The organism is Hymenobacter sp. UYAg731 (assembly GCF_054061335.1).
On the sequence record NZ_JBSSEC010000002.1, the window covers coordinates 288,358 to 403,700 of the forward strand.

At 62.7% G+C, this 115,343-nt stretch carries 91 protein-coding genes and 1 tRNA gene; 48 read left to right on the top strand and 44 right to left on the bottom strand.

All coding sequences use genetic code 11. From position 1 onward, the window contains the following. Nucleotides 1–171 precede the first annotated feature (171 nt). Nucleotides 172–981 (top strand): M57 family metalloprotease, encoded by an 810-nt coding sequence (locus ACVWYF_RS05735; protein WP_457065533.1) that lies wholly within the window; start codon nt 172–174, stop codon nt 979–981. A gap of 164 nt (nt 982–1,145) precedes the next feature. After that, on the top strand, nt 1,146–1,958 hold the full coding sequence (locus ACVWYF_RS05740) for a M57 family metalloprotease (RefSeq protein ID WP_457065535.1): 813 nt from the start codon (nt 1,146–1,148) through the stop codon (nt 1,956–1,958). A gap of 124 nt (nt 1,959–2,082) precedes the next feature. Here ACVWYF_RS05740 and ACVWYF_RS05745 read toward each other — a convergent pair whose 3' ends face one another. The 9 genes from ACVWYF_RS05745 to rsfS form a co-directional block, all read right to left on the bottom strand. After that, a complete protein-coding gene (locus ACVWYF_RS05745; protein ID WP_457065537.1) occupies nt 2,083–4,662 on the bottom strand; it encodes a S8 family peptidase in 2,580 nt (859 codons plus the stop codon). Between the two features lie 183 nt (nt 4,663–4,845). Beyond that, complete coding sequence (locus ACVWYF_RS05750) at nt 4,846–5,952, bottom strand: NHL repeat-containing protein (protein ID WP_457065539.1); 1,107 nt, start codon at nt 5,950–5,952, stop codon at nt 4,846–4,848. Nucleotides 5,953–6,057: 105 nt separating this feature from the next. Next, on the bottom strand, nt 6,058–6,441 hold the full coding sequence (locus tag ACVWYF_RS05755; protein WP_457065541.1) for a hypothetical protein: 384 nt from the start codon (nt 6,439–6,441) through the stop codon (nt 6,058–6,060). 369 nt (nt 6,442–6,810) lie between these two features. After that, nucleotides 6,811–7,977, bottom strand: coding sequence for a zinc-dependent alcohol dehydrogenase (locus ACVWYF_RS05760; protein ID WP_457065543.1), 1,167 nt, complete (start codon nt 7,975–7,977; stop codon nt 6,811–6,813). 114 nt (nt 7,978–8,091) lie between these two features. Continuing rightward, nucleotides 8,092–8,985 (bottom strand): hypothetical protein, encoded by an 894-nt coding sequence (locus tag ACVWYF_RS05765; protein ID WP_457065546.1) that lies wholly within the window; start codon nt 8,983–8,985, stop codon nt 8,092–8,094. A 55-nt stretch (nt 8,986–9,040) separates the two neighbouring features. Continuing rightward, nucleotides 9,041–9,823 carry a UDP-2,3-diacylglucosamine diphosphatase gene (locus ACVWYF_RS05770; RefSeq protein ID WP_457065548.1) on the bottom strand — a complete coding sequence of 261 codons (783 nt, stop codon included), beginning with the start codon at nt 9,821–9,823 and terminating at the stop codon, nt 9,041–9,043. 88 nt (nt 9,824–9,911) lie between these two features. Further along, nucleotides 9,912–10,571, bottom strand: coding sequence for a LutC/YkgG family protein (locus ACVWYF_RS05775; protein ID WP_457065550.1), 660 nt, complete (start codon nt 10,569–10,571; stop codon nt 9,912–9,914). A gap of 124 nt (nt 10,572–10,695) precedes the next feature. Then, on the bottom strand, nt 10,696–12,816 hold the full coding sequence (gene ftsH, locus ACVWYF_RS05780; protein ID WP_457065552.1) for an ATP-dependent zinc metalloprotease FtsH: 2,121 nt from the start codon (nt 12,814–12,816) through the stop codon (nt 10,696–10,698). A 290-nt stretch (nt 12,817–13,106) separates the two neighbouring features. Continuing rightward, nucleotides 13,107–13,487 (bottom strand): ribosome silencing factor, encoded by a 381-nt coding sequence (gene rsfS, locus ACVWYF_RS05785; protein WP_354585509.1) that lies wholly within the window; start codon nt 13,485–13,487, stop codon nt 13,107–13,109. A 67-nt stretch (nt 13,488–13,554) separates the two neighbouring features. Between rsfS and ACVWYF_RS05790 the strand changes: the two genes are divergently transcribed. The 3 genes from ACVWYF_RS05790 to ACVWYF_RS05800 all read left to right on the top strand — a co-directional run bounded on the left by ACVWYF_RS05790 (nt 13,555) and on the right by ACVWYF_RS05800 (nt 18,420). Further along, complete coding sequence (locus tag ACVWYF_RS05790) at nt 13,555–14,313, top strand: biotin--[acetyl-CoA-carboxylase] ligase (protein ID WP_457065554.1); 759 nt, start codon at nt 13,555–13,557, stop codon at nt 14,311–14,313. Between the two features lie 259 nt (nt 14,314–14,572). Beyond that, on the top strand, nt 14,573–15,214 hold the full coding sequence (locus tag ACVWYF_RS05795; RefSeq protein ID WP_457065556.1) for a T9SS type A sorting domain-containing protein: 642 nt from the start codon (nt 14,573–14,575) through the stop codon (nt 15,212–15,214). A 194-nt stretch (nt 15,215–15,408) separates the two neighbouring features. Next, nucleotides 15,409–18,420: a protein O-mannosyl-transferase family gene (locus tag ACVWYF_RS05800; RefSeq protein ID WP_457065558.1), complete on the top strand. Its 3,012-nt coding sequence runs from the start codon at nt 15,409–15,411 to the stop codon at nt 18,418–18,420. Between the two features lie 244 nt (nt 18,421–18,664). Here ACVWYF_RS05800 and ACVWYF_RS05805 read toward each other — a convergent pair whose 3' ends face one another. Further along, nucleotides 18,665–19,372, bottom strand: a complete 708-nt coding sequence (locus ACVWYF_RS05805; RefSeq protein ID WP_457065560.1) for a hypothetical protein — start codon at nt 19,370–19,372, stop codon at nt 18,665–18,667. Between the two features lie 170 nt (nt 19,373–19,542). Beyond that, nucleotides 19,543–22,725, bottom strand: coding sequence for a T9SS type A sorting domain-containing protein (locus tag ACVWYF_RS05810; RefSeq protein WP_457065562.1), 3,183 nt, complete (start codon nt 22,723–22,725; stop codon nt 19,543–19,545). 895 nt (nt 22,726–23,620) lie between these two features. Between ACVWYF_RS05810 and ACVWYF_RS05815 the strand changes: the two genes are divergently transcribed. Beyond that, nucleotides 23,621–24,907 carry a GWxTD domain-containing protein gene (locus ACVWYF_RS05815; protein ID WP_457065564.1) on the top strand — a complete coding sequence of 429 codons (1,287 nt, stop codon included), beginning with the start codon at nt 23,621–23,623 and terminating at the stop codon, nt 24,905–24,907. Continuing rightward, on the top strand, nt 24,844–25,902 hold the full coding sequence (gene rlmB / locus ACVWYF_RS05820; protein WP_457065566.1) for a 23S rRNA (guanosine(2251)-2'-O)-methyltransferase RlmB: 1,059 nt from the start codon (nt 24,844–24,846) through the stop codon (nt 25,900–25,902). The genes ACVWYF_RS05815 and rlmB overlap by 64 nt, the downstream gene beginning before the upstream one ends. A 193-nt stretch (nt 25,903–26,095) precedes the next feature. Here the strand turns inward: rlmB and ACVWYF_RS05825 are convergent, their stop codons facing one another. Both ACVWYF_RS05825 and ACVWYF_RS05830 read right to left on the bottom strand, forming a co-directional pair. Then, nucleotides 26,096–27,178 carry a mannose-1-phosphate guanylyltransferase gene (locus tag ACVWYF_RS05825; RefSeq protein ID WP_457065568.1) on the bottom strand — a complete coding sequence of 361 codons (1,083 nt, stop codon included), beginning with the start codon at nt 27,176–27,178 and terminating at the stop codon, nt 26,096–26,098. Between the two features lie 81 nt (nt 27,179–27,259). After that, nucleotides 27,260–28,276, bottom strand: coding sequence for a KpsF/GutQ family sugar-phosphate isomerase (locus ACVWYF_RS05830; RefSeq protein ID WP_457065570.1), 1,017 nt, complete (start codon nt 28,274–28,276; stop codon nt 27,260–27,262). Nucleotides 28,277–28,625: 349 nt separating this feature from the next. Between ACVWYF_RS05830 and recQ the strand changes: the two genes are divergently transcribed. Beyond that, the gene (gene recQ / locus ACVWYF_RS05835) at nt 28,626–30,830 is read left to right on the top strand and encodes a DNA helicase RecQ (protein WP_457065572.1); all 2,205 of its coding nucleotides are present in this window, start codon (nt 28,626–28,628) and stop codon (nt 30,828–30,830) included. Between the two features lie 164 nt (nt 30,831–30,994). Then, entirely contained in the window at nt 30,995–31,495 is a 501-nt protein-coding gene (locus ACVWYF_RS05840; RefSeq protein WP_457065574.1) for an EamA family transporter, read from the top strand. A 6-nt stretch (nt 31,496–31,501) separates the two neighbouring features. Here ACVWYF_RS05840 and ACVWYF_RS05845 read toward each other — a convergent pair whose 3' ends face one another. Beyond that, nucleotides 31,502–31,924, bottom strand: a complete 423-nt coding sequence (locus ACVWYF_RS05845; RefSeq protein ID WP_354585522.1) for a BrxA/BrxB family bacilliredoxin — start codon at nt 31,922–31,924, stop codon at nt 31,502–31,504. Nucleotides 31,925–32,149: 225 nt separating this feature from the next. On the opposite strand from ACVWYF_RS05845, the gene ACVWYF_RS05850 reads away from it, so the two are divergent. After that, nucleotides 32,150–36,136, top strand: coding sequence for a PKD domain-containing protein (locus ACVWYF_RS05850; protein WP_457065576.1), 3,987 nt, complete (start codon nt 32,150–32,152; stop codon nt 36,134–36,136). A 94-nt stretch (nt 36,137–36,230) separates the two neighbouring features. On the opposite strand, the gene ACVWYF_RS05855 is transcribed toward ACVWYF_RS05850, so the two are convergent. Together ACVWYF_RS05855 and ACVWYF_RS05860 are read right to left on the bottom strand one after the other, a co-directional pair. Continuing rightward, nucleotides 36,231–37,886, bottom strand: coding sequence for a M28 family peptidase (locus ACVWYF_RS05855; RefSeq protein WP_457065578.1), 1,656 nt, complete (start codon nt 37,884–37,886; stop codon nt 36,231–36,233). 111 nt (nt 37,887–37,997) lie between these two features. Next, nucleotides 37,998–38,990, bottom strand: a complete 993-nt coding sequence (locus ACVWYF_RS05860) for a DUF1028 domain-containing protein (protein WP_457065580.1) — start codon at nt 38,988–38,990, stop codon at nt 37,998–38,000. Nucleotides 38,991–39,315: 325 nt separating this feature from the next. On the opposite strand from ACVWYF_RS05860, the gene ACVWYF_RS05865 reads away from it, so the two are divergent. Further along, nucleotides 39,316–39,672, top strand: coding sequence for an ASCH/PUA domain-containing protein (locus ACVWYF_RS05865; protein ID WP_457065582.1), 357 nt, complete (start codon nt 39,316–39,318; stop codon nt 39,670–39,672). A gap of 45 nt (nt 39,673–39,717) precedes the next feature. Here ACVWYF_RS05865 and ACVWYF_RS05870 read toward each other — a convergent pair whose 3' ends face one another. Further along, the gene (locus tag ACVWYF_RS05870; protein ID WP_457065584.1) at nt 39,718–40,830 is read right to left on the bottom strand and encodes an alpha/beta fold hydrolase; all 1,113 of its coding nucleotides are present in this window, start codon (nt 40,828–40,830) and stop codon (nt 39,718–39,720) included. Between the two features lie 87 nt (nt 40,831–40,917). On the opposite strand from ACVWYF_RS05870, the gene ACVWYF_RS05875 reads away from it, so the two are divergent. Genes ACVWYF_RS05875 through ACVWYF_RS05885 form a run of 3 tightly spaced genes read left to right on the top strand, consistent with a single transcriptional unit; the run spans nt 40,918 to nt 44,087 of the window. Further along, nucleotides 40,918–41,985: an ABC transporter ATP-binding protein gene (locus ACVWYF_RS05875; RefSeq protein ID WP_457065586.1), complete on the top strand. Its 1,068-nt coding sequence runs from the start codon at nt 40,918–40,920 to the stop codon at nt 41,983–41,985. Next, nucleotides 41,973–43,544, top strand: coding sequence for an ABC transporter permease/substrate-binding protein (locus ACVWYF_RS05880; protein WP_457065588.1), 1,572 nt, complete (start codon nt 41,973–41,975; stop codon nt 43,542–43,544). The genes ACVWYF_RS05875 and ACVWYF_RS05880 overlap by 13 nt, the downstream gene beginning before the upstream one ends. A gap of 33 nt (nt 43,545–43,577) precedes the next feature. After that, entirely contained in the window at nt 43,578–44,087 is a 510-nt protein-coding gene (locus ACVWYF_RS05885) for a GNAT family N-acetyltransferase (protein WP_457065590.1), read from the top strand. 92 nt (nt 44,088–44,179) lie between these two features. On the opposite strand, the gene ACVWYF_RS05890 is transcribed toward ACVWYF_RS05885, so the two are convergent. Next, on the bottom strand, nt 44,180–45,238 hold the full coding sequence (locus tag ACVWYF_RS05890; RefSeq protein WP_457065592.1) for a 2Fe-2S iron-sulfur cluster-binding protein: 1,059 nt from the start codon (nt 45,236–45,238) through the stop codon (nt 44,180–44,182). Between the two features lie 42 nt (nt 45,239–45,280). Further along, nucleotides 45,281–47,917 (bottom strand): M1 family metallopeptidase, encoded by a 2,637-nt coding sequence (locus tag ACVWYF_RS05895; protein ID WP_457065594.1) that lies wholly within the window; start codon nt 47,915–47,917, stop codon nt 45,281–45,283. Between the two features lie 44 nt (nt 47,918–47,961). Here ACVWYF_RS05895 and pxpB point away from each other — a divergent pair, with 44 nt between their 5' ends. The 8 genes from pxpB (at nt 47,962) to uvrA (ending at nt 58,574) form a co-directional block, all read left to right on the top strand. Continuing rightward, a complete protein-coding gene (gene pxpB / locus ACVWYF_RS05900; protein ID WP_457065596.1) occupies nt 47,962–48,705 on the top strand; it encodes a 5-oxoprolinase subunit PxpB in 744 nt (247 codons plus the stop codon). Beyond that, entirely contained in the window at nt 48,702–49,706 is a 1,005-nt protein-coding gene (locus tag ACVWYF_RS05905) for a 5-oxoprolinase subunit C family protein (protein WP_457065598.1), read from the top strand. The genes pxpB and ACVWYF_RS05905 overlap by 4 nt, the downstream gene beginning before the upstream one ends. A 102-nt stretch (nt 49,707–49,808) precedes the next feature. After that, nucleotides 49,809–50,591 carry a LamB/YcsF family protein gene (locus ACVWYF_RS05910; RefSeq protein WP_457065600.1) on the top strand — a complete coding sequence of 261 codons (783 nt, stop codon included), beginning with the start codon at nt 49,809–49,811 and terminating at the stop codon, nt 50,589–50,591. Further along, nucleotides 50,588–51,784, top strand: a complete 1,197-nt coding sequence (locus ACVWYF_RS05915) for an NRAMP family divalent metal transporter (RefSeq protein WP_457065602.1) — start codon at nt 50,588–50,590, stop codon at nt 51,782–51,784. Before ACVWYF_RS05910 ends, ACVWYF_RS05915 begins: the two co-directional genes overlap by 4 nt. An 81-nt stretch (nt 51,785–51,865) precedes the next feature. Beyond that, on the top strand, nt 51,866–53,452 hold the full coding sequence (locus ACVWYF_RS05920) for a glycerol-3-phosphate dehydrogenase/oxidase (protein ID WP_457065604.1): 1,587 nt from the start codon (nt 51,866–51,868) through the stop codon (nt 53,450–53,452). 93 nt (nt 53,453–53,545) lie between these two features. Further along, nucleotides 53,546–55,069: an NCS1 family nucleobase:cation symporter-1 gene (locus ACVWYF_RS05925; RefSeq protein WP_457065606.1), complete on the top strand. Its 1,524-nt coding sequence runs from the start codon at nt 53,546–53,548 to the stop codon at nt 55,067–55,069. Between the two features lie 96 nt (nt 55,070–55,165). Then, nucleotides 55,166–55,903, top strand: a complete 738-nt coding sequence (locus ACVWYF_RS05930; RefSeq protein WP_457065608.1) for a hypothetical protein — start codon at nt 55,166–55,168, stop codon at nt 55,901–55,903. 145 nt (nt 55,904–56,048) lie between these two features. Continuing rightward, complete coding sequence (gene uvrA / locus ACVWYF_RS05935; protein WP_457065610.1) at nt 56,049–58,574, top strand: excinuclease ABC subunit UvrA; 2,526 nt, start codon at nt 56,049–56,051, stop codon at nt 58,572–58,574. A 490-nt stretch (nt 58,575–59,064) separates the two neighbouring features. Here uvrA and ACVWYF_RS05940 read toward each other — a convergent pair whose 3' ends face one another. The 3 genes from ACVWYF_RS05940 to ACVWYF_RS05950 all read right to left on the bottom strand — a co-directional run bounded on the left by ACVWYF_RS05940 (nt 59,065) and on the right by ACVWYF_RS05950 (nt 62,963). Further along, nucleotides 59,065–61,188 (bottom strand): hypothetical protein, encoded by a 2,124-nt coding sequence (locus ACVWYF_RS05940; protein WP_457065612.1) that lies wholly within the window; start codon nt 61,186–61,188, stop codon nt 59,065–59,067. 454 nt (nt 61,189–61,642) lie between these two features. Continuing rightward, nucleotides 61,643–61,715 (bottom strand) — tRNA-Met (locus ACVWYF_RS05945). A gap of 147 nt (nt 61,716–61,862) precedes the next feature. Further along, nucleotides 61,863–62,963 (bottom strand): acyltransferase family protein, encoded by a 1,101-nt coding sequence (locus ACVWYF_RS05950; protein ID WP_457066507.1) that lies wholly within the window; start codon nt 62,961–62,963, stop codon nt 61,863–61,865. Nucleotides 62,964–63,082: 119 nt separating this feature from the next. Here ACVWYF_RS05950 and ACVWYF_RS05955 point away from each other — a divergent pair, with 119 nt between their 5' ends. From ACVWYF_RS05955 to ACVWYF_RS06015, 13 genes are all read left to right on the top strand, one after another. Beyond that, nucleotides 63,083–64,339 carry a TCR/Tet family MFS transporter gene (locus ACVWYF_RS05955; protein WP_457065614.1) on the top strand — a complete coding sequence of 419 codons (1,257 nt, stop codon included), beginning with the start codon at nt 63,083–63,085 and terminating at the stop codon, nt 64,337–64,339. Nucleotides 64,340–64,408: 69 nt separating this feature from the next. Continuing rightward, the gene (locus ACVWYF_RS05960; RefSeq protein WP_457065616.1) at nt 64,409–64,837 is read left to right on the top strand and encodes a hypothetical protein; all 429 of its coding nucleotides are present in this window, start codon (nt 64,409–64,411) and stop codon (nt 64,835–64,837) included. 156 nt (nt 64,838–64,993) lie between these two features. Further along, nucleotides 64,994–65,374, top strand: coding sequence for a BlaI/MecI/CopY family transcriptional regulator (locus ACVWYF_RS05965; protein WP_457065618.1), 381 nt, complete (start codon nt 64,994–64,996; stop codon nt 65,372–65,374). Nucleotides 65,375–65,376: 2 nt separating this feature from the next. Next, complete coding sequence (locus tag ACVWYF_RS05970; protein ID WP_457065620.1) at nt 65,377–66,732, top strand: M56 family metallopeptidase; 1,356 nt, start codon at nt 65,377–65,379, stop codon at nt 66,730–66,732. Then, nucleotides 66,733–67,104, top strand: a complete 372-nt coding sequence (locus ACVWYF_RS05975) for a hypothetical protein (protein ID WP_457065622.1) — start codon at nt 66,733–66,735, stop codon at nt 67,102–67,104. Between the two features lie 12 nt (nt 67,105–67,116). Next, a complete protein-coding gene (locus ACVWYF_RS05980; protein ID WP_457065624.1) occupies nt 67,117–69,210 on the top strand; it encodes a M13 family metallopeptidase in 2,094 nt (697 codons plus the stop codon). 142 nt (nt 69,211–69,352) lie between these two features. Then, the gene (locus ACVWYF_RS05985; RefSeq protein WP_457065626.1) at nt 69,353–71,116 is read left to right on the top strand and encodes a hypothetical protein; all 1,764 of its coding nucleotides are present in this window, start codon (nt 69,353–69,355) and stop codon (nt 71,114–71,116) included. A 404-nt stretch (nt 71,117–71,520) separates the two neighbouring features. Next, nucleotides 71,521–72,249 (top strand): hypothetical protein, encoded by a 729-nt coding sequence (locus ACVWYF_RS05990; RefSeq protein ID WP_457065628.1) that lies wholly within the window; start codon nt 71,521–71,523, stop codon nt 72,247–72,249. Between the two features lie 110 nt (nt 72,250–72,359). Continuing rightward, complete coding sequence (locus ACVWYF_RS05995) at nt 72,360–72,689, top strand: hypothetical protein (protein WP_457065630.1); 330 nt, start codon at nt 72,360–72,362, stop codon at nt 72,687–72,689. After that, nucleotides 72,652–74,127 carry a T9SS type A sorting domain-containing protein gene (locus ACVWYF_RS06000; RefSeq protein ID WP_457065632.1) on the top strand — a complete coding sequence of 492 codons (1,476 nt, stop codon included), beginning with the start codon at nt 72,652–72,654 and terminating at the stop codon, nt 74,125–74,127. The genes ACVWYF_RS05995 and ACVWYF_RS06000 overlap by 38 nt, the downstream gene beginning before the upstream one ends. A 135-nt stretch (nt 74,128–74,262) precedes the next feature. Next, nucleotides 74,263–75,453, top strand: coding sequence for a ferritin-like domain-containing protein (locus ACVWYF_RS06005; protein WP_457065634.1), 1,191 nt, complete (start codon nt 74,263–74,265; stop codon nt 75,451–75,453). 419 nt (nt 75,454–75,872) lie between these two features. Continuing rightward, entirely contained in the window at nt 75,873–77,177 is a 1,305-nt protein-coding gene (locus ACVWYF_RS06010; protein ID WP_457065636.1) for a hypothetical protein, read from the top strand. A 24-nt stretch (nt 77,178–77,201) separates the two neighbouring features. Further along, nucleotides 77,202–77,636, top strand: coding sequence for a T9SS type A sorting domain-containing protein (locus tag ACVWYF_RS06015; protein WP_457065639.1), 435 nt, complete (start codon nt 77,202–77,204; stop codon nt 77,634–77,636). A 118-nt stretch (nt 77,637–77,754) separates the two neighbouring features. On the opposite strand, the gene ACVWYF_RS06020 is transcribed toward ACVWYF_RS06015, so the two are convergent. The 4 genes from ACVWYF_RS06020 to ACVWYF_RS06035 form a co-directional block, all read right to left on the bottom strand. Continuing rightward, nucleotides 77,755–78,825 (bottom strand): chorismate mutase, encoded by a 1,071-nt coding sequence (locus ACVWYF_RS06020; protein ID WP_457065641.1) that lies wholly within the window; start codon nt 78,823–78,825, stop codon nt 77,755–77,757. Between the two features lie 95 nt (nt 78,826–78,920). Further along, nucleotides 78,921–79,766, bottom strand: a complete 846-nt coding sequence (locus tag ACVWYF_RS06025; RefSeq protein WP_457065643.1) for a prephenate dehydrogenase — start codon at nt 79,764–79,766, stop codon at nt 78,921–78,923. 86 nt (nt 79,767–79,852) lie between these two features. Then, nucleotides 79,853–81,085: a pyridoxal phosphate-dependent aminotransferase gene (locus ACVWYF_RS06030; RefSeq protein ID WP_457065645.1), complete on the bottom strand. Its 1,233-nt coding sequence runs from the start codon at nt 81,083–81,085 to the stop codon at nt 79,853–79,855. Between the two features lie 95 nt (nt 81,086–81,180). Then, nucleotides 81,181–82,122 (bottom strand): prephenate dehydratase, encoded by a 942-nt coding sequence (locus tag ACVWYF_RS06035; protein ID WP_457065647.1) that lies wholly within the window; start codon nt 82,120–82,122, stop codon nt 81,181–81,183. A 603-nt stretch (nt 82,123–82,725) separates the two neighbouring features. Between ACVWYF_RS06035 and ACVWYF_RS06040 the strand changes: the two genes are divergently transcribed. Then, entirely contained in the window at nt 82,726–83,817 is a 1,092-nt protein-coding gene (locus tag ACVWYF_RS06040; protein WP_457065649.1) for an NADH:flavin oxidoreductase/NADH oxidase, read from the top strand. Between the two features lie 64 nt (nt 83,818–83,881). Here the strand turns inward: ACVWYF_RS06040 and ACVWYF_RS06045 are convergent, their stop codons facing one another. Beyond that, nucleotides 83,882–84,430 carry a DinB family protein gene (locus tag ACVWYF_RS06045; protein WP_457065651.1) on the bottom strand — a complete coding sequence of 183 codons (549 nt, stop codon included), beginning with the start codon at nt 84,428–84,430 and terminating at the stop codon, nt 83,882–83,884. 48 nt (nt 84,431–84,478) lie between these two features. Between ACVWYF_RS06045 and lysA the strand changes: the two genes are divergently transcribed. After that, complete coding sequence (gene lysA / locus ACVWYF_RS06050; RefSeq protein WP_457065653.1) at nt 84,479–85,723, top strand: diaminopimelate decarboxylase; 1,245 nt, start codon at nt 84,479–84,481, stop codon at nt 85,721–85,723. 131 nt (nt 85,724–85,854) lie between these two features. Beyond that, complete coding sequence (locus tag ACVWYF_RS06055; RefSeq protein ID WP_457065655.1) at nt 85,855–86,562, top strand: DUF1345 domain-containing protein; 708 nt, start codon at nt 85,855–85,857, stop codon at nt 86,560–86,562. 12 nt (nt 86,563–86,574) lie between these two features. Here the strand turns inward: ACVWYF_RS06055 and ACVWYF_RS06060 are convergent, their stop codons facing one another. From ACVWYF_RS06060 to ACVWYF_RS06070, 3 genes are all read right to left on the bottom strand, one after another. Then, nucleotides 86,575–86,991: a hypothetical protein gene (locus tag ACVWYF_RS06060; RefSeq protein ID WP_457065657.1), complete on the bottom strand. Its 417-nt coding sequence runs from the start codon at nt 86,989–86,991 to the stop codon at nt 86,575–86,577. Nucleotides 86,992–87,118: 127 nt separating this feature from the next. Next, on the bottom strand, nt 87,119–87,970 hold the full coding sequence (locus ACVWYF_RS06065; protein WP_457065659.1) for a pirin family protein: 852 nt from the start codon (nt 87,968–87,970) through the stop codon (nt 87,119–87,121). A gap of 161 nt (nt 87,971–88,131) precedes the next feature. Then, the gene (locus ACVWYF_RS06070) at nt 88,132–89,481 is read right to left on the bottom strand and encodes a Gfo/Idh/MocA family protein (protein WP_457065661.1); all 1,350 of its coding nucleotides are present in this window, start codon (nt 89,479–89,481) and stop codon (nt 88,132–88,134) included. Between the two features lie 189 nt (nt 89,482–89,670). Between ACVWYF_RS06070 and ACVWYF_RS06075 the strand changes: the two genes are divergently transcribed. The 4 genes from ACVWYF_RS06075 (at nt 89,671) to ACVWYF_RS06090 (ending at nt 95,738) form a co-directional block, all read left to right on the top strand. Further along, nucleotides 89,671–91,758, top strand: a complete 2,088-nt coding sequence (locus ACVWYF_RS06075; RefSeq protein ID WP_457065663.1) for an ExeM/NucH family extracellular endonuclease — start codon at nt 89,671–89,673, stop codon at nt 91,756–91,758. A gap of 162 nt (nt 91,759–91,920) precedes the next feature. Continuing rightward, nucleotides 91,921–92,529: a pentapeptide repeat-containing protein gene (locus ACVWYF_RS06080; RefSeq protein ID WP_457065666.1), complete on the top strand. Its 609-nt coding sequence runs from the start codon at nt 91,921–91,923 to the stop codon at nt 92,527–92,529. A 299-nt stretch (nt 92,530–92,828) separates the two neighbouring features. Further along, on the top strand, nt 92,829–93,866 hold the full coding sequence (locus ACVWYF_RS06085; protein ID WP_457065668.1) for a LacI family DNA-binding transcriptional regulator: 1,038 nt from the start codon (nt 92,829–92,831) through the stop codon (nt 93,864–93,866). 210 nt (nt 93,867–94,076) lie between these two features. Continuing rightward, complete coding sequence (locus ACVWYF_RS06090; protein WP_457065670.1) at nt 94,077–95,738, top strand: MFS transporter; 1,662 nt, start codon at nt 94,077–94,079, stop codon at nt 95,736–95,738. 22 nt (nt 95,739–95,760) lie between these two features. Here the strand turns inward: ACVWYF_RS06090 and ACVWYF_RS06095 are convergent, their stop codons facing one another. The 8 genes from ACVWYF_RS06095 to ACVWYF_RS06130 all read right to left on the bottom strand — a co-directional run bounded on the left by ACVWYF_RS06095 (nt 95,761) and on the right by ACVWYF_RS06130 (nt 101,420). Beyond that, nucleotides 95,761–96,192 (bottom strand): hypothetical protein, encoded by a 432-nt coding sequence (locus ACVWYF_RS06095; RefSeq protein WP_457065672.1) that lies wholly within the window; start codon nt 96,190–96,192, stop codon nt 95,761–95,763. A 151-nt stretch (nt 96,193–96,343) separates the two neighbouring features. Further along, nucleotides 96,344–96,661 (bottom strand): DUF433 domain-containing protein, encoded by a 318-nt coding sequence (locus tag ACVWYF_RS06100; RefSeq protein ID WP_457065674.1) that lies wholly within the window; start codon nt 96,659–96,661, stop codon nt 96,344–96,346. Nucleotides 96,662–96,722: 61 nt separating this feature from the next. After that, on the bottom strand, nt 96,723–97,361 hold the full coding sequence (locus tag ACVWYF_RS06105) for an HAD family hydrolase (protein ID WP_457065676.1): 639 nt from the start codon (nt 97,359–97,361) through the stop codon (nt 96,723–96,725). Nucleotides 97,362–97,387: 26 nt separating this feature from the next. Continuing rightward, on the bottom strand, nt 97,388–98,155 hold the full coding sequence (locus tag ACVWYF_RS06110) for a creatininase family protein (protein ID WP_457065678.1): 768 nt from the start codon (nt 98,153–98,155) through the stop codon (nt 97,388–97,390). 33 nt (nt 98,156–98,188) lie between these two features. Beyond that, a complete protein-coding gene (locus tag ACVWYF_RS06115) occupies nt 98,189–98,740 on the bottom strand; it encodes a GNAT family N-acetyltransferase (RefSeq protein ID WP_457065680.1) in 552 nt (183 codons plus the stop codon). 107 nt (nt 98,741–98,847) lie between these two features. After that, on the bottom strand, nt 98,848–100,101 hold the full coding sequence (locus ACVWYF_RS06120) for a TPM domain-containing protein (RefSeq protein WP_457065682.1): 1,254 nt from the start codon (nt 100,099–100,101) through the stop codon (nt 98,848–98,850). A gap of 73 nt (nt 100,102–100,174) precedes the next feature. After that, nucleotides 100,175–100,798, bottom strand: a complete 624-nt coding sequence (locus ACVWYF_RS06125) for a YhcH/YjgK/YiaL family protein (protein ID WP_457065684.1) — start codon at nt 100,796–100,798, stop codon at nt 100,175–100,177. Between the two features lie 70 nt (nt 100,799–100,868). After that, nucleotides 100,869–101,420 carry a GNAT family N-acetyltransferase gene (locus ACVWYF_RS06130; RefSeq protein WP_457065687.1) on the bottom strand — a complete coding sequence of 184 codons (552 nt, stop codon included), beginning with the start codon at nt 101,418–101,420 and terminating at the stop codon, nt 100,869–100,871. A 178-nt stretch (nt 101,421–101,598) separates the two neighbouring features. Here ACVWYF_RS06130 and ACVWYF_RS06135 point away from each other — a divergent pair, with 178 nt between their 5' ends. Beyond that, complete coding sequence (locus ACVWYF_RS06135) at nt 101,599–103,662, top strand: ExeM/NucH family extracellular endonuclease (protein WP_457065689.1); 2,064 nt, start codon at nt 101,599–101,601, stop codon at nt 103,660–103,662. Between the two features lie 42 nt (nt 103,663–103,704). Here ACVWYF_RS06135 and ACVWYF_RS06140 read toward each other — a convergent pair whose 3' ends face one another. Then, on the bottom strand, nt 103,705–104,625 hold the full coding sequence (locus ACVWYF_RS06140) for a bestrophin family protein (protein WP_457065691.1): 921 nt from the start codon (nt 104,623–104,625) through the stop codon (nt 103,705–103,707). Between the two features lie 184 nt (nt 104,626–104,809). On the opposite strand from ACVWYF_RS06140, the gene ACVWYF_RS06145 reads away from it, so the two are divergent. After that, nucleotides 104,810–106,063 (top strand): hypothetical protein, encoded by a 1,254-nt coding sequence (locus ACVWYF_RS06145; RefSeq protein WP_457065693.1) that lies wholly within the window; start codon nt 104,810–104,812, stop codon nt 106,061–106,063. Nucleotides 106,064–106,235: 172 nt separating this feature from the next. Here the strand turns inward: ACVWYF_RS06145 and ACVWYF_RS06150 are convergent, their stop codons facing one another. Next, a complete protein-coding gene (locus ACVWYF_RS06150) occupies nt 106,236–107,633 on the bottom strand; it encodes an FAD-binding oxidoreductase (protein WP_457065695.1) in 1,398 nt (465 codons plus the stop codon). Nucleotides 107,634–108,014: 381 nt separating this feature from the next. Here ACVWYF_RS06150 and ACVWYF_RS06155 point away from each other — a divergent pair, with 381 nt between their 5' ends. Together ACVWYF_RS06155 and ACVWYF_RS06160 are read left to right on the top strand one after the other, a co-directional pair. Beyond that, a complete protein-coding gene (locus ACVWYF_RS06155; RefSeq protein WP_457065697.1) occupies nt 108,015–108,989 on the top strand; it encodes an NADP-dependent oxidoreductase in 975 nt (324 codons plus the stop codon). Then, on the top strand, nt 108,986–109,894 hold the full coding sequence (locus ACVWYF_RS06160; RefSeq protein WP_457065699.1) for a helix-turn-helix domain-containing protein: 909 nt from the start codon (nt 108,986–108,988) through the stop codon (nt 109,892–109,894). Before ACVWYF_RS06155 ends, ACVWYF_RS06160 begins: the two co-directional genes overlap by 4 nt. Nucleotides 109,895–109,993: 99 nt before the next feature. Here ACVWYF_RS06160 and ACVWYF_RS06165 read toward each other — a convergent pair whose 3' ends face one another. The 3 genes from ACVWYF_RS06165 to ACVWYF_RS06175 form a co-directional block, all read right to left on the bottom strand. After that, nucleotides 109,994–110,368: a DUF5615 family PIN-like protein gene (locus tag ACVWYF_RS06165; protein WP_457065701.1), complete on the bottom strand. Its 375-nt coding sequence runs from the start codon at nt 110,366–110,368 to the stop codon at nt 109,994–109,996. Next, the gene (locus ACVWYF_RS06170; protein WP_168671382.1) at nt 110,365–110,610 is read right to left on the bottom strand and encodes a DUF433 domain-containing protein; all 246 of its coding nucleotides are present in this window, start codon (nt 110,608–110,610) and stop codon (nt 110,365–110,367) included. The genes ACVWYF_RS06165 and ACVWYF_RS06170 overlap by 4 nt, the downstream gene beginning before the upstream one ends. Nucleotides 110,611–110,698: 88 nt before the next feature. Further along, nucleotides 110,699–111,253, bottom strand: coding sequence for a hypothetical protein (locus ACVWYF_RS06175; protein ID WP_457065703.1), 555 nt, complete (start codon nt 111,251–111,253; stop codon nt 110,699–110,701). A 420-nt stretch (nt 111,254–111,673) separates the two neighbouring features. Here ACVWYF_RS06175 and ACVWYF_RS06180 point away from each other — a divergent pair, with 420 nt between their 5' ends. Then, complete coding sequence (locus ACVWYF_RS06180) at nt 111,674–112,258, top strand: Panacea domain-containing protein (RefSeq protein ID WP_457065705.1); 585 nt, start codon at nt 111,674–111,676, stop codon at nt 112,256–112,258. Between the two features lie 3 nt (nt 112,259–112,261). Next, the gene (locus ACVWYF_RS06185) at nt 112,262–112,702 is read left to right on the top strand and encodes a hypothetical protein (RefSeq protein ID WP_457065707.1); all 441 of its coding nucleotides are present in this window, start codon (nt 112,262–112,264) and stop codon (nt 112,700–112,702) included. Between the two features lie 113 nt (nt 112,703–112,815). Here the strand turns inward: ACVWYF_RS06185 and ACVWYF_RS06190 are convergent, their stop codons facing one another. After that, nucleotides 112,816–115,197 (bottom strand): ribonucleoside-diphosphate reductase subunit alpha, encoded by a 2,382-nt coding sequence (locus ACVWYF_RS06190; RefSeq protein ID WP_457065709.1) that lies wholly within the window; start codon nt 115,195–115,197, stop codon nt 112,816–112,818. Nucleotides 115,198–115,343: the final 146 nt, after the last annotated feature.

A 115,343-nucleotide genomic window follows, 5' to 3' on the forward strand; every position in this document is an offset into this window, starting at 1 on the left:
TAAAATTTTGTCATTTTTCACAATCTAAAACACCAAAAACCTATTTATTCGCCTTGAAAAGGTGTTTTGATTAAATTATTTTCAAAGCATTACGTATTGACTGATGGGATTCGCAATTTCATCCCCATATATTCGTCCATTCTTCACCAAACCATCACAACAAAAAGCTCTATGAAAAATTTCAAACTTTTCATCCTCCTTGCGCTGTCCGGCGCAACTCTATCGCTTGCATCGTGCAGCAAAAAAGAAGAAGTAGCCGCAGCTCCTACGGCCGCTTCGCAGGATACCATGGCTCAAATCAAAGCCTTGGGATTCAGCACGCAGGATGTTAAAAAAGTTGACGGTGGCTACGTGGTAGAAGGCGACATGCTGCTGACGCCGGAGCTGCTGGCCAGCGCCCCCGGCTATTCCACCCTCCGCGTGGGCGACGAAGAGCAGTACCGCACCACCAACCTGGTGGGCAGCCTGCCGCGCGTACTCACGGTGAGCATCAGCAGCTCGTTCAATTCGGCCTACGTGACGGCCATCGATGAGGCCATCCGGCGCTACAACGCGGCTGGCCTGCGGGTGACGTTCCGCCGCATCAGCACGACCGGGGCCGACCTGCCCGTTAAGTATTCGTCGAACCTGGGCACAGGCGTGCTGGGCCAGTCGGGCGGCTTCCCCAGCGGCGGCAACCCCGCCCCGGGCTTCACGCTGGTTCCCAACGTAATCAATAGCTCAAACACCAACTATATCGCCACCATCATGGCCCACGAGATGGGGCATTGCATCGGTATGCGCCACACCGACTACTACAACCGCGCCATTAGCTGCGGCGGCAGCGCCTCCAACGAAGGTGCCAGCAGCGTAGGTGCTATTCTTATCCCCGGCACGCCTTCGACGGCCGAGTCAAACTCCTGGATGCTAGCCTGCGTGGGCAACGGCGTGAACCGTCCGTTCACCGCCAACGACCTGACGGCGCTGAACTACATCTACTAGTCTAACCCGACAGCATCGGCTAAAAAACCAAGGGGCCTCGGTTTAAGCTGAGGCCCCTTGGTTTTTTAGCCGATGCTGTCGGTATCAGGGCTTAAATTTTTTTCTTCAGAATACAATAGCTGTTGAGTTTTCACCATTTCCACTTTACATTTCAACCTGATTGTATGAAAATCAAAAACTTATTTACCGCAACTGTTTTCTGTGCCGCTTCGGCACTGGCGCTATCCTCGTGCAGCAAAAAAGAGGAGGCCGCTGCTGCCCCAACGGTCGCTTCACAAGAAGCGTTAAGTCAAATCAAAGCCCTGGGTTTTAGCACGGAAGATGCCCGTCCGGTAGCTGGCGGCTACGTGGTAGAAGGCGACATGTTGCTGACGACTGCAATGCTGGCCAGCGCCCCCGGCTACTCCACGCTGCGCGTGGGCGCGGACGAGCAATACCGCACCACCAATCTGGTGGGTGGCCTACCGCGTACGCTGACGGTGAGCCTGTCGACTCAGTTTCCAGCCGCGTACGGGGCGGCTGTTGATGAAGCCATTTTGCGATACAATGCGGCCAATCTGCAATTGCACTTCACCCGCATCACCTCGGGCACCGCTGACCTGCCCGTTAAGTATTCGGCTGACCTGGGCCCGGGCGTGCTGGGCCAGTCGGGTGGCTTCCCCAGCGGCGGCAATCCTGCGCCGGGCTTCACGCTGGTTCCCAGTGTGATTAACAGCACCAACACCAACTACATCGCCACCATCATGGCCCACGAAATGGGGCACTGCATCGGCATGCGCCACACTGACTACTATAACCGTCAATACAGCTGCGGCGGTCGCAAATCCAACGAAGGTGCCAGCACGGTGGGAGCCATCCTCATCCCCGGCACACCGTCGCTTGCTGAACCCAATTCCTGGATGCTGGCCTGCGTAGGCAACAACGTTAACCGTCCATTCACCGCCAACGACCTGACGGCGCTGAATTACATCTACTAGCCTCGGTTGGTATTCCAAAAAAATAGCCCCGGTTCATGTGAGCCGGGGCTATTTTTTTGGAATCAGCCCGGCACTTTATTAGCAATAGGCATGGCACCAGGGCGGACCAACTGGCTGGAAATGTTTACTGTATCACCACCCGGATTACCTGGGCAGCCTGCTCTTTCGTTTGAACCCGCAGCAGGTATACGCCGGGCCGTAGGCCACTGGTATCTAGCTCGTTGATTACACCATCTACCGTGGTTTCCCGCTGGAAGCGGCCCAGCATATCGTAGAGTTGCGCGGTGACCGCGCCGGCCGTATTGGCCACCAGCTGCAGGGGCTGGCCGGCGGTTACCGGGTTGGGGTAAGCCTGTGTGAAGCCAGCCCGTAGCAGAAAGGCTTCCTCGGAGCCGCTATAGAACTGCTGGCCGGCCACGTTGTCGAGCCGCACGCGGTAGAGGTAGCGCCCGGCGGCTGCGGGTTGGTCATTGAAAGTAAACGTGGTGCTGGAAACCGGACTGATGGTTTGCACGGCCTCAAAGCTGCCGTCGGGCCGCTGGCGCTCCAGCATGGCCGATTTCAGGCGGGACACTGTGCCGAGGATTACATCGAAGCGGATGTTTTCATCGACCAGCTGCCGGGGTAGGAAGGAGCGGAAGTAGCATGCCGTGCCCTGCGTGGTGTAGTTGATGGTGGTGCCCGGCTGGCCCACGCGCCCGCCCACCACGGGGGCTACGGCGTAGTACAGCACCGATACCTGAGCGCGGCCGAGCACCAGCGTGGTATCGGCCGTTTGCGCTAATGGCTCCAGATAAGTAGCGCCCAGCTGATATACCTGATAGCGGGCCACGCCCGGAATGCGCGGCCATTGCAGCAGCGCCTCCTCGGGGCAGGCGTAGCCGACTTGTAGTGAGGGAGCCCGCACGATGGCAAATGTGTCGGACACGAACTCGCTGCTACCGCTCACCAGCCGCAGTTGGGCCAAGGTGACGGTATCGGGCACGGCCCAGGTGGTGCGGCGGTCAGCCAGCGGCACGGATGCATTCAGCACGCGCCAGCCGGGGCGGCCCACGGGGCGGTAGTCGAGGCGGGCGGTGGCGGTGGCGGGTCCACTCCACTGCCAGCGTAGGTTGGCGGTGGTGCCGGGGCGCAGGTTATCGGTTCGCACGGGGTAGGTCCAGGCGAGGCCGGGCGGGGTGATTTCGTAGGCGAGGCTGAACGTTTGCGGGCCTTGCGGCACGGCAAAGCCGCGCACATGCAGTTCGTAGGTGCCGGCAGCGGGCATGGTGAGGGTAATTTGCTCGGCGTTGTTGAGGTGGTCGGGGCGGCGGCGGGCAGGGCGGGCCAGCGAGTCGGCATTCGGGTAGGCGCTCAGGGCCCAGGGCAGCCAGCGCTGGCCGGTGCTCACGGCCACCAATTCCAGGTCGAGGTCGTTGACGAGGGCCGTGGCGGCGTTAGCGTTGGCAGCAGGGTCGCTCCAGACCAGCGTGGTTTTCAGCTGCTGCTGGCCGGCGGGCACGGTGATGCGGAATACCTGGTCGTTGCCTTGGCTGGCGCTGGCGCTGAAAAAATGGCCGGCGCGCATGGTGCCCACGGCCCCGAGCGCATCGGCCTGGCCAAAGCCACTGAGGTAGTCGACTTCGGCCGTGCCCAGGTCGATGGCGCTGTTTAGAAGCACGGCTTTCACCAAAGCAGCGGGCGGCAGGGTGCCGGCGTGCTGGTCGCGGTACTGCTGCTGAAGCAGGATGCTGATGCCCGACACCAGCGCCGCCGCTTCGGAAGAGCCGCCTTCGCCATAGGCTACCAATTCGGGTTTGAGCCGGCCATCGTAGGCCGGGCCGCGCGAGCTGAGGGCGGCCACTTGCCCGCTGGGGTCGGTAGCGCCCACGGTCAGGGTATTCTTCGACATCTTGAACTGCCCGCTGATATTGGCAAAGCGGGCAATGTCCTTGTAAACACCACTGGGGCTAGCCGATGAGCCCACGTTGCCCGACGAGAAGACGTGCAGTAACTGCGGCAGCTGCTGGGTCTGCTGGTCGTAAGCCTGCGACTCAAGGCCGTAGTAGTTTTCGATGCCCACGCCGTAGGAGTGGTTCTGCACCGATACACCGGCCTGGGTGAGCTGGGTGGCATCGTCGGGCAGCAGGCGGGCGAAATCGGAAGTGGCCAGCCGCACGGCGCGGGCCGCGCCCTGGCCCAACGGGTCGGAGTTGCCGGCCCCGCCCAGCAGCGTGGCCATGGCCGTGGCGTGGTCGGAAGACGGCTTGGCAAACGCGGCCGGGCTCACCACGCGGCCTTTTAAGTCAATATCGTCGGGGTCGAAGGCCTGCTCCTTCACCGAGGCGGTGAGCCCTTGGCCGGTGAGGTCGGGGAAGCGGACGTGTACCGCCGAAATGACGTTGACCGACAAATCGGAATTGCCGAGGCGGCGCTCCTCGTGGGCGCGGCGGTCCGCCACATCCACAAACTCCACGCCCGGTGCGGCGGCTAGCTGGGCCGGCGTGAGGCCGGCGATGGTGAGCGTGCGGGTATCATTGCCCGCCGGTGCTACCTGCGCGGCGGGCTGGTGCTGCCGCGCCCACTGCCGGAAGGCCGGGCCATCGGCCACACGGACGCGGAGCGGGCGGGGCGTCCGTTGCACAGCCACCGCCTGCAAGCCTGGGGCCAGCCGGCCTGGTTGCGCCGGGCGTGGCGAGGGCTGGGCCAGTAGTAGCTGCGGCATCAGGAGCAACACTCCCAGCGAGCTGACTCCGCCCCGGTATCCGGCAAAAAATCTGCTTGCTTTTACGATGGCTGACCTCATGCGCGTGATGAATTTGGGGGAGTTCCGGCACCTGCCACTGCTGCTGCTCAAAGGTAAAGCCGGGCTTCGGCAGTGAGAGCGGCCGGTGCTTTTGCCGAAAAGCTATTTCACCATAATTCTGCGAATGGTATTGTTTCCACTGTCCGTTACGTAGAGCGTGCCGCTGGCATCCACGGCTATGCCACCGGGCCCACTGAAGCGGGCAGCGGCCCCGGTACCATTGTTGGGGCCGAAGCGCAGCGCACTGCCGGCCAGCGTGGTCACCTCCCCGGAGGGGGCAATTTTGCGAATGAGTGCGTTAAGGTGGTCGACCACACACACGTTACCGCGGGCATCGACGGCCACGCCGGTGGGGGCCCGGAACCGGGCCGTGGTCCCGGGACCGTCGGCGTGGCCGCTATGGTGGGCATCGCCTGCAAGCGTCGTTACCACCCCGGCGGGCGTGATTTTCCGAACCGTCCCGTTGCCGTTATCCGCGACGTATAAAACCCCTTGCGCATCAACGGCCACGGCGGCCGGATGGAAGAAGCGGGCCGTGGCTCCAGGCCCGTCGGCGCTGCCTTTGTGGCCGGGCTGGCCCGCCAGGGTGGTGACGTGGCCGGCTGGGGTGATTTTTCGAATAGTGTGGTTGAAGGTATCGGCCACGTAGAGTACGCCGTCGGCATTCACGGCTACGCCGTGGGGCAGGTTGAACCGGGCGGCCGGGCCAGGGCCATCGGCGGTGCCTTTGCGGCCCGCCGTGCCGGCTGCGGTGCTAACGGTGCCATCGGGCATGATTTTGCGGATGGTGTGGTTCTCGCCATCGGCCACGTACAGGGTACCATCGGCCGCTACGGCTACCCCCACCGGGTGGTAGAAGCGGGCAGCCGAACCAAGGCCGTCGGCATTGCCTTTGGTGGCACGGGCTCCAGCCAGCGTCGTTGCTTCGCCCAACGGCGAGAGGCAACGGATGGTCATGTTTTCCTCATCGACAATGTATAGCGTGCCATTGGCGGCCACGACCACGCCCATGGGGTAGGCAAACCGGGCGGCCGGGCCGAGGCCATCAGTGGCACCTTTGCTCCCCGCAGTGCCAGCCAGTGTCGATACGGTAGCAGTTGAGAAATAAGAAGCCGTATCGGCGGGCACAAACACGATGCGCTGGGCCTGCACCTGCGCCAAAGGCAACAGCAACCAGGCCGCTAAGCAAACGAAGGAGCGGTAAGGCATAAGCGAACAATGAGGGGAGTGACGCCTCAAAGGTATTAGCCCAGCCCCCACGAAAAACGCCCCGACCAAGCCGGCCGGGGCGTTTCATTCAATAGCCAAAAGCCGCTAGGGCTTCGGCGGCTTCTTGTCGTCGCCGCCGGGGGCCACGGCCTCAATCACGTCGAAGCCGTAGTCGCCGAGGGCGGCGGGGTTGGCGGCGTGCTTGGCCAGCAGGATGTCGCGCGAACGGCGGTCGAGGTCGGTGAACGCGGCTAGGTGCGGGTCGCGCTGGCCGTAGAGATTCTTCAGCTCCTTCTCCAAGGCTTCGATGCGGGTCTGGGCAGCCACGGCAGCTACTACGTCGGGGCCAAGCTCATCCCAGGTGGGCGAATCGAGGATGACGAGTGGCGACTTAACCCCCAGCTTCTGGTGCTGGGCGTAGACGAGGCCGGTAAGCTTCATCAGCTCGCCGGGGTTTTCGGGGATAATAACGCGTGGCTTGCGGGCCATGGTAGACGGGCGCTCAAGGGAATGTGAAACTCAAGCCGCTAAATGTAACTGCTTTTTCCATACGGCTTTCCCGAGCCCCGGCAACTCTGCTCGCGAAGCCAGGTTTCTCAATCTGGGCTCAGGTTTGGCAAACTTGAACACCGGAATGCTAAACCTGAGCCCAGGTTTGCCAAACCCGAACTCGGGAATGCTAAACCTGAACCCAGGTTTGCCAAACCTGAACACCGGAACGTCAAACCGGAACCCAGGTTTGGCAAACCTGAACACCAGAATGCCAAACCCGGACCCAGGCTTGCCAAACCTGAGCTCAGGAATGGCAAACTTGAGCCCGGGTTTGGCAAACCGGACTACAGGAAAGAATCCCGGGGCTTACTCGCCGGGCTTCAGCACCACTTTGGTGCAGTTGTCCTTCTTGTTGCGGAAGATGTCGTAGGCGTGCGGGGCCTGCGAGAGGGGCAGGCGGTGCGAAATAATATCGTCGAGGCGCACGTCGCCGGCGGAAACGTGGGCCAGCAGCTTGTCGATGTGCTTGTGGGCGGGGGCCTGGCCGCCTTTCAGCGTAATGCCCTTGTCGAAGAACTGGTGGATGGGGAAGTTGTCGAACGGCGAGGAATACACGCCCAGCACCGACACGAACCCGCCCCGGCGCACGGCGCTCAGGCAGGCCAGCAGCACCTTATCGGAGCCTTTTTCGAGGTTGGCCACGGCCTTGGCGCGGTCCAGCAGGTTGCGGTCGGGCTCGAAGCCCACGGCTTCCACCACCACATCGGCCCCATAGCCCTTGCTCATGGCCCGGATTTCGTCCACCACCTGCTGGTGGCTTTCCCACAAAATGCCTTCAGCGCGGGCCGATTTTTTGGCCAAATCGAGGCGGTACTGCTGGGTATCGACGATGATGACGCGGCTGGCCCCGCGCAGCCAGGCACTCTTGGCGGCCATGATGCCCACCGGCCCGGCCCCAAAAATGGCCACGATTTCGCCGCCCCGCACATTGGCCCAGTCAATGCCGGTGTAGCCGGTCGGGAAGATGTCGGTGAGGAACAGCACCTGCTCGTCGGTGAGGTTGTCCGGCACCTTGCGGGGGCCGTGGTCGGCGTAGGGCACGCGCACGAATTCGGCCTGGCCGCCGTCGTAGCCGCCATACAGGTCGGTGTAGCCGAAGAGGGCCCCGCCTTTTTCGGTCATCAGGCCGCCCTCGGGGCCGTAGTGGTCGGGGTTGGAGTTTTCGCAGTGGCCGGGCAGGTCGTGGTTGCAAAACAGGCAATGGCCGCAGGCCACCGGGAAGGGCACCACCACGCGGTCGCCGCGCTTGAGGTTCTTCACGCCCTTGCCCACTTCCTCCACAATGCCCATGAACTCGTGGCCGAGCGTCATGGGCTTGGGCTGCGGAATGCTGCCGTTATAAATGTGCAGGTCGGAGCCGCAGATGGCCGTGCTGGTCACGCGCAGAATAATATCGCGGGATTCCTTGATTTCGGGGTCGTCCACGTTATCAACGCGGACATCTTTGGCACCGTGGATGCGGAGAGCTTTCATAAAGCGGGAGTTAGGGATGAAACAGCAGAACCTGCTATCCTAACGACCGGCTTTTTGGACGGGTTACTACGGCTCAGCTCCACCGACGGCCAGCCTCCACGGTAGTCCCTTGGCTCACATCTGATAGACAGCCACTCCCGCCGCCGTGAAAATATAGGCGTAGGTTTCGCCCACCAGTACCTGCCGCACCGCGCCGGGGTCGAGGCCGGCGGGCAGGGCCACGCGCCGCTCACTCAGGTTGTAGAGGTGGAAGAAGTGAATGGCCCCGGCTTCCAGAAAGTACAGCTCATCGCCCCGAAAGCCCACCGTGCTCAGCCCCGGAAAGGGCAGCTTCTTCTTATAATTCCCGAGGTTGTCGAATACGTACACGCCGGTGCTGCGGTCCACGAGGTAGGTGTTGTTCTGGTATTGCCGAATGAACCGGAAATCGGGCCGCGAGCGGCCGATAATCAGGTCCAGCGGCGTGCTCTGCACCAGGCGCAGGGTGTTGGGGTCGAACTCGCGCAGCACCAGGTTGCTCTCATCGAGCAGCCAGATAAAATTATCGGGGGCCAGGGTGGCCACGCGCACCGTGCCATCCAAGTAGTCGGCCAGCCGCATTTCGCTGATGAGCGAGAGGAACCTATCGAGCAGCACGAGCTGCTGCCGGTCGTCGTTGAAAACGAGCGTGCTGGTCACGTTCCAGGCTTCTACCTGGGCTACGTGGCCGGGCTGAGCGGGCGCGTAGGTGTTCAGGGGCAGGCCCTCGGGGCCGTACTGGCGCAGGTTGTTATCGGCATCGGCCACGTAAAGCGCGCCGCGCCGGTCGAGCGACGCCGCGCCCGGGTTTGGCAGCTTGATGAGGCGCAGCAGCTTCCAGGCGGCCACGGTGGGCGCGGCGCTGGCATCGGCGAGCGGCTGCGGGGCCGGCTGCACGGGGGCCACGGTTTGTTTGGAAGCCGGCGCGGCTGAAGCGGCGGACGGGACGGTGGTTTGGGCGTGGGCGGCAATGCCCAACAGTAGAAACACTGCGAGACAATGCGCTTTCAAACACTGCGAGACACTGCGTGAAATGGCTTCCACGCTACTGCTCAAAATGCCGCAAGGCCAGCTCGTTGCCATCATACACACCGTAGCTGCAATAATTGACCCACTCCCCCAGGTTCACGTAGCGGCTGCCGGGGGCCACTTCCACATCCAGCGGCAGGTGGCGGTGGCCGAAGATATAGTAGTCGTGGTGCTGCCGCGTTTCCAGCTCGCGGCAGTATTGCAGCAGCCATTCCTCATCGCCAAAATATACGGTGTCGTCCTTGCCCACCTGCATGCGGCTGCGGCGGCTCCACTTATTGGCCATGCCGATGCCGAAGTTGGGGTGCAGCCGCGCAAACAGCCACTGCGCCATCGGCGAGGTGAACACCTGCTTCAGGGCCTTGTAGCTGTAGTCCTTCGGCCCCAGCCCGTCGCCGTGGCCGATGTGAAACAGCTTGTCGCCAATGCGCTGGCTCACCTCCTGCCGCAATACCGGGATGCCCATTTCCTGGGTGAAATAGCCGAACATCCACATATCATGGTTGCCGGTGAAGATGGTGATGGGCAGGCCGCCATCCGTCAGTTCCGCCAGTTTGCCCTGCAAGCGGCTGAACCCGCGCGGAATGGCGTGCTTGTACTCAAACCAGAAATCGAACAAGTCGCCCAGCAGGTAAATGGCCGCCGCGTCCTTAGCCGCTTCATCCAGCCAGCGCACAATGCGCTTTTCCCGCGCCAGCGAAGTGGCCGCATCCGGCGCACCGAGGTGGAAATCGGAAGCGAAATAAACCCGCTTGCCATGCGGCAGGGCAAGGTCAGAAAGTAGATGGGGGGACTTCATTCAGTTTAATGAGGAATGAAGAATTCGGAATGAGGGATTGATGCCGAAGAAACTGCCGGAGCAACTCTTCATTCCTCATTCTTCCTTCTTAATTGAGCGCAGCGTCGTCGTCTTCCAGCAAAAACAACGCAATGCGGCGCGGGCCGTGCGCCCCAAGCACGAGGGTTTTTTCAATGTCGGCGGTGCGGCTGGGGCCGCTGGTGAGCGATACCATCGAGGGCATGGCATCGCCGTAGCGCCTTTGTACCACGCGCAGGGCCTCCCCTATCTCATTCACCACCTGGCTGGGGCGGGCCAGCACGAGGTGCTGGTCGGGGTAGATGCTCAGCCGCCGCCCGCTGGCCGTGGCGGCCGATACCAGTACGCTGCCCGTGCGGGCCACCAGTGCCTCGCAGGAGGTCAGGCTAAGGTCGGCGTGGGCAATAAACTCCGTTTCATCGGCCTGAAAAGCAATGCCGGCCTGATACAGCAGCGCCTGCATTTCGGGCTCCCACACGTAGGGCGCGCCTACCTGCTGCCGCTGCCGGAAGCCCGCCACCTGCGCCGCCAGGTGCGGCAGCGACTCGCAGTAGTAAAACTCGCCGCCCACGCGCTGGAAGCTCTCGGCAAACGCCACCACGGCATCGACGCTGCCCAGGGGCGGGTGGACGGGGGCCACAAAATCGGGCCGGGGCGGCAATGAGGCGGGACCGGCCGCCAGCCCCTGACGGATGCGGGCTAAAACGGCATCGCGGGAGGAATCAGCCATGACGAGAGAGTTGCGGGTTGAAGCTGCCAAAGGTAACCGCTGCCCGATAACCGCACCCGCATTACCAAAAAAGCCCGCTTCCAGATTGGAAGCGGGCTTTCTCTTGCAGCTAATCTGGACCGGACTACACGCCGGCCACCGCGTTGTTGTTAGGAGTAGAAGCTTCGTTGTTGCGGTTGTCGTCCACGCCGGGCAGGTGCAGTTCGGGTAGGTCGCTGCCAATTTTGCCACCGGCGGCCTGTTCGCCTTTCACCTCCGAAGCGGTTTCGCTGCGGTCGGTGCCGGCCATGTGGGCCTGGTAGTTGGTTTGGTTGTCGAAAGGACGCTTGCCCACGAGACGGGTCAGGTCCTCCTGTTGCAGCACTTCTTTTTCCAGCAATTCCTTGGCCACCACTTCCAGCTCGTGGCGGCGCTCCGTCAGCAACTCCTTGGTGCGGGTATAGGCATTTTCGATGATGGTCCGCACTTCCTCGTCAATCACCTGCGAGGTAGCCTCCGAGTAAGGCTTCGAGAAGCCGTACTCGTTCTGGCCCTTCGAGTCGTAGAACGACACGTTGCCGAGCTTGGCATTCATCCCATACATCGTCACCATCGAGTAGGCCATCTTGGTGATGCGCTCCAGGTCACTCAGCGCGCCGGTCGATATTTTGCCAAACACCAATTCCTCAGCGGCGCGGCCACCCAGGGCCATGCACATTTCGTCGGTCAGCTGCTCGGTGTTGTAGAGGAACTGCTCCTTGGGCAGGTACTGCGCATAGCCGAGGGCGGCCACGCCACGGGGCACAATGCTCACCTTTACCAGCGGGTCAACGTGCTCCAGAAACCAGCCCGCGATGGCATGGCCGGCTTCATGGTAAGCTACAATGCGCTTCTCGCCGGGCGAGATGATTTTGTTCTTCTTCTCCAAGCCCCCAATTACGCGGTCGATGGCGTCGGTAAAGTCCTGGTCGGTGATAAATTTCTTATCGCGGCGGGCGGCAATAAGTGCGGCCTCGTTGCAGACGTTGGCAATTTCGGCACCAGCAAAGCCCGGGGTTTGGGCCGAGAGGCGGCGGGCATCCACATCGGGGCCCAGCGTCAGCGGCTTGAGATGCACCTGGAAAATCTGGGTGCGGCCGTTGATATCGGGCTTGTCGATGCTGATTTGACGGTCGAAACGACCAGGGCGGAGCAGGGCCGAATCGAGGGTATCGGGCCGGTTGGTAGCGGCCAGGATTATAACACCGGAGTCGGTGCCGAAGCCGTCCATCTCCACCAGCAACGAGTTCAGAGTGTTTTCGCGCTCGTCGTTGCCGCCGGGCATCGAGCCCTTGCTGCGCGAGCGGCCCACGGCGTCAATCTCATCAATAAAGATGATGCAGGGCGCTTTCGCCTTAGCCTGCTTGAACAGGTCCCGGACCCGGGCCGCACCCACGCCCACGAACATCTCCACAAAGTCGGAGCCCGAAAGCGAGAAGAACGGCACGTCGGCCTCGCCGGCTACGGCTTTGGCCAGCAGGGTTTTGCCGGTACCGGGAGGGCCGACCAGCAGCGCGCCCTTTGGAATCTTACCGCCGAGGATGGTGAACTTGCTGGGGTTCTTGAGGAACTCCACAATCTCCTGTACTTCCTCCTTGGCTTCTTCAAGTCCGGCCACATCTTTGAAGGTGATTTTCACCTTGTCGCCACCCTCAAACAAGGCCGCTTTACTCTTGCCAATGCTGAAAATCTGGCCGCCGGGGCCGCCAGCACTGCCCATGCGGCGCATCAGGAACCAGAATCCGACAATCATCAGCACAATGAAGCCGTAGGTGCCGATATAATCGCCGGGGCTCGACCGCTCCTCAATGTTGAGGGGCAGGCGTTGGGCCGAGGGCACGTCTTTTTGCAGCGCGTCCAGGTTTTCCTGAAACAGCTTGGCATCCACCACCGGGAAGTAGAACTGCGAGCCGATGCCCTCGCCTCCGAAAGGCGAGCGGCGCGTGAGCTCCTGCTTGTATTTGGCGCGGGCCGCTTCTTTCAGCGTCACCTCTACCATTTTCTGGTTGCTGATGATGGTAACGGCCTGCACATCGCCGGCCGCCAGCATGCTCTCGAAGCGCTGCTGATTGATTTTGGCAGGCGAGTTGAGGTTGTTCACCCACATCACCCCGAACAAAAACACCAGCAGGCCCGCCAGCACCCACAGCTGCAAGCCCGGCCGCGGGCTGGGCACCGGGGCAATGGGCTTCTTTTTCTTATTGTTATTCAGATTTTTATCCGACATGAAAATAGCTACTTAAAACCGAGTATAGGTAGGAGCAAAACACCAAGCCGAAAACAAATGTTCGACAAAAAGGCAGACGCAGGGAGGACGGTTTTATTTTACTGAGTTAGGACTGCCAATCAAAAAAGAACGTCATGCTGAGCGGAGCGCGGCGGAGTCGAAGCATCTCTCGTGCCGCCGCTAATCAAGGTCGTGAAACGATTGAATTACTACCACACGCGAGATGCTTCGACTTCGCTGCGCTCCGCTCAGCATGACGTTCTTATTTTGCAAAGCGACACCGTGGCGACTTATGCCGGCTCCGATTCGATGTAGCTGATATCGGCGTCGCCCCACAGCTCCTCAAGGGCGTAGAACTTGCGGCGGTCGCGCAGAAAAACGTGTACCACCACATCAACATAGTCGAGCAACACCCACTCGCGGTTGGTGCGGCCTTCGGTTTGCCAGGGGCTTTCGCCGGTCACTTTTTCGATTTCTTCTTCCACCGAGCGGGCCACGGCCTCAAGCTGCGTATCGGAGTTGGCCGAGCAGATGATGAAATAATCGGCAACGGCATTTTTTAATTCCTTCAGATTCAGCACCACGATATCGGCTGCCTTCTTGTCCTGCATGCCGCGAACGACCAAATCTGCCAATGTGTCTGAATCCTGACGGACCAACGTGCTTTTCATATTGTCTTGTTAGGTGTGAGCTTTACAGCCGAAAGTCTACGAAGTTAACGATACGCGAAAGAAGGCCGTGGTTGTCACCCCAAAAACCCTGTTCACGGGCCAGCAATTAGTCTGGCTGCCGGCCTGTGCCTCGACGAATTCGGAGGCTCAAAGTCTGATTCTCCAAAACCGGGCCAGCGAAGGCTGCACCATCATAACGGACTTTCAGACCGCCGGCCGGGGCCAGCGCGGCAACCAGTGGGTGGCCGCCCCCGCCGAAAACCTGATGCTGTCGGTGGTGTGGCAGCCCACGTTTCTGGCCGCCATCGAGCAGTTCCGGCTCAGCCAGGCCGTGGCGCTGGGCGTACACGACTGGGCCGCTGCCCTGCTTGGGTCCGGCCCGCAGCTCAAAGTAAAATGGCCCAACGACCTGTATTACGGTAGCCAAAAGCTGGGCGGCATCCTAATTGAGAACAGCCTGAGCGGCCCAAAAATTCAATATAGCATCATTGGCATTGGATTGAATATCAATCAGCAAGCCTTTGAGCTGCCCACAGCCACGTCCTTTACCAAGCTAACGGGCCGCGCCTACGACCGCGAAACCCTGGCCGCCCGCCTGCTGGAATGCCTGGAGCGGCGCTACCTGCAGCTGCGGGCCGGGCAAGTGGCGACCCTGCGGCGCGACTATCTGCAGGCCCTCTACCGCTACCAGGAAATACACCCATTCATTGTCGACGGGCAGCCGGTGAGCGGCCAGATTGTTGGGGTGGAAGACGATGGCCGGCTGGCCGTGGCCATCGGCAATGAGCTGCGGCGGTTTGGCTTGCAGGAAATTCGGCACGGCTAGCAACCCTGACCGGGTATTTCGGCATCAGGCAGATGGATTAGGGGTTTTGGCGGAAAAAAATAACTTTTCCAGGCAACTAATCCTTTGCTTCCGCCGAGTTGTCAGTAACGTTGGCGCTGAAGGCGTACTTTTTTCCTGGTTCATCAAACGGAAATGATTTTCGGGGGGTTAATTTGAGGGAAAGGGAATTCGGCACAGTGCTTGTCAATTGTTATTCGCCACCTTTTCATTTTTCGCTTTCACTTTTTTTGCTTTAGTTATGAAACTCTCTACTCGCTGTATGGTCCTGCTGGCGGCGCTGCTGCTGCCCTTGGCGTCGGCTTTTGCCACAACGTTCACCGTCACGGTTGGCAGTAACTTTTATTCGCCTCTGACGGTCAATATCCAGACCGGGGACGTTATCCATTTCGTTTTGCAGGGTGGGGTGCATCCCACGGTGGCGGAAGACGGCGCGTCCTTTGCGCCGTTTACGCTGCTGACCAGTAGCCCAACCCGGGATATCACGTTCAATACGGCCGGTGCCATCCCATACTACTGCACGGCGCACGGCGCACCGGGCCAGCCGCTGGGCCAGGGCATGAATGGCTTAATTAACGTGACCCAGCGCGTCACCACGGCCACGCTGGATGCCCGGGCGGCGGGCCTCGAACTGAGTGTGTACCCCAACCCCAGCCACGGCCAGGTAACGGTGCAGCTCAACCAGAAAATCGGCGCGGGCAGCACTTACCAGCTGCGTCTGAGCAACATCATCGGTCAGGAAGTGCGCACCGTAGCTCTCAAGCCCGAACTAACGGCTGGCATGTCGATTGATTTGAGTGAGCTGCGCACCGGCGTGTACTTCTACAGCCTGGTGGTAGATGGCAAGGTGGCCAGCACCAAGCGCCTCGTGTTGCAGAACTGAACCAGCTTCGGCTAATTGTTTGACCAAAAAGCAGCCCTGGGCTGCTTTTTGTGTTTCTAGCCCGAATTGGTTTCGCGCAAGCATCAGTGCAACGGTGCATTGCCTACTTTTGCCTTTTCACCGATTTGCTCGTTGCTTCTTCCGGTAGTGTGCGGCTTGCGCATTTGCCGGTGTCTTGTGTCCCATTTGTTTCTATGCGCTCCTTTAAAAGCCTGAACAACCTCGTCGGCTGGCTCGTGTTTGCCATCGCCGCCGTCACCTACCTGCTCACCCTGGAGCCCACGGCTTCGTTCTGGGACTGCGGCGAGTTCATTGCCTGCTCCTACAAGTTGCTGGTGCCCCACCCTCCGGGGGCGCCCACGTTCCTGCTGCTGGGCCGCCTGTTCTCGCTGTTCTCGTTCGGTGATGTGACCAAGGTGGCGGTGCTCGTCAACGCCCTCTCGGGCCTGAGTAGCGCCTTCACCGTCCTGTTTTTGTTCTGGATTATCACCCGCATGGCCCGCAAGATGGTGCTGCGCGAGGCCACGGGCAACAGCGGCCTCGCGGCCGAAGCCATCGAGCCGAGCGGCTACCAGAGCCTGCTCATTCTGAGCGCGGGCGTGGTGGGCGCGCTGGCTTTCGCGTTCTCCGATTCGTTCTGGTTCAATGCCGTGGAGGGCGAGGTGTACGCCATGTCGGCCCTCTGCACGGCGGCCGTGGTCTGGATTATGCTGAAGTGGGAAGCTCACTCCAACGAAGCCGACTCGGATAAGTGGCTCATTCTGATTGCCTACGTCATCGGCCTCAGCATTGGGGTTCACTTGCTGAATCTGCTCACGCTGCCGGCGCTGGGCTTCATCTACTACTACCGCCGCACGGCCAATCCGAGCGTGAAGGGCGGCATCATTGTGATGGTGGTGAGCATGATTATCGTGGGGTCCATTCTGGTGGGCATCATTCCGGGCCTGCCCACGCTGGCCGGGGGCTTCGAGGTGTTTTTCATCAACACCGTGGGCCTGCCCTTCAACTCGGGCCTGTTCATCTTCCTGATTGTGTTTATCGGGCTGATTTGGTTTGGCTTCCGCCTCTCCTTCCAGCGCCGCAGCCAGCTGCTGAACACGGCCATGCTGTGCTTCACGTTCATCCTGATTGGCTATTCGAGCTACCTAATTGTGCCGATTCGCAGCTCCTTCCAGCCCACCATCAACGAAAATGACCCCGAGGATGTGCTGAGCTTCGTGAGCTACCTCAAGCGCGAGCAGTACGGCTCACGGCCCCTGCTCTACGGCCCGCAGTTCAACGCCCAGCCGGTTGATTATAGTGAGGGTGCCCCCCGCTACGCCCGCGACCTCAAGACCAACACCTACAAGGAGATTCTGCCGCGCCAGCAGGAGCCCGTGTACCGCGACGAGGACAAGATGCTGCTGCCCCGCATCTACAGCTACGAGCCCGACCAGATTGCCAACTACAAGAAGTGGGTGGATATTCAGGACGGCGTGAAGCCCACGATGGGCCAGAACCTGGGCTTCCTGATGCGCTACCAGATGGGCCACATGTTCTGGCGCTACTTCATGTGGAACTTCGTGGGCCGCGAGTCCGACGTGCAGCAGGCAGGCGTGGTCACGCCGCTCAGCCCCAGCGCGAAGTCGCTGCCGCCGCGCATCGGCGAGAGCCCGGCGCACAACAACTTCCTGGCCCTGCCGCTCATCCTGGGCCTCATTGGCCTGTGGTTCCAGAGCCGGCGCGACAGCAAGGATGCCTGGGTAACGGGCCTGCTGTTCCTGATGACCGGCCTGGCCATTGTGATTTACCTCAACCAGCCGCCGCGCGAGCCGCGTGAGCGCGACTATACCTTCACCGGGGCCACTTTCGCCTTTGCCATCTGGATTGGGCTGGGCGTGCTGGGGCTGGCCGAATTGTTCGGCAAAGCGGTGAAGGCAGACGGCCTGCGGGCCGGCCTGGCCCTGGCCGTGGGCCTGCTGATTCCGGGCATCATGGCGGCGCAGGGCTGGGACGACCACGACCGCTCCGACCGCTACAACTCGGTGGATTCAGCCAAGAACCTGCTGAATTCCTGCGCCCCGAATGCCATCCTGTTCACCAACGGCGACAACGACACCTTCCCCCTCTGGTACGCCCAGGAGGTGGAGGGCTTCCGCACCGATGTGCGCGTGGCCGTGCTGAGCTACCTGAACACCGACTGGTACATCGCCCAGATGAAGCGCCGCTCCTACAAATCCGAGGGCTTTCCCATCTCGATGCCGGCCCCGGCCTACGCCCAGGGCACCAACGACATGCTGCCCTTCGCGGCCAACCCGGCCGTGCCGAGCGTGAACCTCAAGGAATTCATCGAGCTGGTGAAGAGCAACAACCCGCTGCTGCAAGTGCAGTACCAGGAAAACGGCCCGATGATGATGTCCTTCCCGACTCCTAACTTCTTCCTGCCCATTGATACCACGGCCGTGAAGAAGCTGAACATCATCCCCAAAGGCCGCGAAAACCAGCTCGTGGACCGCATGGAGTGGAGCATGGGCAAGCGCGCCATTGAGAAGAAAAACCTAGTGATTCTGGACATGATTGCCACCAACAACTGGCAGCGGCCCATCTACTTCAGCAGCACCGTGGCCCCGAGCGACTACATGAACCTGCAGCCCTACTTCCAGCTGGAGGGCATGGCCTACCGCCTGCTGCCCCTGAAGGACCCGAACTACGACCCCCGCTCCGGCGACGAAGGCTACGTGGAAAAAGACCTCACCTACCAGCGCCTGCTGAAGGATTTCAGCTACCGCGGCCTGCAAAACCCGACCATTTTCTACGACGAAAACAACCTGCGCTTCCCGGCCAACTACCGCGACAAGTTCGCCCGCCTGGCCAACGCCTACCTGGCGTCCAACAACTTGGCCAAGGCCAAGGAAGTGGCCGACAAAGCCTTGGAATTGATGCCTGACAACGCGATTCCCTACGACTACTATTCGCCCCAGCTGGTGCCCGCCCTGGTAGCGGGCGGCGAAAAAGCCAAAGCCGACCAGATTCTCGACACCATGACCCAGCGCTCGGAGCAGATGCTGGCCTACTACGCCACCAAGGCCGACGGCAGCCTGTTTGAGGACGACCAGCGCGGCTACCTTCTGGGCCTGCAAAGCGTGTACCGCGCCGCCGAGCAAGCCGGCGACAAGCCCCGCAGCGAAAAGGCCCTGGGCCTGATGAACCAGTACTACCCGCGCTAATCCGGCGTTCGGTTTGAAGTAGAAAAGGCCGGCCCGCGTACGCGGGCCGGCCTTTTCATTTTACGGAGGATGGGTCTTTGTTGCCCAAGCATGGCCGGACGCGTGCGTATGGCCTATCTCGCTGGCTCAAGTATAAGTGGACGCACGCGTCCGGCTCATCTCATCGCCCCAGGTAATATCGGACGCGTGCGTCTGCCTATGCTTGGGGTTCCAAGCATAGGCAGACGCACGCGTCCGGCCTTGCTTAGGCTGCTTTAGGGATAGCGGCGGGCTTTTTGGCAGCGGTTCGGTTGGGCAGGCTGGCAAAGTCGAAGTACTGGCGGGCCTGCTGGGGCTGGCGGCGGTGGGCGTAGCAGGCGGCGGTATGCACATCGTAGAGGGCCTCGGCTACGGCCCGGGCGGCGGGGCCGAGGTCGGTGATGGTTTGCTGCAAGTTGGTGCGGGCCTTGGTTTTGGTGGTGCTGGCTTGCGCGTAGACCGTGAGCAGGGTGCGGGCCGGGCTGGCCTGGGCCTGCACGGCCTGGTCTTCGGCTTTTTCCAAGGCCTCGGTATAGGCCGTGAGGCGGGTGAGGCGGTCCTTGACCAAGGCCTGGGTGAGGCCGCCGAGGTTGTCGGGGTAGTAGGTGGCGCGCTCGGCCGCGTGGTCGAAGAGGTAGGGCTTGAGCACCTTGACGTCGGTGGCCTGCACGAAGGTTTTAAAAGCCTCGTAGGCCTTTTGCTCGGCGCTGGTGCCGGCCTGGCGGCCCCCGCCCTGCCCCTGGCGGGCCACCATATCGTGCCGCAGCCCGGCCACGGCGGCCGTGAGGGTGGCCTGCTGCCCGGCAATGAGGGCATCAACATCGGGCGCGGCCACGGCCGTGGCCGTGAAATCGCCGAAGGCCGCGAGGCCCTCGCGGGAGGCCTTCAGGTGGAGGAAAAAGTTCTCGTACTTGTCGCTCTGATAATCTTTCATGCGTTCAGAAAGGGAGATGGGAAAGGAGATTGGGACAAACGGTGCAGCCAATACCGGGGCGGAGGAGCCGCAGAAACAAGAGTAGCAAAGGGCCCTTGGGACGGCCGGAGCACAGACGGTGCGCTGGTCAGCCCAAGGGCCCATTCTGTCTGCGGGAACTTCCAGGGGTGCTAGTGCTGCACCCGCACCTGGCTGCGGGTTATGTGGCCGTTTTGCTCCACTACCAGGTAGTAGAGGCCGGTAGACAAGTTGGCCGTAGCAAGCTTGCTTTCAGCCGGCGTGTGGGTGCGGCTCACCTCGCGGCCCTGGGCGTTGTATAGGACGGCGGTGCGGGATACTCCCACTTCGGTCGTTTCGGGGGCGGCCAGGTTCAGTACCGCATCGGCGGGGTTGGGGTAGGAGGCAGGCTGCTGTTTGGCCACCCGGCCGGCACAGCCGGCAACCTGGTATACATTGGAGGTCACGGAACTACCATTGCAGGAGCCTGCGCCGGTCAGCACGATGGAAATGTTAAAGTCATTCACGGTGACCTGGAAGGCTGCCGTGCTGGTGTAGAATGTCCGGGTGCTCGCGCCGGTGTTGCGGTAGGTCGTGATGGTGCCGGTATAGGGCGGGGGTACATTGAAACCGTTAGCAAGCAGATAGATTGTTTCGGAGCACGTGTAGTTGGGCGAGTTGGGTTGCGTCGCGTCTCTTGCCGCCGAGCCATCCTTGGTTGTGGAGGCAACGCGGCTGTAAGCGGGGTCGTTGGTTATCACCAGGTCGCCGCCGGTCACCGCTGCATTGGTGCTGAGGGAGCGGCTGGTACAGGCATTGCCGATGGTGGCAACAACCTGGACGTTCGTCGAAGAGCCTACTGGTGCAGTCACCGCAAAGGTGGAGCCCATACCGGTGGCGGGGGTTGCGCCCCCGTTGGCCTGCCACGTCACGGTGTAGCCAGCCGGCAAGTTGTTCACCGCATACGTTCCGGTGCTGCCTGGGCAGATGGAGGTAGGCCCGCTGAGTGTCGCCTGCTGGCTGAGGTCGCATTCCGTGGAGCAGGCGGGGGCGTTCAGGGCCGTGCTACCAGCCGGCCGCTGCATCTCGTTAAAAATCCATTCGCTGTTGCGGGGCGTGAACGTCAGGTGGGGCATGCTGCTGGTTTCCTGGGCCACATAGCGGGCCACGTTGGGAGCACTGGGGTTGTTGGTGATGTTGTTGATGTACTTGGCAAAAGCCGTAGACGCCGTCACCGTTGGCACATCGAGCGCACTGAAGCTGGGCACAAAGCAGATGTTGCCGTTGTAGAGATTGGTGCGGAAATAGGCCGCGTACACGCCGTTCAGGCTACCAAAGTCGAATCCACTGGCGCAGCCACCGGCCTGCTGAACCGGGTTGGCGGTGCCCCCGGGCAGCGTTTCGTACGGCAGGGTGTTGGCAGGAGATTGTGCCGATTCCTGCAGCAAGTGGAACCGGATGGGAATGGTGACGCAAAACGGGCAGTAGCCAATGCGAATTTGGTATTCCAGCCGAAGGTCTACCCGGCTCACCGTAGCGCGCTGCCCGTAGGCCGGCAGGCCGTAAGAGGCAAACTCACCGGTAACGCCGTGCGCACCGGGGCCAATGGGAGAAGCGGAGAACAGGGCTCCCGGCAGCAGAATTGCCAGGGAAGACTGTGCAATCTGAACGCCCACCGGGGTGTTCTGCGCATTGCCGCACTGCGAGCCGTTGCTGACCGCTACCACATCGTAAGGGGCGGAACCGGAGAACGTAATCATTGGCTGGTAAATACTCGCAATGAAGGTATTGGCCCGGATATCGCTACGGCCATTGTAGGCGTTGAGCAGGGAAAGCTGTTGCGTGGCAGGCTGGTCGAGCACCCGCACAGTGGCGCGAATCTGGCTAAGCATGTCGGCCAGGCTATTGCCGAACAGGAAGGGCACGTCGAAAGAGCGCGTCAGGGATTGGACGCCGACGGGGTTGTTGGCCCCACGCTGGGGGCTGTCTTGCAGCACCAGCAGGCGGGTATGGGGGTCGTCGTTGGAGCGCTTAGCCATTTCGGCCAGCCCGTAGCGCGACACCAGGCCGCCCATCGATTGGCCCATCACCACGTTCTTCTCGCCGGTCGCCTTGCCACCTACTTTGTTCTGATTAACCAGCCGAATCACGGCCTCAAATAAATGCGCATTGCGCACAATATCATCTGTACCGCGGGCATTGTCGATGTACACAATGTCGTAGCCGGCATTCAGCAGGCTCGTCCTAAAATTGCCAGTACTCGGAGAAGCAAAATCCTTGTCAATATTCTCGAATAACGCCGTAATGTCATTATTTGGATTATTGCACTTGCGCAGTTCATCGGCAATGTCAAATAGGTTGTAGCCTTCGGAAATGATGAATGGCTTGGTCCATTGCGTATGCTTAACTCCGCCCGGCCCGTTGCCGAACACAGTGTAGACGGTGCCGCCGGAATGCTCCGCTCCTGACGTGTAGCTGGCCCCAATGGGTAATTCGCCGTCACAGATAGCGCAATTCGTGGTGCCCGTGGTGCGCAAAGCAGCGGCAACACTCCACACGTCGAAGTTGAACCAGCTTTCAACGGTTTCATAGTAGCCTAGTCCCGGCGCGGGCTTCTGCCCTTCTTTTATAGGCGGGGAACCGAAGCCACTATGATAGTAGATGAACTTCACTTTTACGCGCTTAGTCCCAGAGTCCGAGTAGGTTGTGGTTATCGACTGGTTCCAGGTGGCGGACTGGTAGCCGTTACCATCGCCAAAGTCGAGGTAGATGCTGGAAGGAGCACTGCCATCTCCAGTAAGGTAGAGGTTACGGCGAAACAGAAAAGAAACCGTGTTGGTGCGGGCCCGGGAAATGACTGGAGCAGCCGCAAACAGTACCTGCGTTTGGTAAGGGCTTTGCGAGCGTCCGGCCACATCGTACACCTGCTCGTTTTGCACCGTAAGCAAATTGTCTTGCAACGCTCTGGGCTTAATACTGGCGTAAGGGAGGTACTGCACCGATATTGGAATAACATTGCCCGTAGCAGCCGCATCGAGCCGGGCGTTGTAGGTCTTCACCGTCGGCAGGGTATCCTGTCCGTACACCAGGGCACTGTGGGTCACCAGGCGCAGGTAGCGTAGCACATCCATGTCGGTGAGGTTGGAATCGGCCAGTACCCCACTGTAGGAGCGCATATCCAGCAGGTGTGCTCCGGCTTCGTAGAGGTAGCCAGTGGGCACCTGGCTTTTGTCCACGTTAGCGAAAATAGCGGCGAGCTTGAGCTGCAGCGAATCGGACCCGCTGAGTTGAGCCCGGGCCGGGTTGGCTCCCAGCAACCCGCAGGCGATGAGGAGTAACAGGTAAATTTTTTTCATGAGCGGGAAAAGGGTTGAGAAATAAAATTGATTTTGAGAAATGATACTTCAGCTGCCTATGGAGACGTCCTTGCATGACGCGCACCGGGCCGCAGCCCAGCCGGACCAAGGCGGCGGAGTCGGAATGGCCCGGTAATGCCGGTAATGCCGGCGAGGCCGGCCGGGCAATGGTGAGGGCTTCCTTGTGGTAGATAGCGGTGGCTCGCCCACTCAAATCGCACCTTTTAACGCCGGGTAAGTCCCGGCTAAATGTTGCTTGGGGGTGGCCCTAGCCGCCCGGAATTGTTACTTCAGAGAATTGGGCGAGGGAAACGAAAAAACAGGATTCTGACAAGCAGTAAAATCAGTTTTCAGGCCCTGGCAAGCGGTGCCAATACCATGTTGCGGGGTAGCGCGGCAGCATTTTCTATTGTTGTCGATTCAAAAGTATTTGGACCCCGACACCCGCTAAAAAATATTACACCACCTCACTCATTGGCAGGACCAACCACCCGAACCCCCCTATTTCTGCGGTACGCTCCAGCTATCCTCACCGCACGCGGACCGTATTTCTCCTCACCAAAACGTCTGGCTGGACCGTGGCCGGCACCGCCCAGGGCAGATACCAGCCGTTCCGGCAATCGGCCAAGGCCCGCAGTGACACCAGCGAGCAGGTATATTCGTTTTATGACGGAGGCAGAATTGCTATGTGTACCAGTGAGGCAAGTACATCAGCCACTCAACACTTCTGGCCGGCCGGGCCGTCTGGTTTTGTGCTGATTAGACGGTTAAGCAGGTCGGCCTTTCGGCCCCTTCGCTCCTCAGCCAGCGGACTGGACGCTGTGGCAGAGGGGCTCTAACAGCTGTTGCTAATTCATAAATAGGTCTTTATAACTTCTTATCCGTAGTGCCTGCTATGCCCCTCCCCCCGCGCTCCTGGTTTCGCCTCGGCTGGCTGCTGCCGCTGCTCTGCGCCTTCGCGCCCCTGGCCCCGCGCCCCGACTACGCCGGCCTCTACCGCGACGCCCCGCACCTGGCCGTGGACACCCGCCGCGAGAGCGACAGCCTGCGCCTCTACCTGCGCCTGCCCGCCCCCGCCCGCCTGGGGCCGGGCCACCCGCTGCGCCTCACCGCCTGGCCCAGCTACGAAGCCAGGCTGCCGCTGTGGCAGGACAGCATCGCGCGCCGCCAGCAGCACCCGCGCCCCGAGGCCGATGGCAGCCTGCGCCTCAGCTTCTGCATTGCGGCGGCCCGCGTGCCCGCCGGGACCATTTTGCAGCTCACCACCGCCCCCACCGATACCAAAGACGACTACCAGGAGCCTGGCACCACCGCCTGGCTGCGCCTGACCGAAGCCGTACTGGCGCGCCCCTTCGTGCTCACCGACTCGGTGGGGCTGCCGCTGGCCCGCCGCTACGTGCGGGCCGGCGAAACCTTCGGCGTGGACAGCTACGGCCTGATGCAGCCCGTGCGCTGGAAGCGCTACGCCGTGATACCCTCCCCCGCCCTGCCGCCCATGACCAGCCCGGCCGCCATGCCCGCCGGCCCGCGCCTGCTGCCCGTCCTCGACTCGGCCGAGGCCCGGCCCGGCGGGCCGCTACGCTTCCGCGAGCCCGGCCTGTATGCGCTGAAAGTGGGCGGCGCGGGCGGCATGCCCCCGCGCACGCTGGCCGTACTGGTAGGGGCCAACAACTACCCCGCCCTCACCACGGCTTCGGAGCTGATTGAGCCGCTGCGCTACCTCACCACCAGCCAGGAGCGCCAGCGCCTCACCGATGCACCCGACCCCAAGCGGGCGGTGGATAAATTCTGGCTCGACATCGCCAAAGGCAACCAGCGGCAGGGCAAGGAATTGATTCGGCAATTCTACGGCCGAGTCACGGCGGCCAACCGTCTTTTCGCCGCTCATAAAGCCGGCTGGCTCACCGACAGGGGCCTGCTGTACGTGGTGCTGGGGCCGCCGCCGAGCGTGCGGAGGCTGTTCAACGGCGAGGAACGGTGGTTTTATTCCGAGGGCGGGCTGGACGGCGGGCCCATCACCTATACCTTCCGGCCCCGGCCGAGTACCTTTGCCCCTGATTACTACGAATTGGTGCGCCGGCCCGAGTACGAGTTGCTCTGGTATGCCGCCGTTGAAAAATGGAGAACCCCACTGACCGCCCTGACCGGCCCGAACGCCCCAACCGACCTGCCCGCCCGGTAGCCGGCCGCCGCTTTTACGACGGTGCCAACCGCCCCGTCACCCCGAAACAGTTCCGCCCCGACCGCGGCGGCGCTGAGTTCGACGAACGCCCCGCCCGCCCCAAAGGCCGCGGCGGCTCCGACAACCGCGACGACGCTCCCGGCGACCGCGGCGAAAGCCGCCCGCCCTACCGCGAGCGCAGCGAAGGCAGCGAGCGCGGCAGCAACGCCGGCGGCGAGCGCCCCCGCTACGAAAACCGCGCTGCCCAGACGGCCAGCATCGACATGCTATTTGGTCTGCGCCCCATTCAGGAAGCGCTGAACGCGGGCCGCACGCTGGAAAAGATTTTCCTGCTTCGCGGCACCAAAAACAGCCTCGTGACGGACATCTCGGCCGCCGCCCGCGCGGCCGGTATCCAGGTGCAGCTGGTGCCGGTGGAGAAGCTCGACAACCTGACCCGCAAAAACCACCAAGGCGCAGTCGCCTTCGTGTCGCCCATCGACTACGCGCCGCTCGACACCATCGTCACCGGCCTGTTTGAGGAAGGCAAAGTGCCCTTCCTACTGCTCCTCGACCGCGTTACCGACGTGCGCAACTTCGGGGCCATCGCCCGCACGGCCGAGTGCCTGGGCGTGCAGGCCATCGTAGTGCCCAGCCGGGGCGCGGCCCAAATCAACGGCGACGCGCTGAAAACCAGCGCCGGTGCGTTGAACATCCTGCCAGTGTGCCGCGAGGTGAGCCTGCACGAAACCATCCGCTTCCTCCAGCAGTCCGGCATCACCGTGGTGGCCTGTACTGAGAAAGCCGACGAAGCCGTAGGCGCGGCCGAAGTTGATTTCACCGGCCCCGTAGCCATCCTCATGGGCTCGGAGGAAGACGGCATCTCGCCCGACCTCCTGAACCTGGCCGACGTGAAGCTAAAAGTGCCCATGAGCGGCCAGATTCAGAGCTTGAACGTGGGCGTAGCCGCCGGCATTATGATGTTTGAAGTGGCCCGCCAGCGGGTGAATGCCTAGCTGATGAACTGATAGCCCCAGCGGGACGACATATCGGTAGCAATCCGTACCTGCGGCATTTGAGAAGCCCCAGCGGGGCGACATTCGTTGAACGAGTGTCGCCCCGCTGGGGCTTTTGCTATTTAGGTCGGTTATATTATATACTACCGATATGCCGCTCAGCTGGGGCTATCAGATATATTTCGGGCTGGGCCTAATTATACCCGCCGCCCTTCTTCGCCTTCACGTCGGCCACGAAATCCTTCACGCGCTGCTCCTCGCTGCGCTTGCAGATGAGCAGCACGTTGTCGTACTCGGCCACGATGTAATCCTCCAGGCCCTGCACTACTACGAGGCGGTCGGCGGGGGTTTTGATGACGCAGCCGGTGGTGTCGTAGAGCAGCACGTCGCCGCTCACCATGTTGTTGTTTTCGTCGTGGTTGCCGATGCGGTGCAGCGAATCCCAGGTGCCCACGTCGCTCCAGCCAAAATCTGCCGGCAGGACGTACACGTTGTCTGCCTTTTCCATCACGCCATAGTCGATACTGATGTTGCGGCAGCGCGAGTACGCCCGGCTAATGAAATCCTCCTCTTCGGACGTGCCCAGCTGGTCGGCGCCTTCGTCGAACACCTCGGCAATGTCGCTCAGGTAGTTGTGGAAGGCGTTGATGATGACCTCGGCGCGCCACACAAACAGGCCGGAATTCCAGAGAAAGTCGCCGCTGTCCACAAACATGCGGGCTAGTTCCAGATTGGGCTTTTCGGTGAAGGTTTTCACCTTGTGCAGCTGGCCGCCGGGCAGGCTCTGGTCGTCCATGTACTGGATGTAGCCGTAGCCGGTATCGGGCCGCGAGGGCTGGATGCCGAGGGTGATGAGCACGTCGCTGGCCCGGGCGGCGGCCACGGCAATGCCGATGAGGCGGCGAAACTCGTCTTCGCGCAGCACGGCGTGGTCGGCGGGCGTCACGATGATGGTGGCGTTCGGGTCGCGTTGCGCAATGCGGTAGCTGGCGTAGGCAATGCACGGCGCGGTGTTGCGGCCAATGGGCTCGCCCAGAATCTGGTCGGCCGGCAGCTGGGGCAGATGCTCTTGCACCAGGTCCACGTAGTCGCGGTTGGTCACCACAAACACGTTTTCGGGCGGGCATACGCCCTTAAAGCGGTCCACGGTGAGCTGGAGCATGGAGCGGCCCGTGCCCAGCACGTCATGAAACTGCTTGGGATGGTTGGTGCGGCTGAACGGCCAGAACCGGCTGCCAATACCGCCAGCCATGACGACGATGTAGGTGGAATTCATTGAGCAAATGTAAAGGAGAACCGGGTACGGGAGATGCTACTAATTACTCAATAAATATTATATATTAAACAAAATATATAATCAAACCAGCCCCTCGCGCAGCAAGTCGTGCAGGTGAATGAAGCCGGCAAACTGCCCGTTCTCCGTAACCACCAGCTGCGTAATGTTACGGCTTTGCATCCGGGCTAGGGCTTCGGCGGCGAAGTCTTCTACATCGATAGTAGCGGGCCGGGGCGTAAGAATGTCACGGGCCTTGAGCTTTTCCAGGTCCGAGAAGCTGCCCAGCATCCGGCGCAGGTCGCCGTCGGTGATGATGCCGGCCAGTTGGCCGGTGGCATCGAGCACGGCGGTGGCCCCGAGGCGCTTGCCCGATATTTCCAGCAGCACGTCCTTCAGCGGCGCGTCGTCCTGCACCTGGGGGCGCTGGTTCTGGCGGCTGAGGTCGCCCACTTTCAGGTAGAGACGCTTGCCGAGGGTGCCGCCGGGGTGCAGGCGGGCAAAGTCGGCGGCGGTGAACTGGCGGCTTTCGAGCAGGCACACGGCCAGGGCGTCGCCCAGGGCCAGGGCGGCCGTGGTGCTGGTGGTGGGGGCGAGGTTGTTGGGGCAGGCCTCCTTGGTCACGGGGGCGTGCAGCACGTAGGTGGCCTGCTGGGCCAGATAGGAGTCGGCGTTGCTCACCAGCGCGGCCAGCGGCACGCCCTTGCGGCGCAGCAGCGGCACCAGCACCTTGATTTCAGGCGTGTCGCCGCTCTTGCTGATGGCGATGACGAAATCCTCCGGCTGAATCATGCCCAGGTCGCCGTGAATGGCATCGGCGGCGTGCATGAACAGGGCGGGCGTGCCGGTGCTGTTGAGCGTGGCCACGATTTTGCCCGCGATGTGGGCGCTTTTGCCAATGCCGGTGACCACTACGCGGCCCTTCAGTTGCAGGATGGCTTGCACGCAGGCCACGAAATCGGGGGTGGCGGCCAGGGCATCGGCCACGGCGCGCACAGCGTCGGCTTCCTCATAGAGCACCTGGCGGGCAATGGCAAGCACATCGGCGGCAGCTGGGGCCGCGCCGGGCGTGGCGTTCTCAGAATAAAGGGTCACAGGCATGAGTGAGACACGGAAGGTTATTGCAAAATTGGGGGAAAGAAGCTTAGCCAGTTGCCAGCCGGCAAAACCAGCTTGCGGCCGCTTCCGCATAATTTACACGAAATCACGCGGCAATTGCGTTGAATCGAACAGGTCGCTACTTCGGAAACAGCTTGTTCCCACAGATGGATGGGGTCGGAAGCACGAAGTTTCCCAATAGCTTCTTCCCCAGCCAGAGGAGGCAGCAATATGACTAAATTGTTTTCCACAATTCATGAAAAACACCATTTTTCATGCTAAAAATTGGGGCTATTGCTTATCTTCGTTATGAACCGCTAGTCGGTACGCCTTTCATTAGTGCTTTCGTCCTATGTCATCAGTTGCCCTCCAAGAAGCCCCGGTCCTCACGGCCGATTTGAAACATACACTTAAAGAGGTATTCGGCTACGGCCAGTTTCGGGGTACGCAAGAGGCTGTTATTCAAAACGTGCTGGCCGGGCACAACACGTTTGTGATTATGCCCACCGGCGCGGGCAAAAGCCTGTGCTACCAACTGCCGGCCCTAGTGGTGCCGGGCACGGCCATCGTCATTTCGCCCCTCATCGCCCTGATGAAGAACCAGGTCGACCAGCTCGGGGCCTTCGGCGTGAATGCGCAGGTGTACAATTCGACCCTGACCAAAACCGAGATGAAACGGGTGCAGCGGGACGTGATGAGCGGCGAGGTGCGCCTGCTCTATGTGGCTCCGGAAAGCCTGACCAAGGATGATACCATCGATTTCCTGCTAAAGTCGACCATCAGCTTCGTGGCCATCGATGAGGCCCACTGTATTTCGGAGTGGGGCCACGATTTCCGGCCCGAGTACCGCAAGATTCGCGGCATTATTGATAACCTGGGCGGCAACGTGCCGATTATCGCCCTCACGGCCACGGCCACGCCCAAAGTGCAGCTGGACATCCAGAAGAACCTGCACATGGATGACGCCAGCGTCTTCAAAACCAGCTTCAACCGCACCAACCTCTACTACGAGGTACGCGCCAAGCACAACACCAAAAAGCAGCTGATTCAGTACGTGAAGCTGCACAAGGGCAAGGCGGGCATTATTTATTGCCTGAGCCGCAAGAAGGTGGAGGAAATTGCCGAGTTGCTGCGCGTGAACGACGTGCGCGCCCGCCCCTACCACGCCGGCCTCGACCAGCAGGTCCGCATCGACAACCAGGACGCTTTCCTGAACGAGGAGTGCGACGTGATTGTGGCCACCATCGCCTTCGGCATGGGCATCGACAAGCCCGATGTGCGCTTCGTGATTCACTACGACGCGCCCAAATCCATTGAGGGCTACTACCAGGAAACCGGCCGCGGCGGCCGCGACGGCCTGGAAGGTAACTGCCTGATGTTCTACAGCTACGACGACATTCTGAAGCTGGAGAAGTTCAGTAAGGACAAGCCGGTGACCGAGCGCGACAACGCCCATCAGCTGCTGGCCGAGATGACCAACTACGCCGAAAGCGCCGTGTGCCGCCGCCGCCAGCTGCTGCACTATTTCGGCGAGCAGCTGGACACCGACTGCGGCTTCTGCGACAACTGCCGCCACCCCAAGGAGCGGTTTGAGGGCGAAGCGGCCGTGGGCCTGGCCCTGCGCGCCACCGTGCAAACGGAGGCGCGGTTCAACCTCAACCACATTGGGCAGGTATTGCTGGGGCTGAATAATCCGCACATTGAGAGCTACGCGCACAATGCGCTGCCGGTGTACGGCCAGGGCAAAGAGCTGGGCGACGCGCAGTTCTGGCACTCGGTGTTGCGCCAGTGCCTGCTGAATGGCTTTCTGGAGAAGGACATCGACAGCCTGGGCCTGGTCCGCATCACCGATAAGGGCATCGATTTCATTGAGAACCCGCGCTCCATCACGCTCACCAAGGACCACAACTTTGATGAGGAGCAGAAGGCCGACGAGGAGAAAGTAGAGGAGCAGCACGCCGCTGGCCACGACGAAGCCCTGTTCACGCAGCTAAAAGAGCTGCGCAAGCAGGTGGCCAAGCAGAAAAACCTGCCCCCCTACGTCCTCTTCCAGGACCCGAGCCTGAAGGAGATGGCCACCACCTACCCCACGTCGCTGCACGACCTCACGCACGTATCGGGCGTGGGCCAGGGCAAGGCCCAGAAGTTTGGCGCGCCGTTCGTGGCCGCCATCAAAAAGTACGTGGAAGACAACGACATCGAAACTGCCGAGGACGTGGTGGTGAAGTCGGCCGTGAACCGCTCGAAAATCAAAATCTACGTCATTCAGCAGATTGACAAGAAGATGATGCTGGAGGACATTGCTTCTTCGAAGGGCATTTCGATGGGCGAATTGATGGAGGAAATCGAGCACATCTGCTACTCGGGCACCCGCCTCAACATCGACTACTACCTGGAGGACATGGTGGAAGAGGAAGTACGGGAAGAAATTTACGACTATTTCATGTCGGCCAGCACCGATAATATTGCCGTGGCGATGAAGGAACTGGGCGACGATTTCACCGAAGAGGAATTGCGCCTGGTGCGCGTGAAATTCCTAAGCGAAGTGGCGAATTAAGCCGCGTTGATTTAATTGACAAACAAAAAAGCCGCTCCAATTGGAGCGGCTTTTTTGTTTTCTGGCACGCTTCCCGACGTTCTCATCACAAACCCTGTTTGGTTAGCCGCGTATTGCAGGAGTGCTTAGCGCGCAGCCTGGCAAGTGCTTTTTGAATTCATAATATGTGGATTGTCTTTGCGTTACTGGCCGCTTTGGCTTCGGCTTCGGTGGTCACGCTATCGAAAGCCGCGATTAAGGAGGTGCCGCCCAGCCTGGTGTTTGCCATTGAGGCGGTGTTGATTTTGCTGGTGTCGTGGGCCACGGTGCTGTTTCAGGATTTGCTGCCGGATATCGCCAAAATTGAGCGTAAGACCTGGCTGGTGCTGGTGGTGGCGGGTGTACTCACGGCCGTGTCGTCGCTGCTCGTGTTTCGGGCGCTGTCCCTTGGCGATGCCTCGCGGGTGTCGCCGCTGACCAATATTTCATTGGTATTTTCGGTGACGCTGGCGGCCATTTTCCTGCGGGAAAAGCTTACCTGGCAGGTGATGCTGGGTACCGGCCTGATGGCCAGTGGTGCCATCCTGATTGCGACCACCAAGCCAGCCGACAAGGACGAAAACACCAAAAAAAATGGTCGTCCCGCAAGCGGAGCGACCATCTACGAATCCAAGCCAGCGGCTTAGCTCAACTTAGCAATACTCTTCAAAAGCGCCTTGCAGGTTGTTCACGATGCGCATGGCATCGGAGCCTTCAATATGGTAGCGCTCAATCATATGCACCAACTCGCCGTCTTTGAACAGGGCGATGCAGGGCGATGAGGGAGGATACGGCAGCAGGTGCTCGCGCATTTTGGCTACGGCATCGGTTTCCATGCCGGCGAACACCGTCACGAGCTTTCCGGGCTTTTTGTCGGCGCTGGCGAGGGCCATTTTGAGGGCGGGGCGGGCTTTGGCGGCGGCGCAGCCACACACCGAGTTCACGGCCACCAGCACGGTGCCTTCGTTCGAAGCCAACGCGGAATCAACCTCCTCGGCGGTCATGAGCTGCTCGAAACCTACTTCGGTGAGGTCCTGGCGGATGGGGGCCACCATGTATTCGGGATAAACTGCCATTGTCGTAAATATTATTTAAAAAGCGGCGGGGCCGCGTACGGGTACAAAAGTACGGGATAGGCGGCACTGTCCCACATAAGTTCGCAGTGGCCCAAAAGGTTCGGGTGATGAATGTGGTGCGCAGCCGCTAGCTTTAACTCAATGAATTAAAGCGTTTTTACAAATATTTGATATATCTTGGCGAATCACAAACCTTTCTCACCTTTTTACTATTTTTTTCTGCGTATGAAACTTCGTTTACCATCCTCGCGGCTGGGCCTGAATGTGCTGCTGGGCCTGATGGCCTGGGGCGTTTTTGGCCAGGCTGCACTGGCCCAGGTACAGCCACGGCCCACGGCCGAAGTGCTGCGCGCCCAGCGCAAACCCGTGGCAACGCCCATTCTCAAAGCCCCCGCCAAAGCCAGCCCGCGCCTCGACGCCGAACTGCAGCGCCTGATGGTGCAGGCAGGTGGCACCGGCCAGACGGAAGCGCTTTCGGCCAGCCAGCTGCGGGCCAGCCACCCGCAGCTGCGCTTTGGCCAGCAGGCGGGCCAGCCCACGGTGCTGGTTCACATCACGGCCAAGGACGTGGCGGCGCTGCTGCCGGCTTTGCAGAGCCGGGGGTTCGAGGCCACGGCCTCTAACCCAAAGCTGCATTTTGTGGAAGGCATGCTGCCCATCAGCCAGCTGTCCGCCGCCGATGCGCTGAGCAGCAATGGCTTGCTGGGCATCATGGCCTCCTTTGAGCCCGAAACCGATGGCGGACTGGTCACCAGCCAGGCCGACTACGTGCTGGAAGCGGCCCGCGCCCGCGCCACCCGCCCCAAGCTGGTGACGGGGGCCGGCGTAACCATTGGCGTGCTCAGCGACTCCTTCAACTACCTGGGCGGGGCGGCCACGGACGTGGCCTCGGGCGACCTGCCGGCCGCCGGCGTGCGCGTGCTGGTCGAGAGCAGCGCGACCGACGAAGGGCGCGGCATGTGCCAGCTCATTTACGACCTGGCCCCCGGCGCGGCGCAGGTGTTCAGCACGGCCAATGGCGGCGAGGGCACCTTTGCCCAGCACATCCGCGACCTAGCCAGCACGGCCGGTGGCAGCTGCAAGGTGATTGTGGACGATGTGCGCTATTTCACCGAGCCATTCTTTCAGGATGGCGTTATTGCCCAGGCCGTTACCGATGTGGTGAGCACGCTGAACGTGGCATATTTCGCCTCGGCGGGCAACTATGCCGACAAAAGCTACGAAACCACCGCCCCGCAGTTTGTGGCCAACGCCAACGGCGTGCGCTGCCTCAATTTCGACGCCTCGGGCGCTACCACCGACCTCACGCAGCGCATCACCATCGCCAGCGGGGCCACATTCTACCCGGTGCTGCAATGGTCCGACCCGTTTTACACCACCACCGGCGTGCGGACGGACCTCGACATGTTTATTCTGGGCGTAAGAAGCACTGGCGTCGTGGACACCGTGTTCCGGAGCAACGCGCGCAACCTGCTCACGCAGACGCCCATGGAGCCTATTTTCTTCGCCAACTCGGCGGCCACCGGCACCACTACCTTCGATTTGGTCATCGTCTGGAAAGCCGGCATCCAGCCCACCCGCCTGAAGTACGTGAACCGGGGCAGCGCGAGCCCTTCGGAGTGGCTCACCGGCAGCCACACGTCCTACGGCCACTCTTCGGCCGCCGAGGCGTTTGCCGTGGCCGCCGTGCCCTACTACAACCAGCGCGTGCCCGAAAGCTTCACCTCCAAAGCCGGGCCGATAACCTACCTGTTCTCGCCCACCGGCGTGGCGCTGGGCACCGCAGTGGTGCGCCAGAAGCCCAACGCCGCCGCCGTGGATGGCACGAACACCACGTTTTTTGGCAGCGACTACGAAAACGACGGCTTCCCGAACTTCTTCGGCACCTCGGCGGCGGCCCCGCACGCGGCGGCCGTGGCCGCGCTGCTGCGCTCGTCGGAGCCGGCCCTCACGCCTACGCAGGTTTACAGCCGCTTGGTGGGCAGCGCCCGCCTCATCGGCGCGTCGGCCACCGATGCGCTGACCGGCCCTGGCCTGATTGATGCCTTCACGGCCCTGTACGGCCCCGTGGCGGCGGCTACGCCGCCCGTGGCCGAAGACCTCGAAAAAGGAGCCCTGCCGGTGAGCTGGAACGTGAACGGCTACGGCGCGGCCCGCCCCCAGGTATCGACGTTGGCCCCGGCCTCGGGCGTGCAGAGCTTGGTGCTGGATGCGTATCCGGGCATCAACTCGGTATTTTCGCTGAACGAGGCCACCCTGTTTTTGCAGGGAGCCACGGCCAGCAATTTGCAGCTGACGTTCCGCGAGCGCAAGTTCGCGGCCGAAACGGATGAGCTGATGCCCGCGCAGTTTACGGGCCGCAGCAACACCGACGGCGTGGCCCTGAGCGTGGACGGCGGCACCAGCTGGTACCGCGTCTTCGACCTGACCGGCACCAACGCCACCACCACGTTCCAGACCAAAACGGTGGACCTCACGGCCTTCGCCACGGCCAACAGCCTCACGCTGGGCAACGACATCCGCCTCAAGTTTCAGCAGTATGGCCGCGGCGGGGCCACGGCCACCGCCGGCACCGGCCGGGCCTTCGACGATATTGTGGTGGGCAGCCGCACGCCCGCGCCTGCCCCGCTGTACGTGTATAGCCTGCCCACTACCGGCTGCCCCGGCCTGCAGGTGCAATACACCGATTCGTCGCTGTTTCGCCCCACGGCCTGGGCCTGGACGTTTGCGGGCGGCACGCCGGCTACTTCCACCCTGCGCAACCCCAGCGTGACTTACAACACGCCCGGCCGCCACAGCGTGATGCTGAGCGTGAGCAACGCCGCCGGCACCGTGGCCCGCACCGATACCGGCGTGGTGGTGATAAACGGCCGGGCTCCGGTGGCCACCATCACCAACACCAGCCTCGTCATCTGCCCCGGCGAAATTGTCACGTTTGGCAGCACGGCCGTGAATTGCCCCGGCACCTACGCCTGGAGCCTTCCGGGCGGCTCGCCCGCCACCTGGACTACCGCCACCCCGCGCGGCGTGAGCTTCGCCACGGCCGGCAACTACACCGTCACCCTCACCGTGAGCAACGCCTACGGCAGCACCACCAGCTCGGTGGTGGTGGAAGTGGGGGGCAAAGCCCCAACGCCCACCATTACGAGCACCAACCCCAGCATTTGCCACGGGAGCGCAGTCACGTTTGGCAGCACCACGCTGAACTGCCCCGGCACGTTTGCCTGGAGCTTTCCGGGCGGCTCGCCGGCTACCGCGACGGGTGCCAGCCCCGGCGCGGTGACTTACGCCACGGCCGGTAACTACACCGCCACGCTTGTGGCAACCAATCCGTATGGCAGCACCACTACAACCCTCGTCGTGGACGTGGACGGGCAGATGGCGGCACCATTTATCGAGAATTTCAACTCCTCTACTGCCCTGCCGCGCGGCTGGACGCTCGTTACGCCCACCCCGGCCTATCCCTGGGCCGTGGCTAGCGGAGTGGTTGGAAGCACGGGGACCCTGACCCGCGCCCTGATTGTGCCGTTTGCCAACGACCCCAACCGGGGCGAGCGCATCGCGGTGTACTCGCCGGCCCTCAACCTGACCCGGACCGGGGCTGCCGCGCCCACCCTACGCTTCGACGTAGCTTACCGCCCCTTCTCCAGCACGGCCGGCGGGGCCGTGACCGATAACGACTCGCTCAGCGTGCAGGTAGCTGATGCTTGCACCGGCCTCGTGCTGGGCCGGCCCTACGCCAAAAGCGCCCTCACGAACCTGCCCACCGGGGGCAGCCTGCCCACTTTCACCCCCGCCGCCGCAACCGACTGGCGGCAGGAAACCGTAGACCTCACGCCCTACCGCGGCCGTAGCGTGGTCATTCGCTTCATCGGCCGCAACCAGTACGGCAACAGCCTGTACCTCGACAACGTGCAGGTGAACGACGGCGTGCTGTCCCTGACCTCGGCGGCCAACGCCGTGGGTTTCGAGGCCTGGCCCAATCCCACGCCCAGCGGCGCAGCGCTCAACCTGCGCCTGCCCGCCTTCACCGGCAAGGTGAGTCTGCGGCTGATTGATGCCCTGGGCCGCGTGGTGTGGCAGGATGCGGTGCAGCAAACCGGCGCGCCGCTGGAGCGCACCCTGCGCCCCGGCCTAGCCCCCGGCCTCTACGACTTGCTGTACACGCCGGCGGGCGGCACCCCGGCGGCCCGCCACCTCGTGCTGGAATAGCGGCAACTACATTTCAACAAAAAAAGGCCGGACGATAGTCGTCCGGCCTTTTTTTGTTGAAATGTTTTGCGCGTAAAGAATCCGGTTTCGGGCCTTACCGCATGCCGTAGCGCTGCCCGAAGAAGTCGCCCTTGTTCCACTGGGGCCGGGCGGAGTCCTGCGCCACCTGGTAGCCGATGAGGAAGCACAGCTGCACATACTTGCGGCCGGCCTCAAAATCGAAGCGGCCGTTGATGTCGTCCTGCGGCTTGTGATAGGTCACGGCGCGCCATTTCTGCACGTCCTCGCTGAGGTTGTTGCGGCCGTCGGCAGTTTTGTTGCCGTATTTGAGGTGCAAGGCCGGAATACCGGCCGTGACAAAGCTATACTGGTCGCTGCGGATGAAACGGTTCTGCTCGGGCTCGGGGTCCTGCTCCAGGTCGATGGCCATGTAGGCGCAGGCACGTTTCACGGGTTCGATGAGGGTAGAATGCGGGGCTCCCAGCGCCACCACGCTCAGCAGCGGGGCAATGAGGGTGGGCATGTCCATGTTGATATCGGCCACGATGTTGGCCTTGGGCACGGTGGGACTGGCTGCGAAGGCCGACGAGCCCAGCAGGCCCAGCTCCTCGCCGGTCATGAACACGAAGAGCATGCTGCGCTTCGGCTTGTCCTTGAGCCTGGAATAGATTCTGGCAATTTCGAGCACGCAGGCCACGCCCGAAGCGTTATCGTGCGCGCCGTTGTAAATCGAGTCGCCCAGCACCGGCGCAGCCACGCCCAGGTGGTCGAGGTGAGCCGAATGCACCACGTACTCGTCGCGCAGCTTCGCATCGGACCCCACCAACTTGCCCACCACGTTATAGCTCTCAATGTCCTGATACGTGGATTGCGCGCTGGCACTAATCGTCGTTTTTAGTCCCGCCGAGGCCGGTTTGCCGCTTTTGATGGAAGCAAAAACCGATGTGGTATCCAATCCCGAGGCTTGCAGCAGGCGCTGGAGCGTGGCCGCGCTCACGGCCCCGTAGAATTGCTGCCGGCTGCCGGCCGCGAAGGTGCGCGACACCGCCACTTTGCCATCGGCCCCTAGCACGCTATAGGTGCCGGCTTTGAGGTCGGGCAGCGCGCCGGCGTGGGCCGAGGCCAGCAGCAGCCCCACCGCGCCGTGGTTAATGACCGCCTTCAGCAGTCCGGCCAAGTCCTGGCTGGCCGAGGCCACGGTGGAGGCAAACGTGCGCGGCGCGCCACGCACAATCATCACCACTTTGCCCTTCACGTCGAGGCCGGCGTAGTCGTCGTAGCCCAGCTCGGGCGCGCTAATGCCGAAGCCGGCGAAGGCCAGCGGCGCATCCTGCACGCGGGTGGCGGGTAGCTCGGGACTGGGATACACTACGTAGTCCTGGCCAGCCATGAGCGGCAAAGCAGCTCCCTGGGCATCGCGGGCCGCGAAGGTGGCTCCCGGCTGGAGAAAGGCGCGCCGCAGCCGTACTTTCTGGATGAAGGTGCCGCCCTCGCCGGCGGGCTGCACACCCAGCGCTTTCAGTTGCTGCGTCACGTAATCGACGGCCATTTGATAGCCGGGAGTGCCGGCTTTGCGGCCCAGCAGGCGGTCATCGGCCAGGTAGGCGATGTGGGCTTTGATGTCGGCCGGTTTTACCTGTTCGAGGGCGGCGGCCACGGGCTTGGGCACGGTGAGTGGCGCTTGCGCCTGGGCGGCGGGGGCGCTCAGCAGGAAACTGGCGAGAATGCTTAAAGTTGACGTGATTTTCATAGTGTGAGATGTAGAGACGCATACTTGCGTCTTGTCGTTGGATGGCTCGCGCTGGAATAATGCCAGCACGACACCCAAGCGGTGCGGACGACGAGACGCAAATATGCGTCTCTACAGCGCCAGAATCTGCTTCAGCTCGGCTTCCGTCACCGTGAGCAGGCCCACTTTGGGCAGGCGCTGGGTAAGGGTGCGCCAGTTGGGCTCCTGCTTGAAAATGGGTTTCAGCAGGGCCATTGCCGCCGGCACCTGCTGTTTATTGGCCAGCGTGATGGCGTGCCAATACTTCATTTCCAGGTTCTGAGGAAACATTTTTTCGGCCGCCTGGTACTCGCGGATGGCGGTGGGCATGTCGTTTTTCTCCACGGCCAGGTCGCCGGCGTTCATGTGGTCGTAGGCGCGGGCCAGGCTGAGCAGGCGGTGCAGCTCGGGCAGCGGGGCGGCGTTTTCGTCCACGCGCAGGTCGAGGAGGCGGTCGGCCCAGGGGCCTTCGGTGGCGGTGCCGCGCACCACCAGCAGGGCGGCCGACTGCCGGCCGCGCACGTCGCCGCCGGCCGCCTGGGCGGCATCGAGGGCGGCCAGCACGCGCTCGGCCAGGGGGAGCCTGGCGTTGGCTTCATAGGCGGCGGCCATGGCAGGCCATACCTTGTCGGAGAGCATCATATTGGCCTGCACCGAGAACTGCGCGCCCTGCTGGTGCCCGGCCATATCGACGCACTTTTTGCCGGTGTGCGTGGCCACGCGGCCCTGGTTGTCGAGAATGGCCACCTGGCGCACGTCGCGGCCTTCGTCGTCGCGCAGCAGTTCATCGAGCGCCTGCTGGGCCGTTTTGCCGCTTTTGAGCAGGGCCAGGCCGCGCAGGCCGAAGGATTTGTTGGTGAACGACTGGGTGGCCACCACGCCCACGCCGGCCTCACCCCAGCTCACCGACGTGCCCACCGAAAACCAGTGGCTTTGCACGGCCACAGCCATTTCGCCGGTAGCCGGGTCGCGCGCCACAATGCTGAAGGTGTGGGCAAAGGGGTCGGTGGCCGAATACATCTGGGCGGCGGCGGGCCGGGCCAGCAGCAAAAGCACCAGCAATGGCAGTAAAAAGAGGGAGCGCATGGACGAGCAGGAAGAAAAGTGAGTGAATTCACGAAAGAACAATCTGGGCGGCAAAGGGTGGCAAAGCGCTCCGCACAACGGCCCCTTCCCAATCGTTTGAAATCGCTGGGGAGCGGCTTTTGCCGCCCCGGCCTGGGTGCATCGAACCGGCTCCGCCGGTCCCGCCGGCCCGCATGAACCGCGGGAACCGTCCTGATTTCCTTGTTGTTACTGCCCCTTACCCTGTTATTATTCGTTATCTTGATAAAATCCCGGGCATTATGCCAGCGGATGTGCGCTTTGCCAAACGGCCTAGTGCAACTCCATTTATACATTTATTATCCTCATGACTACTTCCCTGACTCCGACTTCCGAAGCTTTCGCTCCTCAGTTTCACGCCTCCAACCCGACCCACCTGCACACCCACGAGCTGCCGCTGTGGCCCGATTGCTTCGCGGCGGTGCGGGCCGGCCACAAGCCCTTCGACGTGCGCCGCAACCACGAAGATTTCCAAGTGGGTGATGTGCTGCTGCTGCGCGAGTTCAGCCCCGAGGCCAACGACTACACCGGCCGCACCATCACGCGCTGGGTGAGCTATGTGCTGCAAGGCGGCAACTTTGGCGTGGAGCCCGACTGGTGCGTGCTCGGTTTCAGCAGCCAGCCGCCCATTCCGGCGGGCATGACGGATATTCGGCTCTGGTAAACGGCTGGTAGGCCGCTGCGTACGGTCGGTACCTCCACTTGCTTCTTAACGCCGGGGCTGCGCCAGAAACTGCCCGATGTTGTCGTTCAAGAATTTGGCGTCGGCGGGGTTGGGGGCGGCCCCGGCGGTGTGGCCCCAGAGCGAGGGAATGGGCTTGAGAACCACGCCGGGAATGAACTTCGCTTCGTAGTGGGCATCGGTGAGCGGGAAGTACATATCCGTGGCCGAGGGCATATAGAGAATGGGCGCTTTGATGCTGCGCAGGGCCTTTTCGACGTCGCCGCCGAAGCCGGGGGTGGTGCCCACGTTGTTCGATTCCCAGGTTCGCATCTGCAAAATAAGGTCGTTGGCATCGGCCCCGGGAATGAAGTTGGTGCGGTACTCGTGCAGCACATGCTCGAAGGTAGTGCCGGGCTTGTTATCGGCCTTCCAGAGTTCCAGACGCCACCATTCCTGCGAGTAGAGCCAGGCCGTCCAGACGGTGGCAAACGCCTCGATGCCCTTGGTGGGCGGGGTGGTGTAGTCGCCATCCTTAAAAGCGGCATCGGCGGTGAGGGCGGCAATCTGGCCTTCGAGGCGCACGATGCCGTGGGGGTAGGTTTTGGCGGTGCCCGAGGTGGCCACGAGCCGGTCGGCAAAGGTGGGGTAACTCACGGCCCATTGGAAGGCCTGCTGCGCCCCCATCGAAAAGCCGATGATGGCCCGCAGGTGCTTTATTTTCAACTCATTCACCAGCAGCTGATGCACGACCGCCACATTGTCGCGGATGGTCAGGACGGGGAAACGCGGGCCGTGGAAGGGCTCGGGCGTGTTGCTGGGCGACGAGGAATGGCCGTTGCCGAACAGCTCGGTAGTGACCAGAAATACCCGGGCCGTGTCGAGGGCCCGGCCCGGCCCGATGAGCCACTCGTAGCCGCGATGGTCGGCCATGTAGTGCGAGGGCAGCAGGATGGCATTGGTGTGGGCGGCGTTGAGGTGGCCGTAGGTGCCGTACACTACGCGGGCCTGGGGCAGCGTGGCCCCACTTTCGGTGCGGAAATCGGGCAGGATGAACGTGTGGACTTTGGCGCGGTCGGGGGAATTCTGGGCGCGGGCGGGACCGGCGGCCAGGGCCAGCAGCGCGGCCCCGAAGGCCGTGAACAGGGAGCGAAGCAGCATAAGCGCAGGAAGTGAGCCCGCAGAAGTTTGCGGCCCTCTGTAACTCCGTAGCGCCCGCCGGGTTTACCTTGCTCTTTCCCAGCCGCCATGTCCCAGCCAGATTCGCCCGTTATCCGCGCCACGCAGCTGCGCAAAAGCTTCGGCCCGCACCCCGTGGTGCAGGACGTGTCGTTTGCCGTGGCGGCCGGCGAAACGCTGGTGCTGCTGGGGCCCAGCGGCTGCGGCAAAACCACGCTCCTCAAGCTGCTCAACCGCCTGATTGAGCCGGACGGCGGCACCGTCGAAATCAACGGTGAAGACGTGCGCAGCCAGCGGCCCGAAGTGCTGCGGCGCGGCATGGGCTACGTTATTCAGCAGGTGGGATTGCTGCCGCACTACACCGTGGCCGAGAATATTGCGGTGGTGCCGCGCCTGCTGGGCCACGCGCCCGCCACCATTGCGGCCCGCACGGCGGCGCTGCTCACGCGGCTGCATTTGCCGCCGGCGCGCTACGCCGGGCAGCTGCCGCACCAGCTTTCGGGCGGGCAGCAGCAGCGGGTGGGGCTGGCCCGCGCCCTGGCCGCCGACCCGCCCATCATTCTGCTCGATGAGCCGTTTGGCGCGCTCGACCCCGTGACGCGGGCCGGCATTCGGCGCGAGTTTCGGGAGCTGGAGGAGCTGCAACGCAAAACCATGGTGCTCGTGACCCACGACGTGACGGAAGCCTTCGAGCTGGCCGACCGGATTATGCTCCTCGACGGGGGCCGGATTCAGCAGCTGGGCACGCCGCGCGAGCTGCTGTTTCGGCCCGCCAACGACTTTGTGCGCCGCTTTTTCGCGGCCGAACGGCTGGCGTTGCAACTGCGCACGCTGACGTTAGGTGACGTATTCGAGGGTCAGGCCCTCGATTTCGGCCCTTGGATGTCCGATTTCGAGCCAAATAAGTCCGATTGCGGGCCTCGGAAGCCGGATTTCGAGCCAACTCAGGTCGAAATCGGGGGTCAGACCTTCGATTTCGACCCTTCGACCCCCGATTTCTCCCCCCAAACTACCGTACACGACGCGCTAACCGTGCTGACCGGAGCGGCATCTGCCACTACGCCCTTCACGGTAGCACAACTCATGGCGGCCTTCGGCGAAGCCCTGCAACGAGAAGAGGCCGCATGGAAACGCTAACGGCCCTCTTCACCTTCTGGCGCGAGCAGGCCGGCAAGCTGGGCGAGCAAACCGTGCAGCACATTGGCCTCACGGCGGGCTCTTTGCTGCTGGGGGTGCTGGTGGGCGTGCCGCTGGGGCTGTTTTTGTCGCGCCGGCCGCGCTGGGCCCCGGCGGTGCTGGGCCTGGCCGGCGTGCTGCAAACGGTGCCGAGCATTGCGTTGCTGGGCTTCCTGATTCCGCTGCTGGGCATTGGGCCGAAGCCGGCCATTTTCGCGCTGTTTCTGTATTCGCTGCTGCCCATTATCCGCAACACGTTCGAGGGCATTCGGGGGGTGCCGCCCGCCGTGGTGGAAGCCGCCCGGGGCCTGGGCCTGACGGATGGGCAGGTGCTGCGCCGCGTGGAGCTGCCGCTGGCGCTGCCGGTGCTCATGGCCGGCATCCGCACGGCCACGGTGATAAACGTGGGCGTGGCCACGCTGGCGGCCTACGTGGCGGCGGGCGGACTGGGCGAGTTCATCTTCGGTGGCATTGCCCTCAACAACCCGGTGATGATACTGGCCGGGGCGCTGCCCGCCGCCGCCCTGGCGCTGGCCTTCGATGCCCTGCTGGGCGGTGTGCAACGGCTGAGCGCCAAGCGCCTGAGCCGGGCGGGCGCGGCCCTGCTGGTGGCCCTGCCGCTGCTGGGCGGGCTGTACCTGCTGCCCCGGGCCACGGGCAAGCTGCTGGCCGGGTTCAGCCCCGAGTTTGTGGGCCGGGCCGATGGCCTGCCGGGCCTCACCCAAGCCTATGGCCTCACGCACCTACCCAGCGTGGTGCTGGCCCCCGCGCTGGTGTACGAGGCCGCCCGCCACGCCGACGTGGACGTGATTGATGGCTACAGCACCGACGGCCGCATCCGGGCCTACGGCCTGCGCGTGCTGCGCGACGACCGCCGGGTGTTCCCGCCCTACTTCGCCGTGCCAGTCATCCGCCCCGCCCTGCTGCGCGAACACCCCGAGCTGGGGGCCGTTTTGGCGAAGCTGGATAACCAGATTTCGGACTCGGTGATGACCGATTTGAACTACCGGGCCGACTACCTGCACCAGGAACCCAAAGCCATTGCCGAGGCCTTTTTGCGGCGGCGTGGGCTGTGGACGGCTCCGCGCCCGGCCGGGGCGGGCGCACCGGTGGTGAAGCTGGGCTCCAAGATTTTCGCCGAGCAATACATTCTGGCCGAACTGTACGCGGCCCTCATCCGGGGCAATACCGACCTGGCCGTGGAAACCAAAACCGGCCTGGGCGGCACCACCATCTGCTTCGAGGCCCTGCGTAGCGGGGCCATCGATATGTACCCCGAATACACTGGCACGGGGCTGCTGGTGCTGCTACAGCCGCGCCCGGCGGTGGTCGATTCGCTGGGCGGGCAGCCGGCGGCGGTGCTGGGCTACGTGCGGGCCGAATTCCGGCGGCGCTTTGGGCTGGAGTGGCTGGCCCCGCTGGGCTTCAACAACACCTACGCCCTGCTCATGCGCGGGCAGCAAGCGCGGGAGCTGGGCATTGTGAGCGTGTCGGATTTGGGCGGGTACCTGCGCGAGTAGCGCAGCATGACGTTCTGCTTTTACTTTCGCGCCATGAAACTCACCACCGCCACGCCCGCCGACGCGCCCCTCCTCACCCAGTTCGTGAACGCCGCCTACCGGGGCGATACCGCCCGCCAGGGCTGGACCACCGAAGCCGACCTGCTCGACGGCCAGCGCATCGACGAAGACGGCATGCGGGAGATGCTGGCCCGGCCCGGCACGGCCATGCTGCGCTGCCAGAACGAGGCCGGCGAGCTGCTGGGCAGCTTTCACGCGCAGGCCAAAGGCGAGTTGCTCTACCTCTCGATGCTGGCCGTGAACCCCACCGGCCAGGCCCAGGGCGTGGGCAAATTCCTGCTGAGCGCCGCCGAGGACTATGGCCGTCGGCACGGCTGCACCACGAGCAAAATGACCGTAATTTCCGTCCGCACCGAGCTCATTGCCTACTACGAGCGGCGCGGCTACCACCTCACCGGGGCCACCGAGCCCTTCCCCACCGACCCACGCTTCGGCATTCCGAGGCAGCCGCTGGTGCTGCTGGTGCTGGAGAAACCGCTATAGCCGGTGTAGAGGCGCATACTTGCGTCTCGTCGTTGAACGAGCTAATGGCGCGGACGACGAGACGCAACTATGCGTCTCTACACGCCGGTTGCTCACCCCGCATTCTGGTCGAAATCCAGCCGCACGGTGCCCCCCACGGGGTAGCCCGTGCAGGTGAGCACCAGCCCGCGCGCCAGCTCGCGGTCGGTGAGGACTTCGTTGTTGCCCATCCAGACGCGGCCCTGGGTGCAGCGCACGGCGCAGCTGCCGCACTGCCCCACTTCGCAGCTGTAGGGCAGGCGCAGCCCCTGCCGGCGGGCGGCTTGCAGAATGGTGACGGGGAACTGCACCAGCAGCCGGTGCTGCTGGCCGCGCAGCAGCAGCGTCACTTCGTGCGGCGCGGCATCGGGCGGCGCGGCGGGGGCAGGGGCCACCGCGCTGGTGTCGAACAGCTCGCGCCGCATGAGGCCGAGGGGCAGGCCGGCTTCGTGCAGGCCGTAGGTGCCCATGCGCATGAAATTGATGGGGCCGCAGAGGTAAGCCAGCGTGCGCGCCGGGAAGCCCGGCACGAGCTGCGCCACCAAGGTTTGCAGCAGTTCCTTGTGCAGATGGGCGCGGTAGAGCACCGGGTCATTGCTGAAAAACAACTCCAGGCGCAGCCGCGCCGGGAATGCCTCGGCCAGCCCGCGCAGCTCCGCCAGAAACAGCGCCTCGGCCGCCGTACGGTTGCTGTAGAGCAGCAGCACGGCCAGGTGCGGCTGCTGCACCAGCACCGTTTTGAGCAGCGAAAACAGCGGCGTGATGCCACTGCCGGCCGCCACAAACACGAGCTGCCGGTAAGCGGCCGCATCCGGTGGCAGCGTAAAAAACCCGCCCACGCCGCTGGTGCGCAGCACATCGCCCACCCGCGCCTGGTCGGCCAGCCAGCGGGAAAACAGGCCATTATCGACGCGGCGGACGGTGATGGCTGGTGCTTCATTCAGCGCCGGAGCCGAGCTGAACGAGTACGAGCGCCGCACTTCGGCCCCGTACACCTCGCGCACCAGCGTCAGGTACTGGCCGGGCTGATACGGCAGGGTTTCGCCGGGCAGCGGTTGCAAGACCAGCGTGCGAGCCGTGGGGCCATGCTGCCGGATTTCGACAATTGTGAGCTGCTGATAGGCGTTCGACATGGCTTCGCATGAAGTAAGCAAGACGGAGGATTTACAGCCGCCTTAATAAGCAAGTTTTTCAGCTCGAAACAGGTCGTCAGCCGCCTGCAACAGCTTGGCGCGGAGTTGGGGGTTGTAGTCGGGGTGGGCAGCCAGAAACGCCCGCACAGTGGCCGCCGCGGTGGGCGACTGGTAGCTACCCAGCGTGGCCTGCAACCAGGAATAGGGAAAGAAAATATCGCCCGTGAGCTGGATTTCCTGCAACAAATCGAGGCTGGCGGGCAGGTATTTTTCGGACGTGGCCTGGCGCAGCGGGTGGTGCAGGTAGCCGAGCGCGGCCGTGACCCAGGCTTCTTTGGCGCGGCCGGTTTTGTCTTTCAGACTGGCAAAAAAGGCATCGCGGGTAGCCCCGTCCGCCGACAGCGCAGGCATGAGAAACTCGAGGCGCTGGCGGCGGTCGGGGTTGGTGATGCGGGCGAGCTGGGCGGGCAGGATGGGTTCGGTGGCCGGATAATCGCGCACGGCCAGCGCCAGGGCCAGGGCGGTGTAGTCGTCCTCGGTGAGCTTCACGCGGGCGGGTGCCTGCCGGGTTTGCCAGATGTGGTAGAGGCGGGCCTGCGCGGGCCGGGTAAGGGCCACGGACTGGTAGGTTTTGAAAAGCTGCTTTTGGGGGTTGGGCGAGGGGTTTTTCTGTAATGCCGCCCATAAGTCCGCTTCCAGTCCCGGCCCCACAGACAGCCGCTGGGCGGGCGTGAGAAACTGCCAGAAAATACCGCTCGCTTGACCCGTGAGCAGTTTTAGGTTCAGCTCCTCGGGCTCCAGGGCGAGGGCCTGACGGTACAACGTCAGAAGCTTCTGGGGCTTGATGACCTGGCCGTTGAGCATGTTCTCGTAGAGGTTCACGTAGGTGGCGGCCCGGGCCACGGGACTGGCCAGCCCGGTGAGCTTCGGCAGCAGTTCCGGTGCCACGGGAAACACACCGTAGCCCACGCCCGTGGAGTTGAAAACGATGCGCCGGGGGAGAAAAGGCAGGCGTACGGTTTCCTCCTTGCCTTCCATTCGCACGGCTAGCTGCTGCGTTCTGCCATCGGCCGACTCCACCAGTATTTCAAACTCCTGTGGCCAGAGACGTTCGGAGCCGTCTTCGGCCGCTTGCGTCAGCCACAGCACGTATTTCATGTCGTGGTGCCCGCTGTAGCGGTAGCTGAACACCGGGCGGCCGGGCTGGTTCACCCACACCTGGTTCCAGGCCTGGAGGTCGGCGGGCGTGCGGGCGTCGAGGATTTTGATGAGGTCGGGCCAGGTAGCGTTGCCGTGGGCGTAGGTTTTCAGGTACTCGCGCAGGCCGTCGCGGAAGGCTTCCGGTCCCATCAGGCGCTCCAGCTGGCGCATCATGATGGGCGCTTTGTGGTAAATGATGTTGCCGTAGAGCGAGCCCGCGTCCTGCAAGTTGGCCAGCGGCTGCCGGATGGGGTTGGCCCCGGCTGTGCGGTCGATGCCGTAGGCGGCGGGGTAGTGGTCGATGACGAATTTGAGGTCGTAATTCGAGTTTTTGACGGCCACTTGGGTAATTTTATCAGCCATGAAATTGGCGAATACCTCCTTCATCCACACGTCGTTGAACCACTGCATGGTCACCAAATCGCCGAACCACATGTGTGCCGTTTCATGCGACACGAGGTTGGAGCGGGCCAGCACCTGGTCCTGGGTCGCGCCCTCGTCCAGAAACAACGTCGAAGCCTTGTAATCAATAGCCCCGACGTGCTCCATGCCGCCGTACTGGAAGTCGGGAATCGCCACGAAATCAAACTTCTGGAACGGGTACGGCAGGCCGGTATACGTAGTCATAAAGGCCAGCGCATCGGCGTGCAGCTGGAAAATAGGGCCGAGGCTCAGGCGCAGCTTGGCGGGGTCGGTTTCGCGGTGCAGGAAGCTCATGGCCCGGCCGTTCAGCGTCCGGTTCAGGCGCGAGAATTTGCCCGCCGCGAAGGAAAACAGGTAGGTGCTAATGCTGTCGGAAGTGGCGAAAGTGTATGTTTTCACTCCCGGCAATATGCCGTCACGCGTTTCAACGGAGTCTACCACCGGCGCGTTTGCTATGGCCTGCCACCTACGAGGAACAGTAAGCGTTAGCGTGAAGGTGGCCTTCAAATCGGGTTGGTCGAAGACAGGCACTACGGTGCGGGCGCGGTCGGGCACCAGCAGGGTGTAGAGGTAATCGTCGTTGCGGTTGAGCGACTGCTCGCCGGCTGTGAGGCGGATTTCGGCTACGTTGTGGCCCAGCTGCAGCGCGGCGGCGGGCAGCACGAGGTGCTCGTTGCGGTGGTCGAGGGCCACGGGCTGGCCGTTAAGGGTGAGACTGCGCAGGTGGCTGGTGGGAGCTTTGAAATCGAGTTGCACCGGGTGGCGGTTGTCCTTCAGGTAAAACGAGACGGACTCATCCACCTCAATCGGCTCGGCCTTTTTTTCGGGGATGGTCAGGCTCAGATTGTACGCCACGCCGCTGATGGTGGCCTTGCGCGCCACGGCCAGCCCCTCCGAAACGCCGGTGGTCACGGGCGGGTCGGGCTCAATGGGTATGGTGGGCCGGATGGTAGTCGTCACGGGCGTACTGAACATCGGCGCGCGGTGGCAGGCAGCGGCGCCCAGCGCCAGCAGAACCGCCCCGGCCCTGCCATATTTACGAAAGCGAAATGTCATTGGAATAGGCCAGTGCTGAGAGCTTCAAAAGTAACCGCCGCGCCGTGAGTACCGTCCTGCCGCCGTCTGATGTGCCGCTGGTGCGCCTGTATCCACTGGGCGATGCGGCCGTGGTGCTCGAATTCGGCGGCGGCATCAGCGCGGCTACGCACCGGGCCATCGCGGGTTTCAGTGCCCGGCTGGCGCGGCAGCCATTCGTGGGTTTGCGCGAAGTAGTGCCCGCTTTCACCACCCTCACCGTGTATTATGACCCGTGGCTGGTGAGCGAAAACGGCCGGCACGCCGAGCCCTACGAGCGAGTAGCGGCCCAGCTGCAAGCGCTACTGGCCAGTATGGGAGAAGCCGCAGCGGCAGCAGAAACTACAGTCGTAGAAATCCCGGTGTGCTACGGCGGCGCGTTCGGACCGGATTTGGAGTTCGTGGCGCAGCATACCGGGCTGGCGGTGGCTGAGGTCATTGCCCGGCACACCGCTCCGGAGTACTTGGTGCATATGATTGGCTTCGCGCCGGGCTTCCCCTACTTGGGCGGGCTGGATGCCCGGCTGGCCACCCCGCGCCGACCGCAGCCGCGCCCGCTGGTGCCGGCCGGCGCAGTAGGTATCGCGGGGCCGCAAACGGGGATTTACTCGCTGCCCACGCCGGGCGGCTGGCAGCTCATTGGGCGCACGCCGCTGGCGCTGTTCAATCCGGAATGGGCAACACCCAGCCGGCTACGGGCAGGACAGCGGCTACGGTTTGCAGCGATTTCGGAGGAGGAATTTGCCAGTATTCAGCCGCAACAGCCATGAGCCTGCGCATCCTTCGTCCCGGCCTGCTGACTACCGTGCAGGACCTCGGCCGCCACGGCTACCAGCAGGACGGTATCATCGTGAGCGGCGCGATGGATGCGCTGGCCCTGCGCGTAGGCAACCTGCTGGTGGGCAATGCCGAAAATGCCGCCGGCCTCGAAATCACCCTGCTGGGGCCGAGAATTCTTTTCGAGACCGACCACCTCATTGCCCTCACCGGCGCGCACCTCTCCCCCACCCTCAACGGGCAGCCGGTGGGCCGGAACCGCGCCGTTTGGGTGGCGGCTGGCGCGGAGCTGGTCTTTGGCCCGGCCGTGGCGGGGTGCCGGGCGTACCTGGCGGTGGCGGGCGGCGTGGCCGTGCCGCTGGTACTGGGCAGCCGCAGCACGTATTTGCGCGCCGGCTTTGGCGGGCTGGAGGGGCGGGCATTGCGGGCAGGTGATGAGCTGCCGGTGGGCGCGCCTTCCGCAACTGGCGCGGCCATCCGGGCAATGCTTTTCAACAGCCAGCAAACGTGGGCTCAAGCCCGCTTCACTCCCGGCTCCGACCTCTGCCCCGCGCCCCGGCCGGAGCCTATTATCCGCGCCGTGCGCGGGCCGGAATACGCGCAATTTTCGGCCGAAAGCCAGCAAACATTCTGGCACGAGCCATTCACCATCGGCACCGAGGCCGACCGCATGGGCTACCGCCTGCAGGGGCCGGGGCTGGAGCGACTTGAAGAAACGGAGCTGCTGTCGAGTGCCGTCACGTTTGGCACGGTGCAGGTGCCGGCCGGCGGGCAGCCCATCGCGCTGCTGGCCGACCACCAGACCACCGGCGGCTACCCGCGAATCGCACAGGTGATTTCGGCCGATTTTTCGGCGCTTGCACAGGCACAACCGGGGCAGCGGCTGCGGTTTCAGGAAGTGACGCTGGCTGAGGCGCAGACACTGTACCTTGCGCAGGAAGCACGGGTGCGCGAGTTGCGGCGAGGCATTGAGACGGTCTTCAGAACGAGGTAGAGACGCAATATCTTGCGTCTTGTCGTCCGCACCGTTGCAAAGACACCGTTCAATGATAAGACGCAAATACGCGTTTCTACCCTACCCTTTCAACTTTCGAATATGCCCGAAACATACTCCGTTGACCTGAACTGCGACATGGGCGAAAGCTTCGGGGCCTGGACCCTGGGCGACGATGCCGCGCTCATGCCCTTCATCACCTCCGCTAATATCGCCTGCGGCTACCACGCCGGCGACCCCGCCGTGATGAAGCAGACCGTGCGCGCCGCGCTGAAGCATAACGTGGCCATCGGGGCCCACCCCGGCCTGCCCGATTTGGTGGGCTTTGGCCGGCGCAATATGGATATCTCGGCCGAAGAAGCGTTCGATATGACGGTGTACCAGTTGGGCGCGCTCCACGCCGTGGCCCGGGCCGAGGGCGGCCAGCTCTACCACCTCAAGCCCCACGGCGCGCTCTACAACATGGCCGCCACCAACGCCGCCCTCGCCACGGCCATCGCCGAAGCCGTGTACAAAGTGCAGCCCGAGCTGGTGCTCTACGGCCTGGCCGGCTCGGAGCTCACCAAAGCCGGCGAGAAGCTGGGCCTAAAAACCGCCCATGAAGTCTTCGCCGACCGCACCTACCAGGCCAACGGCACCCTCACCCCGCGCCGCCAGCCCGATGCCCTCATCACCAGCGCCGACGTGGCCATTGCCCAGGTGCTGCGCATGGTGCGGGGCGGCGGCGTCCGCACCCAGCAGGGCACCGACGTGGCCATCCGGGCCGATACCGTGTGCCTGCACGGCGACGGGACCCACGCTCTTGAATTTGCCCAGCGCCTGCATCAGGAATTGCGCGCTGCCGGTATACAGCTACAAGCCAACGCCTTGCCCAGCGCCCGATGAAGCCGAAGTTTCGCACATTCGGCGGGGCCAGCCTGGGAGCGGCATTTTTGATGGCCAACTCTTCCATTGGGCCGGGCTTTCTCACCCAGACCACGGTATTTACCCAGCAGCTGCTCACCAGCTTCGGGTTCGTGATTCTGATTTCGGTGGTGTTGGATGTGGGCGCGCAGCTCAATACCTGGCGCATCCTCACGGTGAGCGAGTTGCGGGCGCAGGACCTAGCCAACCGGCTGCTGCCGGGGCTGGGCTATTTCCTGGCCGGCATGGTGATTCTGGGCGGCTTCGCCTTCAACATCGGCAACATCGCGGGCTGCGGACTGGGGCTGAATGTGCTCACCGGCATGTCGTATGAGAAGGGGGCCATTATTAGCTGCGGGGTGGCGCTGCTGCTGTTCTGGGTGCGCGAAATCGGGAAGATGCTCGATGGGTTTACCAAGATTCTCGGCACCGTTAAGATTTTGCTCACGCTGGGCATCGCCTTTAGCGCGCACCCGCCGCTGTTGCAGGCGCTGCACCATACGCTACTGCCCGTGAAAATCAGCGCGGCGGCTATTGTGACGATTGTGGGTGGCACGGTGGGCGGCTATATCACGTTTTCGGGCGCGCACCGGCTGCTCGATGCGGGCATTAAGGGCATTGGCCAACAGGCCGAGGTGACGCGCAGCGCCGTGAGTGGCATTGTCATTTCCACGGTTATGCGCTTTGTGCTGTTTCTGGCCATTGTGGGCGTGCTCAGCCACGGCGCCATTTTGGAAAAAGACAACCCGGCGGCGGGCGTGTTCCGCTCGGCGGCAGGCGAGGTGGGTTTCCGGGTGTTCGGGGTGATTTTGTGGAGCGCGGCTATCTCGTCGGTGGTGGGCGCGGCCTACACGTCGGTATCGTTTTTCAAAACGTTTCACCCGGTTTTCGCGCGCTATGAGCGGGCCTGCATTTCGGGGTTCATCATCTTATCAACCGGCATTTTCGTTTTCATCGGCAAACCCACACAGCTTCTCATTTTTGCCGGGGCCATCAATGGGCTGATTCTGCCCATCGCGCTGGGCATTGTGCTGGTAGCCGCCACCAGCCGCCGCCTGATGGGCACCTACCGGCACCCGCGCTGGATGCTGGCCGCCGGCTGGGTAGTGGTACTGGTGATGGGCGGCCTGAGCGTGCCCGTACTGGTGGAGCAGGCGGGCGGGCTGCTGCGGTGAGTGGTAGATTAGCGAGAGTAATGAACGTCATGCTGAGCGGAGTCGAAGCATGACGTTTTGATGCCGTTCAAGTTTATACACATGCCTAACCCCTTCCACCGCGAAACGCTAATCCAGCAGCTCACCGCCACTCCCGCCTGGGACCTCATCGTCATCGGCGGGGGCGCTACGGGGCTGGGCGTAGCGCTCGACGGCATCAGCCGGGGCTACAAGACGCTGCTGCTGGAGAAGGCCGACTTCGCCAAGGGTACCAGCAGCCGCAGCACCAAGCTGGTACACGGGGGCGTGCGCTACCTCGCGCAGGGCGATATCGGGCTGGTGCGGGAAGCCCTGCACGAGCGCGGCCTGCTGCTGCAAAACGCCCCGCACCTGTGCCACAATCAGGCCTTCATCATCCCGAACTATACCTGGTGGGGCGGTCCGTTCTACACCATCGGCCTGAAGCTGTACGACCTGCTGGCCGGCCGGCTGAGCCTGGGTGCATCCACCCACCTCAGCCGGGCCGAAACGTTGCGGCAACTGCCCGGCCTACGCCCGGCGGGCCTGCGCGGCGGCGTACTCTACCACGACGGCCAGTTCGACGATGCCCGCCTGGCCGTGAACTTGGCCCAGACCTGCATCGAGCGCGGCGGCACGGCCCTCAATTACTGCCCGGTGCGCGGCCTGCTGAAAGACGCCCGGGGCCGCGTGGCCGGCGTGCGCGCCACCGACCAGGAAACCGGCCGCGAATACGAGTTGCGGGCCAAAACGGTGGTGAATGCCACCGGCATTTTTGTGGATGAAATCCGGCAGTTCGATGAGCCAAAAGCGGCCCCGCTGGTGCAGCCCAGCCAGGGCGTGCATCTGGTGCTGGACCAGTCGTTTCTGCCCGGCGCGGCGGCCCTGATGATTCCGCACACCGACGACGGCCGCGTGCTGTTTGCCGTACCGTGGCTGGGCCGCCTCGTGCTGGGCACCACCGATACCCCCGTGCCCACCGCCACCCTGGAGCCCCGCGCCCAGGAAGCCGAAATCGAGTTCCTGCTGCGCACGGCCGCGCAGTACCTCACCCGCGCCCCCACCCGTGCCGACGTGCTAAGCGTTTTCGTGGGCCTGCGCCCGCTGGCGGCCTCCACGGCGGGCAGCACCAAAACGAAGGAGGTTTCGCGCCGCCACAAAATCGTGGCTTCGGCCAGCGGCCTCGTCACCATCACGGGCGGCAAGTGGACTACCTACCGCCGCATGGGCCAGGACACCATCGACCGGGCCATTGCGCTGGGCCAGCTGCCCGCCGCCGCCAGCCAGACCGCCCACCTGGCCATTCACGGTGCGACCTCATCAGCCGAAAACGCCAGCGGGCCGGCCCATTTGGCCGCCTACGGCAGCGACCAGCCGGCCCTGCTGAAACTCATTGCCGACACCCCGGCGCTGAGCACAAAGCTGGATGCACAGTTCGATTTCTTACAAGCCGAAGTGGTGTGGGCCGCCCGCCACGAGCTGGCCCGCACCGTGGAAGACGTGCTGGCCCGGCGCGTACGGCTGCTGTTTCTGGATGCCGTCGCCGCCCTGCGCGCCGCGCCCACCGTGGCTTCCCTGCTGGCCGAGGAGCTGGGCCACGATGCCGCCTGGCAGGCCCGGCAGGTGGCGGCGTTCGGGGAGTTGGCGCGGGGCTACCGACTGGCCGACTAGCGCGGCGCGATTATTTCAGGAATCGAAACGGGCTCAGCGAGTTAAACCAGCGTGTTTTCCCTACATTAGCCCGGCCTTTTTACGGTTAATCGCATGAGCCCTTCCCTGGAAACCACCTCCCCGCCCGCCCCCGGCCTCACCAGCCTCGACCTGGCCCCGGTGCCTTACGCCGAGCGCACCTGGGGCACGGGCCACTACGCCGCGCTCTGGATTAGCATGAGCCTGTGCATCCCGACCTATATGCTGGCCAGTTCGCTGATTGAGGGCGGCATGAACTGGTGGCAGGCGCTGCTCACCATCTTCCTCGGCAACACCATTGTGCTGGCTCCCATGCTGCTCAATGGCCGGGCCGGGGCGCGCTACGGCATCCCGTTTCCGGTGCTGGCCCGCGCCAGCTTCGGGGTGCGCGGGGCCAATGTGCCGGCCCTGCTGCGGGCCATCATCGCCTGCGGCTGGTTCGGGATTCAGACCTGGATTGGCGGCTACGCGCTCTACCAGATGGCCGTGCTGTGGGTGCCCGCGCTGGGCACGCTGCCGGCCATTTTTCCGGCCAGCTGGGGGCTGGCCACGGGGCCGGCGCTGGTGTTTCTCTTGTTTTGGGCGTTGAATATGTACGTGGTGTACCTCGGGGTCGAGAGCATTCGCAAGCTCTTGGTGTTCAAGGCATTTTTCCTGCCGCTAGCGGCGCTGGCGCTGCTGTGGTGGGCTATTTCGGCCGGGCACGGGCTGGGGCCGATACTGGCGCAGCCGAGCAAATTCACGAGCGGCGCGGCGTTCTGGGCCTTTTTCTTTCCCTCGCTCACGGGCATGGTGGGCTTCTGGGCCACGCTGTCACTGAATATTCCGGATTTCACGCGCTACGCCGTGAGTCAGCGGGCGCAGCAGCTGGGGCAGGCGCTGGCCCTGCCCGCGTCCATGACCTTGTTCTCGTTCGTGGGCGTGGTCGTGACGTCGGCCACGTTCATCATCTACGGCAAAACCATCTGGGACCCGGTGGTGCTGGCCGGGCGCTTCGACAGCAAGCTGCTGGTGAGCTTCGCCATGATTGCCGTGGCCCTGAGCACGCTGGCCACCAACATCGCGGCCAACATCGTGAGCCCGGCCAACGACTTCGCCAACTTCTCGCCCGAGCGCATCAGCTTCAAGGCCGGCGGCTACATCACGGGCGTGCTGGGCGTGCTGATATTTCCCTGGAAGCTGATTGCCGACCCGTCGGGCTACATTTTCACCTGGCTGGTGGGCTACTCGGGGCTGCTGGGCCCCATCGGCGGCATCATGATTGTGGATTACTACCTCATCCGCCGCCAGCAGCTCGACGTGCCCGATTTGTACCAGTACCACGGCCGCTACGCCTATCGAAGCGGCTTCAACCCGGCCGCCATTATCGCCCTCATCATCGGGGTGCTGCCCAACGTGCCGGGCTTTCTCACGGCCATTGGCGTGCTGGAAAAAGGCGCGGTGTGGCCAGCGCTGGTGGCCGTGTACAATTACGCGTGGTTCGTGGGTTTCGCGGTGTCGGGGGCCATTTATTGGCTGCTGATGCGCGGGCAAACGGCCGCCCGGCCTGCAAGCCGAGCCGTAGATGCCGTTCCATACGTTTCCTCCACTGCGGTATAGTGCTTGAGACAGGCTTAAAACCGGCTTGCCGATGGCAGAAGCAAAATGCCTGGCACTACTATCTTGCGCTTCCTTCCCTCCTGCTTCTTTCCATTCATGAAAGCAAACCTTCTACTACTGTGCGCGGCGTTGCTGGCATCTTCCTGTCAGAAAAACGACCAACCCACCCCTACTCCCGAAGCTGAAGACCCGGATTGGGTGAAGCTGCGAGTTCCAACGCCCTGGGACGGCGACGAGGCTTACTCCGTTATCGGCGACCTCGACAAAACCCTGCTGGTGGCCACCACCGAGCGGCTGAGCGCCACTTCCGACCAGGGCAAAACCTGGCGGACATTGAAAATATTCAGCTATCCCATCTATGGCTTGCTGTTGCGCAACGACACCCTGTTTGCACTTGGTGCCCGCGCTACTACCCCGCAGGGCCAGCCCGTGGCTGCGGTAGCCGACCAGTTCAGCACGGACTTCGGCCACACCTGGGCCTACCCCGTCGACGCCAACTACTACCGGCTCCGGGCCATCACCCAGCCGTTTGGGCAGGTGGGCGCGGCGGGCATCAGCTACCACATCCGGGAAAACGCGGTGCCAATACCCGGCCAGGCCAATTCCATGGCGCTACTGGCCACCGATTTGCTGCGCACCGATGCCGCCGGCCAGGAGCAAACCCTGCGTCTGCCCGCCCGGCATTACCTCAAAAACCTCGCCCTCGATGCGCAGCGCCGCCTGTATGTAACCGCCTCCGGCCTGCGCTTCGACACCAAGACGGGCACCGTGTACGACCCAGCCAAGTCGGAGAAATCAGCCATAGTGTACGTTTCCCGGCGGCCCTTGCCTTAGTGCTACTCCATCGGCACGTCGCAAACCCCTCTTTCCTAAATCAACAAATGGGGTACGGTTCAGCACGGGATGGGACTGATGAACGGATATTGTACTGCCGCCCCCGGAATCCTCGTATGACGGCAGGTACAACCCGATTCTGAAAATGAACAAACCTGCTGCTTCTACCTCCCATTCCGGCTTCGTGCGCGTGCGCGGAGCCCGCGAGCACAACCTCAAAAACGTGGACGTCGACATTCCCCGTGATGCGCTGGTGGTGTTCACCGGCGTGTCGGGCTCGGGCAAGTCGAGCCTGGCGTTTGGCACGCTCTACGCCGAGGCCCAGCGCCGCTACCTGGAATCGGTGTCGCCCTACGCCCGCCGGCTGTTCCACCAGATGGCGGTGCCCGAGGTGACTTCGATTGATGGGCTGCCGCCGGCCGTGGCCCTGCAACAGCAGCGCGGCGCGCCTAGTACCCGCTCGTCGGTGGGCTCGGTCACCACGCTTTCCAATCTGCTGCGGATGCTGTACTCGCGGGCCGGTGACTATCCGGCCGGGCAGGGCATCATCTACGCCGAAGCCTTTTCGCCCAACACCGCCGAGGGGGCCTGCCCCACCTGCCACGGCCTGGGCCGCGTGTACGAAGTGACCGAAGCCAGCATGGTGCCCGACCCTGCCCTTACCATTCGGGAGCGGGCCATTGCGGCGTGGCCGCAGGCCTGGGGCGGCCAGAACCAGCGCGATATTCTAGTGAGCATGGGCTTTGATGTGGACACGCCCTGGCAGGAGTTGCCCCAGAAGGACCGGGACTGGATTCTCTTCACCGAGGAGCAGCCCGTGCTGCCGGTATATCCCGGCTACTCGCCCGAGCAAACCCAGCGCGCCATCAAAAGAAAGGAACAGCCCAACTACATGGGCACGTTCACGGGCGTGAAACGGCACGTTTTGCACACCTTCGCCACCACCCAAAGCGCGCTGATGAAGAAGCGCGTGGCTCAGTACATGCTGGGCTCCGACTGCCCCACCTGCCACGGCAAGCGCCTGCGTCGGGAGTCGCTGTCGGTACGCTTCGCCGGTTTGGATATCGCCGAAATGTCGCGCCTGCCCCTGAAGCGGCTGGCGACGCTGTTGCAGCCGTTCGCGGAGGGCAAGGCGGGGAAACAGCAGCACGATGCGGAGCATCCAGAGCAAGCTATTGTAGCAAAACGAATTGCCGAGGATTTGGCCGCCCGCCTCATTGTGCTGCTCGATTTGGGCCTGGGCTACCTGTCGCTGGAGCGCGGTACGCCCACGCTTTCGCCCGGTGAGTTGCAGCGGCTGCGGTTGGCCACGCAACTGTATTCCAACCTATTCGGCGTGGTTTATGTGCTCGATGAGCCCTCCGCCGGCCTGCACCCGGCCGATACCGAGGCACTGCTCATGGCCCTGGCCGGCCTTCAACGCGCGGGCAACTCCCTGTTCGTCGTGGAGCACGATTTGGACGTTATCCGTCAAGCCGACTGGTTGGTGGATGTAGGGCCGGCCGCCGGTGAGAAGGGCGGCCAAATCCTCTATAGCGGCCCGCCCGAAGGCTTACGACTCGTCCTCGAATCGCAGACGCGCCAGTTTCTCTTCGATGCCCCCACCCTGCCCGACCAGCCGCCCCGCACGCCCACCAGCTGGCTGAAGCTGGCCGGCGTGACGCGCAACAACCTCGACCGGCTCGACGTGGAATTCCCGCTCGGCGTGTTCACCACGGTTACGGGCGTGTCGGGCTCGGGCAAATCCAGTTTGGTAAGCCAGGTGCTGGTGGAGCTGGTGGCCGAAAGCCTGGGCCAGGAAATTGCCCCCGAAGAAGAGGAAACCGACCCGCTGGCCGCGCCCGCGCCGGCCACGCTGGGCGGCCAGATTACGGCTGGATTGGAAAATATCAAGCGGCTGGTGCGTGTCGACCAGAAGCCTATCGGGCGCACGCCGCGCTCCAATATGGCTACCTACACCGGCCTGTTCGACCACGTCCGCAAGCTCTTCGCCGCCACGCCCGAGGCCAAAAAGCGCCGCTACGACGCCGGCCGCTTCTCCTTCAACGTGGCCAAGGGCCGCTGCGAAAACTGCTCCGGCGAAGGCTTCGTGATGGTCGAACTACTCTTCCTGCCCAGCGTGTACGCGCCCTGCCCCGTGTGCCACGGTGCCCGCTACAACGCCAAAACCCTCGAAGTTGTCTACCGCGAAAAGAACATTGCCGAAGTCCTCAGCCTGACCGTGGACGACGCCTGGGCCTTCTTCGCCGACGAGCCCGCCATTCACCGCGCCCTCACGGTGCTGCGCGAGGTGGGCCTGGGCTACCTGCGCCTCGGCCAGCCCGCCACCGAGCTCTCGGGCGGCGAAGCCCAGCGCATCAAGCTCGCCACCGAACTCCAGCGCATCGGGCGCGGCAACACGCTCTACGTGCTCGACGAGCCCACCACCGGCCTTCACCCCTCCGACATTGAGAAGCTGATGACGCAGCTCGAAGGCCTAGTAGCCGCCGGCAACACCGTCATCGTAGTGGAGCACGACATGCGCGTAGTGGCCGGTTCCGACTGGGTTATCGACATCGGCCCCGGCGCTGGCGAAGATGGTGGTAAGGTAGTTGCCGCCGGCCCGCCACGCGAAGTGGCGCAGGCCAAGGCCAGCCGCACCGCGCCCTACCTGCGGGCGTTTCTGGAGTAGCGGCAACTTGCTCCGGCTGCGCCATTTCTATCGGTTTCCGCTAATGCCAAAAGCCCCGGATTTCCTGCGAAATCCGGGGCTTTCTGGTGGGCGGGCGCTGGGTTGGTTAGCGGCCTAGTGGTGGCCGTGGTCGTTGCGGTGCTGGGCTTCCCAGCGTGCGCGCTCGGCGGCCTGCCGCTGGTCCTGGCGGCGCTGGGCTTCGAGACGGGCGCGCTCCTGGGCTTGGCGGCGCTCGTTTTCGAGGCGCAGCTTGCACTGAGCTTCTTCGTAACGGGCGCGTTCCAGGGTAGCTCTGCGGTCGTTGTCGCGCTGGGCGCGGTCGTAGCGGGCCTGTTCGATGGGCGAGAGGCGGCGGGGGTCGTTGTGGCTGGCAGCAGTGGCGGCCGAAGCGGCGGTGGAAGCAAACAGGCCGAGGGCGGCAGGGCAGGCGAACTAGGAACTACCGATAACGCCTGCGTTTTGGCCGGCCAATGCCCTCGCGGCCTCCTTCTTATTCACTCAGGCGACGGGCAACCCGGCCATTTATATCTTCTGCCACAAGCACATACATTCCGGGTGCCCTGGGTGGCAACGCCACCTGTAGGGGTACAGTACCCGCAGTCATCCGAGCCTGCCACACTTGCTGCCCCAGCGCATTGCGCAACGTCAGGGTGACGGGGCCCCGGCTCCCACTGACCAGTGCCGTGCGTGGGGTTCCGGTGGCCGGCTCGGGGTAAACAGCCATCTGCAACCCGGCAGCGGCCGCCGTAGCGGTAGTTGCGGTGGCTACCCGTACCGTTGCTGGCCGCGATGGGCAGCCGCCCGGAGGCGATACGACCACGGTGTATAAACCGGCTTGCGTGGCCTGGCTCACCACCAGCGTATTGCCAGTAGAGCCCGCCACGAGCACCCCATTGTAGTAAAACAGGTTGTCGGCGGCCGCACTCGATGTCAGCGTCGCCTGTCCACCCGCGTAAGAAATGGTCAGAACAGGGGTTGGCGCGGGGGCGTTGATGATGACTACCGCGCTGGCGCTCACCCCGGGGCTGCCGCCCACCGCCGCCACGGTATTGGTGATGGTGTAGGTGCCGGGCTGGCTAACAGCCGGGGTGATGATGCCAGTGGTGGTGTTCAGGGACAAGCCCGCAGGCGTAGCGGCAAAAACCCCGGCCGTGCCGCCGGCATACAGGGCCGGGGTCACGGTGATGCCGGCCCCCGACGTGGTGGGGCAATACGCGGCCCCCGGATAAGCAAATCCTGCCACCAGTGCCGTGGTGAGGCGGGCCACGAATCCAACCGCGTACGGATTGGGATTGCGGCTCAGGGATAAGGTGCCAAACTGGGCCGGCGACCCATTGAAATATCCCCCAACGTAGAGGCCGCCCCGCCCATCCAGGGCCAGGCTGTTGCCCGCATCGGCGGCAACCCCGCCGGCGGGCACGGCCCAGGCCCAAGTGCCCGCAGCGGTAGCTTTGGCCACGAAAATATCGCAATTCGTAGTCATTGAATTGGCAACGGCAATGGTGCCAAAATTAATCGTGGCACTGAAAAAATCCCCGGTCAGGTAGGCATTACCGGCCCCGTCCACTACCACCTGGCCGGGGTCGTCCTGGCTGCTGCCCCCGGCCGCGAGGGCCCATTGCCACTGCCGGGCCGCATTCATACGGGCAATAAAGAGCGTGGAATTGCCGTCGTTGGTGGTTAGCGTGGTATTGCCGAAGGCGAGGTTGCTTTCAAAATAACCCGCTACCGTGATGTTGCCCTGGGCATCAATGGCCATCGAAGATGCTTGGTCGGAGTAGGTTCCGCCCACCTTTTCAACCCATTGCCAGGTGCCGGCCGGGCTCAGCTGCGCCACAAAAATATCGGGCACCACCAGCGGGGCCGTCACGCTCAGCCCTCCAAAGGATGCCGTGCCCGAAAACGAGCCGCAGATGTGCGGGTTGCCCGCACCATCCAGGGCCAAATCGGTGCTAAGCTCATTGCCGGTTGAGCCCCCCGCCCGCACTGCCCACCGCCAGGAACCGGCCAGGTCGAGACGTCCGACATATAGGTCGGCCGGGCCCGCGCTGGTGAGCGTGGTGCCGCCCAGCACCGTGGTGTAGTCGAACGAGCCCGTCAGGTACAGCGCGCCGGCCACGGGGTCCACCACCAGGTCGTGGGCACTCTCGTTCTCGCTGCCACCGGCCCGCACCGCCCATTGCCAGGCCCCGGTTGCGCCGTCCAGGCAAGCCACAAAAACATCTTTTTTGTTGGGGTCGGTGCCCGCTTTGGTGAGCGTGGTGCTGCCTACCTGCATGGTGGCACTGTAGAACTCGCCGGCCAGGTACACCCGGCCGGTGGCATCCAGGCCCACGCTGCCGGCCCCGTCGTTGCCGCTGCCCCCTATTTGCCGCACCCAGAGCCAAGTGCCGGCAGAGTCGCGCTTGGCGATAAACCCATCGCCGGCCTGGCTGCTGAGCGTGGTACTGCCCAAGGTCAGATTGCCGCTGAAGCCGCCGGCCACATAGCTATTACCGGCCGCATCCACGGCCATTTTGCCCACGCCCACGCTGCCCGAAGGGCCATTGGCCAAGGGCCCCAGGCGCAGCGCCTGGGTGAAGCGCTGGCCCCATGCCGGAGTAAGGAGCAGCAAAAAACCGGTAAGTAAGCGAAGGGTACGCGTCCAGTGCATATGTAGCAGATTAGTCAGAATGGAACGCAACAAAGGTAATTGACGCGTCGAATGCCGCACACCATACTACGGCCTCTTCATTCGTGACACCCTCACCCTATCATTCTCATTATGGGGCAAGTGCCGAAAACCAGCGCGACCAAATCAGCCCTGGAAGCCATGAAGTGGTGATGCGCCGCAACAATGGCCGCGTGAGCTCCTACCCGGCAGGCCAATGGCCCGCTACCCTTCCCGCTGCGGGGAAGCCCGGGCAGCGCGCCCGGCCGCAACCGCAAAAGCGCCGGGCAATGTATTGCTCAGCGGATGGGAGCAAAATGGTGCGGTATAGCACCTGCCTTGTGCAGCGGCGGCGTCCTGCGCGAACCCTGAACAAAGAAAAAGGCCGTTTCCAGATGGGAAACGGCCTCTTCTTAGGTAGCGGGGACTGGACTCGAACCAGTGACCTTTGGGTTATGAGCCCAACGAGCTACCAACTGCTCCACCCCGCACTGTTTGGTTCTGCAAAGGTAGGAAAACTTATTTATAAAACAAGCCCTGCGCGTTGAATTTGCCCTTTTACCTCTTTTTTTTCTGCTATGATACGCTTTATGCCGGCATCATCAAGCATAACCTACAGGTAATCGGTACTTTGCTGGCTAAGCTATTTCAACCGCCACAGCACTTGCTTTCTGGTACCGGAAACGGTTCTTAAGCCGGTCGAGCGGTTCTTCCACGAAATGCCAAGAGGCGGCGGCCAGCCCGGCCAGCACCGGCCCCAGCACCAGCAGCGTGGGCAGCGGCCCCATCCAGGCGGCGCGCCCGGCGGCATCGGGCACGAAATGATAGACAAGCCGCTGCCAGAACACGAACAGCGGGAGGTGGTAGAGGTAGAAGCCGTAGCTGCGCCGGCCCATCCACTGCGCCACGGGCTGCAACAGCCCCAGCCGGCGGGCGGCATTCGGGCTGCCCAGCAGCCAATTGATGGTAAGAAAAGCCGCCCCGGCAATACAGGTACCGAAGCTGCCGTGCCAGGCCAGCGCCCACGGGCCGCCATCGAACACCCGCACGCCCACGGCCCAGCCGCCCCAGGCCAGCAGCACCAGCCAGCCGCTGCGCCACCGCGCCAGCCAGGCCCGGTGCTGGCACAGGCGCAGGAGGGTGCCCAACGCAAACAGGTCGAGGCTGGAGGGGAGCAGCAGGTGCATCATGCCCGAGCCCACCTGCACCAGCCAGAACAGCCGGAACGCCCAGGCCCCGGCCGCCAGGGCCAGCAGCGGCCACACCCGCCGGCCCACCAGCCCCAGCACCAGCGGCCAGAGCAGGTAAAACTGCTCATCCACGGCCTGGGTCCAGTAGTGGCCGCAGCCGTCGCCCCAGCCGCGCATTTTGTAGAAAAGCAGGTTGGCCCCTGGCAGCAGAAACCAGCCCAGGTGCTGCTGCACGGTTTCGAGGGGCAGCAGGTAGCAGCCGGCCAGAGCCAGGTAGTAGGGCGGGATGATGCGCAGCACCCGCCGGATGAAAAACGTGCGCAGCTGCGGCCCCCAGCCACCGGGTGCGCCCACGTAGGCCCTATATTTCCAGATGATGCCCGACACCAGGTAGCCGCTGAGCACGAAAAACAGCGCCCGGCCCATCTCGCCAAACGGAAACGGCGGATGCACCCAGTGTTGCAGCACCACCACGCCCACGGCCACGGCCCGCAAGCCATTGAGCTCGGGGCGAAAAACGAGGGGGGGGGACGGCGGCGCGGGGAGCATATCGAACAAAAGGCCCGCGAAATTACGCGGCAGTTGGCCGGCCGGAACCGGGGAGCCGGCTTTGTGCGGACCTTTGCCCTCCCACCCGGCCGCCCTGCGGCTTACTTGCCCGCTTGCCCATGTCCGACAAACGCTCTCCCGCCCTTGGCTTCATCTTCATCACCATCCTGATTGATGTCATCGGGCTGGGCATTATCATTCCGGTGGTGCCGAAGCTCATTCAGCAGCTGACGGGTGAGGGACTGAGCCGGGCGGCCATCTATTCGGGCTGGCTCACGTTTGCCTACGCGGCGGCGCAATTTTGCTTTGCGCCGGTGGTGGGCGGCCTCAGCGATAAGCTGGGGCGGCGGCCGGTGCTGCTGGCCGCGCTGCTGGGCCTGGGGCTCGACTACGTGTTTCTGAGCCTCGCGCCCACGCTGGCCTGGCTGTTTGTGGGGCGCGTCATTGCGGGCATCACGGGGGCCAGCTTCACCACGGCCACCGCCTACATTGCCGACATCAGCCCGCCCGAGAAGCGGGCCCAGAACTTCGGCATGGTGGGCGCGGCCTTTGGCATTGGCTTCATCATTGGGCCCACCATTGGCGGGCTGCTGGCCGGTTTTGGGGCGCGGGTGCCGTTTATGGTGGCGGCGGGACTGAGCTTGTGCAATTTCCTGTACGGCTACTTCGTGCTGCCCGAGTCGCTGGCTCCCGATAAGCGCCGGCCGTTTCAGTGGCGGCGGGCCAACCCCGTGGCCTCGCTGCTGCGGCTGGGCAAGTACCCCGCCACGCTGGGCCTAGTGGCCGCGCTGGTGCTGCTGTACCTGGCAGGCTCGGCTACGCAATCGGTCTGGACGTTTTACACCATGCTCAAGTTTGGCTGGACCGAGCGGCTGGTGGGCATTTCGCTGGGCGTGGTGGGGCTGTGTACGGGGCTGGTGCAGGGCGGCCTGGTGCGGGTGGCCATTCCGAAGCTGGGCGCGGCCCGGGCCATCGTCATCGGGCTGCTGTGCTACACGGTGGGCTTCGTGCTGTTTGCCTTCGCCCCCAATGGCTGGCTGATGCTGGCCTTCATTGCTCCCTACTGCCTGGGCGGCATTGCGGGGCCGGCGCTGCAAAGCACCATTTCGGGCCAGGTGCCGGCCACCGAGCAGGGCGAATTGCAGGGCGCGCTCACCAGTCTCATCAGCGTGACGGGTGTGGTGGGGCCGTTGATGATGAGCTACTTGTTTGGCGAGTTCACCCGCAAAGGCGCGCCGGTTCATTTTCCGGGCGCGCCCTTCATCCTGGGGGCAGTGCTGGCGCTGGGCAGCGTGGCGCTGGCGGTTTATTCCCTTAAAAAGCACCCGCCGGTGGCCGTGGACGCGGCTCCGGCCGAGGCGCTGCCGGCGCATTAGCGCCGCGGCGGCAACACCCCAACCGCCGCCCGGGCCGTACTTTGCCGTTCCATTCCTTTGCCCAGCCGTATGACGACCGACACGCCACAGTCCTTGCTTGAGCTTGCCTACCGGCCTGATTTGGATATCCTGGTTGGCCGCTGGGCATACCAGCCCGTGCCGCAGGAACTCCCGGCAGTGTACCAACACACGGAGGCCATGGCGTTGCAGGCAAACTGCCGCTTCTGGCTCCAGGACATTCGCCGCCGCACCCTCAACGACCCGCACACGACCGAGTGGCTGCTCAACAATTTCTTCCCCGGCATGGCCCGGCGGCTGAGCGGCCGGCTGTTTGTGGCCTATCTGGTGGGGCCGACCCTGCACGAAAACATCGTGGAGCAACCCGGCTACGTGTCGGCCGAGGCGTATGACGACAAGCCCTTTGCCATCTCGTTTTTTGGCGATGAGGGCGCGGCCATCCGGTGGCTGCAAATCCAGCAAACCGACAAAGTACACTGAGGCTTCGGTCTTGCTGAGCATCTTTTTTATTCTTTTAAAAGGCTGTTTCCTTGCTGGAAACGGCCTTTTTTGTTTCTGCCCAAAATTATTTCGGCACCAGATGCAGTTATAATTACGAAATGTTCGTAGAATTACGACTTAATCGTATTATTGCTCATGTCCCCGTCCCTCGACCGCCTCACCCAACCCGAAGAAGATGCCCTGCGCGTGCTCTGGCCGCTGCCCGCCGGCGGCTTTGTGAAAGACGTGCTGGATGGCCTACCCGCCCCGCCCCCGCCCTACACCACGCTGGCCAGCACCCTGCGCAACCTGGAGCGCAAGGGCTACGTGCGCGCCGAAAAGCTGGGCAACTCCTACCGCTTCGTGCCTCTGGTGACGGCCGGCGACTACCAGCGCCGCTCACTGGGCACGCTGGTGAAGCAGCATTTTCAGAACTCCTACAAGGACCTGGTGTCGTTTTTTGCGCAGGAAAACAAGGTGAGCGCCGAAGATTTACAGGAAATTATCCGGCTCATCGAAAGCAAAAAGAAAGACTAACCATGCCATCCATTCTGCTGTACCTGCTGAAGGCCAATGTGGCGCTGCTGCTGTTTGCGGCGGCGTATTGGGGGCTGCTGCGCCGGCTCACATTTTTTAGTTTAAACCGGGCCTATCTGGTGTTCGCGCTGCTGTTTGCGGCGGGGTACCCGGCCCTGCCCCTGCCGGCGCTGCTGCCGGCCGAGGCCACTCCCACCGTAGTCTTTGCGTTGGTGGGAACTACGGGGGCCGCCCTTGGTACCGCCCCGGCGGTGCCCGTGGCCCCAGCGGTAGATTGGGCCGCCGTGGGAGTGGCCTTGTACGCGGCGGGCGCGGCCGTGCTGCTGGCCCGGCTGCTGGTGCAGCTGCTGGCGCTGGGGCGGCTGCGGGCGCGGGCGCGGCCGGCGGTGGCCCACGGCCTACCAGTGCGGGCGCTGGCGGAGGCCGTTGGCCCGTTCTCCTTCTGGCAAACCATCTACCTGAACCCCGCCCAGCACCCCGCGCCCGAGCTGGCCGCCGTGCTGCGCCACGAGCAGGTGCATGTGCGCCAATGGCACACGCTGGATGTGCTGCTGGCCCAGCTGGCCCAGGCGGCGGCCTGGTGCAACCCGGCGGCGTGGCTGCTGCGCCGCGCCCTGCTCGACAACCTCGAATACTTGGCCGACGAGGCCGTGCTCGCCACCGGCCTGGTCGACCGCCGGGCCTATCAATACAGCCTGCTGCGCCTCAGCCGCGCGGCGACGGTGCCTTCGCTTGTTTCCTCTTTCACATTTCCAACCCTCAAAAATCGTGTACGCATGATGAATTCCCCTGCTTCCGCATTGGCCCAGACCGGGCGCTACCTACTGGCCCTGCCGCTGACGCTGGGCCTGGCCCTGGGCGTGGGCGCGGCGCTGTCGCCCGCCGCCGCCGCGCCATCGGCCTTGGCCGCCGCGCCCGGCCCGGCCGTGTACTACCTCGATGGCAAGCTGAGCGACAAGGCTACCGTGGATGCCCTCGACCAAAAAAGCATTGTCTTCGTGAACGTGCTGAAGGAAGAAACGGCCCGCCAGGTGTTTGGCGCGGCTACGGGCGGCGTGGTGGTCGTGGTTACGAAGGCCCACGAAAACTCGGCCGATGTGCGGGCGCTGAATGACAAAATTGCCAAGGTGGCCCCGCTGGTGCCGGCCACGCCCGCCCAACAAGCAGCCATTGCCGCCGCCCAAGCCTACCTGCTCAAAACCTATCCCAACGCGAAGGTGCAGCTTATTGCCCCCGACCGCAAAGCCGACCCGGCCGCGCCGCGCTACCGCGCCGAGTTTGAGGACGGCGGCCGGACCAAGCAGCAGTACTTCGATGCCCAGGGACAGCCCGTAGGTTCTGCTACCACCGGCAAGTAGGTGGGCATAGTCTCCCTAGCGGCTCTCACACAGGCGGGCCAGTCGGTGCCGCATTGGGGCGCGGCCGTGCTAGCCTACATCACCAAAAACTACCCCGCTGCCCGGCTGCTGGCCATGACCGAAGTACCAGCCGCTGCCGGCAACCCTTCGACCTACAAAGCCGAGCTGGCCGTGGGCCGCCGGCCGGTGAGCCTGCTTTTTAATGGGCGGGGCGGATTTATTTCGGAAGTGTCTTCGGCTCGCTGGGCCGCCGAGGAACCGAATACAGGCCGCAAAAAGCCGCTCCCGCCACCGGGAGCGGCTTTTTCGGTGTTTCGGAATGCAGCCGGAGCCGCAACTTGCGCTCTTTGTTGCTCTTTTGCGGTAACGTAACGCTTCCCTTATATGAACAACTCCTACTTATCGGCCGGAGCGGCGGCCCTGCTGGCGCTGGCCGGCTGCACCAGCACCAAGCCCGCCACCGTGACTACGGCCGCCGCCACCCCGGTAGTCGCGGCCGCCCCGGCCCCCAAAGGCGTGGGCCTCGACATGGCTGACATCGACCGCGCGGTGAGTCCGTGCGACGACTTCTTTCAGTTTTCGGGCGGCAACTGGCTGCGGAGCAACCCCGTGCCGAGCTACGCCAGCAGTTGGGGGCCGCGCAACCTGCTCGGCAACCGGACGCAGGACCTGCTGCGCAAGATTCTGGAAGACGCGGCGGCCAACCGCAGCGCCGCGCCCGGCTCGAACGCGCAGAAAGTGGGCGATTTCTACGCCAGCGCCATGGATACGGTGGCCATCGACCAGCTGGGCCTCGCGCCGCTGAAGCCGGAGCTGGACCGCGTGGCGGCCGTGCGCGACGCGGCCGGGCTGCGGGCCGAAATCGGGCGTTTGCAGGAGCTGGGAGCCGGTCCGTTTTTCCGGTCCGGGGTGGACGTGGACGAGAAGCAGACCACCCAGTACGCCGTGCAGCTGAGCCAGGGTGGCCTCACGCTGCCCAACCGCGACTTTTACTTCAAAACCGATGCCCGCACCGAGAAGGTGAAAGCGGCCTACCGCGCCTACATGACGCAGGTATTTGAGCTGCTGGGCGCGGCCCCCGCCGTGGCCGGGCGCGACGCGGCCACCGTGGAACGCATCGAAACGCGCCTGGCCAAGGCCTCGCGCACGCCGGTGGAGCTGCGCGACCCGCAGGCCAACTACAACAAGCTGACCGTGGCCGCCGCCCAGCAGCGCTACCCCGCCCTCGACCCCAAGGGCCTGCTGGCGGGCATGCAATTGGGCAAAGCGCAGGACCTCATCATCGGCCAGCCGGCTTTCTTCGATGAGGTGAACGCGGTGCTGAAAACCGAAACCTTGCCCGACCTCAAGACCTACCTGCGCTGGCATTTGGTGCGCTCGGTGGCCTCGGCCCTGCCCACGGCGTATGCGGAGGCGGCGTTTAAGTACAGCCAGGCGCTGACCGGGGCCAAGCAGCAGGCCCCGCGCTGGAAACGCATTCAGGCCGCCACGGACCAGACCCTGGGCGAGGCCTTCGGGCAGCTATATGTGGACCAGGCGTTTTCGCCCGAGGCCAAGGCGCGGGCCCTGGAAATGGTGGCCAACATCAAGGCCAGCATGGCCGAGCACATCACGACCAACACCTGGATGAGCGCGCCCACCAAAACCGAAGCCCTGAAGAAGCTGAACGCCCTGCGCGTGAAAATCGGCTACCCCGACGTGTGGAAGGACTATTCGGCCCTGCCCATCTCGCGTGAATCCTATCTGAAGAACCTGCTGGCGGCGCGGCTGTGGGAGAGCCGGCGCGAGGCGGCCAAGTTTGGCGGTCCGATTGACCGCAACGAGTGGGGCATGACGCCGCCCACTATCAACGCCTACTACAACCCGCCGATGAACGAAATCGTGTTTCCGGCCGGCTACCTCCAGCCGCCGTTCTTCGACCCCAAGGCCGATGACGCGATGAACTACGGGGCCATTGGCGGGGTGATGGGCCACGAAATGACCCACGGCTTCGACGACCAGGGCCGGCAGTACGACTCCGAAGGCAACCTGCGCGACTGGTGGACGCCGGCCGACGCGGCCGAGTTCACGAAGCGCGCCGCCGTGGTGGGTCGGCAGTACAGCGCCTTCTCGCCCCTGGATTCGGTACACGTGAACGGCCAGCTGACGATGGGCGAAAACCTGGCCGATTTCGCCGGCCTCACCGTGGTGTACGGGGCCCTGGAAAAGCAACTGCAGCAGCGCTACGGCAGCGGCCCGCGCCCGCAGTACGACGGCTTCACGCCCGAGCAGCGCTACTTCCTGAGCTGGGCCCAGCTGCGCCGCACCAACATCCGCCCCGAGGCCCTGCGCCAGCAAATCGCCACCGACCCGCACTCGCCCGGCCAGTACCGCACCATCGGGCCCATCATGAACATGCCGCAGTTTCAGCAGGCCTTCGGCTGCCCCGAGGGCAGCAAGATGACGCGCAGCTCGGCCGATAGGGCCGTGATTTGGTAGTAGCGCGAACTTTTAGTTCGCGTCCCCGCGCCGCCTGATTATTATTCATAAAAGAAGCCCCGGTGCCCGCGCATCGGGGCTTCTTGGTGTTTATATCTTTACCCCGGCCTTCTACCAATGGGCGGCCGTTTTCTTCCTTTTCATGAAACACCTCTCCGCTTTGCTGCGCTCCTGCCTCTCGGCGGCGCTGTTGATGCTCTTGATGCTGGCCGGGCCGGCGGCGCGGGCCCAGGCCCCGGCTTGGCAAATGGCAATGGGCATTACCAGTGGCCTTTCTCGTGTAGCGGCTACGGCCACGGATGCAAACGGTAATGTGTACATCGTGGGCCGTTTTCGAGGCAGCGCTACATTCGGCAATACCTCCATGTCCACCGGCAACGGCTTCACCTTTGACGTATTTGTGGCAAAGTGGAATAGTAGCACCAACGGGTTTGCCTGGGCTCAGCAGATTGGTACCGCCACCGATGATGAAGAAGCCTCAGCTGTCGCAGTAAACGGAACCAGTGTGTATGTGACGGGCTATTTCGCGGGTACTACGCTTGCAGTGGGCACCACTACTTTAACCACGACCAACCCGCAATCTGGCAACCGGAGCAATGGGTTTGTAGTCAAGCTCACGGACGCTGGCACCACGGCCACTTTTAGCTGGGCGAAGGGAATCGGGGGCACGGTTGGAAACGAGGCGGTGGCAGCGGTAGTCGCTACGGGCACCAGTGTTTACATCACCGGTTACTTTATTAGCCCAACCCTCACCTTAGGTAGTATTACCCTGACCAATGCCGGTGCATTTACGGCTGATATATTCATCGGTAAGCTGACGGATGCCGGCAACACCGCAGCTTTCACCTGGGCCCAACGAGCAGGTGGCGACAGTTATGACTATCCTGCTGCACTGGCACTGAGTGGTTCTGACCTGTATGTAGCCGGAAAATTCACCAGCTTCACGGCCAACTTTGGCACTAGTACGGTAGCTAATGCCGGTTACGGCGATGACTTATTTGTTGCCAAGTTGGCCGATACAGGCACTAGCAGCAGCTTTATATGGGCTCAGGCGGCTGGCAGCCGCTTCTATGACGACAGGGCGTATGGACTAGCCGTGAGCGGCAGCAACGTGTACGTAGCAGGTTCTTTCGCTAGCCGCACCATCGCTTTTGGCAGCACTACCCTGACCAATGTGGCCTCCGGTGGCGATGCCTTCGTGGCCAAGCTAACGGACGCGGGAACCACCAGTAGTTTTACTTGGGCGCAACAGGTGGGAGGGTCAAATGAGGAGGCTGCATTGGGAATAGTAGCGCACGGGACGAATGTGTATATATCTGGCTACTTTCGGAGCGGAACCGCCAGCTTTGGCAGCATTTCCCTCCCCAATAGTACCAATCCCTTTAGTGGGTACGATGATATCTTCTTAGCTCACTTGGCCGATGCGGGAGCCAGCAGCAGTTTCACGTGGGCCAAGCAGGCTGGCAACTCCGGTAGTAATGACCAAGCTACTGCCATTGCCTTGAGTGGGACAAAGGTATATGTAGCCGGCTATGTTGACGCACCCGCTAATTTCGGCAGCTTAGTCATTCCAAGTCAGACCGGGACCCAAACCGGCTTCCTCGCCTCCCTCACCGACCCCACCCTCACCGCCACCGCCGCCGCGCCGGGCACCCTAAGTTTCTCCCTGGCCCCCAACCCCGCCCGCGCCGCCGCCACCCTCACCCTGCCCGCCCTGCCCGGCACCGCCACGGCCACCCTCACCCTGCGCGATGCCATGGGCCGGGCCCTGCGCACCGAAACCGTGGCCCTGCCCGCCACCGGCCTGCGCCACGAGTTGGACCTGCACGGCCTCGCCCCCGGCCTCTACGCTGTGCAGGTGCTGGCTGGCCCCGCCGCCGCCACCCAGCGCCTGGTGGTAGAGTAGCTGAAGGAGCTTCCGCAGCTCAGCGGAGTGCTGCCCGCACCCGTTGGGAGCACTCCGCTGAGCTGCGGAGGCATGGTTGCGGCCGTTGGGGGCACTCCGCTGCGTTGCGGAGGGCATTTTGCGCCCGCCGGCACTACCCCGCTGGATTGCGGAGGGAATCCCGCAGCCGTTGGGGACATTCCGCTGAGCTGCGGAGGCATGGTTGCGGCCGTTGGGAGCACTCCGCTGAGCTGCGGAGGGCATCTCGCGCCTGCGGGCACTGCCCCGCTGGGTTGCGGGCCAGCACATTAGGTCGCTTCAAGGCTGCGGGAACGATTCCGGCGGCTACCTTTAGTCCGAGCCAAGTCCCCGGCAACTGTCGGCGTGGCCAAAACCGGCTTTTCTACCCCATTCAATTCTATTTGATGGAAGGCTTCAACCACTTATTCACCTCTCACTTCGCCGATGGCGAACGTTCGCTTGCCAACACCCTCGGCGGTTTCGTGGACCACGCCACCCGCCTGGCGGGCCACCCGGCCGCGAAGGCCCCTTTCACCGCCCTCTTCGCCACGGCCCTCGCCGACACCCAGGCCCTGAGCCTGCGCGCCCAGACCGCCCAGCAAGCCCTCGGCCTGAGCGTGGGCACCCAGAAGCAGGCCACCGGCCAAACCGCCACCGCCCAAAGCACAGCCCTCGACCGCATCCGGAAAAATGAGGCCACCCTCAAGGGCGATGCCCTGATTGAGGACGACGCCGAGCGCCAGCGCCTCTACGCCCTGCTCTACCCCTCGGGCCTGAAGTACTACACCACCGCCCGCCTCGGCACCGAGCTCACCGACCGCCTGGCCGAGTACCTCACCCGCACCGAAACCGAGAAGGACGCCCTCGGAGCCAGCTTCCTCCAACGCACCCAGGACGCCCTCGGGCCCTTCCGCAAAACCCGCGAAACCCAGGTGGCCGGCCTGGGCAGCACCGCCGCCGCCCGCGACGACCGCCACGAGCTCGTCGACGGCCTCGACCAGCAGTGCGACTACAACTACCACCTGCTCTCGCTGCTGCACCGCGACGAGCTGGGCCGCCCCGCTGCCTTCTGGAACCCCAGCTTCTACCTGCGCAGCGCGGGCACTCCCGCCCCGGTAGTGCCCAAGCCTTAAGGCCTCGCCCAGGCCCATTAGTAAGCCCCGGTGCCCCACGCATCGGGGCTTGTTTGTGTGTATATCTTTACCCCAGCCTTCTACCAATCGGCGGCCATTATCCCCCTTCCATGAAACACTTCTCCTCTTTACTGCGCGGCAGCCTGTCGGCGGCACTCTTGGTTCTGTTATGGCTGGCCGGGCCGGCGGCGCGGGCCCAGGCCCCGGCCTGGCAGATGGCGGTGGCCGTTAATCAAACCTTCAACACTGGTTCCCGGACCCAGGCCATCGCCACGGATGCCAGCGGCAATGTCTTCGTAACCGGAAGCTTTTCGGGCACCACCAGCTTCGGCAGCATCGACTTGATGAGTAACGGCGGCACGGACGTCTTCATTGCCAAATGGAGCCCCATTACCTCCGACTTTGTGTGGGCCCAACGGGCGGGGGGGGGCCGGCGATGACTACCCCCAGGCCCTGGCCTTGAGCGGCACCAGCCTGTACCTCACGGGCCAGTTTCGTAGCGCCACCGCCAGCTTCGGGCCCATCAGCCTGCAAAACGCCGGGCTGGCGAACACCGACGACGTGTTTGTGACCAAGCTCACCGATGCCGGCACCTTTGTGTGGGCCCAACGGGCCGGCGGCATCACCAGCGACGCCGTGGTGGCCCTGAGCGTGGCCCCGCCCAACCTGTACCTCACGGGAGGCTTTGCCAGCCCCAGCGCGGGGTTTGGCAGCCTAACGCTGGTCAATGGCGGCGCGGCCGGCACCTACGATGCCTTCGTGGCCAAGCTCACCGATGCCGGCAGCAGCGCAAGCTTTGCTTGGGCCCAGCGCATGGGCGGTGCCGATACCGACGTAGCCGCCGCCGTGGCGGTCGTGGGCACCAGCGTGTACGTGGCCGGCGAGTTTCGCGGTCCCACGGCCAGCTTCGCCGCCTTCAGCCTCGCCAACGCCAATGCCACCGCGCCCTTCTCCGACGATGTGTTCGTAGCCAAGCTCACGGATGCCGGAGCCAGCAGCAGCTTTACCTGGGCCCAACGGGCGGGCGGCGTTGGCTACGACGACGCGTTTGCGCTGGCGGCGGTGGGCTCCAGCCTTTACCTCACCGGCAACTTCGGCTATCCGGCCACGGCTGGTGCCGCGCCCACGGCCACGTTTGGCACCAGCAGCCTCACCTCCACCGGGCTATCCGATGTATTCATAACCAAGCTTACCGATACCGGCAGCAACGGCACGTTCAACTGGGCCCAGCAAGCGGGCAGCACGCTTGCTGATACGCCGAAAGGAATTATTGCCGCCGGCACCAGCCTGTATGTGGTGGGCAGCTTTGCGGGGCCAACCGCCGATTTTGGCAGCACCCGTCTCACCAATGCCAACCCGACGGGCTCCAACGACCTGTTCGTAGCCAAGCTGACCGATGCGGGCACCAGTGCCCCTTTCGCCTGGGCTACCCTGGCCGGCGGCGAATATACCGACGATGGCAACGCTATTGCCCTGGCCGGCAACCGGCTTTATGTGGCCGGCAGTCTCGCCTCGCCGGCCACGTTCGGCAACATCCTGGTCAATGGCCCCGCCAATACGCCACGCGCCTTCCTCGCCTCCCTCACCGACCCCACCCTCACCGCCACCGCCGCCGCCCAGAGTGGCTTAAGCTTCTCCCTGGCCCCCAACCCCGCCCGCGCCGCCGCCATCCTCACGCTGCCCGCTCGGCCCGGCACCGCCTCGGCCACCCTCACCCTGCGCGATGCCCTGGGCCGGACCCTGCGCACCGAAACGCTAAGCCTGCCCGCCGCCGGCCTGCGCCACGAGTTGGACCTGCGCGGCCTCGCCCCCGGCCTCTACGCCGTGCAGGTGCGGGCCGGCCCCGCCGCCGCCACCCGCCGCCTCGTGGTGGAGTAGTTTTGGCGTTCGCCGGGCCCATATTGCTTCCGCAACACGCTCAGCGGCGGTAGCGCCACTCAACCAACGGCCACCCCAGCCCGTACGACCCGCGCCCACCGTGGGCTGTCTTTTTCCACTCAGGTCCTTCTTCCAATGCAAACTAAACCCAGCGCTTTCTCTTTCGAAGCTATTTCGCGCCTGCCGCGCCGCTCCTTTCTCCGTTACACCGGTGCTGCCGGGGGCCTGCTGGTAGCAGGCTGTAGCAGCAAAAAGGATGACCCGGCCGCCCCCACTCCGGCCGCCGTCACAAGCTTCACGCCCACCAGTGGGCTGCCGGGCTCCACCTTCACCATCACGGGCAGCAATTTCAGCGGCACCACGGCCGTCACCGTGGGCGGAGTGAATGCGACCTTCACCGTGGCCAGTGCCACCACCCTCACGGTGATGGTACCGGCCGGGGCCGCCACCGGCCCCCTGGCCGTGACCACGCCGGCGGGCACGGCCACTAGCAGCACGCCCTTCACGGTGCTGGTGCCCGTGGCCAATGGCATCACGGGCTTCACGCCGGCCAGCGGCCCGGCCGGCACCGTGGTCACGGTAATGGGCAATGGCTTTGCGGGGGCCACTGCCGTGACGGTGGGCGGCGTGGCGGCCACCGTTTTCACGGTGCTCAACAACACGACCCTGACGCTGACCGTGCCGGCCACGGCGGCCACCGGCCTCATTGCCATCAGCACGGCCGGCGGGGTGTTCACCAGCGCCACGCCCTTCACGGTGGTGATACCGGTGGTGAACGTGGGCACCGGCGACGCGGGCATTCTCAACTATGCTTATGCGCTGGAGCAGCTGGAGGCCGAGTTCTACCGCCAGGTGGCAGCCCTGCCCCAAGGCCTGCTCACCGGCAGCGACTACACCTATTTTCAGGAAGTAGCCCGGCACGAGGCCATTCACCGCGACTTTCTGAAGGCGGCCATCACCCGCGATGCGCCCAGCAGCCTGATTAAAAACCTGACCTTCGACTTCCCGAATGGCACCTTCACCCAACGGTCCAACATCCTGAGTACAGCCCAGGCCTTTGAAGACCTGGGGGTGGCGGCCTACAACGGCGTGGCCAAGCTCATCCGCACGCCCGCCTACTTGGCCATCGCCGGGCAGCTGGTGTCGGTAGAAGCCCGCCACGCGGCCTATGTCCGCGACCTGGTTTCGTACGGCGCGTTTGCCGCCGATGACGTGGTAGCGCCCACTACCGGCCTCGATAAGGCCCTGGTGCCCGCCGATGTGGCGGCCATTGTCAACGCCTTCCTGGCCCCCGGCTCCAAACTCGACGTATCGGGCATTCAGTAAAGCCGGGCGGCACCGTATCTGCCTGATTCTTTTGCCCTAAAGCCCCGGTGTTCGCGCACCGGGGCTTTTTTGTGCGCTTATCTTTGCCCCGGCACTCTACCAATGGCCTGCCGTCCCATTCCTTTTCATGAAACACCTTTCCTCTTGGCGGCGCGGCAGGTGCCCGGTGGCGCTGGTGGCTGGTGGGGGAGTAGCGAAACCATAACAACCCCGACCAGCCACTATTTCAGCCTGATACACGATGAATTAAGCGAAAAACCAATGGCACACTATCTGGTTAAAAGGGCCTTGATGTAACTGCCGTTGCCATTACGCGGCAGCGCCTACCACTGAAGCCTCGGAGCCCGGCAGCAGGGCTTCTTTGGACGGCCAACTTTACGCGAAGGCGCTATGTACTGGCGTTCATATCTCTCCTTAAAATGAAATACGTTATTAATTTTATATCAGGCAGCCGGTGGGTGGGCGCGCTGCTGCTGGCGGTGTGGCTGCTGGGGCCAGCCGCCCATGCACAAACCTCGGCCCCCGACTGGCAATCGGCCGTAGTGGTGGGCGGCGGCAACTCCAATCTAACTATCAAAACCACGACCGCCAACCTCAGCGGCGACCTGTACGTGGCGGGGTCCTTCTCCGGCATCGTCACTATTGGCAGTACCACCATGATTAGCACCGGCGGCACCGATGGCTTTGTGGCCAAATGGAGCCCGGCCACCAGCGCCTTCGTGTGGGCCTACCGCTTTGGGGGCTCCGACCTCGACCAAGTCACGGCTGTGGCCCTGAGCGGTGCCCGTGTGTACGTGGCCGGCACCTTCATCAGCCCCACTGCTGCCTTTGGCAACATCAACCTGACCAACCACGGCAGCGCCAACTCCATCACCACCGATGCCTTCGTGGCCCGCCTCACCGATGCCGGCTCCGCGGCCACCATCGACTGGGCCCAGGACTTTGGCGGCACCAGCCAGGATGCGGCTAATACCTTGGCCGTAACCGGCAATAGTGTGTTCGTGGGCGGGCAGTTTGCCAGCACTACGGCACAATTTGGCAGCATCACACAAACCAACTCCAGCGCCGGGGTCGCCTACGATGGCTTCGTGGCTAAACTGACGGATGGCAACACCAGCACCAGCGTTAGCTGGGTGCAAGCCATCACGGGCTCGGGCAGCAAATATGTCAATGCGCTGGCTCTAAACGGAGTCAACGTGTACGCCGCCGGCTCTTTTGGGGGCCAGAACGCCACCTTCGGCCCTACTACTGTTCCCAGCGGCGGGGCTTCCAATGCTTTCGTCGCCAAGCTGACTGATGCAGGCACCACTGCTACCTGGCAGTGGGCGCTGCGGGCCAATGGCTCGGGTGCCGACCAAGGCAACGCCTTGGCCGTGAACGGCCCCATCGTTTACCTGGCCGGCACTTTCTCGAGCACGACGCTGGTGATGGGCAACCACACCATTACCAACGCCGGCCCCAACACCACCACTGATGCCTTTGTGGCCGCGCTAACGGATGCCGGCCCCACCGCCGCATGGAACTGGGCACGGCAGGCCGGCGGCACCGACGACGACAAGGGCACCAGCCTGGCGCTCTTCGGCACCAGCGGTGTGTACTTGGCGGGTAGCTTCGCCAGCCGCACCGTCACCATCGGTACCACGCCGCTGGCGGCCGGCAGCGGCGGTGCCCTGGTGGCCCGGCTCAGCGACGATGGTACCAGCGCCACCGTCGACTGGTCGTAGCGCGGTGGCAGCGCCACCAATACCATGGCCTCGTGCCTGACTACAAGCGGCACCCGGATGTACCTGACCGGCAATTTCCAGAACACGGCTACCTTCGGCAGCCAGACGCTCAACAGCTCCTCGGCTGGGCAGTCGACCAACTTCCTGGCCCACCTCATCGACCCCACTGCCCTCACCACCACCGCCACCACCTCGGCCTTGAGCGGTTCGGACTTTGCCCTCTACCCCAACCCGGCCCACGCGGCGTCCACGATTACCCTACCCGCCCTGCCCGGCATGGCCACGGCCACCCTCACCCTGCGCGATGCCCTGGGCCGGGCCGTACGCACCATTACCTTAACATTGCCCACCGCTGGCCTCCGCCACGAGTTGAATCTGACGGGCCTGCCCGCTGGTATCTATGCCTTGCAGGTGCAGGCCGGTAGGAACACGGCCGGCCGCCGGCTGGTGGTAGAGTAGGCTTCATAAAAAGCCCCAGCGGGCAAGGGCTTCCGCACCAAATGCTTTTATTGCTTTCACGCAGTGAAACATTGGATACGAAACACCCCGCCCGCTGGGGCTGGCTCGCTTGCTACGGCTACCCTTCCATTATCTTGTTCTGGCGGTTGATGGACTCCAGATGCACGGCGGCCAGGTATTGCTCCACAAACCCGGGGGTGAGGCCCACGGATGCACCCTGGCGCTGGGCGCGCTCCAGCACCTCGTTCCAGCGGTTGGTCTGGAGGATGGTGATGTCGTTTTCCTTCTTGTAGAGGCCAATTTTCTCGGCCACGGCCATGCGGCGGCCCAGCAGTTGCATCATCTCGGCATCGAGCTGGTTGATTTGCTCGCGCAGGCCGGTGAGGGCGGTGAGGAATTCCTGCTCGTTGGTGGTTTCGTGGCGCCACACCAGGTTCTGAATCAGGTCGCGCAGCACTTCCGGGGTGATTTGCTGCTTGGCGTCGCTCCAGGCATTGTCCGGGTCGATATGGCTTTCAATCATGTTGCCATCGAAGCCCAGGTTGAGGGCCTGCTGGGCCACGGCCGCCAGCGTATCGCGCCGGCCGCAGATGTGGCTGGGGTCGCAGAGCAGCGGCATTTCCGGCATCCGGCGCTTCATTTCGATGGGCAGGTGCCACATCGGCGCGTTGCGGAAATCGGTGTTGCCGTAGCTCGAAAAGCCCCGGTGAATGAGGCCGACGTGCGTGAGGCCAGCCTTTTGCAGGCGCTCCACGGCTCCCACCCACAGCTCCAGCTCGGGGTGAATGGGGTTTTTGACGAGCACCGGCACGTCCACGCCGCGCAGCACGTTGGCAATTTCCTGCACCGAAAACGGGTTGCCCGTGGTGCGCGCTCCCACCCACAGAATGTCCACGCCGAAAGCCAGGCAGTCCTCGACGTGCTTGGCCGTGGCCACTTCCACGGCCACGGGCAGGCCGGTGAGCTCGCTGGCTTTCTTGAGCCAGGGCAGGCCCTTGGTGCCCACACCCTCGAAGCCGCCGGGCTTGGTTCGGGGCTTCCAGATGCCGGCGCGCAGGGCCTGCACCTTGCCGGTGGCGGCCAGGCGCTGGCAGGTTTCGAGCACCTGCTCCTCGGTTTCGGCCGAGCACGGCCCGGAAATGAGGTAAGGCTTGTCGTCGGGCTGCCGGTTGAAGAGGGCAGATTTCATGGTTGGATTCATGGGGTTGCTTTTAGTGTTGACTGTTTGTAGGTGTCATGCTTCGCTACGCTCTGCATGACAGCCATTTTTTGTACTGCTCCTATTCACGGCAGAATTTTCCGGATATGGTTGGCCTGCCGAATCTGCTCGGTCAGCCCCTCGTAGTCTTCCCGCGCCAGCAGTTCGCGCAGGTGCTGTAATTGGTGCAGGTGCTCATCGAGCACATCGAGCACATTGAGCCGGTTTTGCCGGAAAATGGGTACCCACGTAGCCGGCGCGCTCTTGGCCAGCCGTACCGTCGACTCGAACCCGCCGCTGGCCAAATCGAAGATGCGCTGCTCCTCCTTTTCCTTTTCAAGCACCGTGAGCGCCAGCGCAAACGAGGTGATGTGCGAAATGTGCGACACGTAGGCCGTGTGCAGGTCATGGGCCGCGCCACCAAGGTACAGCAGCCGCATGGGCAGCGCCTGAAACAGCTTTTCGACCAACTGCACCGCGTCGGGGTCGCTGGCGGCCACGTCGCAGAGCACCACCGTCTTCCCCTCAAACAGGCCCGAAACCGCCGCCTCCGGCCCCGAGTGCTCGGTGCCGGCCATGGGATGCACCGCCACAAAACGGCCCCGGTGCGGATGCCCGGCCACGGCGGCCAGCAGCGCCTGCTTGGTAGAGCCTACGTCGATAACCACCTGCTTTGGAGTGATGAGGTCGAGCACCGGCGGCAGCACGTCCACCATGGCATCCACGGGCACGGCCACCACCACGAGGTCGGCGCGGCATATGGCGGCCATCAAGTCAGTTTCGATTTCATCGACTAACCCCAGTTCCAAAGCGCGGCGGGCATGGGCCGGGCTGTTCTCAACGCCAATAAGATGCTGCGCCAAACCATGCTGCCGCAGGCTAAGCGCCAGCGAGCCGCCGATGAGGCCCAGGCCGATGATGGTAACGTTCATTTGGTGGATTGGTGGGTTAGTGGGTTTGGAACGGTCATGCAGAGCGCAGCGAAGCATCTTTACCGCTTCGTTGAAATTGCATTGAACTACTCCCGAGGTAAAGATGCTTCGCTGCGCTCTGCATGACGTTCAGGTTGTGTTCTTTCCCACTCCCGCACCCGCGCCAGCGCCTCGCGCAGCAGCGCCTCCGGCTGGCAGAGGCTGGCCCGGATATAGCCGTTGCCATTGCTCCCAAATATGCCGCCCGGTGTGAGGAACACCCGCACCTCGGCCAACACGGCATCGCTCAGGGCGTAGCCATCGGCGAAACCAGCCGGCACCGCCGCCCAGATAAACAGGCCCGTCTGGTCCGGCGCGGGCTGGCATCCCAGCACGCGCAGTAACTCCAGCACCAGCTCACGGCGGGCGCGGTAGGTGGCGTTCAGCTCCGCAAACCAGTCGTTGCCCAGCGCCAGAGCCGCCACCGCCGCCTGCTGCACCGGCAGAAACATGCCCGAATCCATATTGCTCTTGAAGCGGAGCACGTTGGCGATAACATCGGCGCGGCCGGCCAGCAGGCCCACGCGCCAGCCCGCCATGTTGTGGCTTTTGCTGAGCGAGTTCAACTCAATGGCCACTTCCCGGGCCCCGGGCATGGCCAGCAGGCTCACGGGCGGCGTTTCGTTGAGGATGAAGCCATAGGGGTTGTCGTGTACCAGCAGAATATCATGGGCCGTGGCAAAAGCTACTAAGCGCGTCAGAAACGGCAAGTCGGCGGCCGTGCCGGTGGGCATGTGCGGGTAGTTCACTAGCATGAGCTTCACCGTCGAGAGGTCGGTTTGGGCAAGCGCATCCAAATCCGGCAGCCAGCCATTGGCGGCCGTCAGGTCGTACTCGCGCACCTCGGCCCCGCAGATTTCGGCCACGGCGCGGTACGTTGGGTAGCCGGGGTTAGGGATAAGCACGGCATCGCCCGCCTCCAGAAACGTCATCCCGATGTGCATCAGGCCCTCTTTCGAGCCCAGCAGCGGCAGAATTTCGGTGGCCGGGTCCAGCGTCACGCCATAGTGCCGCTCATAGAATTCAGCCATTGCACCGCGCAAGGCGGGCGTGCCCTGGTAGCTCTGGTAGCCGTGCGCGCCGGGCTGCGCGGCCGAAGCTGCCAGCGCCGCAATCACGCTGGGGTGCGACGGCAAATCCGGGCTGCCAATGCCCAGGCTGATAATATTAGCCCCGGCCGCGTTGAGGGCGGCTAGTTCGCGCAATTTGCGCGAGAAGTAATATTCGCCGGTGTGGGCCAGGCGGTTGGCAATGGGAATGTTCATGGTGCTGTTTGTCATTGCGAGGAGGAACGACGAAGCAATCCGTCCTCTTAATGCGACTAATTTTCTATTATGATAAGCTTAATCTCCGTAGGCCATTAAATCAGGCTTTATCACATCTCATAGCTGGTCGCTTCGAGAGGACGGATTGCTTCGTCGTTCCTCCTCGCAATGACAGACGGCCCGCGTTGCTCCGCTCGCAACGACAGGTCTTCCCCCATCGCCTCGGTCATGCTGCCGCGCCGGTAGGCTCCCAGCACTCGCAGCTCGTCCGTCACGGGGTCCAAATCCAACAGCAGCGCCTCCAGCTGGTTCATTTCTTCAAACTCTACATCGGCATGAAAGCCATAGTGCCAGGGCTGTCCGGGCCGGGGGCACGATTGCAGCTTGCTCAGGTTCAGACCCTGCGCGGCCACGCGGGCCAGCACGGCCGCCAGGCTGCCGGGCGCGTGCGACGCACAGAAATAAAGCGAAGCCTTATCGGCCTGCGGGTCGGGCTGCACCTCGGCGGCGCGTTCCAGCACCAGGAAACGGGTGTAGTTGTGCGGGTCGTCGTGGATGGCGGGGGCCAGGATTTGCAGGCCGAACTGCTCGGCGGCCTGCGCGCCAGCTACCACGGCCACGCCGGGCGTCCGCTGCTCGGCCAAGAGCTGGGCGCTGTGGCCGGTATCGTCGGTTTCCACCAGCTTCCAGTGCGGGTGCTGGTCCAGGAACTCGCCGCACTGGCGCAGGGCCATGGGGTGCGAATGCACGGCCCGCACCTCGGCCAGCGTGGTGCCGGGCAGCGCCAGCAGGTGCTGGTGGATGGGCAGGTACACCTCGCCGGTCACGCGCACGGCGTGGCGCTCCAGCAGCAGGTAGTTGGGCAGGATGCTGCCGGCCAGCGAGTTTTCCATGGCCATCAGGCCGGCATCGGCGGTACCGTTTACGATGTGCGCTACCACCGCGCCAAAGGTGGCGCAAGGCAGTAGCGCCGGCTGCGTACCAAAGAAGCGACGGGCCGCTACTTCGTGAAAACTTCCCTGGAAACCCTGAATAGAAACGTGCTGGGGCATTATATGTACGGTTATTGGGCAATAAAAAAGGGCCTCCGTTGTGCGGTGGCCCTGGGCTTGTTGGGAGGCAGTGTGGTGGTTAACACTGGCAACAAAGGGCCGGCTTCTTCGGATAGAAGAAGTAATAGCAATAAGTAAAAAAGACGTGGTGCAGGGTGGTCATCGAAAAACCGGGCATTAAAAAAGCGCCTCCCGAAGAACGAGCGGCGCTGGAGAAGTTTGTGGGAGTTAGCTACAAACGGCGGCTCGTTCTACGCGGTGGCGTAGAAGTAGTAATAGCCAAAAAAGTAGCGCGTCTGGAGCATGGTTGGGTTCGTTTGCGGCTGCAAGGTAAGACTGGATTTTAGAAAAGCAAATTCTGCGGGGCTTTGGTTGCACTGAATTAGGAACGTCATGCTCATCTGGCGTCCGCGCAGCCGAAGCATCTCGCGTGCCATCCCTAATATCTTTTCTACGATTGGATTACCTACTGCACGCGAGATGCTTCGGCTGCGCGGACGCCAGATGAGCATGACGTGCTGGCCTCGCCCGACCGAGTGCCAACATAACCCGAACGCCCCAAAACCGGTTTACTCAGCTTCGTATCTCCCCTAGCATTTATTCATGGCTACTCTATTTGAACCTCTCGCTCTCCGTAGCGTCATCCTGAAAAACCGCATTGTAGTATCGCCCATGTGCCAGTACAGCGCCGAAGACGGCTTTGCCAATGACTGGCACCTCGTGCATCTGGGCAGCCGGGCCGTGGGCGGGGCCAGCCTCATTATACAAGAAGCCACGGCCGTATCGCCCGAGGGCCGCATCAGTCCCGAAGACCTCGGCATCTGGAAAGATGAGCAGGTGCCCATGCTCCAGCGTATCAACGCCTTCATCAGGGCGCAGGGCAGCGTGCCCGGCGTGCAGCTGGCCCATGCCGGCCGCAAGGCCAGCACCTACCGCCCGTGGTCGGGCGGAGGCGTGGTGGCCGAAAGCGACGGCGGCTGGCCGGTATTTGGCCCCAGCGACACCGCATTCAACGACAACTATCCGGTGCCGATGGCCCTGGACGCGGCCGGCATCAATAAGGTTGTTACCGATTTCCGCGCCGCCGCTCAGCGGGCGCTGGCAGCGGGCTTTAAAGTCATTGAGCTGCACGCGGCCCACGGCTACCTGCTGCACGAGTTTCTGTCGCCGCTGAGCAACCAGCGCACCGATGCGTACGGTGGCAGTTTCGAAAACCGCATCCGGCTGCTGCTGGAGGTGGTAGCCGCCACCCGCGAGGTGTGGCCCGACGACCTGCCGCTCATCGTGCGCCTCTCCGCAACGGACTGGACCGAGGGCGGCTGGAACGCCGACGAATCGGTGCAGCTCTCGGCCATGCTCAAAACGCGCGGCGTGGACCTGATTGACTGCTCCACGGGCGGCAACGTGCCCAAGGCGCCCATTCCGGTGGGTCCCGGCTATCAGGTGCAGTTTGCCGAGCGCATCAAGGAAGAAACCGGGATACTGACCGGCGCGGTGGGCCTCATCACCACCCCGGCCGAAGCCGAAGCCATCGTGGCCAGCGGCCAGGCCGACCTCGTGCTGCTGGCGCGGGAGTTTCTGCGTGAGCCGTATTTCCCGCTCTTCGCGGCGCAGGATTTGGGCGTGGAGGTGCAGTGGCCGGCGCAGTATGAGCGCGCCAAGCCACGCGTGACTTTGGCGGCCGGGCAGCGGTAGCGATGTAGCGCGGACTTTGTAGTCCGCGTCCCCGCGCCGTTCGGGTTTCCGTCGGGGACGCGGACTACAAAGTCCGCGCTACAACCCATTTCGCCGTTACCAGAAGTTGGCCCAGGTGGCGGGTGGTGTGCTCGGCCGCATGCACCAGCAGGCCGATGTGCGTGGACGGCAATTGCGCCCGGCCCACGCCGCGCACTTCCGGTAGCGTGGTTTCGTCTGTGGCTCGAAGCTGCGCCAACGCATTATCAACCTGACTATTGAAACGCTGCACCAGCTTTTGCAGTGTTTCATCTTCAATAGATAGCGGCGGATTCTCAGCCGCCAAGGTGGCTAATTGATTCCCTGAAAGCGCCTCGGCGCGGGCGTAGGTCAAGGTGCGGTCGAGCACGCCGGCCAGGTGCTGGAGGTGGAATCCCACGGAAGCCACGCCGCCAGGCCGCTCGTTGAGCAGCGCGGGCGGGAAATACTGCATTGCGGCGGTCAGCTCTTCACGGGCTTGCAGTAAGGCGTGGGCCACGGGCTGAAGCAGCGGCGGCACGGCGGGCAGGGGGCCGCGCAGCCAGACTTCGCGGGTTTCGGGCAGCGGGGCGGATGGGAACGTTGGGCTACTCATTGGTTGTACCGTATTCGGAGCGGCTGCTTAGGCCGTACTTTTGCGATTATGTCAGGTATTAACGATGCGCTGCGCGCTGCGGCCGACCAGTTCGGCACCCCCCTTTACGTGTATAATGCGGCCACTATCACGGGCCAATACAAGAAACTGGTGAAGGCCTTTGCGGGTCATAAAACCCGGTTTTTCTACGCTTGCAAGGCGCTGAGCAACGTGGCCATTCTGCGCCACATTCACAGCCTGGGTTCGGGGCTTGATTGCGTGAGCATCAACGAAGTACGCCTGGGACTGCACGTAGGCTTCGCGCCGGAGAACATTCTGTTTACGCCCAACAGCGTGACGTTTGAGGAACTGGTGGAAGCCAAGGATTTGGGCGTGAATCTGAACATCGACAACATCTCGCTGCTGGAGCGGTTCGGGGCTACGTTTGGCGGCTCCTACCCGGTATGCGTACGCCTGAATCCCCACATTGAGGCGGGCGGCAACTACAAGATTCAAACCGGCCACATCGACTCCAAGTTTGGCATCAGCATCCACCAGATGCGCCATTTGGAGCGCGTGGTGAAGGGCACCGGCCTGCACGTGCGCGGCCTGCACATGCACACGGGCTCCGAAATCAAGGACGTGGGCGTATTCCTGCGCTCGCTCGAAATTTTGTTCGACGCCGCCGGCCGTTTCCCCGACCTCGACTTTCTGGACCTGGGCTCGGGCTTCAAAGTGCCCTACAAGCCCGGCGACCCCGAAACCGACGTAGCCTCGCTGGGCAAGCAGGTGGCTGAGGCGTTCAAAACCTTCGAGAAAGAATACGGCCGGCCGCTGGAATGCTGGTTTGAGCCCGGCAAGTACCTGGTGAGCGAATCCGGCTACCTACTGGTGAGCGTGGCCGTGGTAAAACAAACCACCGCCACGGTGTTTGCGGGCGTGAACTCGGGCTTCAACCACCTCATTCGGCCCATGTTCTACGACAGCTACCACCACATCAGCAACCTGACCAACCCCAAGGGCACGGGGCGGATTTACACCGTGGTGGGCAATATCTGCGAGACGGACACCTTCGCCTGGGACCGGCTGCTGCCCGAAATCCACGAAAACGACCTGCTGGCCTTCCACAACGCCGGGGCCTACGGCTTCGAGATGAGCAGCAGCTTCAACTCGCGCACTCGCCCCGCCGAAGTGCTCCTGACCGAGGCCGGTGAGCCGCGCCTCATCCGCAAGCGCCAGACGTTTGAGGACCTGCTGGCCGGGCAGGTGGACGTGGTGGCCGAAGCGTCGGCCCAGCCGGTTCCGGCCACCTAGCCGGGTCAGGCCCGCAGGATACCGGGCTAAAAATTCAAGACGCGCTATTTAACTATATTCGTATCGCCTTCCCGATTGCCACTGGCAGTTGGGGAGGCCGGTCCGATGGTTCACTAGCGGTTTTTTCGGCTATGACTTCTGCTGTCATCACGGTGCGCGCTGCTTTGCGGCGGTCACGCAGGGGTTTGGTGGCGCGCCTGTTGCAGCTGCTGCTGGCCCTTTGCATCGCGGGCATTTGCTACCAGCTGGCCCCGCCCGATTTCCTGTTCATTACCCGCTTTTTGGTAGGCTGGGACGGCTTCGTACTGAGCACGCTGCTTATCAGCTGGATAACCATCTTTCAGGCCCATTTCGCCGACATGCGAAGCGTGGTGAGGTCGCTGCACCCCAACCGCACCTGGCCCATTCTACTGGTGGCCATATTTTTGGGCACCACCGTCAGCATTGTGGCGGTGCTGCTGCTGTTGCGTGGCATCCAGCAAATGACCCTGGAGGAGCGCATCGAGCACATCCTGGTATCGGTGGTGGCAATAGTGAGTACCTGGTGCCTGATGCACACGCTGTTTGCGCTGCATTATGCCCACACCTATTTTAGCCTGCTGCCCGAGGCGAAGGAGAATGCCTGGCATTCCGGATTGGTGTTCGCGGGCGCGCCTCCTACTTCGTATTGGGACTTTGTCTACTTCGCCTTCGTGATTGGGATGACCACCCAAACCTCCGACGTGACCGTTACCTCGCTGCGCATGCGACGGTTAGTGCTGTTTCGCAGCATGCTGTCCTTCGCCTTCAACACCACCATTCTGGCCCTGAGCATCAACATTATCTCGGGCCTGCTGTGAGGCAATGGGTGCCTAGCGACTGCCCAGCAGCCAGTCCACGGCCATTTCCTCGGCCTCGAAGGTGCGGTAGGTGTGCGCCTGGTGGCGCGAGGCCATTATGAACTGGTTCATGGCTAAGCGGGCAAATACGTCGTGGGCCACCAGAATAGCGCCAAAACGGTAGCCGTTTTCCTGCACGGCGCGGGGCAGCCATTCGGTGGTCATCCAGTCCTGCTCGCTGGCGCTGAACGGGGCCATGTTGCGCTGGTCGACCATTATTTTGCTCCACTGCCGCCGGCTCAGGGCGTGGGCGGTGTGCGTGAGCAAAGCCCGGAACTGCACCATCTCCCGCAAGCCGGAACGGTATTCCAACCGGAGGTAGCCGTCGGGCTCCTCCCAGATGCGGCCAACGCTGTTTTCGAAATAAAGGGAACGGGCGATTTTCGGCATCAGCTAACTACAAACAAGACAACGGCCTCCCGCTTCGGCAATGGGTTCGAAACCCCGGTGCGTAGCATGTTGCACGCCACAACAGGCATCCCCCGGTCGAGGTTATGGGTCGGGTGTTTTTTTACGGTTAGCCGTTCCAGTTCCCGAACGCGCCGCGCTGGTAGTCGCGGTAGGCCTGCTGAATCTCGGCCTCCGTGTTCATCACGAATGGCCCCGCCGATACCACGGGCTCGCCAAACGGCTGGGCGTGGCCCAGCAGCAGCACACTCACCTCGTGGGCGGCAATGGTCAGCTCGTCGCCGTCGTGGTTGAATTCGACCAGTTCCAGGGCCTTGGTTTCGGTGTCGTTCACGCGCAGGGTGCCGCGCACGGTGTAGAAGAAGATGCTGCGCGCCGCCGCAATGGGCAGCGTGATGCGGCTGCCGGCCGGCAGCTCCAGCCAGGCCAACGCCACGTCGGCCAGCGGCGTTATGGCCCCGGCGGTGCCCGCCCATTCGCCCGAAACGGCGTGAATAACCACACCATCGGCCACCGTAACGGTGGGGATTTCGTCTTTTTGCAGGCCGATGTAGCGCGGGGCCGTCATCTTATCTTTCGCCGGCAGGTTCACCCACAGTTGCAGGATTTCGAGCGGGCCGCCGTGGGCTTTGAAGTTATCGGAGGAAACTTCGGCGTGAATCAGGCCGCTGCCGGCCGTCATCCACTGAATGCCGCCGGCTTCAATCACGCTCTCGTGGCCGCTGCTGTCCTTGTGCAGGATGTCGCCTTCGAGAATAAACGTCACCGTCTCGAAGCCACGGTGCGGGTGCGGGCCGAAGGGCAGGCCCCGATTATTGGCCCGGTATACCTGCGGACCGTGGTGGTTCAGAAACAGAAACGGGTCAATGTACTCGACCGAATTTGTGGGCAGGGCACGGTAAGTGGTGAGGTCGGCAATGGGCGCATTCACGGCGCGGTGCTGCTGCTTGATGGTACGCATGGCTGGCGGCAAGTTATGTCTATGGGATATCGAAATACGGCCGTCATGCAGAGCGCAGCGAAGCATCTTTACCGCAGCAGTAATTCGAATCACTGCTGCGGTAAAGATGCTTCGCTGCGCTCTGCATGACGTTCTGCTAAAGCCGTTGACCGGCTTAAAGTTTACGCTTCCTCCGTCGGAGCCTCGCCCCGGAAGGCATCTTTCTTGGCCACGGCGGGCAGTTTCACCGGCTTATTCTCCTTTGCCGACTGGTAGATGGCTTCCATTATGCGCTGGTCCTGCAAGCCTTCCTCGCCGGGCGTGTAGGGCGTTTTGTTCTGGCGCACGCACTCGGCCATGTGGTCCATTTCGAGGGCGAAATGGTCTTTCTGCGGGTCGGTGGGCGTTTCCTTCATCTGCTTACCGCCGGGCGCGTGAATGCGCTCCTGGTGCAGGCCGTGGTACGGAAACGCCGGGTCCATTTTGATGCTGCCCGTTTCGGCATACACCGTGTAGCTCTTGTTGTTGAAGGACCCGTAGCCCGTCATGCACTGCGAAATCACGCCGCTCGGGAAGCGCAGCGTAAAGCTCACGTTCTCTTCAATTTCCTTGAATCGGTCGTCGCCCGGCGTGCTGTAAATCTGGGCCGAAACTTCGGTCGGCTCCTCGCCCAGCAGGAAGCGCGTGGTGTTGAGGCAGTACAGGCCCACATCGGGCAGCGAGCCGCCGCCGGCCAACGCCCTCTTGTGCCGCCACTGCTGGTCGTGGGCCTGGTTCTGGGTGTTCATCATCTGAATCATCTTGGTGGTGCCGTAGGTCTTGTCACGCACCAGCTTCATGGCCGCGCGGTTCAGCGGCTCGTACTGAATGCGGTAGGCAATCATGAGCTTTTTGCCCGCCTTTTTGCAGGCCTCAATCATTTCCTCGCACTCTTTCACAGAGTTAGCCATCGGCTTTTCGCAAAGAATGTGCTTGCCGGCCTTCGCCCCGCGTAGCGTGAATTCGTGGTGCATAGAATTAGGCAGCACGATGTAAATCACCTCTACTTCGGGGTTGTCCTTGATTTTGTCGTAGGTCTCGTACGAGTAGCAGCTGCTGGCCTTGATGCCGTACTGCTTGGCCACTTTGGCCATTTTGTCGGCGTCGCCGCTCACCAGGGCCACCGGCCGGGCGTGCTTGCTCTTGCCAAAGGCAGGCAGAATCTCATTGAGCGTGAGGTGGCCCAGGCCCACCAGGGCGTAGCCCACGCGGCGGTCGGGCGCGTCGGGGTTGAACGGGTCAGCCCCCTTGGGGTCGGTGGGCGCTTCGAGGGGCGGCAGCTTGATGTCGAGCGGGCCAGTGGCGGGAGGCGCGGTGGCCTCGGCGGCTTTGTGGGCTTCGGCGGCGGCGATGGGCAGGGCGCTGGCCACGCTCACAGCCAGCAAACCGCGCCCGGCGTGGTTGATGAATTGGCGGCGCGACTCGTCGTGCTGAGAATCAACAGTGGCAAGAACTTCGAGAGAAACGGGAGCGGCGGTGTTTTCCTGGAACATGGTTTTTGATGGCGAAAGGCGAGGATTTGGTAGCAATAGCCTTGCTTACGTGCCTGGCCCGGCCCAGAGTTGCCGCGTGCCGCCGTGTGGTTGAGCTTATTGACCCGGTTCCGCGCTGCCAATTTCATCCACCGAAACCCTAGTATATTTATAGCCCCGCATTGGGTTTTCATAATTTTCAACTTGCTGATGAAGGTATTTACCCGCTCGTTTTTTCCCGTAGTTATTGCGCTGGCCGCCGGCAGCCTGGCCCCGGCCCTGGCGCAAGCCCAGACGGTCACGCCCATTGGCACCATTCAGGGCACCGGGGCGCTGGCCACGGCGGGCACCTACACCATCGAGGGCGTGGTGACGGGCGTATATGCTGACCTGAGTCCGGCCGGCTTCTACATCCAGAACGACGCCGCCAGTGCCGATGGCAACCCCACCACTTCCGATGCTCTGTTTGTGGTGCAAACCAGCCCCACCGTGGCCGTGGGCAGCCGCCTGCGCATCACCGGCGCGGTGCAGGAGATTGCCAGCACGCCGTCGTTCAACCAGGCCGTGCTGACTTCGCCCACCATCACGGTGCTGGCGGCCAGCGGCCCCCAGCCGGCTTTCAGCGTCATCGACAACACCACGTTTTCGATGGCCGATGCCGAGCAGTTTGAAGGGATGCGAGTGCAGTTTTCGGCTCCGGTCACGGTGTCGGACGTGGCCACGCTGAAATCGCGCGGCGAGCTGAATATTTCCCTGCGCGGCCTTGTGTACCAGCCCACGCAGTTCGTGGACCCCAACGACAACCCCGCCAGCGGCACCAGCAGCAGCGGTACCACCAACGTGGCCGCCGTGACGGCCTACCAGGCCGATAACGTGAACAAAAGCCTGCTCCTGGATGATGGCCGCGCCGCCACCAATCCCACGCCCATCCCCTACCTCGACGCCGCCACCCAAACCGTGCGGGTGGGCAGCACCGTGACCAGCCTGCGCGGCATCCTGGGCTACGGCAACAGCAAATGGCGCATCCAGCCCCTGGCCGGGGCCGACGCGCCAGCGGTGGTTTCGGTGCGCCCGCCGGTACCCACCTTCGGGCCGATTGACGTGAAAATCGCCAGCATGAATGTACTCAACTTCTTCAACGGCAACGGCCTGGGCGCGGGTTTCCCCACCTCACGCGGTGCCCTCACCTTTGATGATTTCCAGCGCCAGCGCAGCAAAATCCTCGCCGCCATCTCCCAGATGAACGCCGACGTGGTGGGCCTGATGGAGGTGGAGAACGACGGCACCGGGGCCAACTCGGCCGTGCAGGACCTGGTGAACGGCCTGAACCAGCTCATGGGCGCGGGCACCTACGCTTTCGTGAACGACGGCGGCGCGAATTCCCAACCGAACGACACCGACCTGATTCACTGCTGCATTCTTTACAAGCCGGCGGCCGTGACGCCCTACGGCCCGGCCCTGCTGGCCACCGTGACCGGCATTTTTGAGCGCCCGCCGCTGGCCCAGGTGTTCATCACTAACCGCGCCACGGCGGCCCGCGACACGTTCGCGCTCATTGTTAACCACCTCAAGTCGAAGGCCAGCGGCACCGGGGCCAACGCCGACCAGGGCGACGGCCAAGGCGCGTCCAACCTGCGCCGCAAGGGCCAGGCCACGGGCCTGGTGCAGTTTATCAACACGGTGGTACGGCCCGCCGGCACGCGCTACGTGGTGAGCGTGGGCGACTACAACGCCAACTACGAGGAAGACCCGATGGACATCATGCGGGCGGCCGGCTTCGTGCTGGGCAGCCCGGCCAGCAGCGCTTCCTACCTGTTTAGCGGCCTGAGCGGCAGCCTTGACCACGCCGTGCTCAGCGGCAACCTGGTGGGCCACGCGGCCGTGGAAAAGTGGCACATCAATGCCTCTGAGCCCGAGTTCCTGGAGTACGACATCGCCGGCGCGGCCACTGACATCACCAGCCCCTTCCGCTCCTCCGACCACGACCCAATACTCATCGGGCTGAATTTCCGCACCACTGTCACGGCCACCGGCCGGGCCATTACGTCCGGCCAAATCAACGTTTTCCCGAACCCCGCGCCCGGCGCGTTCAACCTCCGCATCAGCGGCTTCGCGGCCCAGCCGATGACGCTGGAAGTGGTATCGGCCCTCGGCCAGCGCCTGCTCATGCTGCACGGCACGGCCGAGGAATTACAGGCCGAAATTGGCCCGCGCACGGCGCGGCTGGTGGCCGGCACCTACGTACTGCGCCTGAGCGGCACCGGTTTCAGCCAGGTGCAGCGGGTGGTGAAGCTGTAGCTTTGTCTGAGCGAAATGACTCGCTCAAATGATAATAGAAGAACGTCATGCTGAACGAAGCGAAGCATCTTTACCGCAATACTAAAATCAATTAGTTGCGTGGTAAAGATGCTTCGCTTCGTTCAGCATGACGTTCTTGTTATTCATAAAAATTCCGTTCCGATGGCCATTAAGCCCCGCCGCAAACCCGCCGTCCTGCGCAAGCCCACCCATTTCCCGGAGGACAACCTGGCCGAGCGCTGGGATGCCCGCCACCTGCTGGGCCACACCGAATTCGACGAGTTCCGCTTCGTGAACTGCGATTTCAGCGGGGCCGATTTGAGCCGGCTGCGCTTCACCGACTGCCTGTTTGAGCACTGCAACTTGACCACGGCCAAGCTGGCGGGCACGGCCCTGCAAAACGTGGCCTTCGCCGATTGCAAGCTACTGGGCCTGCAATTCACGTCCTGCCGCGACATGCTCTTTGGGGTGCATTTCGACCAGTGCCAGCTGCGCTACGCCTCGTTTGCGGGGCGCGTGATGCCGGGCACCCGCTTCGTGGGCTGCACGATGGAAGAAGCTGATTTTGCCGATGCCGACCTATCGGCGGCGGTGTTTCAGGACTGCGCGCTGACCGGGGCCGTGTTCCAGAACACGCGGCTGGCGGAGGCTGATTTTCGTAGCGCCACCGGCTTCGTTATCGACCCCGAGCGCAACGTTATCACCGGGGCGCACTTCACGCTCAATGGCCTGCTGGGTGTGGTGGCCAAGTATAATCTGGTGGTGGAGTAACTCAGGCCAGAAGCCGGCACGAAATCTATAATAGGCCCTTTTTCGTTGAAAAACCGGCCCTTTCCGCTGGCTGAACTTCCGGTTTCGATTTCGGCTAGTAGATTGCGTTAGAATTCCCATCTATGCCCGAAAGCTGCCACTCAACGAACAGGTGGCTTCCTCCTTTCGGTTAATTGTCAGCACCCCGCGCCGCGTTACGGTTGGGCCATCGGGTCCTCATTTCCGGCCGGGTCAGAACCCTTTGCCGCCGGCCACGCCGCCAGCGCGGGGATATTTTCTCATTTCGCTACAACGACCAGATGGCCAATCGCCGCGCTTCCATTACCGACCTGGCTAAAACGCTGGGCCTCTCACCTTCCACCATTTCCCGCGCCCTCAGCGACCACGACGACGTGAGCGAGGCCACCAAGGCCCGCGTGCGCCAACTGGCCGAGGAGCTGCACTACCAGCCCAACCAGCTGGCCGCCGCCCTGCGCCGGGGCCGCAGCAACACGCTGGGCGTGCTGGTGCCGCACATCACGGGCCACTTTTTCCCGCTGGTAGTCAACGGCATCGCCACTGAAGCCGCCAAGCTGGGCTTCAACGTAATGATTTGCCAGTCGAACGAAGACGCCCGGCAGGAACAGAAAAACATCGACCTGCTGATGAATTCGCAGGTCGAAGGCATCCTGGTTTCGCTGGCCAACACCACGCAGAGCTTTGAGCATTTTGAGGCCGTGCGCCAGCAGAATATTCCGCTGGTGTTTTTCGACCGCATGGTGGAGGACTTCCAGGGCAGCAACATAAGTGCGGTGGTCATTGACGACTACCAAGGCGCGTACCAAGTGGTGACGCACCTTATTGAGCAGGGCTGCACGCGCATCGCGCACTTCACCGGCCCGCTGCACCTGAGCATCCACAAAAACCGCCACCAGGGCTACCGCGACGCCCTCACCGCACACGGCCTGCCCGTGGATGAGGCCCTGATTGCCTGCTTCGACATGAACCAGAAGAACGGAGCCCAAGCCATGCGCCAGCTCCTGAAGCTGCCCCAGCGCCCGGACGCCGTGTTTTCGAGCAACGACCTGGCGGCCGTAGGGGCCCTGCAAGTGGTGAAAGCCCAGCGCCTGCGCGTGCCCGAGGACGTGGCCATCGTGGGCTTCAGCAACGAGATGTTCACCTCCCTCACCGAGCCCATGCTCAGCAGCGTGGACCAGCGCTGCGAGCAAATGGGTAAAACGGCGGTGCAGCTGCTGCAAAAGATGCTGAAAAGCGGCCCCAACCGCGTGGGTCCGCCCAAACCCATTGTGCTCAAGCCCAAGCTGCTGGTGCGCGAGTCGTCGCAGCGGCGGCGGTAGGTGTAGCGTGGACTCTGCGAGTCCGCGTCTTGCCGCGCAGCGGCGAATGGGCACACGCCTGACGTTTAAACGGTACCCCAACGATTATTCGCCGCTGCGCGGCGAGACGCGGACTCGCAGAGTCCACGCTACACCTTTGCAGGCCCAATGCCGTAGGAAGTCATTTGTGTTGCTTCGCTGTTATCAATGGCGAAATCCTCCTGCTTTTTGATGTCTGATTCCGTCGCTACACCACCTGCTCCCCCCGCCAAAGTCACGCTCTGGACCCCGTTTATGTACGCCCTGTTCCGGGCCATCTGGATTGCGGGGCTGGTTTCGAACGTGGGTACTTGGATGCAGAACGTGGCCGGCGTGTGGTTCGTGACCATGCTCACCTCCTCGGCCCTGTTGGTGTCCCTGATGCAGACCGCGACCTCGCTGCCAGCCTTTTTGCTGAGCATGCCGGCCGGCGTAATGGCCGACTTGGTGGACCGCCGCCGGCTGCTGCTGCTCACGCAGGGCTTCATGGCGGTGGTGGCTACGGGGCTGGGCGTGCTGACGTTGAACAACGGTATTTCGGCCTACGGGGTGCTGGGATTCACGTTTTTGCTGGGCATGGGTGCGGCGCTCAATGCCCCCATCTGGCAGGCCATTGCCACGGAGCTGGTGCCGCGTCCGTCGCTGCCCTCGGCCATTACGCTGAACGGGGTGAGCAACAACATTGCGCGGGCCATCGGGCCGGCCATTGGCGGGGCCATCATTGCGTATTACTCGTCGGGCTGGGTGTTTCTGCTGAATGGAATATCGTTTCTGGGCACTTGGGCAGTCATTTATTTCTGGAAGCGCCAGCCCACGGTGACCAGCGGGCCATCCGAAAATTTCATTGGGGCACTGCGGGCGGGGATGCGCTACGTGCAGTACTCGCCGGCTATTTATGGGGTGTTGGCGCGCACGTTCGCATTTGCGTTTGGAGCGGCGGCCATGTGGGGGCTGGTGTCGGTGGTGGTGGCGCGGCGGCTGCACCTGAGTTCGGGGCACTACGGCGTGATGCTGTCGTGGCTGGGCGCGGGGGCCATCACGGGCGCGCTGCTAATGAACCGGGCGGGCTCGCGGCTGAACCTCAACCAACGGGTGCTGATGGGCGTGCTGGTCTTCGTGGGCACCAACGTGGCGCTGGCGCTGGTCAACCAGATTTACATTTTGTACGCGGTGATGTTCGTGTCGGGCATTGCCTGGCTGCTGGTGATGACCAGCTTCAGCACCACCGTGCAGCTAAGCGTGCCGCGCTGGGTGCAGGCCCGTGTCATCAGCGTGTACATGCTGGTATTTCAGGCCGGATTATCGGTGGGCAGCCTGGTGTGGGGCGAGCTAGCCGACCACCTTTCGCTGGAAATCTCGCTGCTGGCCGCCGCTGGCTGGATGCTGGCCAGCACCCTGCTGGCCCTGCCCTTCCCCATGCGCTCGGCCGAAGGCCTGAACCTGGACCCGGCCGATGACCGGCCGCACACCGTCGGCGACGCGGTTATTGACCCCGACGACGGCCCCGTGCTCGTCACCATCGAGTACCACGTTGAGCCGGCCAATTGGGCCGCCTTTCACCTGGCGGCCGAGCAGCTCAAGCGGCTGCGGCTGCGGGACGGGGCTTTGCGGGCCGGCGTATTTGCCGATGTGAACCATCCCACCCGTATTTCCGAGTTTTTCTACCTGGCCACCTGGGGCGAGCACCAGCGCCAGCACCACCGCTTCACCCGCGAAGACCAGGTGGTGGAAGCCGCCGTGCGCCGCCTCCATTCCGGCCCCGACGCGCCCCGCGTGACGCACCTGCTGGCCTTCCCCAACACCTCGAACGTGGAAGAAGCCACGCCCATCGCCACCCTCGAAAGCCAGCGCTAAGCAATAGCGCGACTAAGGCAGTTTACTTTCGTGCTAGGCGGTGGTGCTCTTCCAGCCAGGCATTGGCCGCGCCTTCGTCGATGAAGCGGGCGTATTGAAATAAGTCGGTGGCATTGGGCGAGCTGATGGGCAAGTCCGGCTCCTCTTGCAACTCGCGCAGGTGGTTGGGCAGCACTAGGAAGGCAATGCACAGTCGGCCGCCCATTTCGCGCTGCACTTTGGGCAGAAAGGTCGTCACCACCCATTCGGGGCCGTTTCGGCGGCGGTCAATGCGGCGGCGGGCGTCCATCAGCCAGTGCGAGCAGTTGTGCTCCAGCGCCGCCAGGCGCATGGTTTCGTAGCCCTCGTGCAGTTGGGCATCGGTGATGGAGCACAGCCAGCGGCCAATCAGCAGGCAGGAGTCCGGCCGATAGGTAACGTGTAAAAAGGCAGTCGAGGCTAATTCCTGATGCATAACTGGCGGAATAAGAGGCCGCCAAAGCTACACAAATTAGCGGGGCATTTGCATGGGTGCAGCGTCTCTGGGAGGCTGGCGGAGCAACAAGCGCCCATTGTGACAAGGGCTTGGCTGGATAGCTCCTAAATCAACTCTTCCCACCGCGGCGCTACGCCGGATTACGCTCCCACAGTTGCTTCAGAAATTCCTGCTCGGCCAGCCACTGGCCCTGCCGCCCCAGCAGCCACTGCTCGGATTTTTCGTCCTGCGGCGCTACCAACACGTGGCCCAGCGGCTTGAGGCGGCCGGCGGCAAAAGCCAGGCAGGCCCGAAAGTCCTCGGGCTCCAGTGCCGGATGAGCGGCCTGAATTTCGTCAGTAGTCAGCCCGGAGGCCAGCCATTCAAGCACTTGCCACACGGGGTAGCGTAGCCCACGCACGGTGGGCTGCCCCTCACAAATAGCCGGATGAATGGTGATACGGGGCATGGCCGGGAAATTCATGCCTCCAAACTACGCAAAGCCCCTGATGCGTGCAAATCCCACCGCATTACAGCAGCTGCTCCAGGTCGCCGAGGCGATTGATGCGCAGCGGCGCTTCGGCCTCGCTGAGCCGGCCGAAGCCGTAGGTGGCGAAGATGAACGGCACGCCGGCGGCCGCGCTAGCGGCCTGGTCGCCGGGCGTATCGCCCACGTACACGGGCGCTTGCAAGTCATATTCGGCCATGATTTCGCGGATGTTTTCCGATTTCGGCAGCAGCTTGGTACCGAAGCACTGGTGGCCTTCAAAAAAGCGCTCCAGCCCACTGTGCTTAAAAAACCCTTCCACGTAGCCCCGCTGGCAGTTACTCACGATGAACAGCCGGTAGCCCTGATTCAGCAGGTAGCGTAGGGTGATTTCGAGGCCGGGATAAAGCGTGCCACCGTGCTCCACGACGGCGGCCAGCTCCTGCTGGGCGCAGAGGGCGCGGTATTCGTCGAGCTTTTCGGCGGGCAGGTTGGGAAACAGGCGCTCGTAAACCACGGTGTAGGGCTGGCCGGTCACGGCCTGCACTTGGGCCAGGGTCACGTCGTTTTCGATGTAATCGACGCTGCTTTTGGCAGCCTGGAAGGCTTTAGTGATGGCCACCGAGGCATCCCACAGGGTACCGTCGAGGTCAAAAATTACGCTGTCGAAATGGTCGGACATTGGGCAGAAAGAAGGGAACAGGGTTCTTATTCGTACAAATCCTGCGGGTCGGCGGCGGCCAGCTCTACCAGGAATTGGGCAATGTTGGTGGTCACGGCTTCGAGGAAAGCCGCGCCTTTTTCGGCGGTGGCGGCGGCGGGGTTGCCCACCCCGGTATCGGCCGAAACCTGGCTCCACTCGCGCTGCGCCCAGGCCCAGCCCTGGCGCAGCGCCGCGATGCGGAACTGCTTGGCCGCGCCATCGCCGGCTTCGCTCAGGGGGCTCACCAAATCGGGCGCAATTTGCATCATTACGCTGGTTTCCAGTTCATCGGCATGGTCGCCGGGAGCCGCAAAATACTGGTTGCGGTCGGCGGCCTTGAACCAGTTGAGGGTGCTGAGGAATACGTTCGGAAAATCGGCTTGCAGCTCTCGCAAAATCTGGCGGAAGTCGTTGCCGCCGTGGCCGTTCAGAATCACCAGCTTCGGGATGCCCTGCCGGGCCAGCGTATGCACGATATCGCCCAAAATGGCCAGCTGCGTGCTGGGATTCAGGTTCATATCCAAGGTGATGTCGAGCTGGCCGGTATTTACTCCGAACGGGATGCACGGCAGCACCACCACTTTGGCGCCCTGGTCCCAGGCCTTGCGGGCGGCCTCGGCGGCCACGTAGTCCGCCTGAATGTTATCGGTGGCATAGGGCAGGTGGTAATTATGCGCCTCGGTGGCACCCCAGGGCAATATTACTACTTCATAATTAGCTTCCTGAACGGTTTTCCAGGTAGTCTCAGCGAGGATGTAGGGACGCGGGGCCATGACGGGAATGGGGAAATAAGTTGATAAGGAAACTCAAGCCGCACCGGGCCGCTCCAGCAGCACGATGGGTTGGTCGTGGTAGGTGGCGCGGGCATATTCGCGGTAGCCAAATTTGGCTGCCAGGCGCAAAGAAGGCTCATTATCAGGATGAATAATGCACACGGTCCGCACCGGCCCAAAATGGCTTTCGCCCCAGGCCAGCACGGCGGCCACGGCCTCCGAGGCGTAGCCCCGGCCGTGGATGGCGGGGTCCATCACCCAGCCGATTTCCGGAGCATCGCCCAGCGGCGGCTCGATGGCGCGTTTCAAATGCAGAAAGCCGACGGCCCCCACAAACCGGCCACTCTCCTTTTCTTCGACGGCCCAGAAGCCGTAACCCGTTATCAGCCAGTGGCCAGCGCTGCGGAGCACCAGTTTCCAGACTTCTTCGGCGGGCATGGGTTCGGGAGTGAAATAACGGTGGTAAGCAAGCTGCCGGCTCATGGCAAACCAAGCATCGAAATCATCGGCGCGGAAGCCGCGCAGGCGCAGGCGGCTGGTATCCAGCACGGGCACCACCGAGGGGGGTGTATGGGGGAAAGACATGGCGGCAACTTACGGCCGGCCCGCCAGATTACTGACTTTCAACAAGCAAAAGGCTCCCTTACCAATCGGCACAGAAGCCTTTTAAGCATTATAAACAGCGGGTTATGCTACCACGAGCCACTGTTGTCGCTGCCGCTATCAAAGCCCCCGCCACCGGTGTCATTGGACGACGTATCGTCGTAAGACGAGTTGTTGTCGTCCGACGAGAATAAGTCGTTCGAGTTATCGGGGGCAGTATTGGCGTCGGAGAAATAATCGGGGGCCGAATTATCAGCCGTGCCGCCGTCGCGGCCGGAGAAGTAGTCGCTGGCCGCGCCCGTGCCAGCCGCCCCGGCCGCCCCCGCGCCGGTATTGAAGTTGCTGTTATTGTTGTCGTTCGACAAGTTCTGGCCCGAAGTATCATGGCCCGAAGCCATGCGGTTGCCAAGGTAGGCACCAGCGGCGGCAGCGGCGCCGGTAGCCAGCATGCCGCCCATGCCCATGCCTCCGCCCGAATTGGGTGCCTGGCCGTAGTTGCCGGGATTCTGAGCCTGGCCGTAGCCGCTGGTGGGACCGCCGGGCCGGTTGGGCAGGAAATCAGGCGTACCATTCGGGTTACCAACAGCACCAGTATTGGCTGCGCTCCGGCTTTTGAACATGCGGATTACAAACCACAGAATGCCGCCAATCACCAGCGCGCCGATGAGCAGCGTGCCCATGCCCAGACCGGAAGAGGCGGGCTCCGCCGTTGGCACGGGGTTGACCGGCTCAGAAGTGGTGGCAGGGTATTGATTATCCTGCGACAGGTTGGTGGAAGGGTTTTCAGTAGCCATGTTACTGCCCGCCGCGCTCGCCGCAGTAGCAGCCGCTTGGTCCTTATTGGGGGCCGAACTGGGGTTGGCCGTCACCATGAGTGTGTTCAGACCCGTGCGCAGGCCGGCGAAATAGTTTCCCTGCTTGAAGCTGGGCGTCATTTCGTTGATGACGTGGCTGGTCACTTCCGGCGTGATGACGCTTTGCAGGCCGCTGCCGGGCTGGATGGTAACTTTGTGCTCCTTGGCACTCAGCAGCACCACGATGCCGTTGTTTTTATCGCGCTGGCCCACGCCCCAGGCGGTGCCGAGGACGCGGCCATAGTCGGCCACGTCGCGGCCGCCCAGGGTGGGCACGGTCACTACTACTACCTGGATACCGGTGTTGTCGGCGTAGCGACGCAGGCCGCTGTCCAGCTTCTTGGCATCGGCGGGCTGCATGAGTTGGGCCTCGTCGTTCACGAACTTGAACGGCGTGGGCCGGGGTGGCATGGCATCGGTCTGGGCCAGCGCAGGTTGCGCCAGCCCAGCCGAGACAAGTAAGAAGGCAAAAAACAGGAGACGGGACATAGCTCAGCGAGTTGAAGTGAAGAAGGAAACTGCGTTTGCGAACCTTATACGACTTCTGCCGCCAATTAGCTGCCTACGAGGCCACCCGGACTTTCAGCACCAGCTTCTTGTCCTTGTCGAAGCCGTCGGCTTTGATGTTGGGCCGATGCACATCCTGCGGAAAAAAGATATAAATGATGCCCGGCTTGGCTTCGTACAGCTTGCCCTCGGCGCTGTAGTTGGCCACGTCGCGGGTTTCGTCGTAGGGCTTGATAACGGTGGCTCTGTCCATGGGCACTACCCCAATTTTCTCGGCTCCCTGCACCACGTACTGCATGTCGATATACTTGCGGTGCGATTCCCAGTTGGTTTTATCAAAGTCCTTGGTGGGGTTGTCGGTCACGGCGGCGAAGACGTTTTCGCCATCTACCGGGTACTTACCGGGCGTGAGCTGGTCGAGGTTCGTATCGCGGAAATAAGCGAATGCCTTGTCCCAAGTCGCCTGGTTAGCGGTGTACTGCTTGGCAAATTCGAGCTTGTCGACGGACTCGGCCACGTTCAGCTTCAGGCCCTTGGCCCATTCGCGCTTCTTAAACCACTTTTCGGCTTTTTTCTTGGTCCATACATCGGCAACGGGCGCGGTCTGGGCGCGGGCACCGAAGCCCAGCGCGGCCACGCCCAACATCAGCAGGGCAGTTTTCAGCAGGGGATTTTTCATTATTGATAAGGGGAGGAAGCGAAGATTTGGGAGCGGAAAGATAACCGCCCATTGGCAGTTTCCGTGCCAGCTACGCCGCCTGGGCCACGGGCTCCACGGCGCGCTCGAAGCGCGGGCGGCCATCGGCACTGCTACCGGCGGCCACGAAACCGTTGTGCAGGAGCACCTGCCGGGCAGCGACATCATCGGCGGGCGGGTGGGCAATGAGTTGGCGCACCAGGCCGGTATCGGCGGCTTGTTGCACCAGGCCGGCCACCAGCTCGGTGCCGAGGCCCTGGCCGCGCCAGTCGGCCGCGATGGAATAGGTGATTTCGGCGGTGCCGTCGGCATCAGGCCGGCCCAGGAAGCCGCCCGCGCCTACCAAGGTGCGGGGCGCGGTATCGTCAGCTTTGCGCAGGGCGTACCAGCTGGACCAGCCGGCGGCGTCGCGGCCGCCGGCCGTGAGCTGCTCCAGCACCCGCTCCTGGGTGGGGCGGTCGTGCTGGGCGGGGGGCCAGTCGGTGGGCAGCGCCGCGCCGAGCAGCACGGGAAAATACTGGGGCTTGTGGAGCTCAGCCGTGAGCAGCGCGCGGCTGGCGGCGAGAATCTGGAGGTGCGGAGTCTGGGTGATGAGCGGAATCATAGGCTGCCTTATACGGCGCGAATGGCCGGTGGGCGGAGTGGCCGGGCCACTTTTCGAATTGTCCCGGCGGGAAGGCGGCCGGGACGGCACTTTATTGAGTATAACCTGGATGGTTAGTGAAGTTCACCCCTTCCGAATACCTTTACCACCCCCGCTCCTGCTCTTTTCGTCTCCCGCCATGCAATCCAAAACCCTCCTTTATACGGCTATCCTGCTGGCAGCCCGCACGGTTGGCGCTACTTCCATTGGCTCTATTCAGGGCACGGGCGCGGCAGCTAAGGGCGGCACCTACACCGTGGAAGCAATTGTGACGGGTGTGTATGCCAACCTGAAACCGGCCGGTTTTTACATTCAGGACGACAAGGCCACGGCCGATGGCAACCCGGCTACTTCCGACGCCCTGTTTGTGTCGCAGGCCGCCCCCAACGTGAAGGTGGGCGACAAGGTGCGCGTGACCGGCGCGGTGCGCGAGGATGAGGCCGCCCCCTCCTTCGGCCAGGCCGTGCTGACGGAGCCGGCCTTCACGGTCATTTCGTCGGGCAATGCGCTGCCGGATTTCGTGCGTATCGTCAACAGCGAGTTTGCAGCCGATAAAGCCGAACGCTACGAAGGCATGCGGGTGCAGTTCGCCTCGCCCCTCACCGTCACCGATAACTACAGCCTGAAGCAACGCGGCGAGCTCACGGTTTCGGCCGAGGGCCTGACCTATCAGTCCACGCAGTTCATCGACCCCAACGACAACCCTGCCACCGGCACCAGCAGCAGCGGCACCAGCAACCTGGCCGCTGTGAACGCCTACCAGACCGCCAACGACCGCCGCAGCCTGGTGCTCGACGACGGTAGCTCGGCCACCAACCCCTCCCCCACGCCCTACCTCGATGCCCGCTTCCGCACCGTGCGAGTAGGCAGCACCCTGAGTAACATGGGCGGTATTCTGGGCTACGGCTACGGGCGCTGGCGCCTGCAGCCGCTGGCCGGGGCCGAGGCTCCCGTGATTAACGTGGCGCGGCCACTCACGCCGCCCGCCTTCGGCCCGCTCGATTTGAAGCTGGCCAGCTTCAACGTGCTCAACTACTTCAACGGCGACGGGGCGGGCGGCGGCTTCCCCACCCCGCGCGGGGCCAAAACGGCGGTCGACTTTGCCCGGCAGCGCGCCAAAATCATCCTCGCCCTCGCCGAGATGAATGCCGATATCGTGGGCCTCACCGAGATTGAAAACGACGGCAACGGCTCCACGGCCGCCATTCAGGATTTGGTAGAGGGCCTGAACAAGGCAGTGGGAGCGGGCACCTACATCTTCGTGAACGACGGCAACGCCGACCGCCAAACCAACAATACTGACCTCATTCACTGCGCCATTATCTACAAACCGAGCGTGGTGGCGCCGCTGGGGCCGCCCATGGTGGCCACTGTGCCGGGCGTATTTGAGCGGCCGCCGCTGGCGCAGGTGTTCATCACGAAGCGCAAGGAGCGGCCCGATACACTGGGCTTCATCGTGAACCACTTCAAAAGCAAGAGCAGCGGCAGCGGGGTCGATGCCGACCAGAACGACGGCCAGGGCGGCTCCAACGCCCGCCGCAAGGCCCAGGCCCGCGCCTTGGTTGAGTTCATCAACAAAACCGTGATGCCGGCCGGGGCCACGCGCATCGTGAGCGCCGGCGACTACAACGCCAACTACGAGGAAGACCCCATCGACATCCTGCGGGCGGCCGGGCTGGTGCCCGCCACGCCGCCCACCAGCGCGTCCTACGTGTTCAAGGGCCTCACCGGCTCGCTCGACCACGCCGTGGTGACGCCCAACCTAGTGGGTTTCGTGGACGTGCAGAAATGGCACATCAACTCGGCCGAGCCGCCCGTGCTCGAATACGACCAGGCCGGCGAAGCCACCGACATCACCTCGCCCTTCCGCTGCTCCGACCACGACCCGGTGCTGATTGGGGTGAATTTCGCGGGCATTCGCAACGCGTCGGCCAGCCGGTCGGCCAACCGGTTGTTTGTGTATCCGGGGCCGGCGGCCGGGCCGCTGGCGTTCAGCCTGGCCGGGGTGCCCACCAGCGCCGGCGCGCTCACCCTGGATTTTGCCTTGCCCCAGGGCGGCATTCGCCTACTCTCATTGCATGGCACACCGGCCATGCTGGGCAGCCAACTCAACGGCTACACGGCCCACCTCGCGCCGGGCATCTACGTGGTGACGCTGCGCGGCCAGAACTACCAGAAAACCCAGCGCGTGATGAAGGAATAGCGGCTCAGCCCCCGCCCTTACAGCCACTGACTCCGCAACTGCTCAATCGAACACGTAGCGGTGGGGGCGTGCCGGGGCCGCCGGCATTGGCTCGCCCACCATTTCCAGTAAGGAGGCTTCAATGGAGTGGCTCATGGTGTTCAGGGCCAAATCATTGTCCTCCAACCCGAAAGGCTCCTCGATTTCGCGCATGATGGCGTCCAGCGCCATAAAGGTGTAGCCTACGAAGGCCACGATGAGCGGCGTAATCCAGCCGGTACTATCCACTAGGCCAAACGGCAGCAGGAAGCAATACAGGTACACCGTGCGGTGCAGCAGTACGCTGTAGGTGAATGGAATGGGCGTGTTGGCCAGTCGCTCGCAGCTGCCCAGAATGTCGGAGAGCTGATTGAAATTGTGGTCGAAAGCCAACTGAATGGTGCTGTCGAGCTGGCCCGCCTCGCGGCCCCGCTGCACCCAGCGGCTCATTTCGAGCAGCAGCCGCACCGGCTTAAAGGTGGCGCGCTGCGTGGCTTCGGCCTCGGGTGCGGGCAGCAGACGGGCCAGGTCGGCGGCGGCATCGGTGCGCCGCAGCTGGTGCTTGAGGGCGTAGGTGAAGGCAATGAGCAACCGTACGAACTGCCGGGGGCCGGCCGCGCCCACCGGCTGCCCGCTCAGCGTGAGGGCCTGCCGGGCCAGCGAGCGGCTGATGTTCAATAGCGCGCCCCACTGCTTGCGGCCCTCCCAAAAACGGTCGTAGCTGGCATTGTTGTAAAAGCCCAGAAAGATGGCCAGCGTAAAACCAAACAGGCTGAAGGGCGCGGCGCTGAGCGGCACTTTGTAGGCGGGCAGCTCCACATGGGCCGCCACCACGACCGCCGACAGCGCCAGCAACACCAGCAGGCGCGGCAGAATCTGGGGCAGCACCGAGCCGTGCCAGGCGAAGAGCAGGCGAAACCAATTGTCTTTCTCACGAATAATCATGGTTAGCGTACGGCTACCAGGGTCGCCGGGCTATTTCTCCCAGCCTGTGCAACTCAAGTTGCGGCCCACCGAACCACAGCCTCAGCGGGGCTTACCCCTAATAATCCGCAACTTGGGTTACACGGTCCAGTCGTTGCAGACCACGCAGCGTATCTTTGCCTTTCACTTATCTCTTTCCGATTTTATGCATCCTTATTTCCGTCCGTTGGCCTTTTGTCTGGCAGTTAGCGCCTCGCTAGCAGCTACTTCCTGTGGCAGCAAAAAAGACGACCCCATCGTGCAGCCGCAGGCCCAAACGGCCACCCTCAGCGGCCAGATTAGCCCGGCCGGCTCCATCACCACGGTAACAGCCACCGATGCCAGCGGCAAAGCTTCTACGGCTACCCCCGGCAGCACCGGTACCTACTCCTTCCCCGGCCTTGCCCTCGGCACCTATACGCTGTCGTTTGCGCCCGCCGCGGGCTACACCGCGCCGGCCAACACCCCCATGACGCTGGTGGCGGGTGGCACTACCGCTCCTACCACTACAGTGGCCGCCACGCCCACCACGGCCACCCTCAGCGGCCAGATTAGCCCGGCCGGCGCGGTTACTACCGTGACAGCCACCAACGCCAGCGGCACGACCGTGACGGCTACGCCCGGCAGCACTGGCTCCTATACCTTTCCCAACCTGCCTTTTGGCGTCTATACTTTGACGTTTGCGCCCGCCTCGGGCTACACGGCCCCGGCCGCCGCCACCGTAACCTTAGTAGCGGGCGGCACCACAGCGCCCACGACCACGGTAGCCGCCGCGCCCACCACGGCAACCCTCACTGGCCAAGTGAACCCGGCCGGCGCGGTGACCACCGTGACGGCGACCAGCGCCAGCGGCGTAGCTGTGACGGCCATCCCCGGCAGCACCGGGGCCTACTCTTTTCCCAACCTGCCCTTTGGCACCTACACCATCACCTTTGCCACGGCCGGCGGCTACCAGCCCATCACCACTACGCCGAGCGTGACCCTGGCGGCGGGCGGGACTACCATTCCCACCGTTAGCACCAGCCAGTTGCCCACCCGCGCTTCGTATGTCCTCAATGGGGTTACGATTACGCCCGTTTACATTTCGCCGCAGGTGCTGGGTAGCGACCGGTTCATCACCTTCGATACCACCACGGACCAGCGTATTACCCTGTTCCTGCAAGGGCTGACGCCCACGGTGGGCACGCTGTCGCTCACCTCCACGGCCAATTATGCGCAGTACAACGCGAATGATTACGTGCTCTATCGGTCCAACGCCGGCAGCAGTCCTCAAGGTACTTTGACCATTACGGGCGTCAATACCTCGGCCCGCCTCTACTCAGGCACCTTCAGCTTCGTGGGCGGCGTGGTGAACCCCAATACGGGCTCCGCCACCACCAAAACCATTACCAACGGCACTTTCACTAACATCAGCTATTAAGCGCAGCCCGTTGGCCAACCCGGCCGGGCACGCCGCCTGAGCAGCAGGCGCTCGTCATATAGCGGCCCGGAGGAAGGGTTGTCATTTTTAGGCCGTCGTGCGACGTTATGCGTTGCACGACGGCCTTTTTTGTGGTCGATAGGTTTACCGAAACCGACAGGCTTCTACCCAATTACCGTCCGTCGGCGTGGTAGCCACTGGGCGGAATGTTCTGGTTCACCCGAAACAGGTTGTGCGGGTCGTAGGTGGTTTTGATGGCCACCAGCCGCTCGTAGTGCGCGCCGTAGGTGGCTTTCACGCGGTCGGCCCCTTCATCCATCATGAAATTGACGTAGGCGCCCCCGGCCGAGTACGGGTGCAGCGCCTCCCAATACTCTTTGGCCCAGCGCGTAATAACCGCCGCCCGGGTGGGTTCGGCTTCGGCCCCGAGGATGACCATGGCCCAGGTCGCGTTGCGGTAGGCCCAGGCCGTGGCATCCGGAGCCACACGGGCCGCCGCCCCGTTGATGGGGTACAGGTGCATGGTCGAGAGCGGGCTGGGCAGCATCTGGGCGAAGTGCAGGTGAATATCGATGGCCTCGTCGGGCAGCTCGTTGATGAAGTCGGCCTTCCAGTAATACTGAATATTAGGGGGCACCAGCCCGTCGAACATGCTTTGCAGGGTCGGCACCGGCAGGGTACCCAGCAGGTCGAGGGCCGGCGGCCAGGCCTTGCGAATGGGCGCAAAAACGTGTTCGGCCATCTCGGCCGGGCCGCTGTAGTTCCACACGATGCCGCACATCTTTTTGCCGTGCAGGTGCTCGGGGAAGGGCGGGCCGGGCGGCACCGTGAGGAAGGCAAAAAAGCCGTTCAGCTCCTCGGGTGCATCTTTGATGAAGGCGCGGTACCATTGCATCACGGGCTTGGCGTCACTCAGCTCCCAGAGCATGGGGCCGCCGTACACGGTGCTGATGGGGTGCGAGCGGAACAAAAACGAGGTGACGATGCCGAAGTTGCCGCCCCCGCCGCGCAAGGCCCAGAACAAGTCCGGGTGCTCGGTGGCCGAGGCCTTCACCATGCTGCCGTCGGCCAGCACCACGTCGGCTTCCAGCAGGTTGTCAATCGAGAGCCCACAGCGGCGGGTGAAGTGCCCCAGCCCGCCGCCCAGGGTGATGCCGCCCACGCCGGTAGTCGAGACGATGCCGCTCGGCACCAGCACGCCAAAGGCGTGCGTGACGTGGTCGAGGTCGCCGAGGTGGCAGCCGCCTTCCACCCGCACCGTTTTGCTCACGGGGTCGACGTGGATGCCGTTCAGCTGCGACAGGTCAATCACCAGCCCGTCATCGCAGAGGCCGAGGCCGGCCCCGCTGTGGCCGCCGCCCCGCACCGCCACCAGCAGGTTATGCTCGCGGGCGTAGTTCACCGCCGCCATCACATCGGCCTCGTCGGCGCAATAGGCAATGGCAGCGGGACGCTTGTCAATCATGCCATTATGCACCCGGCGGCTGGCGTCGTAGTCGGGGTGGTGGGGTTCAATGAGCCTGCCGCGCAGGTCCATGGTGAAGGGGGAGGCAATTTCGTCGACGAGCATAACCGTAAGACGTAAGGGGCGCGGGAGCGCCGGATGAAAGTATCGGGTATGGGTAGCCACCGCACCTCGGCAAGCCACGGTTGAGCAGGTTTTCATTAATATATAAAAATATAAATTAAATTGTTTAAAACCCGTACTTTATATCGGTGCCCACCGCCCAAACGCAACCAGCCGCTGGCGGAGGTGGCAGCCACGGCCCACAGCACCCCTATCGACGTTGGTGGCCACAGGCAGCTACCACAGCTGTCCAATCGGCCGTGCTTACTGCCGGCCATTCCCGCCCGCTCGGCATTTCGATTGAAACAAAGGGCATTTCGGTTAAGCGCCCGGCCGCGCTGGCCAGGACCTTTGTTATCATCAACTAACGGAACAACATTCCTTATGAAAGCAGTAAGAATCCACGCATTTGGCGGGCCCGAGGTCCTGCAAATCGAAGAGACCGCGCGGCCGGTACCAGCAGCCGACGAAATCCTCATCAAAGTGTACGCCAGCGGCGTAAACCCGGTGGACTGGGTAGTGCGGGAAGGCGGCAACGACGCCCTGCGGGCTTACCTGACCTTGCCGCTGACCCTGGGCTGGGATGCGGCCGGCGTGGTAGAAGCGCTGGGCAGCGCGGTCACCGGGTTTCAAATCGGTGATGCCGTGTATGGCGAGCCCAACTTCCCCGGCGATGGCAGCTACGCGGAATACTGCGCGGCCAAAGCCAGCCAATTTGCCCACAAGCCCCAAAGCCTCAGCTTCACCGAGGCGGCCGGGGTGCCGCTGGCCGGCCTCACGGCCTGGACGGGCCTGTTCGAGCACGGCCAGCTACGGGCCGGCCAGCGCGTCCTGATTCAGGGCGCTTCGGGCGGAGTGGGTAGTTTCGCCGTGCAGTTTGCCAAGGCTAAGGGGGCCTACGTCATCGGCACCGCGTCGGCCGGCAACCTAGAGTATGTCCGGCAGCTGGGGGCCGACGAGGTATTTGACTACCGCAGCCAGCCGGTGGAGGAGCTGGTGCGCGACGTGGACGTGGTGCTGGAAGCTTCGCCCCTGCGCGACAACGCGGCGCGGGTGCAAGCCGTGTGTACGTTGAAGGCCGGCGGCATCTTCGTCAGCGTCAACACCGATTTTCCCTTCGATGATGCGGTAGAGGCAGCCCTGGCCCGGCAGCAGGCCACGGGCGCACTGGCGGCCAACCAGCCCCGGCAGGACTGGCTCCGGGAAATGGCCCAGCTCATTGACGCGGGCCAGGTGAAGGTGTCCATCAGCAAGGTGTATCCGCTGGCGCAGGTGGCCGACGCCCACCGCGAAAGCCAGACCTGGCACGTACAAGGCAAGTTGGTGCTCCAAATCCGCCCCAACGACGAGCCGGCATGAGACGCTTCAGCACGATAAGCGAGTTCCACGAGTTTGTGCAGCTGCCCAAGCCCCAGCATCCGCTGCTGAGCGTGGTGGATGTGGGAACGGTGCCGCACCGCTATGGCGCGGAACCGACGGTGATGGTGTTCGATTTTTACTGCATTTCCGTCAAGCGCATGAAGAATGTGCAGATGAAATACGGGCAGAACTCGTTCGACTTTAACGAAGGCATTATGTCCTTCATGGCCCCCAACCAAGTGTTCAGCATGGCCGATGCCGGCCAGGGTGAGGAAGTAGAAAAATCGGGGTGGGTGATTTATATTCACCCCGATTTCCTGTGGAATACGCCGCTGGCCAAAACCATCCAGCAGTACGATTTCTGGGATTACTCGCTCCGGGAGGGCCTGTTTCTCTCGGCCAGGGAGGAGGCGGCCATGCTGAACCTCATCGCTGCTATCCAGCAGGAGTATGACTCCACCATCGACCGGTTCAGCAAGCAGATTATCGTGTCGCACTTGGAAAGCCTGCTGCACTACGCCGACCGGTTTTACGACCGCCAGTTCATTACCCGCGAAAAGGCCAACCACGAGGTGCTCGAACGCCTGGAAACCCTGCTGCATGCCTATTTCGACCGCGCCGATTTGCTGGAAGCTGGCCTGCCCACCGTGCAGTACGTGGCCGACTGCCTGCACCTGTCGCCCAAGTACCTCAGCAACCTGCTGCGCGTCCTCACCGGGCAAAATACCCAGCAGCACATTCACGCCCGGCTGATTGCCAAGGCCAAGGAACGACTATCGACCACCACCCTCACCGTGAGCGAAATTGCCTACGGGCTGGGCTTCGAGCATTTGCAGTCGTTCAGCAAGTTGTTCAAGACCAAGACCAACCTGTCGCCGCTGGAATTCCGGGCTTCGTTTAATTGATAAGCAGGCGGGATGGCGCGGGTATGTTCATAAGTTGAATCTATGTGCTACCCCCGCCGCGCCCGGCGCGGCAGCGGCTGAGGAAGCTGGAGGTTTCTTCTACCGGTGCGTCACCAATAGCGTGCGCGACAGTTCCAGGTACGAATGATGCACGAACAACTTCGTAAGCTGTGGCAGGAACTCCCGGAAAAGCGTCAATAAATCGTTCGTGCTGATGTTGCCCGTCGACACGAGCAGCAGCTTATGGGGCTGGCCGTGGAGCAGGAAGCTGTTCACGAAGTCGGCGTCTTTGCTGATGACGATGCGTTGCTCCGCCATCGAGAGCCGGGTGATGCTGCCGTCCTGCGTCTGGTTGGCCGCCGGCAGGTCGAGGGTGTGCAGGCAGTCGCAGCCGGTATGAAAGGCCAGGAAATCGGCCAACCGCTTCGGCAGCTGCGCATCGACCAGAAACCGCAGCGGCTCGGTGGTGCTCACGACGCCAGCCGGAAGATGGACCGCACTTGCAGCATATCGGCCGCGTAGGCTTGGCAGGCGCGCAGGTCCTCGGCCTCCAAATCGGGGTAGTCGGCCAAGATTTCGGCTTCCGTCATGCCGGAGGCCAGGTATTCGAGCACGTTTTGCACGGGATAGCGCAGGCCGCGCACTGTGGGCTGCCCGTGGCAGATGTTCGGGTCGATGGTAATGCGCGGGTGGGCGGTGGAGCGAGGCGTTTCCATGCCGCTAAGGTACGCCCCAGCCCCACGGCCCCCAACCCCACCCCCGCCGCCCCCGGCGCGAAGCGGCGGGAGAAGCTTAGGTTTCTTCCTATCGGTGCAGAGAACCTGTTTTCACCTTTTCTAGGTAAGCCGCGAGTTTGTAGCTGGCTTCATTGTGCTCTTTATAACCGGAGCACTCAAGCGACGCACCTGAATAAAGCTGGGGAGCAAATGTTACCACGAGGTAGTTGTCTAAATCGTGGGAAGGAGGAGGGGGCGGAAACGAGTCATTTACCAGAAATGGCTTTGACGAAACTGCAAAAACCTGGCGGGCTAGTTGGTAAATTGTATCCAGTTGCGCACGGTTTAACACAATGCTTAGTGTGTCTAATGGCACCCGAGCTTCTTCTAATACCGCCTTCTCAGGTGTTTTCGGCCGCTTGAAGTTGGAATACCAATAAAGCGCACCGCCCTCCCTTGTCTTGTTCTTTTTCCACCACGGCACTTCGACTGCAAACTCCGCATCGGTCCCGTGCATAGGATTGGTATCGGCCACGCTCAATGAAAAATAGTGGCTTCCTTGTGGCAGCGTTTGCGCAGGGTCAGCCGGTGAGGTGCAACTGCTGACGCATGGCAACAAGAATAGCAATAGTTGCTTTTTCATCGTGGCACGAATCTACGCGCTTCGCTCTGGCCGTTGGGGCGGCCCCACGGCCCCACGCCCCCCAACCCCACCCCCGCCGCCCCCGGCGCGGCAGCGGCTGAGAGAAGCTTAATGATACTTTTACAGACTAAGCTAGATTCCATATTAGCACACCCTGACTCACAAAATTAGCAACATACACATGTTTCTGCTAAGCTTCCTGGCATCCCTGACAATACTTACATTCTTTCGGTGCGCTCTCATTATCATACCGAACAGGTATCATCGAAACCCTGAAGGTGTTTTAGAGTTAAAGGGTTAGATACTCAATCTATCTTTTTAGGCTCGGCACCTTACTCCATTTTTTAGTGTTACATTTGCATCCCTAATTCAGCTAAATTCTTTATCATTATCACCCACAAAACACTGTTTTTTAGTCCAATGACCATAGGATTCAATCATCGTAAGACAACGCAAGCTCTTAACTTCTTTGCAAGTAAGGAGGGAGGCGCTATCAACAAGATGAAAGCCTTAAAACTGCTTTGGATTGCTGATAGGCTTCATGTCAGAAAATACGGACGCCTGATTTCTAACGACACGTATTTTGCAATGCCTAGAGGTCCAGTAGCATCTGGAGCTCGGGATATTATGAACCATACTTCTTACTTAAGTGAAGAAGAACGAGTATATAGCGAAAAGTTTGTTAGCGATGAAACCCGCACAACATTTCGGTCTATTGCTGATGTTGAGCTAAAGGTCTTCTCTAAGACAGACCACGACGCTATTATTGAGGCATACAACTCCTTTGGTAAATCCGACGAACAAGAGTTGTCTGAACTCTCTCACGTATACCCCGAATGGAAAAGGTTTGAAACTCGATTGCAGGCAGGAATGGCATCCCGTTACGAGATTGATTTTCTTGATTTTTTCGCTAATCCTTCAGAAGCTAATCACTCTTTATTTTCAGAAAATCTCGAATTACTGGAGCTTTCAAAAGAAGTATTCTGCGGAGTAGAAGCGGCTTAGTGAATGATAGTTTCTGATGACCTATTCCTGTCTGGGCTTGTTCCCGGCAGAATTTACTACTTCGTCAATCCTTACATTAGTTCTGATGAACCCCATTATCATATCTGCCTTAAGGAGATAGATGGTGGGGTTCTGCTTATGTCTTGTTGTACAAGTCAATTCGAAAAGCGGAGCAGGTACATCAAATTGAGCGGCCTTCCAACCGAAACCCTGATTTGGATAAAGCCTGATACTGATAATAATCTAAAAAAGGATACTTACGTTGACTGCAATGAATATTTCAAATTCACAAAGTCTTACCTGCTTGACAAATACAATGACGGCCATATAAAGCCCACTGGCGAACTCAAATTGGACCATTATGAACAAATAATACTTGGCATGATAGACAGTCCAAGAATAGAAGAAGAAATTAAAGATTCTATTCGGTTAAGTGATATGTAACTGTCATAGTTGAATAAGTTGAATTGTTGCCCAAAAGCCATTAATCAGAAACGCCACCCCAATTGGAGTGGCGTTTCTGATTAATGGCTTTTAAGATTATGACTTAGCTAACCTTACGACCCGCAGGCCTCGCAGCCGTCCGGGTTATCCAGCGAGCAGCTCATGTCGCTTTGGTTCTGCTCGACCAGGGCCATGGGCTCCAGGGTTTCGGCGGCTTGCTTTTCCACCGTGAACTTGATGGCGTCGGCGGCGGCTTTGGTGCGCAGGTAGTACATGCCGGTTTTCAGGCCGCGCTTCCAGCTGTGGAAGTGCATGCTGGTGAGCTTGCCGAAGTTCACGTTTTGCACGTGCAGGTTCAGGCTCTGGCTCTGGCAGATGTAGGCCCCGCGGTCGGCGGCCTGGTCGATGATGCGGCGCTGCGAAATCTCCCACACCGTCTTGTACAGGTCCTTGATGTGCTGCGGAATGCGGGCAATGCCCTGCACCGAGCCGTTGGCGGCGATGATTTCCTGCTTCATCTGGTCGTTCCAGAGGCCCAGGGCCACCAGGTCCTTCAGCAGGTGCTTGTTCACCACCATAAACTCGCCGCTGAGCACGCGGCGCACGTAAATGTTGCTCGTGTAGGGCTCAAACGACTCGTTGTTGCCCAGAATTTGGGCGGTGCTGGCCGTGGGCATGGGCGCCACCAGCAGCGAGTTGCGGGCCCCGTGCTTCACCACCTCGGCGCGCAGGCTCTCCCAGTCCCAGCGGCCCGAGTCGGGCGTCACGCCCCACAGGTCGAACTGGAACTTGCCCTGGCTCAGGGGCGAGCCGGGGAAGGTTTCGTAGTGCCCGTCCTTGATAGCGAGGTCCTTCGAAGCCGTCATAGCCGCGAAGTAGATGGTTTCGAAGATGTCCTTGTTCAGCCCGCAGGCCTCGTCGCTCTCGAAGGGCATGCGTAGAGCAATGAACGTGTCGGCCAGGCCCTGCACGCCCAGCCCGATGGGCCGGTGGCGGAAGTTCGACTTCTGCGTTTCGGGCACCGGGTAGTAGTTCACGTCAATCACCTTGTTCAGGTTCAGCGTGGCCTGGTAGGTCACCTCGTACAGCTTGTCGTGGTCGAAGGTGGTGTTGCCCTTGGCGTCCGTCACCAGGTAGCGGGGCAGCGCCAGCGAGGCCAGGTTGCAGACCGCGATTTCGTCCTTGTCGGTGTACTCAATAATCTCAGTGCAGAGGTTGCTCGACTTAATCGTGCCCAGGTTCTGCTGGTTCGATTTGCCGTTGGCCGCGTCCTTAAACAGCATGTAGGGCGTGCCCGTCTCGGTCTGGCTTTCCAGGATGGCAAACCACAGCTCCTGCGCCTTGATGGTCTTGCGGCCCCGGCCCTCCTTCTCGTATTTCAGGTACAGCTTCTCGAACTCCGGGCCCCAGCTGTTCTCCAGACCGGGGCATTCGTGGGGGCACATCAGCGTCCAGTCGCCGTTGTCCTCCACGCGCTTCATGAACAAATCAGGCGTCCAGAGGGCGTAAAACAGGTCGCGGGCGCGCATTTCCTCCTTGCCGTGGTTCTTTTTCAGGTCGAGGAACTCGAACACATCGGCGTGCCAGGGCTCCAGGTAAATGGCGAACGCGCCCTTGCGCTTCCCGCCGCCCTGGTCCACGTAGCGGGCCGTGTCGTTGAACACCTTCAGCATGGGCACCAGCCCGTTGGAGTTGCCGTTCGTGCCCTTGATGTAGGAGCCCGTGGCCCGCACATTGCTCACCGACAGCCCAATGCCGCCGGCCGACTGCGAAATCAGCGCGCAGTTCTTCAGCGTGTCATAAATGCCGTCAATGGAGTCGTCCTTCATCGTCAGCAGGAAGCAGCTCGACATCTGCGGCTTCGGCGTGCCCGCGTTGAACAGCGTGGGCGTGGCGTGGGTAAACCACCGCTCGCTCAGCAGATTGTAGGTCTTGATAACCGAGTCAATATCCTCCTTGTGGATGCCCACCGACACGCGCATCAGCATGTGCTGGGGCCGCTCCACCACCTTGCCCTCCAGGCGCAGCAAGTACGAGCGTTCCAAGGTCTTGAAGCCGAAGAAATCGTAGTTGTAGTCCCGGTCATAGATAATGGCCGAATCCAGCGTGTGGGCATTCTTATGAATCACCTCCCACACATCGGTGGCGAGCAGCGAAGCATTGTCGCCATTCTTGGGGTCCTCGTAAGTGTACAGCCGCTTCATCGTGCTCGAAAACGACTTCGAGGTCACCTTGTGCAGATTGCTCACCGCGATGCGGGCCGCCAGAATGGCGTAGTCCGGGTGCTTGGTGGTGAGCGAGGCGGCGGTTTCGGCGGCGAGGTTGTCGAGTTCCACGGTCGTCACGCCGTCGTAGATGCCGTCAATCACCTTCATCGCCACCGCAATGGGCGACACGAAATCCATGTTCAGCCCGTAGCACAGTTTCTCAATGCGCGCCGTGACTTTGTCAAACTTCACGGATTCGCGGCGACCGTCGCGTTTAATTACTAGCATACCAGTGGTGTTTTGGTGTGGGTTTTTGCGTATAGAAAGTAGCCGGCGCGGGCGGGGTCCGGCGGCAAGTCATTCATTCAGTTGTGAAAGGGTAGAGCGGAAGGAAACGGGCGGTGGCGGCCCGGTGGTATTCAATCCCGGAAATT

Excerpts from the sequence above, each read along its gene's own strand:
- ACVWYF_RS06140 (WP_457065691.1), bottom strand. The coding sequence starts at position 104,625 with ATGATTATTCGTGAGAAAGACAATTGGTTTCGCCTGCTCTTCGCCTGG.
- ACVWYF_RS06100 (WP_457065674.1), bottom strand. The coding sequence starts at position 96,661 with ATGCCCCGTATCACCATTCATCCGGCTATTTGTGAGGGGCAGCCCACC.
- ACVWYF_RS05960 (WP_457065616.1), top strand. The coding sequence starts at position 64,409 with ATGACGACCGACACGCCACAGTCCTTGCTTGAGCTTGCCTACCGGCCT.
- ACVWYF_RS05985 (WP_457065626.1), top strand. The coding sequence starts at position 69,353 with ATGAAACACCTCTCCGCTTTGCTGCGCTCCTGCCTCTCGGCGGCGCTG.
- ftsH (WP_457065552.1), bottom strand. The coding sequence starts at position 12,816 with ATGTCGGATAAAAATCTGAATAACAATAAGAAAAAGAAGCCCATTGCC.
- ACVWYF_RS06040 (WP_457065649.1), top strand. The coding sequence starts at position 82,726 with ATGGCTACTCTATTTGAACCTCTCGCTCTCCGTAGCGTCATCCTGAAA.
- ACVWYF_RS06020 (WP_457065641.1), bottom strand. The coding sequence starts at position 78,825 with ATGAAATCTGCCCTCTTCAACCGGCAGCCCGACGACAAGCCTTACCTC.
- ACVWYF_RS06055 (WP_457065655.1), top strand. The coding sequence starts at position 85,855 with ATGACTTCTGCTGTCATCACGGTGCGCGCTGCTTTGCGGCGGTCACGC.
- ACVWYF_RS05735 (WP_457065533.1), top strand. The coding sequence starts at position 172 with ATGAAAAATTTCAAACTTTTCATCCTCCTTGCGCTGTCCGGCGCAACT.
- ACVWYF_RS05885 (WP_457065590.1), top strand. The coding sequence starts at position 43,578 with ATGAAACTCACCACCGCCACGCCCGCCGACGCGCCCCTCCTCACCCAG.
- ACVWYF_RS05990 (WP_457065628.1), top strand. The coding sequence starts at position 71,521 with ATGGAAGGCTTCAACCACTTATTCACCTCTCACTTCGCCGATGGCGAA.
- ACVWYF_RS05905 (WP_457065598.1), top strand. The coding sequence starts at position 48,702 with ATGAGCCTGCGCATCCTTCGTCCCGGCCTGCTGACTACCGTGCAGGAC.
- ACVWYF_RS06120 (WP_457065682.1), bottom strand. The coding sequence starts at position 100,101 with ATGTCCCGTCTCCTGTTTTTTGCCTTCTTACTTGTCTCGGCTGGGCTG.
- ACVWYF_RS05920 (WP_457065604.1), top strand. The coding sequence starts at position 51,866 with ATGCCTAACCCCTTCCACCGCGAAACGCTAATCCAGCAGCTCACCGCC.
- ACVWYF_RS05855 (WP_457065578.1), bottom strand. The coding sequence starts at position 37,886 with ATGAAAATCACGTCAACTTTAAGCATTCTCGCCAGTTTCCTGCTGAGC.
- ACVWYF_RS05980 (WP_457065624.1), top strand. The coding sequence starts at position 67,117 with ATGAACAACTCCTACTTATCGGCCGGAGCGGCGGCCCTGCTGGCGCTG.
- ACVWYF_RS06070 (WP_457065661.1), bottom strand. The coding sequence starts at position 89,481 with ATGTTCCAGGAAAACACCGCCGCTCCCGTTTCTCTCGAAGTTCTTGCC.
- ACVWYF_RS05750 (WP_457065539.1), bottom strand. The coding sequence starts at position 5,952 with ATGCCTTACCGCTCCTTCGTTTGCTTAGCGGCCTGGTTGCTGTTGCCT.
- ACVWYF_RS06160 (WP_457065699.1), top strand. The coding sequence starts at position 108,986 with ATGAGACGCTTCAGCACGATAAGCGAGTTCCACGAGTTTGTGCAGCTG.
- ACVWYF_RS05915 (WP_457065602.1), top strand. The coding sequence starts at position 50,588 with ATGAAGCCGAAGTTTCGCACATTCGGCGGGGCCAGCCTGGGAGCGGCA.
- rlmB (WP_457065566.1), top strand. The coding sequence starts at position 24,844 with ATGGAGAACCCCACTGACCGCCCTGACCGGCCCGAACGCCCCAACCGA.
- uvrA (WP_457065610.1), top strand. The coding sequence starts at position 56,049 with ATGAACAAACCTGCTGCTTCTACCTCCCATTCCGGCTTCGTGCGCGTG.
- ACVWYF_RS06185 (WP_457065707.1), top strand. The coding sequence starts at position 112,262 with ATGATAGTTTCTGATGACCTATTCCTGTCTGGGCTTGTTCCCGGCAGA.
- ACVWYF_RS05840 (WP_457065574.1), top strand. The coding sequence starts at position 30,995 with ATGTGGATTGTCTTTGCGTTACTGGCCGCTTTGGCTTCGGCTTCGGTG.
- ACVWYF_RS05755 (WP_457065541.1), bottom strand. The coding sequence starts at position 6,441 with ATGGCCCGCAAGCCACGCGTTATTATCCCCGAAAACCCCGGCGAGCTG.
- ACVWYF_RS05795 (WP_457065556.1), top strand. The coding sequence starts at position 14,573 with ATGAAACTCTCTACTCGCTGTATGGTCCTGCTGGCGGCGCTGCTGCTG.
- ACVWYF_RS06045 (WP_457065651.1), bottom strand. The coding sequence starts at position 84,430 with ATGAGTAGCCCAACGTTCCCATCCGCCCCGCTGCCCGAAACCCGCGAA.
- ACVWYF_RS05815 (WP_457065564.1), top strand. The coding sequence starts at position 23,621 with ATGCCCCTCCCCCCGCGCTCCTGGTTTCGCCTCGGCTGGCTGCTGCCG.
- ACVWYF_RS05810 (WP_457065562.1), bottom strand. The coding sequence starts at position 22,725 with ATGAAAAAAATTTACCTGTTACTCCTCATCGCCTGCGGGTTGCTGGGA.
- ACVWYF_RS06175 (WP_457065703.1), bottom strand. The coding sequence starts at position 111,253 with ATGAAAAAGCAACTATTGCTATTCTTGTTGCCATGCGTCAGCAGTTGC.
- ACVWYF_RS06025 (WP_457065643.1), bottom strand. The coding sequence starts at position 79,766 with ATGAACGTTACCATCATCGGCCTGGGCCTCATCGGCGGCTCGCTGGCG.
- ACVWYF_RS05995 (WP_457065630.1), top strand. The coding sequence starts at position 72,360 with ATGAAACACTTCTCCTCTTTACTGCGCGGCAGCCTGTCGGCGGCACTC.
- ACVWYF_RS05860 (WP_457065580.1), bottom strand. The coding sequence starts at position 38,990 with ATGCGCTCCCTCTTTTTACTGCCATTGCTGGTGCTTTTGCTGCTGGCC.
- ACVWYF_RS06135 (WP_457065689.1), top strand. The coding sequence starts at position 101,599 with ATGCAATCCAAAACCCTCCTTTATACGGCTATCCTGCTGGCAGCCCGC.
- ACVWYF_RS05845 (WP_354585522.1), bottom strand. The coding sequence starts at position 31,924 with ATGGCAGTTTATCCCGAATACATGGTGGCCCCCATCCGCCAGGACCTC.
- ACVWYF_RS05970 (WP_457065620.1), top strand. The coding sequence starts at position 65,377 with ATGCCATCCATTCTGCTGTACCTGCTGAAGGCCAATGTGGCGCTGCTG.
- ACVWYF_RS06145 (WP_457065693.1), top strand. The coding sequence starts at position 104,810 with ATGCATCCTTATTTCCGTCCGTTGGCCTTTTGTCTGGCAGTTAGCGCC.
- ACVWYF_RS05880 (WP_457065588.1), top strand. The coding sequence starts at position 41,973 with ATGGAAACGCTAACGGCCCTCTTCACCTTCTGGCGCGAGCAGGCCGGC.
- ACVWYF_RS05955 (WP_457065614.1), top strand. The coding sequence starts at position 63,083 with ATGTCCGACAAACGCTCTCCCGCCCTTGGCTTCATCTTCATCACCATC.
- ACVWYF_RS05890 (WP_457065592.1), bottom strand. The coding sequence starts at position 45,238 with ATGTCGAACGCCTATCAGCAGCTCACAATTGTCGAAATCCGGCAGCAT.
- ACVWYF_RS06155 (WP_457065697.1), top strand. The coding sequence starts at position 108,015 with ATGAAAGCAGTAAGAATCCACGCATTTGGCGGGCCCGAGGTCCTGCAA.
- recQ (WP_457065572.1), top strand. The coding sequence starts at position 28,626 with ATGTCATCAGTTGCCCTCCAAGAAGCCCCGGTCCTCACGGCCGATTTG.
- ACVWYF_RS06115 (WP_457065680.1), bottom strand. The coding sequence starts at position 98,740 with ATGTCTTTCCCCCATACACCCCCCTCGGTGGTGCCCGTGCTGGATACC.
- ACVWYF_RS06080 (WP_457065666.1), top strand. The coding sequence starts at position 91,921 with ATGGCCATTAAGCCCCGCCGCAAACCCGCCGTCCTGCGCAAGCCCACC.
- ACVWYF_RS05770 (WP_457065548.1), bottom strand. The coding sequence starts at position 9,823 with ATGAAGTCCCCCCATCTACTTTCTGACCTTGCCCTGCCGCATGGCAAG.
- rsfS (WP_354585509.1), bottom strand. The coding sequence starts at position 13,487 with ATGAAAAGCACGTTGGTCCGTCAGGATTCAGACACATTGGCAGATTTG.
- ACVWYF_RS05775 (WP_457065550.1), bottom strand. The coding sequence starts at position 10,571 with ATGGCTGATTCCTCCCGCGATGCCGTTTTAGCCCGCATCCGTCAGGGG.
- ACVWYF_RS06060 (WP_457065657.1), bottom strand. The coding sequence starts at position 86,991 with ATGCCGAAAATCGCCCGTTCCCTTTATTTCGAAAACAGCGTTGGCCGC.
- ACVWYF_RS05910 (WP_457065600.1), top strand. The coding sequence starts at position 49,809 with ATGCCCGAAACATACTCCGTTGACCTGAACTGCGACATGGGCGAAAGC.
- ACVWYF_RS05950 (WP_457066507.1), bottom strand. The coding sequence starts at position 62,963 with ATGCTCCCCGCGCCGCCGTCCCCCCCCCTCGTTTTTCGCCCCGAGCTC.
- ACVWYF_RS06110 (WP_457065678.1), bottom strand. The coding sequence starts at position 98,155 with ATGGCCCCGCGTCCCTACATCCTCGCTGAGACTACCTGGAAAACCGTT.
- ACVWYF_RS06005 (WP_457065634.1), top strand. The coding sequence starts at position 74,263 with ATGCAAACTAAACCCAGCGCTTTCTCTTTCGAAGCTATTTCGCGCCTG.
- ACVWYF_RS05875 (WP_457065586.1), top strand. The coding sequence starts at position 40,918 with ATGTCCCAGCCAGATTCGCCCGTTATCCGCGCCACGCAGCTGCGCAAA.
- ACVWYF_RS05965 (WP_457065618.1), top strand. The coding sequence starts at position 64,994 with ATGTCCCCGTCCCTCGACCGCCTCACCCAACCCGAAGAAGATGCCCTG.
- ACVWYF_RS05745 (WP_457065537.1), bottom strand. The coding sequence starts at position 4,662 with ATGCCGCAGCTACTACTGGCCCAGCCCTCGCCACGCCCGGCGCAACCA.
- ACVWYF_RS06190 (WP_457065709.1), bottom strand. The coding sequence starts at position 115,197 with ATGCTAGTAATTAAACGCGACGGTCGCCGCGAATCCGTGAAGTTTGAC.
- ACVWYF_RS06180 (WP_457065705.1), top strand. The coding sequence starts at position 111,674 with ATGACCATAGGATTCAATCATCGTAAGACAACGCAAGCTCTTAACTTC.
- ACVWYF_RS06125 (WP_457065684.1), bottom strand. The coding sequence starts at position 100,798 with ATGAAAAATCCCCTGCTGAAAACTGCCCTGCTGATGTTGGGCGTGGCC.
- ACVWYF_RS06130 (WP_457065687.1), bottom strand. The coding sequence starts at position 101,420 with ATGATTCCGCTCATCACCCAGACTCCGCACCTCCAGATTCTCGCCGCC.
- ACVWYF_RS05850 (WP_457065576.1), top strand. The coding sequence starts at position 32,150 with ATGAAACTTCGTTTACCATCCTCGCGGCTGGGCCTGAATGTGCTGCTG.
- ACVWYF_RS06090 (WP_457065670.1), top strand. The coding sequence starts at position 94,077 with ATGTCTGATTCCGTCGCTACACCACCTGCTCCCCCCGCCAAAGTCACG.
- ACVWYF_RS05870 (WP_457065584.1), bottom strand. The coding sequence starts at position 40,830 with ATGCTGCTTCGCTCCCTGTTCACGGCCTTCGGGGCCGCGCTGCTGGCC.
- ACVWYF_RS05800 (WP_457065558.1), top strand. The coding sequence starts at position 15,409 with ATGCGCTCCTTTAAAAGCCTGAACAACCTCGTCGGCTGGCTCGTGTTT.
- ACVWYF_RS05805 (WP_457065560.1), bottom strand. The coding sequence starts at position 19,372 with ATGAAAGATTATCAGAGCGACAAGTACGAGAACTTTTTCCTCCACCTG.
- ACVWYF_RS06105 (WP_457065676.1), bottom strand. The coding sequence starts at position 97,361 with ATGTCCGACCATTTCGACAGCGTAATTTTTGACCTCGACGGTACCCTG.
- ACVWYF_RS06085 (WP_457065668.1), top strand. The coding sequence starts at position 92,829 with ATGGCCAATCGCCGCGCTTCCATTACCGACCTGGCTAAAACGCTGGGC.
- ACVWYF_RS06075 (WP_457065663.1), top strand. The coding sequence starts at position 89,671 with ATGAAGGTATTTACCCGCTCGTTTTTTCCCGTAGTTATTGCGCTGGCC.
- ACVWYF_RS05740 (WP_457065535.1), top strand. The coding sequence starts at position 1,146 with ATGAAAATCAAAAACTTATTTACCGCAACTGTTTTCTGTGCCGCTTCG.
- ACVWYF_RS05865 (WP_457065582.1), top strand. The coding sequence starts at position 39,316 with ATGACTACTTCCCTGACTCCGACTTCCGAAGCTTTCGCTCCTCAGTTT.
- ACVWYF_RS06030 (WP_457065645.1), bottom strand. The coding sequence starts at position 81,085 with ATGACAAACAGCACCATGAACATTCCCATTGCCAACCGCCTGGCCCAC.
- ACVWYF_RS06095 (WP_457065672.1), bottom strand. The coding sequence starts at position 96,192 with ATGCATCAGGAATTAGCCTCGACTGCCTTTTTACACGTTACCTATCGG.
- ACVWYF_RS05895 (WP_457065594.1), bottom strand. The coding sequence starts at position 47,917 with ATGACATTTCGCTTTCGTAAATATGGCAGGGCCGGGGCGGTTCTGCTG.
- ACVWYF_RS05925 (WP_457065606.1), top strand. The coding sequence starts at position 53,546 with ATGAGCCCTTCCCTGGAAACCACCTCCCCGCCCGCCCCCGGCCTCACC.
- lysA (WP_457065653.1), top strand. The coding sequence starts at position 84,479 with ATGTCAGGTATTAACGATGCGCTGCGCGCTGCGGCCGACCAGTTCGGC.
- ACVWYF_RS06015 (WP_457065639.1), top strand. The coding sequence starts at position 77,202 with ATGGCCTCGTGCCTGACTACAAGCGGCACCCGGATGTACCTGACCGGC.
- ACVWYF_RS05930 (WP_457065608.1), top strand. The coding sequence starts at position 55,166 with ATGAAAGCAAACCTTCTACTACTGTGCGCGGCGTTGCTGGCATCTTCC.
- ACVWYF_RS06065 (WP_457065659.1), bottom strand. The coding sequence starts at position 87,970 with ATGCGTACCATCAAGCAGCAGCACCGCGCCGTGAATGCGCCCATTGCC.
- ACVWYF_RS05760 (WP_457065543.1), bottom strand. The coding sequence starts at position 7,977 with ATGAAAGCTCTCCGCATCCACGGTGCCAAAGATGTCCGCGTTGATAAC.
- ACVWYF_RS05825 (WP_457065568.1), bottom strand. The coding sequence starts at position 27,178 with ATGAATTCCACCTACATCGTCGTCATGGCTGGCGGTATTGGCAGCCGG.
- ACVWYF_RS06010 (WP_457065636.1), top strand. The coding sequence starts at position 75,873 with ATGAAATACGTTATTAATTTTATATCAGGCAGCCGGTGGGTGGGCGCG.
- ACVWYF_RS06035 (WP_457065647.1), bottom strand. The coding sequence starts at position 82,122 with ATGCCCCAGCACGTTTCTATTCAGGGTTTCCAGGGAAGTTTTCACGAA.
- ACVWYF_RS05830 (WP_457065570.1), bottom strand. The coding sequence starts at position 28,276 with ATGCCTGTGACCCTTTATTCTGAGAACGCCACGCCCGGCGCGGCCCCA.
- ACVWYF_RS06150 (WP_457065695.1), bottom strand. The coding sequence starts at position 107,633 with ATGCTCGTCGACGAAATTGCCTCCCCCTTCACCATGGACCTGCGCGGC.
- ACVWYF_RS06170 (WP_168671382.1), bottom strand. The coding sequence starts at position 110,610 with ATGGAAACGCCTCGCTCCACCGCCCACCCGCGCATTACCATCGACCCG.